Source organism: Paenibacillus liaoningensis, from assembly GCF_059609455.1.
In genome coordinates, this window is sequence record NZ_JCAALU010000001.1 from 1 (window position 1) to 115,343 (window position 115,343).

General features: G+C 50.0%; 93 protein-coding genes and 2 pseudogenes (1 of these 95 running past the window's edge). 62 read left to right on the forward strand and 33 right to left on the reverse strand.

Annotated elements, in window-relative coordinates:
- Window positions 1-178: 178 nt before the first annotated feature.
- A complete protein-coding gene (locus AC6B99_RS00005) occupies window positions 179-832 on the reverse strand; it encodes a YfbR-like 5'-deoxynucleotidase (protein WP_056031420.1) in 654 nt (217 codons plus the stop codon).
- A gap of 178 nt (window positions 833-1,010) precedes the next feature.
- On the opposite strand from AC6B99_RS00005, the gene AC6B99_RS00010 reads away from it, so the two are divergent.
- Genes AC6B99_RS00010 through AC6B99_RS00020 form a run of 3 tightly spaced genes read left to right on the forward strand, consistent with a single transcriptional unit; the run spans window position 1,011 to window position 4,074 of the window.
- Window positions 1,011-2,186 (forward strand): helix-turn-helix domain-containing protein, encoded by a 1,176-nt coding sequence (locus AC6B99_RS00010; RefSeq protein WP_494878924.1) that lies wholly within the window; start codon window positions 1,011-1,013, stop codon window positions 2,184-2,186.
- 41 nt (window positions 2,187-2,227) lie between these two features.
- Entirely contained in the window at window positions 2,228-3,268 is a 1,041-nt protein-coding gene (locus tag AC6B99_RS00015; RefSeq protein WP_494865386.1) for an ABC transporter substrate-binding protein, read from the forward strand.
- Window positions 3,268-4,074 carry an alpha/beta hydrolase gene (locus AC6B99_RS00020; RefSeq protein ID WP_056031411.1) on the forward strand — a complete coding sequence of 269 codons (807 nt, stop codon included), beginning with the start codon at window positions 3,268-3,270 and terminating at the stop codon, window positions 4,072-4,074. The genes AC6B99_RS00015 and AC6B99_RS00020 overlap by 1 nt, the downstream gene beginning before the upstream one ends.
- A 126-nt stretch (window positions 4,075-4,200) precedes the next feature.
- Here the strand turns inward: AC6B99_RS00020 and AC6B99_RS00025 are convergent, their stop codons facing one another.
- Window positions 4,201-4,359, reverse strand: coding sequence for a hypothetical protein (locus AC6B99_RS00025; protein WP_494865391.1), 159 nt, complete (start codon window positions 4,357-4,359; stop codon window positions 4,201-4,203).
- 163 nt (window positions 4,360-4,522) lie between these two features.
- On the opposite strand from AC6B99_RS00025, the gene AC6B99_RS00030 reads away from it, so the two are divergent.
- From AC6B99_RS00030 to AC6B99_RS00055, 6 genes are all read left to right on the forward strand, one after another.
- Entirely contained in the window at window positions 4,523-5,488 is a 966-nt protein-coding gene (locus AC6B99_RS00030) for an ABC transporter permease subunit (RefSeq protein WP_494865436.1), read from the forward strand.
- Window positions 5,489-5,568: 80 nt separating this feature from the next.
- The gene (locus AC6B99_RS00035; protein ID WP_496662681.1) at window positions 5,569-6,393 is read left to right on the forward strand and encodes a carbohydrate ABC transporter permease; all 825 of its coding nucleotides are present in this window, start codon (window positions 5,569-5,571) and stop codon (window positions 6,391-6,393) included.
- Window positions 6,394-6,423: 30 nt separating this feature from the next.
- Window positions 6,424-8,097, forward strand: a complete 1,674-nt coding sequence (locus tag AC6B99_RS00040; protein WP_496662458.1) for a type 2 periplasmic-binding domain-containing protein — start codon at window positions 6,424-6,426, stop codon at window positions 8,095-8,097.
- Window positions 8,057-10,120, forward strand: a complete 2,064-nt coding sequence (locus AC6B99_RS00045; protein ID WP_496662459.1) for a sensor histidine kinase — start codon at window positions 8,057-8,059, stop codon at window positions 10,118-10,120. Before AC6B99_RS00040 ends, AC6B99_RS00045 begins: the two co-directional genes overlap by 41 nt.
- The gene (locus tag AC6B99_RS00050) at window positions 10,110-11,702 is read left to right on the forward strand and encodes a response regulator (protein ID WP_494878920.1); all 1,593 of its coding nucleotides are present in this window, start codon (window positions 10,110-10,112) and stop codon (window positions 11,700-11,702) included. The genes AC6B99_RS00045 and AC6B99_RS00050 overlap by 11 nt, the downstream gene beginning before the upstream one ends.
- Window positions 11,703-11,792: 90 nt before the next feature.
- The gene (locus tag AC6B99_RS00055; RefSeq protein ID WP_442952504.1) at window positions 11,793-12,113 is read left to right on the forward strand and encodes a HesB/YadR/YfhF family protein; all 321 of its coding nucleotides are present in this window, start codon (window positions 11,793-11,795) and stop codon (window positions 12,111-12,113) included.
- A 24-nt stretch (window positions 12,114-12,137) separates the two neighbouring features.
- Here the strand turns inward: AC6B99_RS00055 and AC6B99_RS00060 are convergent, their stop codons facing one another.
- A complete protein-coding gene (locus AC6B99_RS00060) occupies window positions 12,138-12,536 on the reverse strand; it encodes a hypothetical protein (RefSeq protein ID WP_494878918.1) in 399 nt (132 codons plus the stop codon).
- Between the two features lie 309 nt (window positions 12,537-12,845).
- On the opposite strand from AC6B99_RS00060, the gene AC6B99_RS00065 reads away from it, so the two are divergent.
- Window positions 12,846-13,850, forward strand: coding sequence for an ABC transporter substrate-binding protein (locus AC6B99_RS00065; protein ID WP_056031396.1), 1,005 nt, complete (start codon window positions 12,846-12,848; stop codon window positions 13,848-13,850).
- Window positions 13,851-13,906: 56 nt separating this feature from the next.
- On the forward strand, window positions 13,907-14,797 hold the full coding sequence (locus AC6B99_RS00070; protein WP_056031393.1) for a YwqG family protein: 891 nt from the start codon (window positions 13,907-13,909) through the stop codon (window positions 14,795-14,797).
- A gap of 98 nt (window positions 14,798-14,895) precedes the next feature.
- Here the strand turns inward: AC6B99_RS00070 and AC6B99_RS00075 are convergent, their stop codons facing one another.
- The gene (locus AC6B99_RS00075; RefSeq protein WP_056031390.1) at window positions 14,896-16,878 is read right to left on the reverse strand and encodes an AraC family transcriptional regulator; all 1,983 of its coding nucleotides are present in this window, start codon (window positions 16,876-16,878) and stop codon (window positions 14,896-14,898) included.
- Between the two features lie 171 nt (window positions 16,879-17,049).
- Between AC6B99_RS00075 and AC6B99_RS00080 the strand changes: the two genes are divergently transcribed.
- Entirely contained in the window at window positions 17,050-17,406 is a 357-nt protein-coding gene (locus AC6B99_RS00080) for a nucleotide excision repair endonuclease (RefSeq protein ID WP_099517352.1), read from the forward strand.
- Between the two features lie 131 nt (window positions 17,407-17,537).
- On the opposite strand, the gene AC6B99_RS00085 is transcribed toward AC6B99_RS00080, so the two are convergent.
- Both AC6B99_RS00085 and AC6B99_RS00090 read right to left on the reverse strand, forming a co-directional pair.
- Window positions 17,538-18,824, reverse strand: a complete 1,287-nt coding sequence (locus AC6B99_RS00085; RefSeq protein ID WP_496662460.1) for an MFS transporter — start codon at window positions 18,822-18,824, stop codon at window positions 17,538-17,540.
- Window positions 18,825-18,929: 105 nt separating this feature from the next.
- Window positions 18,930-19,385 (reverse strand): MarR family winged helix-turn-helix transcriptional regulator, encoded by a 456-nt coding sequence (locus tag AC6B99_RS00090; RefSeq protein WP_056031377.1) that lies wholly within the window; start codon window positions 19,383-19,385, stop codon window positions 18,930-18,932.
- A gap of 705 nt (window positions 19,386-20,090) precedes the next feature.
- Here AC6B99_RS00090 and AC6B99_RS00095 point away from each other — a divergent pair.
- The 4 genes from AC6B99_RS00095 (at window position 20,091) to AC6B99_RS00110 (ending at window position 24,597) form a co-directional block, all read left to right on the forward strand.
- The gene (locus tag AC6B99_RS00095) at window positions 20,091-20,684 is read left to right on the forward strand and encodes a TetR/AcrR family transcriptional regulator (RefSeq protein ID WP_056032957.1); all 594 of its coding nucleotides are present in this window, start codon (window positions 20,091-20,093) and stop codon (window positions 20,682-20,684) included.
- A 3-nt stretch (window positions 20,685-20,687) separates the two neighbouring features.
- Complete coding sequence (locus AC6B99_RS00100; protein WP_056031371.1) at window positions 20,688-21,437, forward strand: (S)-benzoin forming benzil reductase; 750 nt, start codon at window positions 20,688-20,690, stop codon at window positions 21,435-21,437.
- A 130-nt stretch (window positions 21,438-21,567) separates the two neighbouring features.
- A complete protein-coding gene (locus tag AC6B99_RS00105; RefSeq protein WP_235533065.1) occupies window positions 21,568-23,538 on the forward strand; it encodes an AraC family transcriptional regulator in 1,971 nt (656 codons plus the stop codon).
- 15 nt (window positions 23,539-23,553) lie between these two features.
- Entirely contained in the window at window positions 23,554-24,597 is a 1,044-nt protein-coding gene (locus AC6B99_RS00110) for an FAD-dependent oxidoreductase (protein WP_494865418.1), read from the forward strand.
- A gap of 86 nt (window positions 24,598-24,683) precedes the next feature.
- On the opposite strand, the gene AC6B99_RS00115 is transcribed toward AC6B99_RS00110, so the two are convergent.
- Both AC6B99_RS00115 and AC6B99_RS00120 read right to left on the reverse strand, forming a co-directional pair.
- Complete coding sequence (locus AC6B99_RS00115) at window positions 24,684-26,165, reverse strand: methyl-accepting chemotaxis protein (protein ID WP_056031362.1); 1,482 nt, start codon at window positions 26,163-26,165, stop codon at window positions 24,684-24,686.
- A 47-nt stretch (window positions 26,166-26,212) separates the two neighbouring features.
- The gene (locus AC6B99_RS00120) at window positions 26,213-26,785 is read right to left on the reverse strand and encodes a GNAT family N-acetyltransferase (RefSeq protein ID WP_056031359.1); all 573 of its coding nucleotides are present in this window, start codon (window positions 26,783-26,785) and stop codon (window positions 26,213-26,215) included.
- A 349-nt stretch (window positions 26,786-27,134) separates the two neighbouring features.
- On the opposite strand from AC6B99_RS00120, the gene AC6B99_RS00125 reads away from it, so the two are divergent.
- From AC6B99_RS00125 to AC6B99_RS00140, 4 genes are all read left to right on the forward strand, one after another.
- Window positions 27,135-29,081 (forward strand): ABC transporter substrate-binding protein, encoded by a 1,947-nt coding sequence (locus tag AC6B99_RS00125; RefSeq protein ID WP_496662461.1) that lies wholly within the window; start codon window positions 27,135-27,137, stop codon window positions 29,079-29,081.
- A gap of 204 nt (window positions 29,082-29,285) precedes the next feature.
- Complete coding sequence (locus AC6B99_RS00130; RefSeq protein WP_496662462.1) at window positions 29,286-30,905, forward strand: helix-turn-helix domain-containing protein; 1,620 nt, start codon at window positions 29,286-29,288, stop codon at window positions 30,903-30,905.
- 85 nt (window positions 30,906-30,990) lie between these two features.
- Window positions 30,991-31,953: an ABC transporter substrate-binding protein gene (locus AC6B99_RS00135; RefSeq protein WP_496662463.1), complete on the forward strand. Its 963-nt coding sequence runs from the start codon at window positions 30,991-30,993 to the stop codon at window positions 31,951-31,953.
- A 145-nt stretch (window positions 31,954-32,098) separates the two neighbouring features.
- Window positions 32,099-33,244 carry a stalk domain-containing protein gene (locus AC6B99_RS00140; RefSeq protein ID WP_496662464.1) on the forward strand — a complete coding sequence of 382 codons (1,146 nt, stop codon included), beginning with the start codon at window positions 32,099-32,101 and terminating at the stop codon, window positions 33,242-33,244.
- A gap of 100 nt (window positions 33,245-33,344) precedes the next feature.
- Here AC6B99_RS00140 and AC6B99_RS00145 read toward each other — a convergent pair whose 3' ends face one another.
- From AC6B99_RS00145 to AC6B99_RS00160, 4 genes are all read right to left on the reverse strand, one after another.
- Window positions 33,345-35,300 carry an ABC transporter substrate-binding protein gene (locus AC6B99_RS00145; RefSeq protein ID WP_496662465.1) on the reverse strand — a complete coding sequence of 652 codons (1,956 nt, stop codon included), beginning with the start codon at window positions 35,298-35,300 and terminating at the stop codon, window positions 33,345-33,347.
- A gap of 172 nt (window positions 35,301-35,472) precedes the next feature.
- Window positions 35,473-39,756, reverse strand: a complete 4,284-nt coding sequence (locus tag AC6B99_RS00150; RefSeq protein WP_496662466.1) for an S-layer homology domain-containing protein — start codon at window positions 39,754-39,756, stop codon at window positions 35,473-35,475.
- 699 nt (window positions 39,757-40,455) lie between these two features.
- On the reverse strand, window positions 40,456-41,397 hold the full coding sequence (locus AC6B99_RS00155) for an aldo/keto reductase (RefSeq protein WP_494864615.1): 942 nt from the start codon (window positions 41,395-41,397) through the stop codon (window positions 40,456-40,458).
- Window positions 41,398-41,445: 48 nt separating this feature from the next.
- The gene (locus AC6B99_RS00160; RefSeq protein ID WP_496662467.1) at window positions 41,446-42,444 is read right to left on the reverse strand and encodes a Gfo/Idh/MocA family protein; all 999 of its coding nucleotides are present in this window, start codon (window positions 42,442-42,444) and stop codon (window positions 41,446-41,448) included.
- Between the two features lie 122 nt (window positions 42,445-42,566).
- Between AC6B99_RS00160 and AC6B99_RS00165 the strand changes: the two genes are divergently transcribed.
- The gene (locus AC6B99_RS00165; RefSeq protein ID WP_494864619.1) at window positions 42,567-43,418 is read left to right on the forward strand and encodes a helix-turn-helix domain-containing protein; all 852 of its coding nucleotides are present in this window, start codon (window positions 42,567-42,569) and stop codon (window positions 43,416-43,418) included.
- 103 nt (window positions 43,419-43,521) lie between these two features.
- Here the strand turns inward: AC6B99_RS00165 and AC6B99_RS00170 are convergent, their stop codons facing one another.
- The 3 genes from AC6B99_RS00170 to AC6B99_RS00180 form a co-directional block, all read right to left on the reverse strand.
- Window positions 43,522-43,806, reverse strand: coding sequence for a hypothetical protein (locus AC6B99_RS00170; RefSeq protein ID WP_056031318.1), 285 nt, complete (start codon window positions 43,804-43,806; stop codon window positions 43,522-43,524).
- Window positions 43,807-43,995: 189 nt separating this feature from the next.
- The gene (locus AC6B99_RS00175; protein ID WP_494878898.1) at window positions 43,996-44,217 is read right to left on the reverse strand and encodes a hypothetical protein; all 222 of its coding nucleotides are present in this window, start codon (window positions 44,215-44,217) and stop codon (window positions 43,996-43,998) included.
- 213 nt (window positions 44,218-44,430) lie between these two features.
- Window positions 44,431-45,282, reverse strand: coding sequence for an AraC family transcriptional regulator (locus AC6B99_RS00180; protein WP_496662682.1), 852 nt, complete (start codon window positions 45,280-45,282; stop codon window positions 44,431-44,433).
- Between the two features lie 167 nt (window positions 45,283-45,449).
- Here AC6B99_RS00180 and AC6B99_RS00185 point away from each other — a divergent pair, with 167 nt between their 5' ends.
- The 19 genes from AC6B99_RS00185 (at window position 45,450) to AC6B99_RS00275 (ending at window position 67,062) form a co-directional block, all read left to right on the forward strand.
- On the forward strand, window positions 45,450-46,613 hold the full coding sequence (locus AC6B99_RS00185; protein ID WP_496662468.1) for a Gfo/Idh/MocA family protein: 1,164 nt from the start codon (window positions 45,450-45,452) through the stop codon (window positions 46,611-46,613).
- 208 nt (window positions 46,614-46,821) lie between these two features.
- On the forward strand, window positions 46,822-47,241 hold the full coding sequence (locus AC6B99_RS00190; protein WP_056031310.1) for a GNAT family N-acetyltransferase: 420 nt from the start codon (window positions 46,822-46,824) through the stop codon (window positions 47,239-47,241).
- A gap of 27 nt (window positions 47,242-47,268) precedes the next feature.
- Window positions 47,269-48,126 carry an aminoglycoside 6-adenylyltransferase gene (locus AC6B99_RS00195; protein ID WP_496662469.1) on the forward strand — a complete coding sequence of 286 codons (858 nt, stop codon included), beginning with the start codon at window positions 47,269-47,271 and terminating at the stop codon, window positions 48,124-48,126.
- Between the two features lie 372 nt (window positions 48,127-48,498).
- Window positions 48,499-49,314 (forward strand): SDR family oxidoreductase, encoded by an 816-nt coding sequence (locus tag AC6B99_RS00200; RefSeq protein WP_496662470.1) that lies wholly within the window; start codon window positions 48,499-48,501, stop codon window positions 49,312-49,314.
- 93 nt (window positions 49,315-49,407) lie between these two features.
- Complete coding sequence (locus AC6B99_RS00205; RefSeq protein WP_496662471.1) at window positions 49,408-50,790, forward strand: AraC family transcriptional regulator; 1,383 nt, start codon at window positions 49,408-49,410, stop codon at window positions 50,788-50,790.
- A gap of 121 nt (window positions 50,791-50,911) precedes the next feature.
- Window positions 50,912-52,201 (forward strand): ABC transporter substrate-binding protein, encoded by a 1,290-nt coding sequence (locus AC6B99_RS00210; RefSeq protein ID WP_496662472.1) that lies wholly within the window; start codon window positions 50,912-50,914, stop codon window positions 52,199-52,201.
- Window positions 52,202-52,294: 93 nt separating this feature from the next.
- Window positions 52,295-53,251, forward strand: coding sequence for a carbohydrate ABC transporter permease (locus tag AC6B99_RS00215; protein WP_235533062.1), 957 nt, complete (start codon window positions 52,295-52,297; stop codon window positions 53,249-53,251).
- 9 nt (window positions 53,252-53,260) lie between these two features.
- The gene (locus tag AC6B99_RS00220; protein ID WP_494864644.1) at window positions 53,261-54,094 is read left to right on the forward strand and encodes an ABC transporter permease subunit; all 834 of its coding nucleotides are present in this window, start codon (window positions 53,261-53,263) and stop codon (window positions 54,092-54,094) included.
- An 825-nt stretch (window positions 54,095-54,919) separates the two neighbouring features.
- Window positions 54,920-55,732 carry an ABC transporter ATP-binding protein gene (locus AC6B99_RS00225; protein ID WP_496662473.1) on the forward strand — a complete coding sequence of 271 codons (813 nt, stop codon included), beginning with the start codon at window positions 54,920-54,922 and terminating at the stop codon, window positions 55,730-55,732.
- Entirely contained in the window at window positions 55,695-56,525 is an 831-nt protein-coding gene (locus tag AC6B99_RS00230) for an ABC transporter permease (RefSeq protein ID WP_496662474.1), read from the forward strand. The genes AC6B99_RS00225 and AC6B99_RS00230 overlap by 38 nt, the downstream gene beginning before the upstream one ends.
- Window positions 56,522-57,379 carry an ABC transporter permease gene (locus AC6B99_RS00235; RefSeq protein WP_496662475.1) on the forward strand — a complete coding sequence of 286 codons (858 nt, stop codon included), beginning with the start codon at window positions 56,522-56,524 and terminating at the stop codon, window positions 57,377-57,379. Before AC6B99_RS00230 ends, AC6B99_RS00235 begins: the two co-directional genes overlap by 4 nt.
- Window positions 57,380-57,541: 162 nt before the next feature.
- Complete coding sequence (locus AC6B99_RS00240; RefSeq protein ID WP_496662476.1) at window positions 57,542-58,630, forward strand: ABC transporter substrate-binding protein; 1,089 nt, start codon at window positions 57,542-57,544, stop codon at window positions 58,628-58,630.
- A gap of 205 nt (window positions 58,631-58,835) precedes the next feature.
- A complete protein-coding gene (locus AC6B99_RS00245) occupies window positions 58,836-60,227 on the forward strand; it encodes an aspartate aminotransferase family protein (protein WP_496662683.1) in 1,392 nt (463 codons plus the stop codon).
- Window positions 60,208-61,479: a hydantoinase/carbamoylase family amidase gene (locus AC6B99_RS00250; protein ID WP_494864653.1), complete on the forward strand. Its 1,272-nt coding sequence runs from the start codon at window positions 60,208-60,210 to the stop codon at window positions 61,477-61,479. Before AC6B99_RS00245 ends, AC6B99_RS00250 begins: the two co-directional genes overlap by 20 nt.
- Window positions 61,480-61,500: 21 nt before the next feature.
- A complete protein-coding gene (locus AC6B99_RS00255) occupies window positions 61,501-62,382 on the forward strand; it encodes a nitrilase-related carbon-nitrogen hydrolase (protein WP_496662684.1) in 882 nt (293 codons plus the stop codon).
- Between the two features lie 90 nt (window positions 62,383-62,472).
- The gene (locus AC6B99_RS00260) at window positions 62,473-63,831 is read left to right on the forward strand and encodes an NAD(P)-dependent oxidoreductase (protein ID WP_496662477.1); all 1,359 of its coding nucleotides are present in this window, start codon (window positions 62,473-62,475) and stop codon (window positions 63,829-63,831) included.
- 168 nt (window positions 63,832-63,999) lie between these two features.
- Window positions 64,000-65,304, forward strand: a complete 1,305-nt coding sequence (gene preA / locus AC6B99_RS00265; protein ID WP_056031272.1) for an NAD-dependent dihydropyrimidine dehydrogenase subunit PreA — start codon at window positions 64,000-64,002, stop codon at window positions 65,302-65,304.
- Window positions 65,305-65,316: 12 nt separating this feature from the next.
- Entirely contained in the window at window positions 65,317-66,768 is a 1,452-nt protein-coding gene (gene hydA / locus AC6B99_RS00270; RefSeq protein ID WP_496662685.1) for a dihydropyrimidinase, read from the forward strand.
- A 30-nt stretch (window positions 66,769-66,798) separates the two neighbouring features.
- Window positions 66,799-67,062 carry a hypothetical protein gene (locus tag AC6B99_RS00275; protein WP_496662478.1) on the forward strand — a complete coding sequence of 88 codons (264 nt, stop codon included), beginning with the start codon at window positions 66,799-66,801 and terminating at the stop codon, window positions 67,060-67,062.
- A gap of 21 nt (window positions 67,063-67,083) precedes the next feature.
- On the opposite strand, the gene AC6B99_RS00280 is transcribed toward AC6B99_RS00275, so the two are convergent.
- From AC6B99_RS00280 to AC6B99_RS00295, 4 genes are all read right to left on the reverse strand, one after another.
- Window positions 67,084-68,706, reverse strand: coding sequence for a PucR family transcriptional regulator ligand-binding domain-containing protein (locus tag AC6B99_RS00280; protein WP_494878867.1), 1,623 nt, complete (start codon window positions 68,704-68,706; stop codon window positions 67,084-67,086).
- Between the two features lie 64 nt (window positions 68,707-68,770).
- Complete coding sequence (locus AC6B99_RS00285; RefSeq protein ID WP_056031264.1) at window positions 68,771-69,871, reverse strand: GerAB/ArcD/ProY family transporter; 1,101 nt, start codon at window positions 69,869-69,871, stop codon at window positions 68,771-68,773.
- 68 nt (window positions 69,872-69,939) lie between these two features.
- A complete protein-coding gene (locus AC6B99_RS00290; RefSeq protein ID WP_496662479.1) occupies window positions 69,940-71,160 on the reverse strand; it encodes a Ger(x)C family spore germination protein in 1,221 nt (406 codons plus the stop codon).
- A gap of 73 nt (window positions 71,161-71,233) precedes the next feature.
- The gene (locus tag AC6B99_RS00295) at window positions 71,234-72,775 is read right to left on the reverse strand and encodes a spore germination protein (RefSeq protein ID WP_081418647.1); all 1,542 of its coding nucleotides are present in this window, start codon (window positions 72,773-72,775) and stop codon (window positions 71,234-71,236) included.
- A 259-nt stretch (window positions 72,776-73,034) separates the two neighbouring features.
- On the opposite strand from AC6B99_RS00295, the pseudogene AC6B99_RS00300 reads away from it, so the two are divergent.
- Window positions 73,035-73,241 (forward strand): annotated as a pseudogene (locus tag AC6B99_RS00300) (DoxX-related protein); the annotation flags it as partial.
- Window positions 73,242-73,375: 134 nt separating this feature from the next.
- Here the strand turns inward: AC6B99_RS00300 and AC6B99_RS00305 are convergent.
- On the reverse strand, window positions 73,376-76,255 hold the full coding sequence (locus AC6B99_RS00305) for an S-layer homology domain-containing protein (RefSeq protein WP_496662480.1): 2,880 nt from the start codon (window positions 76,253-76,255) through the stop codon (window positions 73,376-73,378).
- A 369-nt stretch (window positions 76,256-76,624) separates the two neighbouring features.
- Between AC6B99_RS00305 and AC6B99_RS00310 the strand changes: the two genes are divergently transcribed.
- Window positions 76,625-78,262 carry an alkaline phosphatase gene (locus tag AC6B99_RS00310; RefSeq protein WP_056031252.1) on the forward strand — a complete coding sequence of 546 codons (1,638 nt, stop codon included), beginning with the start codon at window positions 76,625-76,627 and terminating at the stop codon, window positions 78,260-78,262.
- 116 nt (window positions 78,263-78,378) lie between these two features.
- Here AC6B99_RS00310 and AC6B99_RS00315 read toward each other — a convergent pair whose 3' ends face one another.
- Window positions 78,379-78,918 (reverse strand): hypothetical protein, encoded by a 540-nt coding sequence (locus tag AC6B99_RS00315; RefSeq protein WP_056031249.1) that lies wholly within the window; start codon window positions 78,916-78,918, stop codon window positions 78,379-78,381.
- A 130-nt stretch (window positions 78,919-79,048) separates the two neighbouring features.
- Here AC6B99_RS00315 and AC6B99_RS00320 point away from each other — a divergent pair, with 130 nt between their 5' ends.
- Both AC6B99_RS00320 and AC6B99_RS00325 read left to right on the forward strand, forming a co-directional pair.
- The gene (locus AC6B99_RS00320; RefSeq protein ID WP_496662481.1) at window positions 79,049-79,696 is read left to right on the forward strand and encodes a DUF3885 domain-containing protein; all 648 of its coding nucleotides are present in this window, start codon (window positions 79,049-79,051) and stop codon (window positions 79,694-79,696) included.
- 56 nt (window positions 79,697-79,752) lie between these two features.
- Window positions 79,753-79,911: a deaminase gene (locus AC6B99_RS00325; protein WP_235533060.1), complete on the forward strand. Its 159-nt coding sequence runs from the start codon at window positions 79,753-79,755 to the stop codon at window positions 79,909-79,911.
- Window positions 79,912-79,969: 58 nt separating this feature from the next.
- Here AC6B99_RS00325 and AC6B99_RS00330 read toward each other — a convergent pair whose 3' ends face one another.
- Window positions 79,970-81,427 (reverse strand): alpha-L-fucosidase, encoded by a 1,458-nt coding sequence (locus tag AC6B99_RS00330; protein WP_494878862.1) that lies wholly within the window; start codon window positions 81,425-81,427, stop codon window positions 79,970-79,972.
- A 126-nt stretch (window positions 81,428-81,553) separates the two neighbouring features.
- Between AC6B99_RS00330 and AC6B99_RS00335 the strand changes: the two genes are divergently transcribed.
- Complete coding sequence (locus tag AC6B99_RS00335) at window positions 81,554-82,378, forward strand: helix-turn-helix domain-containing protein (RefSeq protein WP_494878861.1); 825 nt, start codon at window positions 81,554-81,556, stop codon at window positions 82,376-82,378.
- 128 nt (window positions 82,379-82,506) lie between these two features.
- Window positions 82,507-83,406, forward strand: a complete 900-nt coding sequence (locus AC6B99_RS00340; protein ID WP_056031235.1) for a manganese catalase family protein — start codon at window positions 82,507-82,509, stop codon at window positions 83,404-83,406.
- Window positions 83,407-83,548: 142 nt separating this feature from the next.
- On the opposite strand, the gene AC6B99_RS00345 is transcribed toward AC6B99_RS00340, so the two are convergent.
- Window positions 83,549-85,285, reverse strand: coding sequence for an ABC transporter ATP-binding protein (locus tag AC6B99_RS00345; protein WP_496662482.1), 1,737 nt, complete (start codon window positions 85,283-85,285; stop codon window positions 83,549-83,551).
- A gap of 187 nt (window positions 85,286-85,472) precedes the next feature.
- On the opposite strand from AC6B99_RS00345, the gene AC6B99_RS00350 reads away from it, so the two are divergent.
- The 4 genes from AC6B99_RS00350 to AC6B99_RS00365 all read left to right on the forward strand — a co-directional run bounded on the left by AC6B99_RS00350 (window position 85,473) and on the right by AC6B99_RS00365 (window position 90,974).
- Window positions 85,473-86,849 carry an ABC transporter permease subunit gene (locus AC6B99_RS00350; RefSeq protein WP_494864875.1) on the forward strand — a complete coding sequence of 459 codons (1,377 nt, stop codon included), beginning with the start codon at window positions 85,473-85,475 and terminating at the stop codon, window positions 86,847-86,849.
- Window positions 86,850-86,863: 14 nt separating this feature from the next.
- On the forward strand, window positions 86,864-88,375 hold the full coding sequence (locus AC6B99_RS00355) for an ABC transporter permease subunit (RefSeq protein ID WP_494864678.1): 1,512 nt from the start codon (window positions 86,864-86,866) through the stop codon (window positions 88,373-88,375).
- Between the two features lie 159 nt (window positions 88,376-88,534).
- The gene (locus tag AC6B99_RS00360) at window positions 88,535-90,376 is read left to right on the forward strand and encodes an ABC transporter substrate-binding protein (protein ID WP_494878859.1); all 1,842 of its coding nucleotides are present in this window, start codon (window positions 88,535-88,537) and stop codon (window positions 90,374-90,376) included.
- A gap of 94 nt (window positions 90,377-90,470) precedes the next feature.
- Window positions 90,471-90,974, forward strand: coding sequence for a hypothetical protein (locus tag AC6B99_RS00365; RefSeq protein ID WP_496662483.1), 504 nt, complete (start codon window positions 90,471-90,473; stop codon window positions 90,972-90,974).
- 21 nt (window positions 90,975-90,995) lie between these two features.
- Here AC6B99_RS00365 and AC6B99_RS00370 read toward each other — a convergent pair whose 3' ends face one another.
- From AC6B99_RS00370 to AC6B99_RS00380, 3 genes are read right to left on the reverse strand one after another with little or no spacing between them, the layout of a single operon-like run.
- Entirely contained in the window at window positions 90,996-91,772 is a 777-nt protein-coding gene (locus tag AC6B99_RS00370) for an ABC transporter permease (RefSeq protein WP_496662484.1), read from the reverse strand.
- Window positions 91,773-91,779: 7 nt separating this feature from the next.
- A complete protein-coding gene (locus tag AC6B99_RS00375) occupies window positions 91,780-92,589 on the reverse strand; it encodes an ABC transporter permease (protein ID WP_496662485.1) in 810 nt (269 codons plus the stop codon).
- Window positions 92,586-93,458 (reverse strand): ABC transporter ATP-binding protein, encoded by an 873-nt coding sequence (locus AC6B99_RS00380; RefSeq protein ID WP_496662486.1) that lies wholly within the window; start codon window positions 93,456-93,458, stop codon window positions 92,586-92,588. The genes AC6B99_RS00375 and AC6B99_RS00380 overlap by 4 nt, the downstream gene beginning before the upstream one ends.
- Window positions 93,459-93,640: 182 nt before the next feature.
- Between AC6B99_RS00380 and AC6B99_RS00385 the strand changes: the two genes are divergently transcribed.
- From AC6B99_RS00385 to AC6B99_RS00395, 3 genes are all read left to right on the forward strand, one after another.
- Entirely contained in the window at window positions 93,641-95,599 is a 1,959-nt protein-coding gene (locus tag AC6B99_RS00385; protein ID WP_496662487.1) for an AraC family transcriptional regulator, read from the forward strand.
- Between the two features lie 90 nt (window positions 95,600-95,689).
- Complete coding sequence (locus AC6B99_RS00390; RefSeq protein WP_496662488.1) at window positions 95,690-97,402, forward strand: ABC transporter ATP-binding protein; 1,713 nt, start codon at window positions 95,690-95,692, stop codon at window positions 97,400-97,402.
- A 232-nt stretch (window positions 97,403-97,634) separates the two neighbouring features.
- A complete protein-coding gene (locus AC6B99_RS00395) occupies window positions 97,635-98,045 on the forward strand; it encodes a GNAT family N-acetyltransferase (protein WP_496662489.1) in 411 nt (136 codons plus the stop codon).
- Between the two features lie 109 nt (window positions 98,046-98,154).
- Here AC6B99_RS00395 and AC6B99_RS00400 read toward each other — a convergent pair whose 3' ends face one another.
- A complete protein-coding gene (locus tag AC6B99_RS00400; protein ID WP_496662490.1) occupies window positions 98,155-99,207 on the reverse strand; it encodes a peptidoglycan DD-metalloendopeptidase family protein in 1,053 nt (350 codons plus the stop codon).
- Window positions 99,208-99,427: 220 nt separating this feature from the next.
- Between AC6B99_RS00400 and AC6B99_RS00405 the strand changes: the two genes are divergently transcribed.
- The 4 genes from AC6B99_RS00405 to AC6B99_RS00420 all read left to right on the forward strand — a co-directional run bounded on the left by AC6B99_RS00405 (window position 99,428) and on the right by AC6B99_RS00420 (window position 104,787).
- Window positions 99,428-100,183, forward strand: coding sequence for a response regulator (locus AC6B99_RS00405; RefSeq protein ID WP_494879065.1), 756 nt, complete (start codon window positions 99,428-99,430; stop codon window positions 100,181-100,183).
- On the forward strand, window positions 100,180-101,979 hold the full coding sequence (locus AC6B99_RS00410) for a sensor histidine kinase (RefSeq protein WP_496662491.1): 1,800 nt from the start codon (window positions 100,180-100,182) through the stop codon (window positions 101,977-101,979). The genes AC6B99_RS00405 and AC6B99_RS00410 overlap by 4 nt, the downstream gene beginning before the upstream one ends.
- A 506-nt stretch (window positions 101,980-102,485) precedes the next feature.
- A complete protein-coding gene (locus AC6B99_RS00415) occupies window positions 102,486-103,745 on the forward strand; it encodes a Glu/Leu/Phe/Val family dehydrogenase (RefSeq protein ID WP_496662492.1) in 1,260 nt (419 codons plus the stop codon).
- Window positions 103,746-103,809: 64 nt separating this feature from the next.
- Entirely contained in the window at window positions 103,810-104,787 is a 978-nt protein-coding gene (locus AC6B99_RS00420) for a diaminopimelate dehydrogenase (RefSeq protein WP_056031197.1), read from the forward strand.
- Window positions 104,788-104,936: 149 nt separating this feature from the next.
- Here the strand turns inward: AC6B99_RS00420 and AC6B99_RS00425 are convergent, their stop codons facing one another.
- The 5 genes from AC6B99_RS00425 to AC6B99_RS00445 all read right to left on the reverse strand — a co-directional run bounded on the left by AC6B99_RS00425 (window position 104,937) and on the right by AC6B99_RS00445 (window position 108,706).
- A complete protein-coding gene (locus AC6B99_RS00425; protein ID WP_494864695.1) occupies window positions 104,937-105,464 on the reverse strand; it encodes a hypothetical protein in 528 nt (175 codons plus the stop codon).
- A 47-nt stretch (window positions 105,465-105,511) separates the two neighbouring features.
- Window positions 105,512-106,309: an HAD family hydrolase gene (locus AC6B99_RS00430; RefSeq protein WP_327204899.1), complete on the reverse strand. Its 798-nt coding sequence runs from the start codon at window positions 106,307-106,309 to the stop codon at window positions 105,512-105,514.
- Between the two features lie 43 nt (window positions 106,310-106,352).
- On the reverse strand, window positions 106,353-107,111 hold the full coding sequence (locus AC6B99_RS00435) for a sulfotransferase family protein (RefSeq protein WP_496662493.1): 759 nt from the start codon (window positions 107,109-107,111) through the stop codon (window positions 106,353-106,355).
- A gap of 50 nt (window positions 107,112-107,161) precedes the next feature.
- Window positions 107,162-107,764, reverse strand: a complete 603-nt coding sequence (gene cysC / locus AC6B99_RS00440) for an adenylyl-sulfate kinase (protein ID WP_056031190.1) — start codon at window positions 107,762-107,764, stop codon at window positions 107,162-107,164.
- Window positions 107,765-107,971: 207 nt separating this feature from the next.
- The gene (locus AC6B99_RS00445; protein ID WP_496662494.1) at window positions 107,972-108,706 is read right to left on the reverse strand and encodes an SDR family oxidoreductase; all 735 of its coding nucleotides are present in this window, start codon (window positions 108,704-108,706) and stop codon (window positions 107,972-107,974) included.
- A gap of 201 nt (window positions 108,707-108,907) precedes the next feature.
- Between AC6B99_RS00445 and AC6B99_RS00450 the strand changes: the two are divergent.
- From AC6B99_RS00450 to AC6B99_RS00470, 5 genes and pseudogenes are all read left to right on the forward strand, one after another.
- Window positions 108,908-109,234: pseudogene (locus tag AC6B99_RS00450) on the forward strand (winged helix-turn-helix transcriptional regulator); the annotation flags it as partial.
- Window positions 109,235-109,325: 91 nt separating this feature from the next.
- Window positions 109,326-110,264, forward strand: a complete 939-nt coding sequence (locus tag AC6B99_RS00455; RefSeq protein ID WP_056031186.1) for an aldo/keto reductase family protein — start codon at window positions 109,326-109,328, stop codon at window positions 110,262-110,264.
- Window positions 110,265-110,883: 619 nt separating this feature from the next.
- On the forward strand, window positions 110,884-111,927 hold the full coding sequence (locus AC6B99_RS00460) for an NAD(P)/FAD-dependent oxidoreductase (protein ID WP_496662495.1): 1,044 nt from the start codon (window positions 110,884-110,886) through the stop codon (window positions 111,925-111,927).
- Window positions 111,928-111,964: 37 nt separating this feature from the next.
- Window positions 111,965-113,632, forward strand: coding sequence for a helix-turn-helix domain-containing protein (locus AC6B99_RS00465; protein WP_494864705.1), 1,668 nt, complete (start codon window positions 111,965-111,967; stop codon window positions 113,630-113,632).
- A gap of 99 nt (window positions 113,633-113,731) precedes the next feature.
- Window positions 113,732-114,766, forward strand: a complete 1,035-nt coding sequence (locus AC6B99_RS00470) for an ABC transporter substrate-binding protein (protein WP_494879064.1) — start codon at window positions 113,732-113,734, stop codon at window positions 114,764-114,766.
- Between the two features lie 91 nt (window positions 114,767-114,857).
- Here the strand turns inward: AC6B99_RS00470 and AC6B99_RS00475 are convergent, their stop codons facing one another.
- Window positions 114,858-115,343, reverse strand: partial view of an ABC transporter substrate-binding protein gene (locus AC6B99_RS00475; RefSeq protein WP_496662496.1) — the 3' portion only. Its footprint extends 528 nt past the window's final position; only the last 486 of its 1,014 coding nucleotides appear in the window; the start codon falls outside the window, past its right edge — the gene reads right to left on this strand; the stop codon is at window positions 114,858-114,860.

The window sequence follows — 115,343 nt, forward strand, 5'->3', positions numbered from 1 at the left end:
GCCGTTTCACCTTGAAATATAGGAAAGGATATCTAACGCAATCCTTTCTCTATATTTCTCGGAATGAAACGCGCCGCGCCGCTACAGGACGGCGACGGCCGTTTCACCTTGAAATATAGGAAAGGATATCTAACGCAATCCTTTCTCTATATTTCTCGGAATGAAACGCGCCGCGCCGCTACAGGACGGCGACGGCCGTTTCACCTTGCGCCAGCGCTTCTTCTGTTATTTTACGAATATCGATGGGGGAAAGAGTGCCTTCATGGATAATATCTGGCAGGATGTGCTCGAGGAAATACTTCACGCAGTGGAGGTCGATATTTTTGATTTTAATTAGCGCATAGCGATACATGACGATAAATTCCTTCTCGGTATTGCCGCGCTGGAGCTCAGCGAATGCCTCGTAGACCTGATCCATTTTATCAGCAACTTCCAAAATGAGCCCTTCTACCGAATGGTCTTTGCCCTCGCGCAGCTGTCTGCGGAAAATAGCCTGAAATTCCTCAGGAATATGGTCCTGAATAAAATGCTCGACCATGCCATCCTCAACCTGCTGCAGCATCGAACGCAGTTCAAGGGAATAATGCTTGACGGGCGTTTTAATGTCTCCAATAAAAATTTCCCCATAATCATGGCTGCTCGTAATTTCATAAAGCTTCTTCCAATCAATCGTGACGCCGTGCTGCTCCTCGATATCGGCAAGCGTCTTGGCGTACTGGACAACTTTCCAGGAGTGAGCCGACACGCTGTGCTCTTCGAATTTGAATTTGCCAGGGGTGCGGATAATGCGTTCCAAATCGTTTAGTGATCTAAAGTACGTATGAATGCCCATAAGTGCCATCATCCTTTATTTAGTTGAGTATGATTCGACTATACGCCAGTTATGTCAGCTCAGGATTAACGCCGTGTGACGCTCAGGTCAATTTTCAAATCCATTGATAGCGATTCTCAATGTTGCTATACTGAGAGGATAAGCTGGACAAGGCTCGAAAGCATGGAACGGAGGCATCATGTACGATAATCAACCCCCAAAGACGGATTTATTAAGCATTCGCCGCTTTATGGAGCAGCATTTCAATGAGCCGATATCTGTGGGACAGCTGGCAGAGATGGCCCATATAAGCCCTAAATATTTTGTGGATTTGTTCAGAAAAACATATGGGCAAAGCGCCATTGATTATTTGACCGACCTGCGCATCAACCGGGCAAAAAGATATTTAACGGAGACGGACTACCGTCTGCGGGAAATTGCCCACAAGGTAGGCTACAGTGATGAATTTTACTTCAGCCGCAAGTTTAAGAAAGAGGTTGGCGTATCCCCCTCCGCCTTTGTGACCCGTCCCAGACAACGCATTGCGGTATGTTCTCCTTCGCTTATAGGGCAGCTGCTTGCGCTGGGCATTATTCCGGTTGCTGCGCCGCTCGATTCAAAGTGGACGCCTTATTATTATAATGTGTACCAGATGAGCATTCAGGTGCATATGCGCTATGGGGATTTGCAGCGGCATGAGGAATGGGACAAGCTGACGAAGGTCCGTCCCGACGCAATCGTAGGCTTCGATCATTTGCGCGATGAAGAAAAGCAGAAGCTGGGCAGCATTGCCCCTGCCCTATTCGTTGATAAGGGGCAGAAGGATTGGCGAGAGCAGCTTCGTCAAATGGCCTCTTTTTTAAAAGGCGAGCAGCAGGCGGAGGAATGGATTGATGGATATGGGCAGAAGCTGGAATCGGCCCGGACGAACATCAAGCATGCCGTGCAGGAGGATACCTTTGTCGTATTGCGGATATATGGGAAAAAGGTGCATGCCTACTGCAACCAAGCTATTTTTGAGCTGCTGTATCAGGAGCTGCAATTGTCTCCGGCCTATGAGCAGGCTTCGTTGTACAATGTGGAGCTAACACTGGAGCAGCTCAGCCATCTTGACCCGGACCGCTTGCTGATAGTAGTATGCCCTGAGGCAGAGTCGCGCTCGTACTGGCTAGCGCTTCAACATAACAAGGAATGGCGGGCGCTCAAAGCGGTTCGCAATCATTTTGTCTATCTGGTGCCTTCGGACCCATGGTTCGAATACTCAGCCATAGCGATGAATCGGATGCTGGACGAGATGCTGCTGCTCCTAACCGGATATTGTCCAAAGGCAGGAACGGATAAAGTCCATGGAGACTGCATAGGGCATCCTTTATAATTCTCCTAAGTGAGAATTGTTATCATAGGAGGGTATTTCGAATGTTCCAGAAGTACAGTTTTTTGCGAAAAAGGTTAAAAGCAAGCGGGCTCTCGCTGCTCATTATAGGAATGGCGCTTAGCCTGCTGAGCGCTTGTGGCTCCACGAATGCCGAAAACCCAGCTGAGCCAAGCCAGACAGCTGCTGCTGCACAAGAAAGTCAGGCTCCTGAGGTTAGCGAAGCCCCTGAGGCTTCAGAGGAAGTGTCAGCGACGAAGACGGTAACGGATGAACAAGGGCATGAACTCGTTATACCAGCCAAGCCATTAAAGGTATTCGCCCCCTATATGGAGGATTCTCTGCTGAGCTTGGGCGTAACGCCTATTGCCCAATGGGGGAATAGCGGGAAAGGCCAAGCCTACTTGCAGGATCGGCTTAAGGGTGTGCCAACTGTCGAGTTTTCAGGAGGACGTCCGCCTTCCCCAGAGCAAATTATGGATTTTGAGCCTGATCTGATTATTTTGCATACGGCCCATTATGCCGACGACGGCATCTATGAGCAGTATTCCAAAATTGCGCCTACGTACGTTTTCGTCAATGCGGCTGGCGATTTAAACAGCTCGATAACGAAGCTGGGAGAGCTGCTTGGCAAACCTGACGAGGCGAAGCAGGCGCTGAGCGATTATGAACAGAAGAAGGAAGAAGCCAAAGCCAAGCTTGCTCCAGTTGCCGACGGGAAAAAGGCGGTTTTAATTAATTTTAATGCCAAAGGAATGTACCTGATTGGCGGCAACTATTTTGGAGGCTATGTACTTTCGCATGAGCTAGGCATAGGAAAGAGCAAGCTGGTTGAAGAGAAAAACAGCGTGGATGCCTCGCTCGAAATTCTCCCTGAGCTGGATGCCGATTTTATTTTTACAATCGACTACGCGGGCTCAGGCGCAGCCAACATTAAGGAGCTGACCGACAATGCGATTTGGAGAAGCATGCCTGCGGTCAAAGCGGGCCATGTTTACGCGGTTAGCGATGAGTATTGGACAGGCGGCGGTCTAATCGCATACAGCAAAATTATCGATGATATTGTTCGGTTTCTAGCGCCATAATGAAAAGCGAAGCTAAGGGACATTATACGGCTGAAAGCAGCGAGAGAGTGGTGCATGCAAGCCACAGGCAGCTGGAATACCGCATTAGGATAGCCGTGCCGAAGGAGCCGCCTCCGGAGAAGGGCTACCCGATCATTTATGCGACGGATGGGGATGCGGTGTTCGGCACATTCGCTGAGGCCGCCCTTTTGCAGACTCGCAAGCCGCATGGCTATGACCCCGTCATTATCGTAGGCATCGGCTATCCTTCCGGTGAACCGTTCGATATGACCCGGCGCTGCTATGATTTCACGACACCTGCAAAGCTCGAAAATTTGCCTGCCCGGCCGAATGGCCAGCCATGGCCGGAGCATGGCGGAGCTGATGGCTTTCTCGATTTTTTGGAGACGGAGCTGAAGCCGGTGCTGGAGAAGGAATTTCCCATAGACAAGGAGCGGCAGACGATTTTTGGACATTCGCTGGGGGGCCTGCTCGTCCTCCATGCCTTATTCAGCCGCCCTCAGTCCTTTCAGCGCTTTGCTGCGGGAAGCCCGTCCATATGGTGGAACAAGCATGCGGTGCTGGAGGAGCAAGCCGCATTCGAAGCAAGGCTCCCTCAGATCGATCACCCGCCGAAGCTGTTGATCACCATTGGCGCGGAGGAACTGCCGGATATGGTGAAGGACTCCGAGCAGCTGGCGGACAGTCTAAGGCCGCTCCAAGCCAGCGGATTCCATGCGGCAATCGCCAAATTTCCCGAGGAGAGCCACGTTAGCGTACTGCCGGGAGCGATAAGCCGGGTCATTAAATTTGCCTTATCCGGCTAGCGGATTGTTATTGACATCTCACAGCTCAGGTCGCTCACTCCTTTTTTGAAGGACTGAGGTTCCGCTATTCTGGCTTTTACTGCGATTTCAGGCCGTAAGCGGACAGGAAAGCCGCTATGGCTCTCATCATCCCGTCAAAATGGCCATTTGCAGCGCATTAGCTGCTCCTGAGTCCGCTGCCTGTGCCATAACACGTGATTCTGTTGAAATAGCGGCTGCTGTGTCCGCCAAATCTAGCTTCAAAATTGAAAATAGATCATTGTATTTAGGCAGGCCCATGCGCATAAGCATGGGCCTGTTTGTTTTGCAGACAATCCGAAAAAAGGACCCCCTAAAACGAAATTTGAAGCCTTACAGGAACGGAAGCTGCCGTCTACAATGGATAAAGAAGGCATTTCAGTCTGTAGAGCAAGATTCCAACGTAGTATGGGGGATTTATAAGGTGAAAATACGGCACGAAGCACAATCGGCGGCAGCGCTTGCTGCAAGCACGAGAGCGGCCAAGCACAGCAGATGGTTCAGGAAGCTGTACGGCCAGAGGCATGTGCAGGTGATGGCGCTGCTTGGCATTTTATGGATGATTATTTTTAATTATGTTCCGATGTACGGCATCATCATAGCGTTCAAAGAATTTAATATCGTCAAGCCGATCAGCGCGGCGCCTTGGGTAGGCTGGTCGCATTTTCAAGAATTTTTCCAAGATGAAAGCTTCGTCAATGTCATGCGCAATACGCTGGGCATTAGCTTGATCAAGCTGGCGATCGGCTTTCCACTGCCGATTATATTCGCCTTATTTTTAAACGAGGTGCGCTCGGTGCTGTTCAAAAGATCGGTACAGACGATATCCTATTTGCCGCATTTTCTATCGTGGGTTATTCTTGGCGGCATTCTGACGACTTGGCTGTCGGATGTCGGCATCGTCAATCATGTACTGATGGCGCTTAACGTCATTAAGGAACCGATCTCGTATCTTGCAGAGCCGGATTATTTCTGGGGCATTATTATTACCTCGGATATATGGAAGGAGCTTGGCTGGTCCGCCATTATTTATTTGGCCGCGATTTCGAGCGTATCGCCTGAAATGTACGAGGCGGCTACGATTGACGGTGCTGGCCGCTTTCAGAAAATGTGGTACGTCACGCTGCCAAGCATCAAAGCAACGATTTCGATTTTGTTCATTCTGGCGGTCAGCGGCGTGCTGAACTCCAACTTTGATCAGATTCTGGTGCTGAGAAATGCATTAAATGAAAGCGCAAGCAATGTGATTGATATGTTCGTCTATCAGACGGGCATGCAGCAGGGACGGTATTCCTATGCCACCGCAGTCGGCTTGTTCAAATCCGTTATCGCCCTTATCTTGCTGCTCATCGCCAATCGTGTAACGAAAAAAATCAATAACACATCGTTGTTTTAGGAAGGAGGCGACTGGCTTTGCTCAGCTTGAAACGAAAAACAAAGGGAGAAGCAGTATTCGACCTCTTCAACGGCTTCGGCATGCTGCTCGTGTGCTTTGCGACCTTGTATCCCATCTGGTACGTCCTCGTAAATGCATTCAATGAAGGGCAGGATGGCATGCGCGGCGGCATTTACTGGTGGCCGCGGGTGTTCAGCGCGGAAAGCTTCGAGGCGGTATTCCAGAGCGCGGGCATTATGACGGCAATGGGCATTACGGTAGCCAAAACGGTGCTTGGCGTGCTGCTGCATGTTTTTTTCACCGCGATGGTAGCCTATGCGTTTTCCCGCAGAGGACTTATTGGCGGCAAAATTTACATTTTACTTGGCACGGTCACCTTGTTTTTCGGCGGCGGCCTGATCCCTACCTATTTGCTAATTAGAGATTTGCATTTGCTGGACAATTTTCTCGTGTATATTATTCCGGCGATGTTCAGCTTCTTCGACCTCATTATATTCATGACCTTCTTCCGGGAAATTCCGGATGGACTGGAGGAAGCGGCGAAAATCGACGGAGCGAATGACTGGGGCATTTTCCTCAAGGTGGTGCTGCCGGTATCGCTGCCGGTTATTGCGACGATTGCGCTGTTCCATGGGGTATATCAGTGGAATGACTATTTTGCCGGCGTCATTTATATGAACAACATGGATTTGCAGCCGATCCAAACGTATTTATACCGGGTAGTGGCACAGTCCAGCTCGAATCAGATGGTTGCCGCCATTCCGGGAGGCGTTGGCAAAACCGTTACCTCACAGTCGATCAAGCTGGCGACGATGGTCGTTACGACGCTGCCGATTGTGCTGGTTTATCCTTTCCTGCAAAAGTATTTTGTCAAAGGCATGATGATTGGCTCTATTAAGGGCTAGTCTACTCAAATAGAAAAGGGGAAAATAAACATGGTTAAACAACCTGCAATAAAGCGTTTGCTGGTGCTGCCGCTTGCCGCTGCACTCGTATTTACGGCAGCCTGCTCATCAAACAGCAATACGAACGAGGGCACAACGAATGGAGGCGCGTCTCCAACTGCTGCTGCTGAGGTGAAGCTGACGCAGGAGGATAAAGGCTGGGAAGTGGATAAAAGTCCGATTACGTTCGATTGGTATATTAATTTCGCGTGGTTTCCTAATAAGTGGGGCGTAGATGACACATCCAAGTATATTACGGAAAAAACAGGCGTAGATATTAACTTCATCGTCCCTGCCGGCAATGAGGCGGAAAAGATGAATACGATGATCGCCTCCGGCAGCCTGCCTGATTTCATTACGCTCGGCTGGTACGAGGATGCCGTCAAGAAAATGATAGAAGGCGAGATGGTGCTCCCGCTTAATGAGCTGGCTGACCAATATGACCCTTACTTCTACAAGGTGACCGATCCGGCGAAGCTCGCCTGGTACAAGCAAGAGGATGGCCATATCTATGGGTATCCGAACGCCTCCTCCTCACCGAAGGATTACGAGAAGTTTGGCGACAGCATCACCTCTACGCAGACGTTCCTCGTGCGCAAGGACATGTATGAGGCTATCGGCAGCCCGGATATGCGGACAACAGAGGGTTTCCTTCAAGCCTTGACTGATGCAAAAGCGAAATTTCCCGACATTAACGGCCAGCCGTTAATTCCGCTGGGGATGTATGATTTTAATGAAAAGGGCAACAGCTCGCTGCAAGCTTATATCCAAAATTTCTTGGCTATTCCTTATGAAAAGGATGGACAGCTGTATGATCGCGACACGGACCCTGAATATGTAAAATGGCTCAAGACGATGCGTCAAGCGAATGAAAACGGCCTGCTCTCGAAAGACGTGTTCATCGACAAGCGTCCGCAAATGGAGGAGAAAATCGCTCAAGGCCGATACTTTGCGATGCTGTATGCGAGGTCTGATCTGGCTAACCAGCAAAATGCGCTATTTGCGAACGATCCTAATTCCATTTATATTGCGGTGGATGGGCCAGCTAATGCTGCGCAGGCTCAAGCAACGCTTGCAGGGCCATCCATCTCCGGCTGGACCGTTACCCTCATCTCCAAAAATGTGAAGGATAAAGCGCGCGCGATTCGCTTCCTGGACTATCTCATCTCGGAAGAGGGCCAGCGGGATATGTTTTTCGGTGAGCAGGGCGTAACCTGGGATACAATAGACGGGAAAGACCAGTTTTTACCTGAAGTATTGGAGCTGCTTAATTCGGATCGTGGTGCCTTCGATAAAAAATATGGCGCCTCCCATACGTTCTGGATGCTGATGGATACGAATCTGACGCCGGAATGGTCGCCGCCAGCGGTTGAGCCATTCAAGCAGATGGAAGACTGGACGCGCGGCAAAGCGCTCAGCCTGTCGCAATTTGACCAGCTTGACCCGACGGGGGCATCCGAGGAAGGCATTATGAAGACGAAGCTGGATCATGAATTTGGCAAGGCGCTTCCGAGGCTGCTGCTTGCGAAGTCGGATGCCGAATTCGACAGCTTGTGGCAGGAGTATTTGAGCAAGCGGGATGCTCTTGGCTTTGGCACCGTTCAGGCCTATAAGCAGAAAAAATATGAAGAGAACGTTGCGAAGCTGGCAGAATTCATTAACTAATACAGGCCAGACCCGGGCATACATCCCGGCATCAGGTGCGCCAAATCCATTATGGACTGGCGCGCTTTTTGCCGCCTGCAAGCAAGTCAGGGGGCTGGGCCGCAAAGATGGAAGTGAGCCTAACGTGGGAAGGCAAATCCGGAATTATTTTCAGGCGACGGCATATTGGCTGGGCAGAAGATCGATGCAAAGCCGTCTGGTCGCCGCGTATGTTTTTATATTGCTGTTTCCAAGCATTGTGGTGTCCAATTATTTGTTTGGGGAAATTAGAGACAGCCATATTAATGAGACGCTTCGGCAGGGGCAGTATTTAGTGGAGCTGGAGAAGGTAAATATTTTGAATCAAATTGAAGCGATGGAGCTGGCAGCCCAGCTTACGATATTAAGCGCGGATATTACCGAGTATATATCTACACACAAGGAATTTACGACGGAGGAGCTGCTTGATTTATATTGGGGGCCGCTGACCGATGTTATCCATATTCAAACGAACAATCCGAACATCGCCCATTTGCGCCTGTTTGCAGACAATGACTATATATCGGAAATGTGGCCGATTGTGTTTCATGAGCGGCGTATTCAGACGGAGCCTTGGTATTCAGAGCTTGCGGAGCTGGATGGCAAGGAGCTGTGGGTGTTTAAGGAGGAGGACGCCGATATTTTGCACCGGAATGTGACGGATGTGCATAATCAGATGCCCAAGGTTTCTCTTATGCGGGTCGTCCGGGCAGGGAGTGAACGGATTGGCGTCATTCAGGTGGAAATGCTGCTGAAGCATTTTGCGCCTAAAGCCTTTGCAAGCTTGCAGGATGAGGGCTCGCAGATGATGCTGGCCGACAGCAAGGGAAGCATCGTGCTCGATGAGCTCCAAGCCTTCGCGGGCAAGGGCAGCAATCCGAAGCTGCGCACAGCCATTAAGGAGCAGTTCGCCGCAATGAAGGAGCTTGGGCAGCAGGAAATACGTTTTACCGTTGATGATCATCCTTATTTGCTCATTCGTACGCCCGTAGAGCAAGCGGAAGCAGAGCTGCTTCATGTCATTTCCTTGGAGTCGGTGTATGAACGCGTATCGAAGGGGCAATTTCGAATTATGGCGGTTAATGTGGGGCTCATTGGCTTGCTGTCCATTATTACGTATATGATGAATGCTATTATTCTTAAAAATTTGCGGCGTTTAACCGACGCGATGAAGAAGGTCAGGCGAGGCGAGACGCCTGCGGGACTTCCTCTCAGCGGAGGCGGGGAAATTGGCGAGCTGGCATTCCATTTTAACAAAATGATGCAAACGATTAATGAACTGATTGCCCAAGGCGTAAGGAAGAAGGCGCTGACGAAGGAAGCCGAGCTGCGGACGCTGCACAGCCAGATTGATTCCCACTTCTTGTACAATACGCTGGAAAATATAAAAATGCTGGCCGAAATTGAAAACCAGCGCCTCATCTCTGACTCGCTTACGTCGCTGGGCGGCATGATGCGCTACAACTTTAAGTGGTCTGGCGAATATGTGCGCTTGCAGGATGAAATTCGCCATATTCAAAACTATATCGACGTCATGAATATTCGCTTCGACGAGCCCATCGTCCTTGAACGGAGCATGGAGCCGGGCTTGCTGGAAGTAGAGATGCTGAAAATGTCCTTGCAGCCGATTGTTGAAAATGCGCTTAAGCATGCCTGGCCAGAGCTGGGAGAGGAGCAGCGCCTCATCCAGATTGCCGCATTCGAGCAGGCGGAGGGCGGAATCGTCATTACGCTGCGCGATAATGGCGAAGGAATCGCTCCGGAGCCGCTTGCGTTGCTGAATGAACGCATCCAGCTGGAGCGGGCGGGGGAGCGCCTGATGGATGAATATGAACGAAGCGCAAAACCATTGTACGGCATAGGGCTGCGTAATGTGCATCAACGCATCCGCATTTATTACGGCAAGCCCTACGGGCTGCAGGTGCGCAGCGAGGAAGGCCAGTTCACTGAAGTTATGTTGACGCTGCCCAAGGTGGTGATTGCAGGAGGAGGGGATGACGATTAAGAAGCTGCTGATCGTGGATGACGAGAAAAATATAAGAATCGGCCTGAAAACGATGATTGAGCGTGAGTTTCCAGATTACTACCATATTCGGCTAGCCATTCATGGGGAGGATGCATTGGCGCAATATGAGAGCGAGCAGGCGGATATCGTCATTACGGACATTCGTATGCCGGTGATGGATGGCATTGAGCTGATCAAGCAAGTGATGCAGCAGCCGGAGGAGGAGCGCAAGCCTGTTTTTATTATTTTGAGCGGCTATGATGAGTTTACGTATGCGAAGGCGGCGATTGAGTACCAGGTCAGAGATTATATTTTGAAGCCGATTCGCCGGGATGAGCTGTTCGAGGCGCTGCGCAAGAGCGAAAGTATTTTGCAGGCACAGGCAGAGCTTGCGCGCAAAACAGCTGAGGGAGACAAATACCGCGAGCAGGTTCGAATGAGCCGCCTGAAAGAGTGGCTCATTCAAGGAGAGCTGCTGCATGGGCAGGAGGAGGAGCTGCGTCCTGATAATGATATGCCCTTCGAATCAATCACCTTGCCATGCCATGTTGCTGTTCTAAGCTATAAATCCGAGAATGGGGAAGCGGTGAACCGCAATGAGCGGGGGCAGCTCATCGAGAGTATGCTGGAGCAGCTTGGAGGGACGGTCGATGCTTCTTTTGTGGATGGCGGGGGAAGGCTTGTCCTAATTGGAGGGCAGGCCGCGCAGTTCCACGAGCTGCTGAGGCTAACTGGCGGCAAGGAGCTGGAAGGGCTGCGTTTGGGACTAAGCTCAGAGGCGGCTAGGCTTGAGGATTTGCGCAGCTGCTATAAGCAGGCAGAGGAAGCGCTGCACTATTCCTTTCTTTATCCCAGCAGCCGCCTGCTCCAGCATCAGGATATTTGCGCGTCGCAGCGCCGCATGCATCCGCTGCCGGATGAAGACATTCGCAAGCTTGGCAATATGCTGGGCACCGAGCGGGAGAAGGAGCTGCAAGCGCTGCTTAAAGCTATTTTTCGTATCGAGGAATTGGCTGATATAGATATCGGTTATTTGCGCCAGGTGGGCAAGCGAATGAATGAGCAGGTGCTCGATGAAGTGTTCCGCCTATACGGAGAAGCGTCTATTGACGTGCTGAAGCTGTATCGCAGAGTCGGCAGCATGGACAATTTTCGCAGCTTTCACGACTATTACCGCAGTCTGGAGCATCTGCTGTACAGCGTAAATGAATATGTGAAAGGCATCCGCTCTGCCTATAACGAGCATGCGGAAATTAACGCGGCTATCGCTTATATGGAGATGAACTACGCCCGGCCGCTCAATATGGCGGTTGTCAGCAATTATGTCGGCCTCAATTATTCTTATTTCAGCGAGGCGTTTAAGGCACATACAGGAGAAAGCTTCGTCTTGTTTTTGAAAAAGCTGCGTATCCGCAAAGGTAAGGAGCTGCTGGAGAGCACAAGCGATAAAATGCAGGACATCGGTAGCGCTTCAGGCTTCGAGAGCAGCAAGCAATTTACCCGCGTGTTCAAGGAGCTGGAGGGGATTTCTCCGCAGGAATATCGGCTTAAGGTTAAAGCTGCTGCCAGCTTGAGCGAATAAACGATAAAAGCAAATATTTGCAGCTGCATTGACACCAGCCCGCCAATTGGCGATGATGAAGGTATTCGTACATGAAGGAGCATCATTTAAGTGGCGAATATCGAATGGAAGGGGCTGACACATATGCAATTAATCGTTGAGCAGCCAGCGGCGAGCTGGTATAAGCAGCAGTTGGAACTGAAAAATGGAGAGTCGGTCAGAATATTTATAAAGCTTGGCGGCTGCAGCACTGTAGTGCCGGGCTTGTCTCTAGGCGTTAATAAGGAACTGCCAATAAATCCGGGGCTCAGTGCTACCGTTGAAGGAATTACCTTCTTCATGGAGGAAGCCAATTTGTGGTATCTCGACAATAAGGGGCTGCGCATTACGTTCGACGAGCAGCATGAGGAAATTGACATGATCGTGGAATGAAAAAAAAAGAGAGGCAGGGGCCCGTCAAGGCTCCTGTCTCTCTCGTTTCTCGGACTCTTCTCCATTGCCGCCAGCAAACAGCGAGGTCATAAACTTCACCTCTGGATAGGCTTCGCTTGGTCCCTCCAGCAGGCTGTCGCCTTTATTTTTCAAATAATGGTCGAAGAAGCTAAGGGTATAGGCGTTAATAATTGAAGCAACCCGGTCCGTACTCCGCTTCCCGGTCATGCCAATTTGCCGGAGTATGGAGGTAAGAAACTGCACATCGGCAAAATTATAATGCTCTGCGCCTGCTACATACACAACCTGTCCTCCGTGATCAGCGACGCTGCCCATATGCTTAAGCTGTGCCCCGACATCGCGATAAGCCCCGCTGTGAGTGCCAGCATAGCGACGATTCCAGCATAAACGGTGCCCCTCCAAAACCTCGTTAAATGAGGAAGAGCGGTCTGTTTGAATGAGGCATAATCAAACCGTCCCTTTTGTGAAATTTCCTCAAGTACTGACGAACAAATCACAGGTGAGGTTAATCCTATTTTATCCTGCCAAAAACGCCTGAACTATAGTTGTTCCCTTACAAAACGGGACATCCAAGCTTACAGTGTTGTCATGTAGTCTCGTCGTTGTTTCCTGTCATGTGAAATAGCAGAAGCCTGTTTTGTCCATTGTGCTGGATGGCAGCATCCAGTATATTGATAATGATTATCATCAAACAAAAAGAGGGGTTTTCACATGTCTGCGAAACAAGTCAGAATGTTCATTGCCGCTATACTGCTATTAACCTTCGGTTTATTAACAGCTTGCGGCTCTACGGGTGGTGTAGAAGCGACGGAGTCGGTACCAGCTTCAACCGAGTCAACCGAGTCTGAGACGGCTGAACAAGCTGCAACAGCTGCGACAGAGGCAGCAACACGCATCTACAAGGATTTTAGCGGGCATGAAGTTGCGATTCCAACACATCCGCAGAAAATCGTCATGCTCGGCGACATTCCAGGGGATTTGCTGGCACTGGGCATTACACCTGCCGGGAACGATTGGGTGAACGAGCCCTACATTTATAAAGATGATTTGGCGGGGGTTGTCGATATTGGCTACCCGCATAATATGGAGAAGGTGCTGGAGCTTGCTCCAGACCTGATTTTGCAGGCTGGATATGGCGGGCCGGATGACACCGAAATTTTTGAGAAAATGTCCAAAATCGCGCCCACGGTCATCTTCAATAGAGATGCGGCAACGTTTGATCGCTTGCGAGAGGTTGCTGACATCGTCAATAAGAAACAGGAGGCGGAGGCTTGGATTGCCAGCTATGAGATTAAGGCGAAGGCGATGTGGGATAAAATCGGCTTGAAGCCGGGAGAGTCGGCAACGGTCTACCTAAGCCTGGCTGGTGACTTCTATGTCATGGGCCATTTCAGCTTAACAATGTCGCTGTACCAGTCAGGCGGCTTTAGCCCAAGCACGAAGGTACAGGAGCTCATTGATAAGAAGGAAGTATTCTCTCTTATTTCAATGGAGGTGCTGCCTGATTATGCGGGGGACCATGTGTTTTTACTCAGTTCACCCGGTACAGATGATGAAGTGGAAGCGAAAAAGCTGATGGAAGGCCCGCTTTGGAAGTCGATCCCCGCTGTTAAAAATAATCAGGCTTATACGGCTGATATTAGCTGGAATGCGAGTGATCCCATTACAATGGAACGTTTTCTGGAAGAACTACCGAAAATTATGGGCATGAAGTAGGCAATCGTTTACAATAGACGAAGGGTCTACATATTTTCCATGAGGAGCTTGATTTTATGCCATTAACAAAACCAAATCAGGAAAAATTGGAACACTTGCTGCAAGAACAGGAGTATACCCATGCCTTGGACTACTTAATGAAGCATGCCCGTGAAGGCGTGCGTTTGGCGAAGCGAAATTTAGCGGATTATTCTAAAACCTGCGTATCGCGAATTGGCGGAGATCCCGATCTTCCTGATGAAATAGAATGGCCGCTTGATCAAGAGGGCACACCGATGACTTTTTTGGCGCAGCTGCGTCTGGAGGAATTGGCACCGCATGATGCGGCTTCGCGGTTATCGCATGGCGGCATGCTTTATTTTTTCTTAGGAGTGGATGAGCCCGCTTATCATATTGACCATTTCGTCCTGCATTTGAAAGACGAACAGCTTGCAGGTGCCAAGCGCCGCCTTGCTCCTGAGGAAACGTCACTGGAGGATGCGGACTATACAGGCTATGAGGTGGTGGGCCGAGCTTCTATTGAGCTTCCAGGCTATGGCTATGTTGATGAAGAGCAAGTAGAAGATGATGAGCATGATTATGAGGAATACGAGGATTTAACCGATGAATTGAGCGGCAGCGAAGATGGCGATCTTGCCGTCATGTTTGGCTATCCGGCAACGCAGCATGGCGACTGCGAGATTGAGGCGGCGCTGATGCTGATGACGGGCAAGCATTATGAATACAGCCCGGATAAGGCGATGAAGCAGCTCGCGGACCACTTCGGAGGCGATGAAGGACAGGCTGAGCAGGAGGTTGCGGATACGCTTGTGCTGCTAGCTCTTGATTCGGATAATGACGTAGGCTTCTGCTGGTGGGATGCCGGGGAACTGCAATTTTATATACGCAAAGAAGATTTGCTTGCAGGGAATTTCACGCGTACGTATTGTTCGCTGTATTCCAGCTAAGGGAAGCTAACGGCGTATAATTGTGAAGCGAAATGAGAAAAAGCATGTTCACCGGCATCAAGCTGCTGGCGAACATGCTTATTTAAGTTGGGCAGGCGTTAAGCCTTGTCACCTATAAAGCTCTCAATAATAAATTGCAATTGAGCTTCCAAGGAGATGGGATCATTGAAATAAGAGCCTTCAGCGTTAATGAAAAAAACTTGATTTTGCTTCACAGCAGGAAGCCCTTTCCATAGGCTGCTCCCGTAAACGACGTCCGGGTCCCCATCGTCCCAGCCCCAATTGCTGGTGAAAATATAGTCCCCGGCATACTCCGGCAATTGTTCAAGGGATAAGCTTGAGCCAAACTCGGCGCCATCAATAAGAGCTTTTTGAATAATAGCAGGAGCCTTCAGGCCAAGATCGCCATACAGGATTTCTCCGCCCCTGCCGCCTTTATTGCCCCAAGCATAAATGCCTTTCGCATAAGGCTGCAAAATCGAGACGGTTTTGTCTCCGACAACCTCCGTAATTTTAGGCTTAACCTCGGCGATTTTTGCATTCCATTCTTCAATCCATGCTTGTGCGACCTGTTCACGGCCGGTTATTTTTCCGAACTCGGTTAACAGCTCCGCAGGGGTGCCTGCTCCATATTTAAGCCGTACAACCGGAGCAATTTGCTCCAGCTTCTCATATTCGCTTTCCTCCAGAAAATCAAAGACGATAATTAAATCCGGATCGAGATGCAGGATAGCCTCCAAGTTAGTGCCATCCCCGAGATCCACAATTCCATCCAATTTGCCTTCATGATAAGGGTTAACGAGTGCTTCTCCCAAAGCAGCGACTGGCTTCAAATCCAGCTTAAGCAAGTTTCCGATGGCGCTGCCTGTCAAATCAACGATCCGTTCCGGGTTGGCAGGTATGGTTACCGTTCCTTTGCTATCTGTATAGGTTTTAGTTGCAGCAGAGCTGCTGGCTGGAGAGGCTTCCGCCGACGGCTGGCTTGAGCTTTGTGCTGCAGGACTGCTGCTTGTCCCAGGCTGATTAGCGCCTGCGTTTGTTGCGCCAGAGCAGGCGCTTAACAGTAAGGTCATACATAGCAGCAGAGCTGCCGCCATGGAATAGGGCTTGTTTATTTTTGACACAGAAAATCCTCCACTTCGCGTTGAATGATAATGATACTCGTAATCATTCACACTATAGCACTGTGTATAAGGAGGGACAATGGCAAATTTAGTACGAAATGCAGGCGATTTTGGTATAGGGCCGTTTTGCTGGTATTTGGCTCTAAACTCGGATAGCGGCAGCCCATAATATTTTTTGAAGCTGCGGCCCAGCGTATGGGCGTCGGGATAACCGACAAGCTCCGCCGTTTCTTGAAGGGAGGTCTCGGTTTGCGCCAGCAAGTCGGCAGCCTTCCTTACGCGGATTTGAGTCAGCAGGCGGATGGGGCTCTCATTCATTTGTTTTTTGAACAGCTTGGTTAAATAGCTTACACTGCAATCGAACAGCGCCGACATCGTTTCCAGCGTAATAGGGTCCCTGTAGCTTTCCTGCATATAACGCAGCATCTGAGCCAATAAATCCGGGCGAGCCGGTTCAATTCCTTGACGCTGCATTTGCCAAAGCAGCTCATGTACAAATTGATAAAATAAAGTCCGCGCGTGGAACAGATGAAGGGGATCAGGCGTCATCCACGCTGAATGCATCTTACCAAGCGTCTCTAACAAAGGTAAAGGATATAACGGCACAAAGCCGTAAACATATTGGAAAGGGCGGTTCAAATCATGGTGCTGCATCAGCTTATGTGAAGGGGCCAGCATCAGAACGGGCTTGTACAGAACAAGGTAATACGTGAAGGGCTCTTCTGCTTCGATGGTGAGATACGCACTGCGTCCGCCGTGCAGGACATGAAATCGTTTCATGTGATGCTGGGATTGATCCAGCTGTACATGTGCACTGCCGTCAAGGACATAGAGAAAGGCGTTGGACGGCAATCGGTAGGGGGACAGCCGTTCTCCAGCTTCCAGCTGGGCATGGCGAAAATCCATTACTTTCACAGAAGCATGATTCCAGAGCATTATATGGTCATCTAGTTTCATTGCAGTGTTTTATCCTCCTAAATAGGGCCTTATTCTTCTTTCTTCATTATATGGATACTTATTTTCAACGTAAATAAGCAGGGGCAGAAAGAAGGGGGAAATTTGAAATGGTGTTGCGGCGGGTTTTGTGGTAGTATTTACTCTTATATTGAATGAGGACGTGAGCAGCGCGTGATTAATATTACGATACCAACACCGGATGTAACGATTGAGAAGCAAATTTCTCCTGAGCTGAGCAATATTTATGGCTTTACTGATTTTCACCTGATTCCCCGCGACAAGGGCGGCATCTTCATGTTCTACAACAAGAGCAAGGAGCTGCTTTTTGTCGGCAAGGCAAGAAAGCTGAGACCAAGAATCAAGAAGCATTTTGAAGATTCGGTATCCCCAATGAAACCGCACCGCGACGAAGTGACGACGATTGAGGTTTGCATCATTGAAGAGCCAGTGGATAGAGAAATTTACGAGACGTATATCGTGAATAAGCTAAGAGCGAAATACAATGTGGACAAGGTGTTTTTCAAGTAAGCGTCAAGGAAAACGTTTAAGATTGAAAATAAGCCATGAGCATCGTCTGTCGAGACGTTGTTCATGGCTTATTTTTTCGTGTCTATTATGCCGTATGCTTGCGGAGCAGATGAAGATGAAGATGGCCTGCTTTATGCCGCTTGAACGCCAGCAGCCGGGTTTCTTCTAATGCGCAGCGCCATTAATGCCGCGAAGAAGCAGACAAATCCGGCGATGACGAACGCTTGCGAATAGGTGCCGAACCAATCGCGCATAACCCCTGCACCATAGGCCGCGGTAGAAGCGCCGAGCTGGTGGGCAACGACGATCCAGCCGAAAATCATGCCGGATTTCTCCTTGCCGAACGTTTCGCCAGCCAGCTTGGCGGTCGGGGGAACCGTTGCGATCCAGTCGAGACCATAGAAAACGGAGAACACGACAAGCATGGCTGGCGTCGCGGTAAGCGCATAGGGCAGAAACAGCAGCGACAGGCCGCGCAGCCCATAATACCAGAACAGCAGCTTGCGGCTGTCAAAATGGTCGGATAGCCAGCCAGAGATCGTCGTTCCGAACAAATCGAACAGACCCATCATGGCGAGCAGGCCGGCAGCAGCAACCTCCAGCATGCCATGGTCGCCGCAAGCGGCAATCAGATGGGTGCCGATTAAGCCGTTGGTAGAGAAGCCGCAAAAAAAGAAGGTGCCAGCGAGCAGCCAGAACGTCGAATTTTTCATAGCCAGCCAGAGATTACGCAGCGGAGTCAGAAGCAGGTTCCCCGTGAATTCGGCTGGTTTTACGATTTCGCTGGAGCCGTAGGGAGCGGCACCAACATCATAAGGGTGGTTGCGCATCCAGATGGCTACGGCAGCGAGAACAAGCAGAACGCCCGCTATAGCTGCAAAAATAGCATAGCGCCAGCCGAAATCAGCCGTCATTTTTGCAAAAAGGGGCAGAAACAGCAGTTGGCCGGTAGCAGCGCTTGCTGTCAGCAAACCAATGACTAGGCCTTTGCGCTTAACAAACCACATATTGCTGACCGTTACGCCAAGCACATTCGCCATCATGCCCGTAGCAAGGCCTGAGACCAGCCCCCACAGCAGGTTGAACTGCCATAAGGCGTGGATGAACGGTGTGGCTGCCAGGCTGACGGCAAGCAGCGCGAGCGAGCTTATGACGACTTTGCGCACCCCGAAGCGCAGCAGCATGGAGGCGGAAAATGGCCCGACTAAGCCGTATAGCAAAATGCCCATGGAGATGACGCTGGAGATGCTGCCGCGGCTCCAATGGAACTCATTTTGAAACGGGACAAGCAAGATGCTCGGCAGCGAGCGGATACCCGCCGACACGAGCAGTGTGGCGAAGGTCAGCAGTACAATGATCCAGCCATAATAAAACCGGGATTTCGGCTGCAGCTCAGCTTGCGAATGAAGAAGGCTCATATAAATCGATCTCCCTTTATATTTTTGTTGTACATACAAAATTAAAAACCATGCAAAATAGCCGGTGCCACGCTTGAAGTGGCTTATACAACCGGCATGCACATTCTAGCGCTCTAGCTGCTCGCTCGCTAATTCATGAGCATGGGTTAGCTGGTCAGCTAGCTCTTTGCCGAGAATCGCTTGATATTTTTCCTTCAGTGTGTGTGAAGCTTGGCGTAGTGACGGTACCAGCTCCTTGCCCTTGTCGGTTGGATAGACGAGCACGGTTTTGCCCTGCACTTGGCGCTCCACCAGCTGCTTTCCCTCAAGCTTATCTATAAAACGCGTCAGAGTGGAAGGGGTAATATACAGCTTCTCCGAGAGCTCCTTCTGCGTAATGCCTGGCTTACCGACGACGAGGCGAATCAAATAGCCATAGGCTGGCGCAAGTCCCGTCGTCGCAAAGGCTTCATCCGCCATTCGCGTTATTGCCCGGCTCAGGCGGTTCGTTGTGAAATACATGCAGCTATGCAAAAAAGCATCATCCTGCTGCACGGCATCGGTTTGAGGCTGCTCTGTCATAAATATTCCTCCTTCTTTTATTTTGTATGTACAACGAAAATAAATGATTTGGCTGCGTTTGTCAATCCACAAGCTGGTTGACCTACTGAATGTTTTTTTGAGGCACTAAGTTGAAAAATGGGATTAATTCCTTCTATTTTTGATGAGGTGATGTATAATTAATTGAAAATAGGCATGATTTATTATGCATTTATTTAGGAGGTTGTATGGGAACTGCAATTCTTTTTATAGCTTTTGGTTGGATGGTGCTTATAATTATACTATTGCTTAACAGACTAATGAAGAATGAGCTTTTTGCTCGAAGAAGAGAGAATATAGGCATGTGCATAAATGGCATTCTGCTAGCCGTATTGTTCACCTTTACAAGAGATGCTGCTTATGTTCCATTTATCACGATCCCATTTATGATTGTATTTATAGTCCTGCTCTGCATTGTTGTGTCTAGGACACGGAATAATAGCAATACATAGCAATAATACACTGGAGCTATACGCAAAAATAAAAGGTTGCCCTGCTTACGCCTATTATCAGGCATGAGCAGGGCAACCTTTTTAACTTGCTCTTAAATGAAATGGGACGCTTTCAGCAGACGCTGCCGTTACTTAATATATTTTTTAACTATCGGTAGTTAAATTATTGACAGACTGTTTTCCTGTCGCTTATAATCATTTCCAGCAGGATGGATGAAGAAAGGTGCGGAATGCCTTGAAGAAGAAGGAGCTTACAACGAATCAAATTATAGAGGCGGCATTTGAGCTTTTTGCCGAGCACGGCATTGAACGAACGAGCTTAAGCATGATTGCGGGCAAAGTCGGCATTACGAAGCCGTCGATTTATTATCATTTTTCGACAAAGGAAGAGCTGGTCAGCCGGATTTATTCGCATCTTTTTGAAAATCATTATTTCGAAAGCTATTTTCAGGCGGACTTTGCTGCGGCAGGGGATTTCAGGCAAGCCTTGTATGAAGGCGGCTTGAAAATGCTTCCCGATGGGAGTAAAGAGCATGCCGCCTCTTTAAGGGTGTTAAGTGAATTTATGCTGCTTGCGGAGCGCGATGAGCTGTACCGGTCACTTCTCGGAAATATGCAGCAAAATTTTCTGAACGGCTTCCATGATCTATTGATGAAGGGTGTGGAGCTGGGAGTGGTAGCACCGCAAAATGTCGTATACAAAGCCCATATGCTGGCCTTAGTTATTGATAATTTATCCCGATGCATGATGATGAAAGTTGCGATGGAGTACCATGAAGTATGGATGGAAACGGTCAATAGTGTATTGATAGACGCTAAGGGGGAATAACGAATGAAAGTTTTTTTCATTACGGGCACATCTAGAGGCATTGGCGAGGAACTTGCTAATCAGCTGTTGGCAGAGGATCATCATTTATTTTGCCTATCGCGGGCGGAAAATGAACAGCTAATTGAGCGGTCGATTCAGAAAAAGACGAGCATGACCTATTATCCTTTCGATTTGAATCATCTGCTGCATATTGAGCATATGTTTACGGTGCTATTCAGCATGATTCCGCAGGATACAGAAATCACAGGCCTCTATTTAATTAATAATGCGGGAATGCTAGCTCCGGTGGCGCCCATTGAACAAAATCCAGCTCAAAGCATCATTGAAAATGTGAACATTAATTTGCTGGCTCCGATGATTATAACGGCTAATTTCCTCAAGTTTGCCCAGCAGTACCAAGTGGATAAGCGGATTATGAATATTTCCTCTGGATCTGCCCGCTATTTGCTGCCTTCGCAAAGCTGTTACAGCACTTCGAAAGCGGGTCTGGATTCTTTTTCAAAAAGTGTGAGCTTGGAGCAGTCGGTTCAGCCATTTCCAGCCAAGGTCGTGTCCGTCTATCCGGGGATGATCGATACCCAAATGCAAGCGGAGATGCGTTCATTATCCAAAGCGGATTTTCCCTACGTTGATCAATTCATTCAAATCGCGGAAGAAGGCAAGCTGCAGACACCTGAATACACGGCGGCAAAATTAATTGAGCTGCTGTTTAGTGAAGATTTTGGCAGTACCGTCGTGGTTGAAAACTTATAATCTATGAGAGAGAATCATTATCATTTATAATAGAGGGAGTTGTTGCGACAGTTATCTCGTAGAGCGATCCAGCATACGGGAAACTGAGGAGAGGAATTGAAACGGTGCGATGAGTATAGAAGATCATATCTTGTTATGGAACCACGCGTTAGTTCGAATGATGGATGTTCGTCATATCAGGATGGAATTTAATGAGAAGCTGCCGGCTTATGACTTGCCCGCGAGTGCGTTCTTGTTGACGGCGCGAGGCAGTGCAAAGGTTTCATTGGATGGCCATATGAGCATGGTTCGGCGGTTTCATGTGCTGCATGGCGGCAAAGGAGCCCGGCTGGAGATCGAAGCCGAGGATGTATTTGAATATTATTTAATTTTGTATAAAGCGTCATTAGTGCCACCTTTCCGGCGCGAGCTGCAGCTTCTTATGGAGCGGGAAAATCCGTTCCAACAGCAATATGATTTTACACCGCAATATCCGGTTGAATTGCTGGACAAGGTAAAGCGGATGCATCGTGAATGGAGCAGGCTGAATACGCTGGAAAAGCTGCATGCCAAATCGCTGTTTTATCAATTTGTGTATGAATTGCTGTGGCAAATACAACGGCAGGGCTTGGAGACGGACAGTCCAGATTTATCGGAGCAAGCCATTCGTTATATGACGGACAATTATCAGCACAATATTACGATTGAGTCGCTGGCGCAGCTGCTAAATTATAGTCCGCAATATATATCCAGAAAGTTTAAGGAGCAGACGGGAAACAGTCCAATCAACTTTCTCATCATGCTAAGAATGGACAAAGCGCAGGAACTGCTGTTGACGTCGGATGCTACCTTGCAGGAGGTTGCCGCTTCTGTGGGCTATCCCGATATGTTTTATTTCAATCGGATGTTTAAAAAGCATGTGGGCGTAGCTCCCGGCCAGTACAAAAAACGCAAGCTTGCCGGCGGCAAGATACAATATTCTGCAAAAAAATCGTTAACATCCTCCATTGTGAAACGTGTCGCTCAACGATATATTGGTGATGAGTATGAAAATCATTATCAATATAAACCAGAGGGGGATTTTACGTTGTACAGAGGTACGAAAACATCTATGACAGCAACTTTATTGCTATGTCTCATGCTGCTGCTAAGCGCTTGCGGCACAGGAGGCACGAATACGACGACGGCAACAGCAAACGGGGGAAGCCAATCGGCGAACGTACAGCCAGCAGATGCTGCTCAAGGAGGAGCCGCTGATGGCCAGCAAGGCAGCACAAATCAAGCGAGCTCAGCACCAACGGAAACAACTAAAACGGTATCCACCGTGTTCGGGGATGTTACGATACCAGTAAATCCTAAACGAATCGTAGCGATAGACTATCTGGGATCTCTCGTCGCTTTAGGTGCGAATCCGATCGGTTCATCCGAGTGGCTTATGCAAAACCCGTATTTAAAGGATAAGATCGATGGTGTTGAAAATGTGGGGGATTCCATTGAAAAGGTTATGGAAATGGAGCCCGATCTGATTATCACATTGACAGGTGATCAAAAGAAATATGAATTGTTAAGTAAAATAGCTCCAACAGTTAGTGTTCCCTATAATAAATTCAACAATGTTCATGAGGAAATAAACTATTTCGGCGAGCTGCTTGGCGTTCAGGAAAAAGCAACCGCTTGGCTGGACGATTACGATACTCGTATAGCTGCCGCTAAAGCGAAGGTGAAACAGGCGCTTCCTGAGGATGCGACGGTTAGCGTGCTTGAAGATCAGGATAAATCGATTTACGTCTTCGGTAATATTTCTGGCCGGGGCGGACGTGCAATCTATGAGGCACTGGGGCTCAATCCGCCAGTAGGACTTACTAAAGAGATTATGAAGGAGAAATATTACCCGATTTCGCTGGAAAAGCTGGGCGATTTCGCTGGTGATTATGTTGTCTTGACCAGTCCGAAAGCATTGGATGAATACAAGTCTAATCCGTTATGGAGCCAATTGGATGCGATAAAAAATGATCGTGTGTTTCTATGGACAGAGGATCAATCATGGTTCCAAGATCCGATCGCGATGCTGTCTCAGGTTGAAGAGCTGGCAAATTGGCTGATCGAGAAATCGAAGTCCTAGATTGGAGGAAGCAGAGTGACACAATCCACAGAGTTATACGATGTAACGATAATCGGCGGGGGCCCGGCTGGCATGTACGCGGCCTTCTATAGCGGAATGCGCGATATGAAGACGAAGCTGATTGAAGCCAAGGAAGAGCTTGGTGGCACGATGCTGATATATCCGGAAAAAATGATTTGGGATGTTGGCGGCGTGACGCCGATCCTATGCAGGCAATTGATTGCGCAGCTGGCACAGCAAGCGCGGACTTTCGATCCGACCCTTGTATTTGGACAGCAGATTGTCGGTCTGGATCGATTGGAGGACGGAACCTTTCTCCTTACAGCGGAATCGGGAGAGACGCATTGGACGAAAACGGTCATTCTCACGATCGGCTACGGCATTCTGAAAATGTCGAAGCTTGAGATTGAAGGAGCAGATCGTTATGAGGTGAGCAATCTCCATTACACGGTGCAGGAGCTTGAACCGTTTCGCGGCAAGCATGTTCTGATATCCGGCGGCGGGGACTCGGCGGTAGACTGGGCAAATGAGCTGGAGCCGCTGGCGGCCAGCGTTACGATTATACACCGTCGCGAGCAATTTGGCGGACATGAGAAAAATGTTGTACGGATGAGACAGTCCACGGTTAATGTTAAAACGCCATATGCGGTTACTCAGCTGCATAGCAAGGATGGTAAAGCAATCCATCAGGTGACTATCAGTCAGGTGGAGAGCGGAGAGACAGAAACGCTGGACGTTGATGCCGTAATTGTAAATCATGGCTTGAAGAGTGATTGTGGAGCTATTCGTGAATGGGGATTGGATATTGGCGTTCGTAGAGTAAAGGTAAGCAGCAAGCTGGCTACGAATATACCGGGTGTTTTTGCTGCCGGAGATTTTGTAGATTACGAATCAAAGCTTTATTTAATTGCCGGAGCGTTTACCGATGCGGCCTTTGCCGTGAACAGCGCCAAGCTGTATATGGAGCCAAAAGCCGACGAGGTTGCTTATGTTTCCTCGCATAATAGCAAGTTCAGAGAAAAAAATCTGGCGCTTGGTGTTCGGGAAGAAGACGCGTAAGAAGGGAGAGTGCTCCGTTGGGTAAAGTGGGCAGAAGCCGAAGCATCGGCTTTGCCTACACTATTCCGGGTATTTCTTATTTCATGCTACTGCTTTGCTACCATCGCCTTGAGCTCTGACAACAACTGGTCCAACTGACCGTACTCCTGCACCATCGTATGGATCTTCACATCCTGCGTCTCCATACTAGCATGAACCTCTTCAACGGAAGCCATGTTCTGTTCAGTCGTAGCAGCAATATTGACCATCTCATCGACCATGCTTGCATAACGCTCATGCAGATCACCCGCAGAACTGCCTACTGTATCAGAGTGCTGCCTCACGAGCTCCATATTTTCGCTGATGCGATCAATAAGCTGCTGTACCTGACGTGAAACATCCCTGCTGGTTGTCACTGCTGCTTGTCCGCTTGTTACCTGCAGGTGAACAGCGCTGATTTGCGAACGAATACCGGATAAAATCGTCGTAATTTCATGTGTCGCAGCTCTTGAACTATCGGCAAGCTTTCGTACCTCGTCGGATACGACTGCAAAACCTTTGCCATGCTCGCCTGCCCGTGCTGCTTCAATGGCGGCATTAAGCGCCAGTAGATTCGTTTGCTCTGCAATATCGCTGATCGTTCCGACAATCGAGCTTACGCGATCATTTTGCTCATTAAGCTGGTTCATCATGTCGACTGTATGCAGGATGATCGCTCTAACACGCTCAATCTCTTCTGATAGTGCAGCCATTTGATCCCGATTTTCCACGGTCAACGCGGCATTGTCTGCAGAATATTGTCGCAGCAATTCCGTTCCATCAAGCAAGCGCTTGACGGCCGTGTCTATCATCTGCGTCGTATCGCTAATATTCATAATGGTTCCCGTCTGGGTCTCAATGGCAGCCGACATGGCCGAGAAGGTCGTCGTTACCTCTTTGGAGATTTCTCCGGTAGAACGAACCGTCGCTTGCTGGCTGCTGCTGAATTCGGTAAGCACAAGAATCGAGGATTCCAGCTTGGTAAGCAGCGCCTCCGCCATATCCTTGGAGGCTACTGCCTCGCGCTGCTTGTCTGTTACCTGCTTCTGCAGCCGCTGGGTGAAGCTGGCCGAGAATGCTAGCGCCCCTGTTGCAAACATTAAATACAAATACAAATAGGCGAGCGATTCTCCTGGGAATAGCTTAGGTTGAAGAACGGGGTTCATAAATAGATAAGTGCTCAGCGCTGCTCCCAGTATGCCTGTGAAAATAATAGGCCGATAATCGGCGTACAAGGTAATGATTGCGAGATTAACATAAACAATAAAATAAGTGCTTACGACTGGATTCGGATCGGAAATGATAAGGAAGGAGACAACTATCGTTAAAATGCACGGAACCATATACTTAATATAGTCTGTAAGGATACCTCTATAAGTCATAAAAGTGACTATAGCACTCGTTCCACCTCCAACGAGGGCAAGAAAAAGAATCATATTTTTATCCAGACCGATAACAATATCCGTGACCACTCCTAGAAAGAGCACGCCCCAAAGAATTTTGATTAACAATCGGTTCCGCTTATCAAGCTCCGTTAGTACTCTCTTCATACGTAAATCCACCTTTTTATAATTTGTAAAGCTAAGCCGATTCAGTTCTAGACTCCTGCGTTGCTAGCATGTGCAGTGAAAACGCCCTGCTGCGAATAGGAAAGCCAATTATATTTTTGTTTATTCGAATAAATTTGCTCCACATTTAATACCATTGGAACCACATAATCTCCTTTATAAAACACCTTCTCTCCAAGCTTCTCTAACGGCACCTTGAAAGTAACCCGCAATGCCCTAAAAAATACAGGCTCCAGCAACGAAACATAATATTTGATCTGCCGTTCCTCCGCAGTATAGACAAGGGAGGAGAGCAGCTCAGATATGTATTGTTGCCCACGATACGGCTTTAATAAGGCTATTTTGTCAATTTCCGCAATTTCTCCCTGTGCGCCTATCAGCTCCGGGTGCTCCTGAAAGAATCCGGCTTCGTTAATCGTGCTTGCAGCACTGTACGGCTTAATCTCAGCCGTGCCTACATAATGTCCCTCCATCGTGACAATCATAAGTCGCTCAAGTGCTTGAGCGGAAAACTCAAGATCAAATCCTTTCTCCCTCCAGACAGTTGTCCAAACACCATTAAACATCGCCAGCTCCAGCTCATTCTCCACTCGCTTAAACATACGTATGGTCTCCTTTGGTTTTTTTCTTTCTCCCAAGTGAATTATGTATATAGATTATTTATCGGGATAATCCACTTAATAATGTACATGCGTTAGATAATTACTTACTTTTCGTCTATTTACAAAAATCATCAGCTTTATATCTATCCTTTCTTTACAAATCGAGGGTTCCAATATGGATCAGTCTGCTAAATTATTGATTCAAATAGAGCTTCGAATCCATATTAAGTTATTGAAAATCCGAGCGGCAAAAAGAAAAGCAATAGGGCTGACGTACTTGCTGCTTGGATGTTATCCTTTATAATAAAGGATGCAGGTTCAGCATTTATTTTCGTTTCGAGGTGTTTTTATGGAATGGCAGGATACTATCCAATTATGGAACCGAAGGCCTGTTCAAGTGCTGGATATTCGCCATCTTACGATGAAGCCGGGAGAGAAGCGGTTAGCCTATCGGCTTCCTGCAAACGCTTTTGTATATGCCAATCAAGGCAATGCGAGGCTAGTAATGGAGGAGCTAGAAGCTCCTTGCGATAATGGTTATTTGCTGCATAGTGGAAAAGGCGCCAACCTGAGCATATGGAGTGGGGATGAGCCGTTTGACTATTATTTAATTTTGTATAAACCGCTGGTCATGATAGGCAATCAAGTAAGGCATGGTGATTTAGAGCAGCAGGATGTGTTCGGGAGGCGCTATGCCTTTGAGGTGATGCATGCTATGTCGCTGCTGTCGTTGCTGGAGCAGATGTCTCAGCTGTGGGCAAGTAGCGAGGAGCTTGATCGGCTGCAGGTAACGGGAATTTTCTATCAATTCGTGGTGGAACAGTTTCGCCAACTGCAAATGGTGAAAGCCGAAGCTACAGTACCAGATTTACCAGAGCAAATCGCTGAGTACATTCACGAGTATTTTCATAAAACGGTAACGATGGAAACGATGGCTGGGAAGTTCCATTACAGCACGCATTATTTAGCAAGGGTGTTTAAGCGCAAATTCGGCTGCAGCCCCATGGAATATTTGATGCAAACTCGGATCAATCGAGCCAAATATCTGCTCACGGAGACGGATACGCCGATTCGCAGCCTTGTTGAAAAGGTGGGCTATACCGATATTTATTATTTCAGCCGCCTGTTTAAGAAGCTGACAGGAGTAACTCCTACACAGTTTAAAAAGCTTAATTTGGGCTCAATAGGTTCAATTCGTCCAAAAATGATGCCCGAATCGCACATTGCCCCTCAAGCTGGACAAAGCTATATTGGTAACAGCGAGAATCATTATCAATATAGCGCTTGGAGAGTGAATGAAATGAAGTTAGGTTTTAAGCCATCTTTTGCCGTTACATTATTATTTAGCTTGTCGCTGCTGCTCGCTGCATGTGGCGGTACTGCTGCAGAGCCGCAGCAGAGCGCACAAGGAAGCAATGCTCAGTCAGGTGCAACTGCTACGGCTGATACAGCAGCAGAATCACCAGCAGCAACGACAAGAATGTATAAGGATGCACTTGGACGTGAGGTGGAAATTCCATCGAACCCTAGCAAAGTGGTTGTTATCACCTATGGCGGCTATTTGCTGCCGCTTGGCATACAGCCGGTCGGTGTTGATCAGGCGGTGCTTGATCATTATCCAGAAGAGCTGGCAGGCGTTGCTAGCATTGGTGAAGGGCTTGGCAATGTCGAGGCCGTTTCTGCGCTTGAGCCGGATTTGATTATTTTACCGGAATACCATGACGCATCGGCGTACACCCAGTTTGAAAAGATCGCGCCAACGGTAGCTGTCTCATGGGGCGGCGATCCAGATATCATCAATACGCTGCGGGACATGGGCGATATTATGAACCGCAAGCAAGAGGCGGAAGCGTGGATTACGAAATTTGAAGCGAAGCTGCAAAGCGTCCGCGATCAGCTTGAAGTAAAAGTGACGCCGGGCGAAACGGCTATCACCTTTATTCTTTACCAAGGAGAGCTGTTTCTTGGAGGCGAAGGCGGTACGCTTGGCAAATTGATTTATGAGGATTTCGGCTACCAAATGCCGGAGCAGTTCAAGCAATATTCGGATGGCGGAGCCGCCCTTTCCATGGAATCGCTAGCGGATCGCCCAGCCGACTATTTCTTCACGCAAATGACCGACGAGGAACTGGTCGACATGAATAAGCTGTTCCAGGAGCCGCTATACCAATCCATCCCTGCGATCAAAAATAATCGGATTATCAACGTAACCCGCGATAAATGGAACTTCGGCCCTTATTTGGCGGAGCAAGCGGTTGATGAGATGATTGAGAAGGTAGCCCAGCTGCAGAAATAAGCAGGTATCATCGATCCTGAGTTTGAAAATAATGCTGAAAGTCCGGGAGCTTGCCTCCTGGGCTTTTTTTGCTTCCTTCCGATTGAATGCTGCACAGCCTTAGCGACGTCAATGCCACGTCCGCACTTTGGCCTTTCTGCTAAAATAGAAGGTAACATGGTTGAAGGGCAACCTCCTATCAAATACGCATACAAGGTGAAGCATATGGAACAGGGCAGGGAAATGGCGTTGGCACTCATTGCGGCGAATGTACGAATCAAACATATTCATTACGAACGCTTGGAAGGTGACGAGCATATTCGGTTGAGTAATAGAAATGGCGGGAGCCTGTTGCTCGTTGCAAGCGGTGAAGGCTTGCTGGATTACGGCAGCGGAGAAGCCAAACGAACGATAAGACGGGGCAGCTTTTGCATCAGCATGCAGGGAGTGGATTTTGTTGTCACTGCTGCGGATGAAGAGGCGATTGGTTTTTATGAGCTAATTTTTGAACATGATACGCTGCCTGGCAATTCAAGTGCTTACTGCTATAATGCTGAGCTGTCCAAGCGTGCGGTCAGGCAGCTTATTGACCAGGTGAAGGTGCTGTATGTGAATCGCCTTACTCAAGGCAAGTTGGAGCGATTCCGCCTGCACATTGATTTTCAGGAGCTGCTGTATCGACTGTTGAAGGATGTGGAGGAGAAGCAGGGCATGAGCCAGCGTGATTCACTGCTGCTGACTGCAAGGTACATGGAGCGGAACTTTCATGAGCCGCTATCGCGGGATAAAATGGCGGAAATGGCTGGCATGAGCGCGCCGTATTATTCCCGTGCCTTCAAGAAGGCGCTGGGCAAAACGCCTCAGGAATATTGGACAGGCATCCGTCTCAATCATGCGAGAAAAGCGCTCATTAAAGGCGAGGACAAAATGAGTGAAATTGCCGAATATACCGGCTTTGGAGAGCCTTATTATTTTAGCCGCGTGTTCAAAAATGTGCTCGGCAGCTCGCCTACCGCTTATCAGAAGCAGCCGCGCCTGCGGGTCGCCTGCCTTTACCCGCCGTTTATCGACTGCATGCTGGCGCTGGGTGTAGTGCCCTCCGCAGTCATGATCGATGCGGCCCATCCGCTGAGAGGGCGCTTGGATAGTTCGCTCCACTTGGGCAGTGCGGAGATGGGATTCGGAGAACGTGAAGCGGAGCTGCTGGAGGAGCAGCAGCCGGAATTGATTTTGTGCAGCGATTATATTCATCCTGATCAGGAGCTGCGGCTTAGCCGTATTGCGCCAACTGTGCCTGTTACTTGGAGGAGAGATCGGGGGACCGATTTGCTGAAAATTGCGGGACTATTGGGAAGGCGGGAGGCTGCGGATAAGCTGCTTGAAAGCTTCGATCTACAGGTGAAATATGCTCGCGAGCAATTAAGCCAATGTGTAGGGCATGCAAGCGTCGCGATGCTGCGATTTCATACACAACAAATGCGCCTATATGGCGGTCCTAAGCAGGGCTTTGTCGGACCAATATTATATCGCGATTTGAATTTGCAACCGCCAAGGCTTGTACAGCAACTGACATGGGATAAATGGTGGGCTACACTTGCGCCTGCTCAGCTGCCCTTGCTGGATGCCGAGCATTTGCTGATCGTTATTGATCCGGGCATGGAACAAGAAGCGGAGCGAATTATGGCAGGAGAGTTGTGGGCCAAGCTTGCTTCTGTCCAAAATGGACAAGTCTATAAGGCCGACTATTTTACATGGATGAGCAGCGGCATGGAGATGGATAAGCTAAAAATAGCAGAAGCACTGCATTTGTTTGCTACTCACCCTCAGGACACAAAAATCCTATGAAAAAGTTCGATTTGTCCTTGGGAAACCTATGAAAAAATAATATAGTGATAACGATTATCATTATATTCGGGGAGTGGTTGGAAAGATGTTTAAGGCAGGCTTATTGCCCAGCATGTTGCTGGTGCTGATTATTTTGATTGCGGGATGCGGGGCAGCAGAAGCTGGCTCAGGCTCCGCAGAGGCTGGAACAGAGAATGCGCCCGTATCAACCGAAACGAGTACGGCAGCAGAGCGGGTTGTTACAGATGAGATGGGGCATGAAATTACGATTCCGGCTGAGCCGAGCAAAATCATCGGCATTTATTTAGAGGATGAATTAACGGCACTGGGCGTTACGCCAATCCGTAAATCGCGAATTGGCTCCTGGAGCGGACAAGACTATTTGGGGCTTACGGCAGAAGATATTGATGTTGAAGGGGATGTCGAGGCTTTTGTAAAGGCGGAGCCGGATCTCATTTTGACGAATGTGTATGAGGAGAAGCAGTATGGACATTTATCTAAAGTTGCTCCGATGTACGCTTTTACGGATGCGCGCGCAGACTGGCGCTCAACGATTCGGACGCTTGGCGATTTGCTTGGTAAGAAGGAGAAGGCGGAAGAGGTCATTGCCTCGTATGATAAAAAAGCGGAGGAAGCCGCGGCTGTCCTTAAAGCTTCTATTGGCGAGGAGACGGTCGCGATACTGCGTGTGCATGCCAAGTCGCTTAGACTTTACGGAGGGCCGGGTTATGCAGGACCTGTCTTGTACAACGAGCTAAAGCTGAAGCCAAGCAAGCTGGTTCAGGAGCTCGTATTGGATAAGGAGGAGAAGGTGGTCAACTTGGCGATGGAGATGATTCCGCAATTGGATGCTGATCATATTTTTCTCACAGTGGATACAGGCGCAGAAGAGCAAGCGAAGGAGCTGCTAGAAAGTGCGTTGTGGAAAATACTTCCTGCTGTTGCGAACGGAAACGTTCATGAGGTTAATTTTGAGACGTGGATGAAGAGCGGCCCGATTGCTGACGGCAGCAAAATTGATGATGTGCTCGCGGCATTGGTACCATAATCTCCTTATTTGAAAAAAAGAAGCTGCTAACGGCGTTTTGCTGAAGGCAGCTTTATTTAGTAGGCAGCTGTTGCTGCACTCTCTATTAAATCCTATTTCATGCCGATAATTACAATATTATAAGGATATACGGAGGGATAATTAGATGGCGAGAAGGCAGGCAGCCAAATGCAGCGTAATGCTGCTGTTGGTTCTAGCATTAATACTGATGTCTATAACATCGGTATCCGCAGCGGCGGTCACGGTTGAGAAGCCGATAAAATTTTATGTGCAGGGTAAAGAAATTAAACCCGTTAACGCCCCCATAATTCGTGGAGGACGGGTGTACGTCGAGTTTCGCAGCGCCGTGAAGGCTTTAGGCTTTACTTTTAACTATGATAAGTCGAAGAAGATCATTACGGCCAGATCAGAGGATGCCTTTTTTAAAATTGATTTGAATAGTGGGACGACTTACGTAAACGGAAGAATGTTCAGATATGACTGGGCAACGCCTGCCATTATTGAATCTGGGGCAAATACATTAGTACTGGGGCATTTATTTCATGCTACTGATTATTTATATGCAGATTATTATCCAGACAAAAATATCGCGGAGGTATACGAAAGTGCGTGGGGAAAGCCAAAGAAAGCCGATCTAAGAATGATTCGCTCCATCCTTGAAACGCATTATTATACAGTTAGTGAGGCTGCTGAGCTAAGAAGTTTTGAGTTGAAATCGTGGGGAAGTTTCGTGACCATACACGTAGATGCGTTTATACCTAAGAGCGGGGAGACGCTGCTGGATCGAATGGTGCATGCGGATATTGAAATGAAACGTGTAGATGACATGGGATGGGCGATACATAAAATCATGCCAAATATTGAGTATTTGGATTACGAGTCGCTTCCAGAAAGGGAAGTGGAGGTGCCGAATACCGATAAGTCAGCCATTTATGCCTTAGTAGAAGCTTATATAAAGGCATTGAATGACAAAGATGCCGCAGCTCTAATTGCACTGCTACCTCCTGACTACTGGCTGGAGAAGAAGAGTCCAAGCAAGGAGCAGTTGGAGCAGTATTATAGTCAGGATCTATTCAGATATAATTTCGAGTATAAGTTAAATCAAGCAGCGATCATATCTTATGAGGCTAATAAAGCTAAAGTATATATTTTCTCAACAATGCTAGATAAAGATAATCCGCTGGAGGTATATCCAAGCTATTACCTACAGGATGTGGTCCAAGCTTCTGACGGCAAATGGTATATGAACTTCCATAAATTTGTGACATTAAACTCAGAAATATGGGAATAACTCAAAACAAGCAGCGACGGGCGTAAGCGCCTATCACTGCTTGTTTTTTATGAAGCTAATCATTGACCTCATTAGTCCATTTCATTAGCTCCATTATTTATTATTTCGTACTTACAAGCCAATCAGCAAGCTCCTCCGTTTGGGTCAGAATAGCGATCGGGTCCCAGTACCAGGAACGCTCTTTGCCCCAAATAAATACCCGGTTATTTTTGACGGCGTCAAGAGATCCCCAGATCGGGTCTGCTTTGAGATCGTCGATGGACTGCCTGTCGGTCGTGAGCACGATATAATCCCCGGCATATTTAGGCAATACCTCATTAGATAGGGTTGCCCAGCCTGGATCGCCTATCTCAGCAGCTACTTCAGCAGGAGGCTTAAAGCCAAATACATTGTAAATGGGCTGTCCGCCTTTGCCATAGTTGGCGCCGACCGCCGAAACGTCTTTCCCGATCCATTCCAAGACGGAGAACGTGCTTTCTGCCGGAATGACCTCAAGCACTTTTTGTTTCGCTGTTGCGATACGGCTATCATAGTCGGCAAGCCATGCGGTTGCTTCCTGCTCCTTGCCCAGCAGTTCGCCAAAATAGGAAACTTCCTCATGTACCGATTTAAGCGAAGCATAAGGGATAATAACAGTTGGCGCGATTTTGCTTAGCTGATCATTCATTTCAGTATACATGTCATCCATAATGATCAGATCTGGCTCTATCGAAAGAATTTTCTCTATACTGCCGTTCCCGTCTCCCAGATCCTCTACGTCCTTTAAAGCATCGCTTAAATAAGGATTTGAAAGATGGTGAGTGGAGGTTCCAACCGGAATCACACCGAGTGCCAGCAGGCTGCCTAAATATTCTCCAGCCACTACGCGTTTCGGATGCAGCGGAACTTCAACATCACCCATAACGGTCGATACGATTTTGGTTCCTTCTTGCTCAGGCGCGGGGCTAGCCGTTGCTTGAGGCGTACTGCTCGGTTCTGTAGAGCTTGCTGCTCCAGTAGCAGCATTATTGCTAGACGCTTGTGTTCCGCAAGCGTTGAGAAGCAGCATAAAGCTGAGTAGTATTACCGCCGCCATGGACGGTTTTAATTCTCTAAACATAATAGACTCTCCCTCTTTGCTCCGTTGATAATCGTTATCAGCTACATTAGTATAGCGGAGCGTTTTTGGAGGGGCAATGGAGGATCTCATGATTGTAGAAGGACAATCTTCTACCGGTTTAATTGCAGAACGCTGCGCTCTGAATAGGGAGGGAGAGACACCTTTATATTTTTTAAACAGCCTGCCTAAATAATAGGGGTCGCGATAGCCGACGCCAGCCGCTATTTCGCTTAGCGTGGCATCGGTTTCAAGCAGCAGAGCTGCCGCCCTGTCGATACGGACTTTGATCAAATAATCAATGGGGCTAACACCCGTCCGGCTTTTAAAATAGGAGGATAAATGAGGGACGCTGTAATTCAGGCTTTCTGATAAAGACTCAAGAGTGATGGGCTCGGCATATTGCTTCTGAATAATCGCAATGATTTGCGCGGCTAAATCACGCTTTTCTGAATAAGTGCCCTGTACTTTCAATTGATTCAATAGTTCGTGGGCGAACTGGAAAAGCAGGTTTTTGGCATGCAGCTGTCCAAGCGCCTCCGCCTTGTTCCATTCCTTGTACATGTCGGTCAAGCAGCGGTATAAAACGACAGGATGGGCAGGCGCAAATTCATATAGCGTGTGAAAAGGGCGCAGCCGTTCAGCAAGCTGAACAATGTGCTGCGGCGCAGGCAGTGGAATCGTCGCTTTATAATAAACACTATAATATTCAAAGCCGTCCTCACCAGCCTGAAAATCAATGGCTGCTCCTTTACCGATATGCAAAATCTTAAAACGATTAAAAGGGTGCAATTCCCCGTTAACTTGTACCTGCGCGCTTCCACGAATACACATAATAAACAGGCTGGCAGGCGCTTTATAGGGGCGAGTGGATTCTCCCGCTTTCACAACAATGTGGCGAACATCCAGCAGTTTGCAATAGGTGTAATTCCATATCACGATATGATCATGTACGTTCATCCTCTGAAACCTGCTTTCTCAATAAATGCCGAGCTGCTTAGTGCTTATACATTCAATTATAATGGACAGATCTTCTGATCAACAACCAGCGGTGCCGCAAAATAGAAAAGGGCTGCCCTTAAGTCATCGTGGATGACTTGAATGGCAACCCCTTTGGTCAGTCTAATTTTAATTATTGAATCAGATACAATTTTTGCAGCAGTCTTTGCATAATGGCAGCGACCTCAGCTCTGGTAATAAAAGCTTTAGGAGCCAGCTCGGCGCTGGTTCTTCCGGATACGATGCCTGCTAGCACGCTGTCGGCTATGCCATTTTTCGCCCATTCAGCAGCATTCGCTGCATCTTTATAAGGGAGCAGAGTTTGTGCTGCCGCCTCATTCGCAAGCTGGGCTTTCAAATTCGTCAGCGTCATGGCTTTAGCGATAATGACCATCGCTTGTTCCCGTGTAATTTTATCGTTCGGACGGAACGTACCATCTTCAAATCCATCGATTAAATGATAGGCATAGGCGGTATGAATGGCGGAGCTATACCAATCCGAGGCGGATACATCTGAAAATGAAGCCGCACCGTTTTCAAGTCGCAAGCCTAGTCCACGGACGATTACGGCTGCAAACTCTGCGCGAGAAATGTCGCGATTGGGATTAAAGAGGCCATTTTCATTTCCTTCAATAATCATTCGCGAGCCCATATCGTTGACTGCCTTTTTCGCCCAATGCTGCGTGACATCGCTAAACTCAAAGGGATGCCAGACTATCGCATACGTACTGTTGGTTAGGCTATTTACTTGTGCAAAATAGGCACCATTTTCTTGGACGACCTTTGTCGGCACATGGCGCACCGTTCCATCTGGTTCAACGACAACTCCCGTTGTAATTTTGTTCGGGTCAATGCCGCTCGGAATAGCGATTGAGCGCTGTACATAAGTGTTGAACTTGGTAATCTCAAAGGTTTTATTGCCGTAGATGCCTTTGACAGTAAACTCAATGGCAGGAGCGACAAGCGTGAGTCCTTCTTTAGCCACAGCATTGTTTACTACATTTTTCATATCAGTTGTTGGCGTGGATATTGTAATTTGAATTTTTATGTCCTGCAAAGATAGAGCGTTGCCAAGCTGGGCGGAAACAAAGCTGCTATTGATTTGCAAAACGGGAATTTTGTAGGATGCACGATCTGTTCTGATTTCAAGAGTGGCTTGATAATCTTCCATCGTTTTAAGCATCTGACCATTGATTTCACCGATGATCACATCAGATTGGCTGCTTACCGGAATCGTGACGACGGCAAACTTGCCTTCCTCTGCAAGCTTTTTCTCCAGACTTTTTTGATCAACTATAATGGTTGTGGTGGAACGGTTGTTGATGATACTAGTGATGGAAGTGCCGATATTTTCAACCTTACCATTGATCCATACTTCAACACCGTTACGGGTAGTTGTCGAATCTGTTGGCTGTACAGCAGGTGAAGATCCACCGCTGCCACTATTGCTAGTTGTCGTAAATGGCGTGACGGCGTTAGAGGCAGTGGAAGCCATGCTTTCGCCTGCAGCGTTAAGCGCCTTGACTATAAAAGTGTAGCTCGTACCATTTGTTAAGCCAGTAATGGTGATTGGGCTAGCTGTTCCGGTAACCGTTGCGTTTCCTGGAGAAACGGTTATTTGATACGCTGTTATTAAGCTCCCGCCGTTGTCTGCTGGGGCGGTGAAGGAAACAGTTGCCTGCCCATTCCCTGCTGCTGCGGTGACGTTCGTTGGGGCTGTGGCAACGGTGGCTGGAGTCGTGCTTGCTTCATTGGAAGGAAGGCTCAAGCCGCCTGTACCGCCTGCTTTTACAACAAAGTAATAAGCTGTGCCATTGCTTAGATTTTGCACAATCGTGCTAGTGCCTGTCACTGTTGCGATAGGCGTATTGCTGTACTGCCCGGAAGCATTTGCTATAAAAATATCGTAATAGCTCGCGTCTGCTGAAGGGCTCCAATTCAAAGTGACTTGTTGATCGCCGCCTAGGGCAATAAGATTTTGCGGTTGATCAGGTGCGATTAGTACATTAACCGTTACACCAGCTGAATTGCTGGTAGCCGTAGCGGTTGGGTTGCCCGTAGCGCTGCTGTCTGTGTTTGTGATGACAACGTAGTAGTAAGTCGTACCTGCACTAGTAGTTGGTGCTGAGTACGAAGCGCTAGTTGCACCGCCGATAGGCGTACCGCCCACGTTGCTGTTAGTTAAATTGCTGTACCATTGGTAGCTTAGCGTCGCGTCGCCGCTAGCTGCAATACTTAGGTTCGCGTTGTCGCCCACGTTCACAGTCTTATCCGTTGGCTCAGTATCGATAGTAGGAGTGGAAGCGTTGGTTAACGCATTCACAGTTACGGTAGCAACATTACTGGTAGCCGTAGCGGTTGGGTTTCCCGTCGCGCTACTGTCTGTATTTGTGATGACAACGTAGTAGTAAGTCGTGCCCGCACTAGAAGTTGGTGCTGAATAAGAAGCGCTAGTCGCACCGCCGATAGGCGTCCCGCCAACTGTGCTGTTGCTTGAATTACTGTACCATTGGTAGCTCAGTGTTGCGTCGCCGCTAGCTGCAATACTTAGGTTCGCGCTGTCGCCCACGTTCACAGTCTTATCCGTTGGCTCTGTATCGATAGTAGGAGTGGAAGCGTTGGTTAACGCATTCACAGTTACGGTAGCAACATTACTGGTAGCCGTAGCGGTTGGGTTTCCCGTCGCGCTACTGTCTGTATTTGTGATGACAACGTAGTAGTAGGCAGTGCCTGCACTGGAAGTTGGTGCTGCATACGAAGCGCTAGTCGCACTGCCGATCAGCGTCCCGCCGACGTTGCTGTTCGTCGAATTGCTGTACCACTGATAGCTAAGCGCCGCGCCACCGCTAGCCGCAACACTGAGGTTCGCGCTGTCGCCGACGTTCACAGTTTTATCTGTTGGCTGCGTATTAATCGTTGGAGTTGCAGCATGAGTAAGAGCAATCACGGTAACCTTAGCTGCATTGCTGGTAGCCATAGCAGTCTGGTTTCCTGTAGCACTACTGTCCGTATTGGTCACGACAACATAGTAGTAAGTCGTACCTACACTAGAAGTTGGTGCTGAATACGAAGCGTTAGTCGCACCGCCAACGAGTGTCCCGCCGACGTTGCTGTTCGTCGAATTGCTGTACCACTGATAGCTAAGCGCCGCGCCACCGCTAGCCGCAACACTGAGGTTTGCGCTGTCGCCGACGTTCACAGTTTTATCAGTTGGCTGCGTGTTAATCGTTGGAGTTGCAGCATGTGTAAGAGCGTTCACGGTAACCTTAGCTGCATTGCTGGTAGCCGTAGCAGTCTGGTTTCCTGTAGCACTGCTGTCCGTATTGGTCACGACAACATAGTAGTAAGTCGTGCCTGCACTAGAAGTTGGCGCTGAATACGAAGCGTTAGTCGCACCGCCAACGAGAGTCCCGCCGACGTTGCTGTTCGTCGAATTGCTGTACCACTGATAGCTAAGCGTCGCGCTGCTGCTAGCCGCGACACTGAGGTTCGCGCTGTCGCCGACGTTCACAGTTTTATCTGTTGGCTGCGTGTTAATCGTTGGAGTTGCAGCATGTGTAAGAGCGTTCACGGTAACCTTAGCTGCATTGCTGGTAGCCGTAGCAGTCTGATTGCCTGATGCACTGCTGTCTGTATTCGTTACGACTGCGTAATAGTAGGTCGTGCCCGCACTGGAGGTTGGTGCCGAATACGAAGCGCTAGTCGCACCGCCGATAAGCGACCCGCCGACGTTGCTGTTCGTCGAATTGCTATACCATTGGTAGCTCAGCGTCGCGCTGCCGCTAGCCGCGACACTTAGGCTTGCACTGCCGCCCACGTTCACGGTCTTATCAGTCGGCTGAGTGCCAATAGTTGGCGGAGCCGCATTAGTGATGATTGGTTCGTCAATTTGAATATTATTAATACCATGCCAGGTTGGGCCTGTTGAATATAGAAGCACCTTATCAACATTGTAGAATGCTGATCCTAATATCACTGTTTTCGAATCGTAATTATTCACTAATTCATCTGTAGTAAATGAAGTATTTCCCACTTCCGTTCCATTACGATAGCCTACTACAGTAATAGAAGCAGATCCGCCCCAATTAGAGTAAAAGAATTCCTTTAACCGAAACTCGGCTCCGTCAGACGATTGCATGCCCATGCCTTTCCAACCACTAGCTATATTAGAAGCATAACTAGTCAAAGCATGGAAAGAGTCACTTTGTTGAGTATCCCCATGTATCAGCTTTTCTGGAATAATTGTGCCGCTCGTATCGCTGATATTGTAAAACTGCATATTAATACCTGCGATATTGGCAGATCCGCCCTCGCCGTCTTCGGCAATACCGTCGTTCCACGCCGTTGCTTCATTCGTGGTAAACGTGACAGTTGTGGGGGTGATGGCAGCGGCAGCCACGTCTATGAATCGATTCATAGAAAAACTGCTAGAAAGAACGACCGTTAAGCTTAATAAAATCATAAAAGCCTTCTTGAGATGTTTAACCGAGCGTATAATATGGATCACTCCCTCAGATGTAGGTGCTCTTAATTAAATGGTTTACAGCGGTGTACGGCCTAATTTTATTTCTCGATGTTTATGAATCCCATTCTTTCATACAATTTGCTGCTAACGCTCCCCCATTCCCACAGTTATCTGAAAATAGTAGTAGATAATATAACAGACATTATTCGACAAATAGCTGTCGATTTCCTTTGCTTTATAACAGCGCTATCCATAATATTTTTTCGTTAAAAGCACGCCAAAAAAACCGCCAAAAGGTTGGCGGCTCAAGGATATTTTGGATCTCGATATCTCGATCTAATAGATGAAGTACTGTAAGGCATCTTCATGCGAGTCGTTTCAGGAGTTTTCCCTGTACAAAGATAGATTTGGCGGACACAGCAGCTGCTATTTTAACCGAATCACGGGTTATGGCACACGTCGCGGACTCAGGAGCCGCTAATGCGCTGTCCAAAGCCATTTCGATGGGAGGAAGAGGGCAATAACGGATTTCCTGTCCGCATATCGCCTATAATCGGGTCAAAAGCCAGAATAGCGGAACCTCAGTCCGCCAAAAAAGGAATGAGGTTCCAAAACTGCGTGATCTCAGCAACAATCGTATGCTGCGGTTACCTAGCCTTGAGTTTCCGAGGTCAGATCCAGCCAATTCCGTTCTTCCGCTGTCAATGTAATAAGCGAGCCCTCATCGCAGGAGCGCAGCTCCTCCAGTGACTGTGCGCCAATTAAGGCGCAGGTCGGGAACGGCTGATTTAGCACGTAAGCGAGTGCGATTTGAATGGCGGTAACCCCTTTGCGGGCAGCAAGCTGCTTGGCACGCTCCAGCCGCTCCCAGTTGCCGTCGCTGTAGAAGACGCGGACCAGATCGGCATTCGACCGATCCTCGGGTGTAAAGCGTTCCGTGAAGAAGCCTCTGGCTTGGGACGACCACGAAAATAACGGCATTTGCGTTGCTTCATGCCAAGCGGATGTCTCTTCATCGGCGGAAACGCAGCCTGCCCAGAACGGTTCGTTTGCTTTTGCCAGGCTGAAGTTAGGGCTATTGAAGGAAAAGCCCACCAAACCTTTGGCTGCTGCGTAATCATTGGCTTCCTTAATACGCTGCCATGTCCAGTTGGACACGCCAATCGTCCGAACGGCGCCTGAAGCGACATGCTCGTTCAAAATTTCAATGACCTCGCCAGCGGGAACGGCTGGATCATCGCGGTGCAGCGCATACATATCAATGTAGCCGGATTGCAGCCGCTCAAGGCTGGTGTTCAAATCGCTGCGAATCGCTTCACTGCTTACACGGGGGCCATTTTGGTCATGATGTGCGCCTTTAGTCAAAATGACCCACTGCTCCCGATTGCCTCTTTCTTTCAAATAACGGCCGATAACTTCCTCGCTTTGACCGCCGCAGTAAATATGGGCCGAATCAATGGAATTGCCGCCGATGGCGAAAAACGCATCCAAGTTTGCCGCAGCTTTATCATAGCGGTCATGAAAAAAATAATCCGAGCCTTTCATAAGCCGGGATACCGGTTTGTCCAAGCCTTGCACCTTTAAATAATCCATTGTTGTCGTGGCCTCCTCAATAGGCTAATGTGCTTGAAGCGTTTAAGCTTATAAAATAACTCTTTGGCGCTCGCGTGCAGACTGCAGGCAGGCATCAATCACTTTCATATTGCGAATGCCATCCGCAGCACCGAAGGTTAGAGCTTTGCCTTCTGTAATGGCACGTGCCATATGGTCGGCTTGCTCGGTATAGGCATTTACATAAGGGACTTCAACTTCCTTGCGCTCGCCGCCAGATGTGACGAATATCGTGCCGCTTTCTGGAGTAGGCGTAACAAAAGCGGAAGGAACCTCGATTATTCCATCGCTGCCTAATATCTCAAGCGGATTGCGGAAGGCGGACCACATGCCGCAATCGAAGGTGAGCGATACATTGCCCTCGAATTCGATGAGCCCGGACGCCATCATATCCACATCATCATGCTCGGGTGAAAATTGGGCGTTTACCGTTACCGCTTCAGGCTCCTTGCCCAGCAATAGGCGCGCTGCATTAATCGGATAGCAGCCTACATCGTAGAGGGAGCCGCCGCCCCAAGCCTTGCGGTAACGGACGTTCGCTTTATCGCCTGCATTGTTGAATGTAAAAGCACTGCGAATGCCGCGTACCTCACCGATGGCACCGTTTGCAATTAAGTTTTTAATCGTTTCATAGCGGGGATGGTAGCGATACATAAAAGCCTCGGAAAGCAGGACGCCAGCTTGCTCAGCGGCTTCAGCCATTTCTGCTGCTTCGTGTGCCGTAAGGGCAAGCGGTTTTTCGCATAAAATATGTTTGCCTGCCGCAGCAGCCTTGATTGCCCATTCCTTATGCAAATGGTTAGGGAGCGGTATATAAATGACGTCGATGGAGCTGTCCGCCAAAAGGGCTTCATAGCTGTCGTATGCAGTCGGAATTTGGAGTTGTTCGGCGGTTTGCTTAGCCTTGTCTCCGTCGCGGCTGGCGATGGCAGCCACTTCATTTAATTCAGATAAATGCAGCCCTGGAATAACAGCGCGTTTCGCAATTCCAGCACAGCCAATAATGCCCCATTTCAACTTCTTGCTCATGATTCAACCTCGCTTTGTATGAAAGTTTATGATGATATTGCGATTATAGAGGATGTGAATTAAAATTAAAATGATAATATTTTGCACCCTATTAAAACAATATTGTCATTGAGGTGTTGGATTTGCATCGTCAAAGCCATTTGCTTACCCTACCGAATATGCCTTACTTTTGTTTTCCGGAATCGGTTGGCAATTACAATGAACAGCCCGAGCATAGCGTATACCGGGAAGCGGGCGCGCTGAATAATTTTAATATCCATTATGTCGCATCGGGCAGAGGATTTGTCGAATTGGACGGTGTCGTTCACGAGCTGCGCGCGGGGGAGGCGGTACTGTATTTTCCACTGCAAAAACAGCGTTATTACAGCAGCAAGGATGAGCCATGGGATATCCGCTGGCTCCACTTTTATGGCGGCAGCGGGCTACGCGATTATTTGATTGAGCAGGGCTTGCACAAAAGCCCTTTATGGAGACTTCGTCAGCCCGCGGTTTGGGAGAAGGCTCATGAGGAGCTGCTGGGCGAGGCGGAGACGTATCGCATGCTGCATCCGGCGCATCTCTCTATGCTTACTTATGCTTTGCTTACGATATTCGTCGAGCAGGCAGTGGCGCTGAAACAGGGCAAGGCGGAGACGTCCGCCGACCGAATTATGGAGCTGCTTCCGCTGATGCAGCAGGAGGCGGTAAAGCCGTTTATTTTGGATGAATGGGCGGATAGGCTCGGAGTGACGCCTTATTATTTCTGTAAGCTGTTTCGAGCGGCGACGAGGATGACGCCAATGGATTTTATTACGCGCTGTCGCCTGCAAGCAGCCAAGCAATGGCTGTTGGAGCGGAAGGATGACAACATTGGGCAAATTGCCGAGGAAGCTGGCTATCCGAGCGTCAGCTATTTCAATAAGCGTTTTATGCAGCATGAAGGCATGACGCCGACTGCCTATCGCCGCCTGTACGGGATGCATGGGAAGGAATAATGGGAAAATAAAAAAGGTTGGATTCCCTCGATTAAAGGAGAATCCAACCTTTTTCCAATTGCGGACTACATGCATTCGTTAGCCGATTGTAGGGTGTGAAAATCTAGGAGGAGTGTTTTTTTAACTCAGACTTTTTGTAAACCAACTGCCGGGAGAACTCGGCTTGTTTTTTCGCGCTTTCGGCGATTTCTTCATTTAATTTATTCATACGGGTCAGCTTGCTGCTTAAATCGCTGGGCAGGCTGCTTTTTTTGCTATCCTTTTGCAATTGCTTCAGCTTCGCTTGCGCTTTAGCGGATTTATTTTTCTCCAATACGCTTTGGGCTTCTAAAGCAGCAATTTCTCTTTTGAGCCGGCTTATAATCGATGTAGTGAAACTAATGGACATTCAGGCACCTCTTCATCTTATCTTAGAGCATTCTCTCATTTTACTATAAAGTGCTTAGTAGCGCGAATGGGTAGGAATTTTCCTTTTCCTTGTATTGCGGGAAGATGAAATTTAATAGCATAAAAGACACACACCATAATCTATCAACTTCCATACAATAATATCAACTCTATCAATAAGGAGGTGATATTATTGCCTAGAAAAGGAGTCAGTCGCAGCTATAGCAGCAAAAATTATAGTAACAAAAGCCACGGAAACAAAAGCCACGGAAACAAAAGCTACGGGAATAAAAGCTATGGGAATAAGAGCAAAGATGATCGAAGCTGCAACAACAAAAGCGGAGGCAGCAACAGCTGCATTCGGAACATTCTTAAGGGTATTGGTGTAGGTACTCCTAATATTCGCATTCATTTTGATGGCACCTCCCATGTAGGCGTGTTCATGGGAGTGGCCAATGGTTGTGCCATTCTTAATGTGAAGGGTGTGGTTACTTATATTAAAGTCCTTTCCATAACCGCTGTGGAAATTGGGGTTAAAGTGAGCCCCGTCCGAAACGGGAAATGGAAATGTAGAAAAGCTTAGCATTGACAGAGCAAGGCTGCCTTCTATGCGAATAGAGCGGCCTTATTTTCTGCGCTGGGTATGCAGCCGATATTGATGCGGCGTATGTCCCATCTGCTGACGAAACACCTTGCAGAAATAAGAGGGGTTGCCCATGCCGACACGGGTGGCGATTTCAGGTACGGTCAGCGTCGTTTCGATTAAATAGAGGCAGGCATGTCGGACGCGCGTCGCTTTGGTATAGTCCATAATGGTTGAGCCCGTAGCCTGCTTGAACAAATGCACGACATGATAGCGGGACAGATGCAGCGCATCGGCCATTTGCTCCAGCCGGAACGGCTCCTGATAGTGCTGTTCGATCCACTCCATCATTTCCTCTGCCCTGTGGCTCTGCCGTCTTATTTGCAAGGCAGCTTGGCTGCCGGGCTTCTGGCGAATGGCTTTTAATTGCCGCAGCAGCTCCAGCAGCAGAAAATGATCGTCCTCTTCTTCCGCGGATTCATCAGCAGCAAGCTGCTCCCGCGTTTCCTTAAATTGCTTCAAAAGCAGCGCAAGCGGTGATGACTCAGAAATGCCGTACCAGGGCTCGCCGCCGGGCCGAAGCAGCAATTCCTCGAAAAAAGCTTTCAGCAATGGGAAGGAGCTCCAGTATTTTTTGAGTGGCGACGGCTCAAACATGAGCACGGTGCGAACGAACGGCTGCTCTGCCGATACATCCATCTGTACCCGATGAAGCTGAAAGGGATGAAAAACCATTAAAGTATTTGGCTCGACCCGGTAGCGCTTGCCTTCTACAATGAGATCCCCATGTCCGGCATGGACATAGGAAAATTCCATTTGGGAATGGGCGTGAAAAACTTCCCAGAAGCTGCTGTCGGATGAGATGCGATAGTTGAATGAAAACTGTTCTTCCATTTTGTGCACGGCTGCCGAGCCTCCCTTATATTGCATGTAGCTGCAAACGCTTCAAAAACCGCAATATAGTTGTATTTTATCACAATTCCCAATCATAAATGGGGTTGATTTTCCTTTAAAATAAAGAGGGAAATATTAACTCATTTGCGGACGGGGGAGTTCGTTTTATGCTGAAAGTAGCGGTTATTGGAGCAGGAGCCATTAGCTCCGCTCATTTGGAAGCGTATAGAACATTTGGCGAGCGCTGCAAGGTTGTAGCGATTTGCGATTCCTACACGGATAAGGCACAGGCGAGATTGGAGCAGTTTCAATTGGAAGGCGTTAAAATTGTAGCTGATTATAAGGAACTGCTTGGGGAGGATATCGATCTGGTATCGGTATGTACGCCGCCTTATACCCATGCGCCTATTGCGGTTGATCTTCTGAACGATGGCAAGCATGTACTCGTGGAAAAGCCGATGGCCTCTTCCTTGCAGGAATGCGACCAAATGAACGAAGCGGCCCGCCGCAGCGGGAAAATCCTGTCCATTGTGGCGCAAAATCGCTTTAAAACGCCAATGATGAAGCTGAAATCGGTGGTAGATAGCGGTCTGATGGGGCCTATCGTTCATGCTCAGGTTGATTCCTTCTGGTGGCGTGGACATTCCTATTACGATTTGTGGTGGCGAGGCACATGGGAGAAGGAAGGTGGCGGCTGTACGCTGAACCATGCGGTGCACCATATTGATGCGCTGCTGTGGATGATGGGGCAGCCCAGCGAGGTACAAGCATTTATGACGAATATATCGCATGATAATGCAGAGGTCGAGGATCTGTCGATGGCAATGCTGCGCTTCCCGCAAGGGGCTCTCGGCATCGTGACTAGCTCCGTTGTGCACCATGGCGAGGAGCAGCAGCTGATTTTCCAAGGCAAGCAGGCCCGCGTGTCCGTTCCATGGAAAATGAAGGCTTCTATCTCGCGGCCGAATGGCTTCCCGATGGCTAATGAAGAGCTGGAGCAGCAGCTTCAGAAGCTGTATGAAGACCTTCCGGAGGTGGAGTATATCGGCCATCTCGGACAGATCGATAACGTGCTGACCGCGATCGAGACCGGCGCGCCCGTTCTTATTGACGGTATCAGCGGCCGCAGCACGCTTGAATTTATTACGGGTGTTTACAAGTCGGCAAGCACAGGAGAAAAGGTCGTGTTCCCGCTTGCAGAAAACGATCCCTTCTATACGCGTGAAGGCTTAATGGCGAATACGCCCCGTTTTTATGAGAAGACCGCTTCGGTGGAAAATTTTAAGGAGGCAGCCATTACGACAGGCAGCAGCCTGGAAAATAAAGCGTAACGCTCACTTTTCACACAGCCTAGCCCAAGCATACCGATGCTTGGGCTAGGCTGCTGTTCATTTGGCTCGCGATTTTTAAAGGGGGGAAACGTAAGCTTCCCCAGTAAGCTGCGCTCTATTTCTCTATTTGTGTATAGCTTTTTCCCCGTTTGCGGTAGATAATACAAGAATAGGATGGGAATTAGCTGGGAGAAAGCAGGGGTGTGCCATGGAACTTCAGATCATAAACGAATCAAATTCGGCCGATAAGAAAGCTGTGCTAAATAAGCTAATCGCCTTTAATAGGGAGCATTTTCCGAAAGAGCTAAGCGACAGATACCAAGAGATTAATCTGATTTTAAAAAAGGAGGATGGCGTCGTATATGGCGGGCTCTTGGGCGAAGTGTGCTGGAACTGGCTGGAGGTGCATATTTTGTATGTCGATGAGCCGCTGCGGAAATTAGGCTATGGGTCGAAGCTCTTGGAAGAAGCAGAGGAGCTTGCCAAAGCGAAAAAATGCGATTTCATTAAGCTGGACACGTTAAGCTTTCAGGCGCTGGATTTTTACAAGAAGCATGGTTATGAGGTGTATGGCACAATAGACAACGCCGGGGGCCATCAGCATTATTATTTGAAAAAGGATCTTTAGACGCCCACAAGTGATGGAGGAGCGAAAATGGCAGATTTATACGAAATGCTGCAGCAGCGAATCGTAAGCTGGGCTAGTGAAAACGATGAAATCCAGACGATATATTTGATGGGATCGCGTGCAAGAACGGATAAGCCGTTTGATGAATTTTCCGATCTGGACATCGTCATTTATTCGACCAATCCAGATTACTATTTTGAACATAATGATTGGCTGATCAATATTGGGGAAGTCTGGACGAGCTTCATGTACCGGACAGCAGGAGGAGATCCTGAGAAGTTAGTGCTTTTCAATGAGGGACTGCAGGTGGATTTCTTGTTTTGTCCTATTGCTGAACTGGAACGTTTGGCTGCTGTTGGACAAGTGCCGCAGGGCTTTAAGCGTGGGGTGAAGCTGCTGCTGGACAAGACGGGTAAAGGCGACAAATTGATTCCCGAAACAGCTGTTCCTGACCTGCCGCCACCGATTACGGAAGCTGTCTTCCAGCAGGTAGTTCAGCAATATGGGTTTGCCTGCCTGTATGTGGCGAAGCAGATTTTGCGAGGTGAATTATGGGTCGCGGGCGAAAGGGATCACGATTGCAAACAGCTGCTGCTGCAAATGATGGAGTGGCATTCCAAAGCGATTCATGGACAAAACTATGATACTTGGCATGCCGGGAAATTCATCAGAGACTGGGCAGATGCTGGCGTGATAGCAGACTTAAAACAATCGTTCGGAGGCTTTGATCAGCTTGCTAGCTGGAAAGCGTTGAAGGTTTCCTTTGAATTATTCAGCCGTCTGTCTTTAGAGACCGCTCAAATTTATCATTATGACTACCCGCACAGCTTGTATGCTAATATCAAAATGTGGCTGCAAGCGAGGCAAGTGGAGAGCGCTATTTAACGTGCCGCAGTTGCGGACAGCTGAGAGAGCAAATGGCGAGAAAAATCGCCGTGTTTTCTAAAATTGCCAAATATTTCTGCATATGTTATAGTCCCTAGTAGAGATGCATGAAAAAGGAGACTTGGACCCGCCATGTGGATGTTCCTGTAGAGGTTAGCAGCAGAATAGAATGCCGATTTAGTAAGGGTGTTAGCTTACTATTGTATTTGGCGTTCCTTTCGCAAACCTTACAGGATAAGCAGGGCTGGGGATTTCATATACCCCTGTCAGCGGCTGCCTATAGGCAGCCGTTGTTCGTTATGGGGCAGAGCAGCATCTCGGGTGAATGCCTGCCGTCTTCTTATCCTCCAATAATGAATGGGGGAATTGCATATGACTTTTATGAAAGCTTCGATGAAAGCTTCGATGAAAGCTTCGATGAAAAATAAAATTGCCATCGTGACGGGCGCAAGCCGCTCCACGGGCATTGGAACAGCGATCTGCCGCGTGCTCGCGGGCAGCGGGACCGATATCTTTTTTACGCATTGGCAAGCGTTTGATGAAGTGGAAGGCAATGGCCTGGAGCAAGCTTGGCCGGAGCAGTTGCGCGGCGAATTGGAACGTTTAGGCGTAAGGGCAAGCCATATGGAGGCTGATTTCTCCAATCCGGATATGCCATCACTAATTATGGATGAGGTGGAGCGGACGCTGGGCAGCCCCTCGATTTTAATTAATAATGCGGCCTATTATGTGCCGACAAATTTTCGGACGCTGAATCTAGAGCTGCTTGAGCGGCATTATGTGGTGAATAATCAGACAACGATGCTGCTCAGCACCGAGTTTGCGAAGCGCTTTGAGCAAAACCAGCCAGCAGGGACGAACGGAAGAATTATATTTATGGTTTCCAAAGGACCGGATGCGGACAACCTTGCCTATACGGCTACGAAAGGCGCTTTAATTGCTCTCATCGAGCCGCTTGCTGTGGGGCTTGCTCCGCTGCAAATAACGGTCAATGGCTTTGATCCGGGGCCGACCGATTCGGGCTGGATGGATGATGAGCTGAAAGCCCACCTGCTGCCGCTGTTCCCGATGGGACGTATCGGCCTGCCGGAGGATGCGGCGAAAGCGATCCGTTTTCTGGCCAGCGACGATGCGCAGTGGATTACGGGCCAGATTATTAAATCCGAAGGCGGATTTTTAGGGAAATAATAGGGAAGCGGCTGCTATAATGCGGCCGCTTTTATTTTTTTAAGGCGTATGCCACAATAAAATGACGATGGATATTTCTAGGAGGGACGGCGTATGGCGTTATTGTTTATTCCCGGCCGCGGGAAGGACAAATGTCTGGAGGAGTTTGCGCTGCCGGATTTTAGGTTCAGCTTCCAGCTTTATGGCACACACTGGCGCAGTGCAGAGCAGGGCTGGTCTTACCCGGAGCATGACCACCCGCTGCTGGAAATTAATCTGGTCGTTGAGGGTTTTCAGAAAATGATCATTAATGGCATTCCTTATGAGCAATTCCCTGGTGATCTGGTCATTATTCCTCCCGGCTATACGCATGAGAGCCAGACGAGTGACAAGGAGGGAGTCACCTACTTCTGCTTGCACCTGGATATAGAGGATCGCTCGCTGGCCTACTCGATTTTTCATGATCCGCAGCTGTTTTATGCGGCTGCTTCTAGGGTGGCGGAGCGGCTGCGACCGATTATTGACCAATTAATCGAAGCCTCCCGCCATTCGGCTGCAATGAGCCAACTGGAACGGATGAAGCTGCGGACTTATGTGCTGCAATTGCTTATTGTAATGATCGAGCACAGATTGGAGGGGAGCGATAGCCTTGAGCCTGATTCAGGACTAAGGGATGAGAGTCGAGGACCCTCGCTCGAAATTATTAAGCTGCGCGAGCAAAATGCGCTGGAATCGCGTGTGCAGGATTTATTTTATGAACAGCAGCCGGAGCTGCCGCTAGACCACTCGCTGTTTCCACCGCATCGCTGGATTGGATTGTTCACACTAACGAGTCCCGACCGTGAATTTTGGACGAAGCCGGACCGCTTCTGGGCGAAGAGCTTGCTGGAGGATGTTTTGGCCCATTACGGAATCGGCGTCATTATTGTGGAAGCCTCGCGTATGACCGCCGTTCTATTCTCGACAGATATCGCTGTGCCCGCATTGGAGCCGTACATAGAGGAGGCCAGATTATGCCTGGAGCAAAAGCTGGCTGTACAGTTAGCAGTCGGACTTGGTGGCGTAACTGCAGATTTGGCGTCAATTCGTGCGATGTATGAGCAGAGTATGAGAACCTTTCAGGGTGGCCTGCCCGATTCAACGAACAATCGAACGATGAATGAATTTGTGCATCGCATTATTCGAAATGCGATGTCGCACATTCAATATGAATATGCCAATCGAGAGCTTTCTCTCAGCATGCTGGCTAATCGGCTTGACGTGACGCCCAATTATTTAAGCGCCCTATTTACTTCCGAGACGGGCTTGTCCTTCACGCGGCATTTGACGCAAATTCGGATGGAGCGGGCGAAGACGCTATTGCGTGAAACGAATCTGAAAATCTATCAAATTTGCCATAACACCGGCTACTCCGATCAAGCTTATTTCAGCCGCTTATTTAAATCGCTAGAAGGCGTCAGCCCGTATGATTACCGGATCCGGTCGAGTACGACCTGAAAAAATGACCCGATTGTAGAATAGTTCAAAAAATCGTAAATCCCCCTTATTCTCGGGCCTAGCCTGCAAGTGGTATAACTGACTTGTAAGGGCTTACATTATGATGCAGGGGGATATAAAGATGAGAATGAAGCAACCTTTTACCATGCTGCTGGCCGCCGGATTATTGGCAGGCTCCTTGGCTGCTTGCAGCTCCTCGAATGACCCATCTTCTAGCGGCACCTCAGAAAGCGCTAACTCGCCAATCAAGCTTACTTACTGGAATACGAACGGTCCCGGACTTGATGGACTGATTAAACAGTATCAGGAAGAAAATAAAAACATTACGCTGGATGTGCAAATTGACGAAGCCAACCATAAGCAAAATCTGTTAACCGCGCTTTCCGCGGGCAGCGGAGCACCGGATATCGTTATTTTGACGGTGGATGATATTCCGCAGTTTAAGAAAGAGGATTATTTCTACAATCTGAAGGACTTTGGAGCGGATGAGCTGCAAAAGGATTATCTCGATTCCCGTTGGAAGCAGGGCACAAGCGCGGATGGCAGCTTTATTTTTGGCATACCGACCGATTCCGGCCCTATGGCGATGATGTATCGCATTGAGCTGTTCGAGCAAGCGGGGCTGCCGACGAACCGCGATGAGGTATCCAAGCTCGCCGCTACGTGGGATGACTACTTCAAGCTGGGCGAGACGATTAAGGAAAAAACGGGCAAGCCGCTGACGACCGACGCCTTCTTTGGCGCGTTTCTGCCTAAAATCCAGCAGGGCGGGGAGTTCACCTTTTTTGACAAGGACGGCAATTTGACGATGGATACGAGTCCGGCGGTGAAAGAGGCATGGGATTACTCGGCGAAGCTTGCACAGGCAGGATTGACCGCGCAGCAGCCGGATTTTTCGAATGACTGGAAGGTCGGACTGGATACGGGCGATTTTGCGACGATGTTTGCGCCTCCGTGGATGCTCGGCCTCGTGAAGCAAAATGCTCCGAATGCGAAAGGGAAATGGGATATTGCGATGATGCCCGGCGGCTCGGCGAACTGGGGCGGCTCCTTCCTGCTTATTCCTAAGCAAAGCAAGCACGCAAAGGAAGCTTATGCGTTTATTAAATGGATCTTGGCGCCAGAGCAGCAGCTTTCGGTCTATGAATCCAATGGCAATTTTCCTTCGACGCCGGGTGTATACAAGGATGAAGCGTTTACCGCGAAAAAGGATGATTTTTTCAATGGCGCACCAGTAGGCGAGATTTATCCGAAAGCAGCGGAGCAGGTGACGTTAATGGATTCGATTAATAATTGGTCGACGATTACGAATGAAATTGGGCAGCAGCTTCCGAATGTGGAGAAAGGGGCTGACCCGGAGAAAACGTGGACCGAGCTAGTGAGCAAGGTGAAATCGACGCTGGCCCGCTAGGAAAACGACGGTAGAGCGCGGCCTTCCGGCTGCACTCTACCTTTGCTGTTCGAGGCTGCATGAATGAAATGCTGCTAGAGAGGAGGCTGGAAAGTGGAGAGGAAAATGGAGAGGAAAATGAGGACTGGGCATGCCGCTCGCCGGTTTAATCAACGTATCAGCGACCATATTTCCGGTTATTTGTACACGCTGCCGTTTTTTGCAATCTTCATGGTATTTGGCTTTTATCCGATGCTGTATACCATTTATATTTCCTTGTTTAAATGGGATATGCTCGGGGACCGGACGTTTGTCGGACTGCGGAATTATCGGCTGCTGTTAACGGATGACCCCTTGTTTTGGAAATCGATTGGCAACACTTTTTTAATTTGGTTTGAATCCGTGCCCTTTCAAATTTTGTTTGCGATATTGCTGGCGGTGCTGCTCAATCAGGCGTTTATTAGAGGAAAAGGCGTGTTCCGCTTTTTTATCTTTTTGCCAAATATCACCTCGCTTGTGGCGGTGAGCTTGATTTTTGCCAATGTATTTGGGGTGAAATACGGCCTGTTCAATTATTTGCTGACGCTGCTGGGCTTGGATCGATTAGATTGGGCAGGGGATTCATGGGCTACGCAGCTTGCAGTCGCTGCGCTTGTGTTTTGGCGTTATCTCGGCTTCCACATGGTCATTCAGCTGGCAGGGCTGCAAAGCATCCCAGGGGATTTGTACCAAGCCGCGACGATTGATGGGGCCAGCAAGGGGCAGCAGTTTTTCCGCATTACGATCCCAATGCTGACGCCAACGATTATGTTCTCGACGCTGATTGCTACGACGGGTGGTCTCCAGCTGTTTACGGAGCCATTCACCTTCATGTCCGATTTGTCGGGAGCCGTCGCGGCCGTTAATGGCGGCACAAACAATCAGGTGCTAACCGTTGTCATGTATTTATACAAAACAGCTTTCACCGACCATGCTTTTGGCTATTCTTCAGCGATTGCCAATTTGCTGCTGATCATCATTGTTATATTTGCTCTATTTAATTCGCTGCTAGTCGGAAAGCTAAGGAGGTAGGAGGCGGCCATGCGAAATCGGACGGGGCGTTCCATCGTTTATGTATTGCTGCTGCTGTTTGTCGGCTTTTCGATCTTTCCCTTTTATTGGATGAGCGTTATTTCTACCCGTACGGCTGGCGAAATTTCGGCGATACCGCCGAAGGTATTTTATGGAAGCCGCCTGGCGGAAAACTTTGATAAGATTTTCAATAATGAAAATGTCGATTTTTTGCGTACGATGGGCAATACGGCCATTATTGCAGTCAGCATCACGATATCCATGCTGCTGCTCAGCTCGCTGGCAGGCTTCGCTTTTGCCCGGCTGAATTTTACGGGAAAAGGCTTTATGCTGCTGTTCGTACTCGGGACGCTGATGATTCCGGCGCAGCTCGGCATTATCCCGCAATATTTAATTATTACGAAGCTGCAATGGCTGAATGATTATCGCGCCGTTATTGTACCGGGCATGGTTAGTGCCTTCGGGGTGTTTTTTATGCGGCAATATATAGAAGCTTCCGTACCGAACGAGCTGGTGGAGGCGGGGCGAATCGATGGCTGCCGAAACCTGCAGCTGTATGCCTTAATAGCTGTTCCGGCAATTGCTCCCGCTTATGCGACGCTTGGCATTTTGACCTTTATGGGGGCATGGAATGACTATTTATGGCCGTCGATTGTGATGAAATCGAATGAGATGCTGACGGTGCAGGTAGCGCTGCTGCGCTTGGATACGTCGTCCTATTTTCAGGATAAGTCGCTTGTTATGGCGGCTTCAGTTATGGCTACGCTGCCGTTGTTTCTAATCTTCCTGTTTTTCAACCGCCAATTTATAGCCGGTGTGACCGATGGAGCCGTAAAGGGCTGATATTCACCGCCTGCCGGCCGCAACCTAGGTAACCGCTGAACGAGGCTGATTCTCCGTCCTTCGTTGGCAGGCGGGGGATAGTTAGGCGGATTGGGGAAATTAGTTCATAGCATAGCTTTCATTTCGAAAAAAAGCCGCGCTACCGGCATGGGCTCCTGCTCATGGTGGTGGCGCGGTTTTTGTTGTGTAGGCGTGTAGCTGCTGAGAACAGTATTGCTGAGACTGGGCAGCTTGGGACGCTCCCTCCTTTTTGGCGGACTGAGATTCCGCTATTCGGGCATTTAATCCGATTTCGGGTCGCAAGCGGACAGGAAAACCGTTATTGTCCTTCTAACCCCGTCAAAATGGCGATTAGCAGCGCAATAGCTGCTCCTGAGTCCGCCACTTGCGCCATAACCCGCGATTCTGTTGAAATAGCGGTTGCTGTGTCCGCCACTTGTGGCATAACTCGTGATTCTGTTGAAAGAACGGCTGCTGTGCCCTCCGCTCCGTAACTATCTTTGTATCCTTGTGCACAAAGCAATCCCCTGGATCGAAAAGCATGAGGTTGACTTTGGGGATGCAAATTTAGTGACGAGCAGGACAAAAGTAGAAGCTATATCTCATAAATAGCTGATAGCCTTAACTATTAACGGTATCAAATAGGTAAGGTAATAAAACATAAATCCCAACAGCAGCGCGCGGAAATCAGCTATTTATGCAAGAATTGGACATCATGTACAATGGATTATTATGATTATGTAACACTCTGTCTAATGTAATTAAAACTGAGTGTTATATAATATTACACAAAGATAGCGTTGATTGAAGAGAAGGAGGGATGGCATGGACGCTCCGAAGGAAAATCAACCAGTGGAAATTCGCATCGACGATATATCCATGTATTTTGGCAGCGGGGACCGCAAGGTGGCTGCGCTGCAAAATGTAAGCTTTGACGTCCGCCAGGGCGAATTCGTCTCGCTCCTCGGCCCATCCGGCTGCGGCAAATCGACGCTTCTGCGTCTAATGGCCGATTTGCTGGAGCCTACCTCGGGCCAAATTACGATTGGCAGCCAGCATCCCCGCGAGGCGCGCCTGCGCCGCAAATTCGGTATTGTTTTTCAAAATGCTACGCTGTTTGAATGGCGCACGGTCAAGGACAATATTGAGCTGCCGCTGGAAATAATGGGACTTAAAAAGTCTGAATATTCTGAAATAACAACGCATTTACTAGAGCTTGTCGGCCTTTCCAAATTTCAAAACCACTATCCGTGGCAGCTTAGCGGAGGCATGCAGCAGCGGGTCGCGATTGCTCGGGCCTTGTCGCTTGATCCGCCTTTGCTGCTGATGGATGAGCCCTTCTCTGCACTTGATGAATTTACGAAGGAGCGGCTGCAGCTTGATTTGCTTGATATTAAAAAACAAACGAATAAAACGATCGTTTTTGTTACCCACAGCATTCCTGAAGCGGTGTATTTATCCGATCGGATCGTCATTTTATCGGCCCATCCGGGTCGTGTTCATTCCATAATCAAGGTTGAGCGGGAGGAAGGTAGCTTCGCGCATACTCGCAGATCGGATAAGTTTCATGCGATGACCGATTTGGTGCGGAGCTGCTTCCATGAGGAGAGTGATTCGCTTGACGAGCAAATCGTATAGGCGATGGGGAATCAGTTGGCATGTAGTTCTGTGGACAGTATGCGTGCTGTTGCTATGGGAAGCATTTGCTTGGCTTATAGCCGATGTATGGCAGCTGCTGGCTCCAGCTTCAAAGCTGCCTTATTTGCACCTAGTACTGAATGCAGCTGTGCAGTATTGGCCTGTTTTAGCCGAGCAGGGTGCCATTACATTCGGCAATTCGCTTCTAGGTTTCACCATTGGCTCTGCGGTCGGCTTCCTTCTCGCGGTGTTGATGAGCTTATCCCGCACGCTTGAGCATACGCTGTCGCCGTATATGATCGCCTCGCAAATGGTGCCTATTATCGGGCTTGCGCCAATCATTTACGGCATCGTTCATGATCCAGCGTTGTCGCGAACGCTGATGTCGGGCTACGTTACCTTTTTCCCGGTTGCCCTGTATACGCTGCGCGGCTTGCAGAGCATTAAGCCGGAGCAAGAGGAACTCATGCGCTCTTACGCAGCCTCAACATGGACGCTTTACATGAAGCTGAAGCTCCAAGCCTCGCTGCCCGGCCTGTTTGCCGGACTTAAGCTGTCTGCGCCGCTTTCTATAACCGCATCAATCATTGTGGAGCTGATGGGAGCGCCGAACGGCATCGGCGTGCTGATGATTAGCTCGCTCTATTATGGGAACGCTCAAGTATACATGTTCTGGGCTACGGTGTTAATGAGCATGGCTATTGGCCTGCTGCTGCTCGCGGCTATTAGTATAGCGGAGCGTCTTATTACGCCATGGCAGCCAGAGTTCCGCTCGCAAGGGAGGGACGAATGATGAAGGAGATGGCTGCTGTGCCTGCCAATCAATCTGCGGTACTGTCGCGGGAAAACACTGTCAGACGAGTGAAGAAGGGGCGAAGGCAAAGAGGAAGCAAGGCATGGCTGCTGCCGCTGGTGTTCGGGCTGCTTTTTCTGATGGCTTGGCAAACGGGCCTATTCCATAAGCTGTTTCAACTGGAGTTATATCAGCTGCCACTGCCGTCGGCGATTGCCTCGTCCATTCAAGAAAATGCCGAAATGTTGTGGCGCTATTCGCTGTTTACCGGCATGGAAATCATCATGGGCTGCTTAGTAGGCTCGCTGCTGGGGCTAATCGCCGCTTCCGCTGCGTCTTTTGCTCCGAAAGCTCTAAATGGCGGCATCGCTATGCTTGCGGCACTGAATGCCGTCCCGATTATTGCCCTTGCTCCCGTAATGAACAACTGGTTTGGCAGCGGAGCAGCTTCCAAAATAGCTATCGTCTCCGTTATGACCATGAGCACGATGGCGGTCGGCGCCTACAAGGGCTTGCGTTCCATTGATCCCATGTATGTGGAGCTGATGCATGTGTATGCAGCAAGCCGCCGCTCCGTATTTATAAAGCTTCGTTTTAAAAATGGTCTGCCGCATTTTTTTACCGCACTGAAAATCAATATGTCGACGAGCATCATCGGCGCCATTGTCGGCGAGTTTTTTATATCGTCACGGGGGCTGGGCTTTCTGCTTTCCGATCAAATCAAGCTCGGCAATATGCCGCTTGCCTGGTCCTGCATAACGATTGCCGCTGCGCTCGGCATTGTGCTTTTTTACCTTGTGCAGCTTGCAGAGCAGCTTGCTATTCCGTGGCATGTTGCGCAGCGCAATCGGTAGCTCGCTTCATACGGAGCCTCTTAGATTCGCCTGCTTAATCACGGGCCTGCCGACCTTGCCCCGCCACAGCTACAGCCTCAGTCTAAGTCTCAGTCGCAGTTTCAGCAGCTAGGGAAGACCCATATAAATAGATGCGATTCGATAGGGAGAGGAATGGTCTTCATGATCAAGAGAAACCGAAGAACAAGCTTGGCAATGATGGCAATGGCATGGCTTTTGCTGCTGGCGGCTTGCGGCGGCGGAGGCAGTGAGCCAGCAAGCACCCAGATGCCTACTGGATCAGAAGCAGCGGCGGTGGAGGGGACGGCAGCGGCTGAGGCGCCGCTTACGAAGGTGAAAATTCAGCTGAAATGGGTGCCGCAGGCGCAATTCGCCGGTATTTTTGTCGCTAAGGAAAAAGGCTTCTATGAGCAGGAGGGGCTCGATGTCGAGATTATTCCCGGCGGCCCGGATGTCGTCATTGAGCAGCAGGTCGTTAATGGGGCGGCGGATATTGGGGTGACGAGCTTTGACAGTCTTTTGGTCAACCGGAATAATGGCTTGCCGCTCGTATCGGTCGCCCAGCTTATTCAGAAAAGCTCCTACCGCTTCGTCGCCGACAAAGCATCTGGCATCGACGAGCCGGCGAAGATGAAAGGCAAGAAGGTCGGCATGTGGACGGGCAGCCAGCAGTTTCAAGTGCTCGCCTTCATGGAGAAAAATGGCCTTGATCCGAAAAAGGACGTGGAGCTTGTGAAGCAGGGCTTCACGATGGATCAATTTTTCAATAAGCAGCTTGATGTGGCTGTTTCGACGATTTACAACGAATACCATGTTGTGCTTGAAAGCGGCGTGAAGGAAGACGATCTGTACGTCTACGATTTTGAGGATGCGGGCGTCGGCATGCTGGAGGATACGCTGGTCGTGAAGGAGGAGTGGCTGAAAAAGAACCGGGAAACCGCCGTTAAAGCGATTCGCGCGACGATGAAGGGCTGGAACTACGCCATTGCCAATCAGCCGGAATCGGTTGACATCATTATGAAAGCCGTAACTGAAGGCAGCACGACGAAGGAGCATCAGACGACGATGTTGATGGAAATGGCCAAGCTGGTCAAGCCGGAAGGCTTTACGGAGGCGCAGGTGGGCTCGTTCGTAGACGAGGCTGTGCAGCGGACGGTCGATATTTCGCTGAAATATGGGCTGATCAAGAAGGAGCCGGATTTGGCGGTGGCAGTCGACAAGACGATTTTGGCGGATGCGGCGAAGCCGTAAGCCCGAAGCGAAGCGGGATTTTGAGACTGCGAGAAGGCGAGCCTTATTGGAATTAAAGAATCTCTCGGGCTCGTGCATAAATGGCTGTTGCAGGGCATAGACAACATAAACGGCAGATCGAGCACATAGACGGCAATCGGCGGGAAGGATGAAGAAGCTGATGGATATCCACGAAGCAATGGATGATGAAGCTAAGCATGCAGCCATGCAAGCAAGTGAGCTAAAGGAAGCGCTGCTGGAAAAGGATCGGGCGTACCTATGGCATCATATTACACCTCATAATGATCATCCGATGATTGTCGCGTCAGGGGAAGGAAGCTGGATTACGGATGTGGACGGCAATCGCTATTTGGATGGCATGTCAGGGCTATGGTGCGTCAATGTGGGGCACGGGCGGAAGGAAATTGCCGAGGCGGCTGCCGCGCAAATGACGACACTGGCCTATTCGCCGCTCATTCAATCCCATGTCCCGGGCATCGAGCTGGCGGCGAAGCTGGGTGATTGGCTGGAGGGGGAATATCGGATATTCTTCTCTAACTCCGGCTCTGATGCGAACGAGGTTGCGTTCAAAATTGCCCGCCAAGCATTTCATCAACGCGGAAAAGCGACCAAGCACAAGTTCATTTCGCGCCATCGGGCTTATCACGGCAACTCGATGGGAGCGCTAGGCGCAACGGGGCAGGCGCAGCGCAAGCTAAAATACGAGCCGCTTGGCGTGGGCTTCTCCCACGTGCCGCCGCCCTATTGCTACCGCTGCCCATTCGGCCAGACGAGCGGTGCCTGCGAGCTGCAATGCGCCCAGGCCTATGAGGACGCGATCATCTGGGAAGGGCCAGACTCCGTCGCTGGCATTATCGTTGAGCCCGTCATTACCGGTGGCGGCATGCTCGTGCCGCCGGACAGCTATATGCCGAAGCTGCGAGCCATTTGCGACAAATATGACGTCCTGCTGATTGTTGATGAGGTCATCTGCGGCTTCGGACGTTCGGGGCGAAAATTCGGGCACCACAATTATGGCGTTAAGCCGGACATCGTCACGATGGCGAAGGGGCTGACGAGCGCCTACTCGCCTTTATCCGCAACGGCTGTATCCGCCGAGCTGTATGAAAGCTTCAAGGAAGCAGGGCCGGACAGCCACTTCCGCCATATCAATACGTTTGGCGGCAATCCGGTTTCCTGTGCCGTTGCACTGAAAAACCTTGAGATTATTGAGCGCGAAGGGTTAGTTGAGCGCTCTGCTCTCATTGGCAGGCGGATGCGCAGCCGCATGAAGCCGCTGCTCCGGCATCCGAATGTCGGAGAAATTCGGAGCTTCGGCTCCGCCGTCGGCATCGAGCTGGTCGAGGACAAGGAGACGAAGACGCCTGCCGCTGCTGCATTTGTTGCTGGTGTAATCGCGGCTTGCAAGGCACGAGGCTTGCTCATTGGCAAAAACGGGGATACCGTGCCGGGCTTTATGAATATTTTGACGCTCAGTCCGCCGCTTTCTTCGACGGATGAAGATATCGCTTTTATCATCGAAACGCTGCTGGCGGTGTTCGGGGCCGCTGGCGGAGCATCGGAGGAGGGGATGCGGCATGAAGCCGCTTCAGGCTAAGGAGAACAAGCATCACATTCAGGCGGAGCGGCTTCAGCAGCGGATTATGGCGCTGGCTGCGATCGGCAAGATTGGTGAAACAGGCGTATGCCGCCTAGCATTATCCCCGGAGGACCGCGCAGGAGTGGAGCTCGTAAAGGGCTGGATGGAGGAAGCAGGCATGACGGCGCGAATCGATCCCTTCGGCAATTTAATCGGCGTGTATAAGGGACGGGATGAGCAGGCGCCTGTGCTTATGCTGGGCTCGCATATTGATTCGCAGCCTTATGGGGGCCGATTCGACGGCGTTATTGGCGTCCTCGGCGCAATTGAAGCAGTGCAGACGATGGCGGAGCGCGGCATTAGGCCGGAGATGAATGTAGAGGTCGTCGCCTTTTGCGATGAAGAGGGCTGCCGCTTCAATAAAGGGCTGTTCGGCGCAAGGGGAATGACCGGGAAGCTGGAGGAGGGGGAACTGGCGCGAGCCGATAAAAACGGCATAACCCGCAGGGAAGCGCTGCTGCAATTCGGCTGTGATCCAGCACAATATGACAGCTATTCTTTTGAGGCGGGATCAATCCGAGCCTTTCTGGAGCTTCATATCGAGCAGGGCCCCATACTGGAAGCGAAAAATGAACCAATCGGCATCGTCAGCGGCATTTCCGGTCCCGTCTGGTGGACGGTCGAATTGACCGGCTTTGCCGGGCATGCCGGCTCTGTGCCGATGGCGATGCGCCGGGATGCGATGGTCGGCTGCGCCAAGGTTATTGTCGCGCTGGATGAGCTGGCGCGGCGCGAGCCAGGTGCGCCGACGGTCGGCACCGTCGGATCGGTTGCTGTTTTCCCTGATTCGCGCAACATTATACCGGAGAAGGTCAGCTTTACCGTTGATTTCCGAGACATTGAGCTGGAGCGGAGAAACGGGCTGGAGCGGGAGCTGCGAGCGGTGATCGAGCAGGTCAGCGTGGAGCATGGCCTCGCGTATGCGATACGCGAGGATACGAACAGCGAGCCGAGATATTGCGCGGACTGGCTGAAGACGATTTTGCACCGCGAGGCTGCGGGCATGGGACTTGCGCCGCCAGAGCTGATGAGCGGACCGTTTCATGATTCGCTCACGATGTCTTACGTGTGCGATTACAGCATGATTTTTGTCCGCTGCAAGGAGGGCATTAGCCATAATCCGCGGGAATATGCCGCGCCGGAGGATATTGCGCTTGGAGCTGAGCTGCTGTACCGCGCGGCTGTGAACATTGCTAAGGGGAAGGAGTGAGGTGGTTTGAGCGAAAACGGGATGAGCAAGGTGTCGATTGCTTTAATTCAAGCGGCGAACGAACTGCATGGCGGCGAGTCTGTCGAGGCGCATAAGGCGGCTGCAATAGAGAAGCATATCCGCATGATAAGGGAAGCTGCGGCTCAAGGTGCGCAAATCGTATCGCTTCAGGAAATTTTTTATGGCCCTTATTTTTGCGCGGAGCAGCAGACGAAATGGTATGCAGCTGCGGAAGAAATTCCGAATGGGCCAACGACGCGGCTTTTTCAGGAGCTGGCGAAGGAATGCGGCATCGTCATCATTTTGCCGATTTACGAGCGGGAGGGCATCGCCACTTATTACAACACTGCTGCCGTTATTGATGCGGATGGCGCTTATGTTGGCAAATACCGCAAGCATCATATTCCTCATGTCGCTGCGGGCGGCGGCGGGGGCGGCTTTTGGGAGAAGTTTTATTTTAAACCGGGCAATCTCGGTTATCCCGTCTTTGATACGGCGTACGCCAAGGTTGGCGTGTATATATGCTATGACCGCCATTTCCCGGAAGGGGCGCGGGCACTGGGGTTGAATGGAGCGGAAATCGTGTTTAATCCATCGGCGACGGTTGCGGGAACCTCGGAGTATTTGTGGAAGCTGGAGCAGCCCGCCCATGCGGTGGCGAATGGCTATTATGTTGCGGCGATCAACCGTGTGGGTGTAGAGGAGCCTTGGAATATGGGCGAGTTTTATGGGCAATCGTATTTGGTCAATCCGCGTGGGGCGATTACGGCAATCGGGAGCCGGGATAAGGAGGAAATCGTTATGGGCGTACTGGATAAAGAGCTGATTCGCGAAGTGCGCGAGGTATGGCAGTTTTACCGTGACCGCCGCCCGGAGACGTATGACAATCTCGTCAGCTTGTGATTGTAAACGGACAAACGGATAAGCGGATAAGCGGATAGTGGATCATTTTCATCATAAATAGGCGGTTTAAAAATAGGAGGGGAAGCAGCTATGGGCATCGCCTTTATATCGGAGCAATCGCTCCGGCGCAATTTCGCCGAGGTGAAGGCAGGCATGAAGCCGAAGGAAGCGATCGATGAATCGAATCGCTGTTTGTATTGCTATGATGCACCGTGCATTACGGCCTGCCCAACAGGCATCAATATCCCTTCTTTTATTAAAAAGATCGCTTCCGGCAATTTGAAGGGCTCCGCCAGAGCGATTATGGATGCCAATCCGGTCGGCGCGACCTGCTCGCGCGTATGCCCAACCGAGGAGCTGTGCGAGGGCGCATGCGTGCTGAACCATTCCTCCACCCCGATTCGCATTGGCGATTTGCAGCGCTACGCCACAGATTGGGCGATTCATAATGAGCAGCAGCTGTTCACGGCAGGCAAGAGAAACGGCAAGCGCGTCGCGATTATCGGCGGCGGCCCAGCCGGGCTGTCGGCGGCGCGGGAGCTGGCGCTGTTCGGCTTTGCCGTTACCGTATTTGAGGCGAAGGAGCAAGCGGGCGGTCTAGATACGTATGGCATCGTCTCCTTCCGGCTGCCGCAGGAGGTTTCGCTCTGGGAGGTTGAGCAAGTGCGGCAGCTAGGCGTAGACATTCGGACGAATACAAAGGTTGGCGTAGATGTGGGCTTGGAGCAGCTGCGCCGTGAATATGATGCCATCGTGCTGGCCATTGGCATGTCGAAGGTACCGTCGCTTGGCATTGAAGGCGAAACGCTGGACGGCGTATTTGACGCCATTGATTTTGTGGAGTCGACGAAAACGGCTGTGCGCACCGACATAGCGGGCAAACGTGTCGCCGTTATCGGCGCAGGCAACACGGCCATTGATGCGGCGACCTGCTCGGTACGACTTGGGGCCATGAATGTGAAAATCGTCTACCGCCGCAGCGCCGCCGAAATGACGGCCTATGCGTTCGAATATGACTTCGCCAAGCAGGATGGCGTTGAATTTCAATGGCTGACAGCACCGGCTCGCATTATCGGGAATGCCAAGGGGCAAGTGACGGCACTCGAATGCCTCATGATGGAGCTGGAGGAAACGGAAGAAGGGCGGGCGCGTCCCGTACCGATTCCCGGCTCGACGTTCAGGCTGGAAGTGGATGCTGTTGTTTTAGCAATTGGACAAACGCGCCATCTGCCATTGATCGAGCAGCTAGGCATCGCGCATACACGCGGCATTGTAACGGTAGACGAGAGCAGCTATCAAACGTCCGATCCGCAAATTTTTGCCGCTGGGGACGTTATTTTCGGTGAAGGCCAAGGAGAAGCGATGGTCGTCTCGGCCGCCCAGCAGGGCAAGAAGGCAGCTTATGCTATTTATAAGCAGTTAATCAAGCTGCAGGAGGAGCCGGCATAAGGAAAGCAGCGTCAAAATTGGCCGGGTCGGCTCCGCATGCGGTGAAATCCCGTACGTGACTGTTGCATGGGAACGACAAGGCAGCAGGCTCATCAATCAATGCCAAGCTGCTATAAACGCAGCTGTACAAATTCGCATCTTATCGAAGGCATAAGGAGGGAAACGACAATGGCTGATTTACGCATTAATCTAGCGGGTATTGCCTCTCCAAATCCTTTCTGGCTGGCATCTGCGCCGCCTACCAATACGGGCTACCAGGTGCAGCGCGCATTCGAGGCAGGCTGGGGCGGCGCAGTGTGGAAGACGCTGGGCGATCCCATTATCAATACGTCCTCGCGCTTTGCCGCCGTACATTTCAACGGGCAGCGGGTTGCGGGCTTCAACAATATTGAGCTGATTACGGATCGTCCGCTGGAGGTCAACTTAAAGGAAATCTATGAGACAAAAAAGAGATTCCCGAATCATGCTGTCATCGCTTCGCTGATGGTCGAGCCAAGCCGCGAGAAATGGCATGAAATCGTCAAAAAGGTCGAGGCGGTCGGCGTAGATGGCCTTGAGCTGAACTTTGGCTGTCCGCATGGCATGGCGGAGCGCGGCATGGGGGCTGCTTCCGGGCAGCAGCCGGATCTGGTCGAAGCGCAGACGATGTGGGCGAAGGAGGCGGCGCAGACACCGGTTATCGTCAAGCTGACGCCCAATATTACCGATATTACGGCGACGGCAAAGGCGGCGACGCGGGGCGGCGCGGATGCCATTTCCTTAATTAACACGATTAATTCGCTCGCTGGCGTCGATCTGGATTCTTGGCTGACGATTCCGCATGTGGGCGGGAAGGGGGCGCATGGCGGTTATTGCGGCCCGGCAGTGAAGCCAATTGCGCTGAACATGGTCGCGGAATGCGCTCGTAATCCGCAGGTGAACATTCCGATTTCGGGAATCGGCGGCATTTCCAATTGGCGCGATGCGGTCGAATTTATGCTTATGGGCGCAACGGGCGTTCAAGTGTGTACGGCAGCGATGCATCATGGCTTCAGCATTGTCGAGGACATGATCGACGGCTTGAACAATTACTTGGATGACAAGGGATTATCGTCGGCGATGGAGCTGATCGGCAAATCGGTGTCCCGCTATTCGGACTGGGGCGATCTCGATTTGAATTATCAAGTCGTTGCCCGCATTCATGAGGAAGAATGTATCGTATGCAACAAATGCCATATCGCCTGCGAGGATACCTCGCATCAATGCATCGAGCGGCATACGGACGAAGGCGGGCGTGCTTTCTTGAAGGTGAGGGAAGAGGATTGCGTCGGCTGCAATTTATGCTCCATCGTTTGCCCAGTGGAAGGAGCAATCTCAATGGTCGAGGTGCCGTCTTCCGAGCTGCCGATGTCATGGAATGAGCGCCAGCAAGCGATAGCGGGCATGGGCGGCAGCGAAGGGAATGCTAAATCAAGTGCTAGAGAGGCGGTGTAGCAGATGGAGAAGATGGCGAAGCTCATTCGAAATGGAACGATTGTAACGGCTGCGGACACGTATCAGGCGGATGTGCTGATTGAGGGGGGCATCATCCAGGCTATCGGGACGGGGCTGGAAGCTGCTGGTGCGGCTATCGGCGCGGAAATCATCGATGTGTCTGGAAAATATTTGTTTCCCGGAGGCATTGATCCGCATACGCATCTGGATATGCCTTTCGGCGGTACGGTGACGGCGGATAATTTTGAGACGGGGACGATTGCTGCTGCGTTTGGCGGAACGACGACGATTATTGATTTTTGCCTGACGGATAAAGGCAAGCCGCTGGCGGATTCAATTCAGAAGTGGCACGCGAAATCGGCTGGAAAGTCGGCCATCGACTACGGCTTCCATCTGATGATTGGCGAAATTAACGATGCGGTGCTGGCCGAGCTGCCGGATATTGTCCACACGGAGGGCATTACGTCGTTCAAGGTATTTATGGCTTACAAAAATGTTTTCCAAGCCGACGACGGCACGCTCTACCGAACGATGCTGACGGCAAGCGAGCTGGGAGCGATGGTTATGGTGCATGCCGAGAACGGCGATGTTATCGACTATCTCGTTGCCAAGGCATTGGCGGAAGGGCATACGGAGCCGATCTATCATGCGCTGACCCGACCATCCATGCTGGAGGGAGAGGCGACAGGAAGAGCGGCAAAGCTTGCAGGATTGACGGGAGCGAGGCTGTACGTCGTGCATGTCACCTGCGAGGAGGCGGTAAAAGCGATTGCTGAGGCGAGGGAGCAGGGCTTCGACGTCTGGGGCGAAACCTGTCCGCAATATTTGCTGCTCGACCAATCGTATTTGGAGCTGCCGGATTTTGAGGGAGCCAAGTACGTATGGTCGCCCCCGCTGCGCGAGGCCCGGCATCAGGACGTCTTGTGGAATGCGCTGCGCACAGGCGGGCTGCAAACGATCGGCTCGGACCAATGCTCCTTTAATTTCAGCGGGCAAAAAGAGCTTGGACGCGAAGATTTCAGCAAAATTCCGAATGGCGGGCCGGTCATCGAAGACCGCTTCTCCCTGCTTTATTCCGAAGGCGTAGCGAAAGGGCGATTGACGCTGAACCAGTTTGTCGATCTCGTCTCGACACGCAGCGCGAAGCTGTTCGGGCTGTTTCCACGCAAGGGCACGATTGCGGTAGGCAGCGATGCCGACATTGTGATTTTCGACCCGACGATCCAGAGGGTTATCTCGGAAGCAGCGCATCATATGAATGTGGACTATAACCCGTTTGAAGGGATAGCTGTAACGGGAGCCCCAGTCAGCGTGCTGTCTCGCGGCGAGTTTGTCATTCGCGATCTAGCCTTCGTCGGACGGGCAGGCGCCGGACAATATGTGAAGCGCGCGCCCTACAAACAGCCCGTGCAGGGGGAGCTGCCTGCTGCTTCTTATAAAGCGGTCGGCATAAGCAGCAAATAGACGGTTCAATGATAGCAAGGAGGGATCGAAGTGTCGGAATATCAGCAGGTTTTGGAGGAGAAGGCGAAGCTGGACAGCTATATGGTCAGGCAGTTTAAATTTATCCACATTGAGGAAAATTTGAGCGGAGCGACGGTAACGCTCCAGCATCCGGGCGGAGAAGCCGCAACGGTTCAGCTGCTTACTGCCGAAGCGCGCAAATATTTAACCAATTTGCTGATCAAGCAGCTGGCGCAGGCCCGGGCATCGGCTGCTGCATCCTCTTCCAGCTCAGGCGCTGCGCCATCAGCGTAATCCTCGCCATCCGCTGCCCCTTTAGCGGATGGCCCCGCGCGTATATTCATAGGCGTTCACTGCGAGCTCAATGGCGAGCCGCTTATCGGCGTTCATAAAATCTTCGCCCAGCAGCGCAATGATTTTATCAAGGCGATGATAAAGCGTCTGCCGGGCGATGAACAGCTCGCGGGCTGTATCCTGCTTGGAGCCGGAGCGGATTAAATAGGTTTTCAGCGTCAGCAGCAGCTGGCCGTGTTTTTCCTTGTCATAGGAGACAAGCGGCTCAATGTATTCGCGGATCAGTTCATCCAGCATCCCGCTTTTTTTCAGCGCGGAAATGATTTTGTACGTATGCAGCTCGTCGAAAAAGGGGGCTGGCAGCGGCCCGGCATCCCGTTGTATAGCAAGCGTCTCTTTGGCTGCTGCATAGCTTTCCGCTGCTTGGTCGACCTGTGCGGCCAGCTTGCCAATGCCCCAAAGCCCGGAGAAGAGCGCCGGCTCCTGCTTCATCTCCGTCTTGCGCAGCCGCTCAACTGCTTGCAGCAGGCGCTCCTTCCATTTTTGGCGCTCCAGCTGATCCAGCAAAATAAACACAATTTGCCCTTGCAGCAGCAGCGGGAGCAAATAAAAGCCCTCCCCCTCAAAAATCGCCCGCGCCACCCGGTAGCGCTGGAGCAGCAGCGATTCAAAATCCGCCGCTTCCATGTGCGAGGCTTCCAGCTGAAACACACATACCGCTACGCTGCCAAGCTTGGCAGACGGTTTAATACGGCGAATATAATCGTTGATTTCGGTTAGGCCATGTTTGCCGGAAAGCCAGTCGCCAAGCCAGAGATCGTCTTGGTAGCGGCGTTTCTCCTCGGTATATTGGGTGCGCATCATTTCCTGGGCTACCGCAGTCGCACAGCGATCCAGCGCAAGAATTTGAAATTCAGTCAGCTCCTGCCTCGCGTGAATGAGCAAATCAGCGAATAGATGGCCGAGCGCCACAATGGGCCGATGAGCAAGCTGCTGGCTCAGCAGCGGAGCGGGGAACATTTCATTGTAAATCCACCGCTCGTAAAATTTGTCGGCTTTCGCTTTCGTCATGAAGGGGACAAACTGGGCTTCGGCATTCAAGGGAAAAAAAGCGACCTGCGCACCCGTTGTTTGCTGAAGCAGCTCCAGAAGGGGCCTCAGGCCCTTGCCGGACAAGAGCAGCTGTCCGAGCTGCCTGGATAACGTCTCCAGTTCGGACACCATTTTATGATGCTGATTAATGAAGTGGGCATGAAGATCCTGAGTGATATCAATGTAGCGGACTTGCTCGTGGAAGAGGAGAATGGGGAAATGCTCGCGTTTTGCCAGCTCCAGCATCCGTGCCGGCGGTCTGGAAGTATAAGTGACCAGCTCAATGCACAGCCCAGATGCGCCGGAATCGAGCAATTGCTGTAGAAAAATCAGGCTTCGTTCTTCATCCTCCTGCCAGCCGATGCCTGTCGTCAAAATCAGCTCGCCGCCGCTTAAAAGCTGGCCAGCTTGAATGACCTCCATAATGTGGACCCATCTGACGGTGCGGTTTAAGGCATCTTCACTTGCGAGCACCTCGGCTTTCTGGAACAGCGGCCGTTGTAAAATATCGCGGATTGTCAGCTGCAGCAGCGTTTGTACGATAGTGTCCACCCCCCTCATGTGAAGATAGTTGACACTATTATACAGGATTTTCATTTGAAAGTAGATACCGACCCTATTGCGTGCGGCTGGCAGGTTTGGCTTTGCGAAAAAAGCCGAGCAGGAAGGCGATAAACAGAATGGCTATTTGCACAGGAGTTACGTACCTTACCGTATATTTCAGCCCAATCCACAGATGAACCGTATTGTTCGGTTCGGCAAAGGAGGCGCTGTAAATCAATACTGCGACGATAATCGCGCATTTGCGGTACGGAATTTTCAGCAGTGAGCTGAGCGCCAGAACGGCGGCCATAAAAAGCAGCGACAGCTTGACGAACAGCCCGATAATAAGCAGAATCGTTACGACTACATCGAGCCGTTCCAGAAAGTCAGCAATGCGAATGAGCTGGACGGCTTCAAGAAAAGGCATCATGCTGTAGCCTGAGAGCGCAGGGCCGAGCACGGACATAATGAGCATATTCATGAAAACCAGAAATAGGGAGACGATCGTATAAGCGCTGTAGGTGGTGCGAAGCCTTGAGGCAATCGGCTTTACATATTTCCAGAACATTAACATCGTTAGCATCTGTGCGAATGGAAACGCGACGATATCCGGCACGGCCGCTTTGAAAATCGGCGCTAGGCCATCACTCATAATTGGCAGCAGGCGGTGATAGTCCGGCAGTCCGGTCTGAATAAGCAGCGCGATAAGCAGAATATAGCTGAAAAATACGATCGGAAACAGCAGCTCCACCAGCCGAAAAAATACCTCGACTCCTTTCCAAATCGCATATAAGGACAATAAAATGATGAGCAGCATAATGCTCCATTGCGGCGTTTTGTTCAAAATGGTCATGACGGTCAGCTCGCCAAAATCGCGGACGTTTCGCATCGATTCATAGGCAAATATAAGTGCCTGCGGCACAGCAAGCGTAAAACCCAGCCATTTGCCAAACAGCTGCTTATAGAGCTCTGGCATGTCAGCGTCTGGGGACCGAGTTTGAATGCGCAGCAGCATCCAGAGAAAAATCCCGCCAATCACTGCCCCGAGCGCCATCGCAAGCCATGAATCCTGCTTCGCATCTACGCCCAGCTCGAAGAGGGGGGTGCTGCCGATCTGGAAAAGCAAAATCATGATGGCAAGCTGAAACTTGCCTATTTTGGGTGCCTTCGCCATCGCATTTTACCCCTCCTTCGAGCGTGTATTAGTATGCAGCGCAGGCTGCGCGTGCAAATCTGGCGTCGCTATTTTCTCGTTTTTGATTGCGCCTCTTTGAAGGTAAAGTTGCTGAACCCAATGCGGGCAAGCTTGAATTTGACATCCAAATTCAGCACCGTCTCGGGAAATTCCTCATTCCAATCCTTCTGTATTTGCTTCCACTGCTGCGGATATTTCATGCTTATGGCTTTGCCGAATCCGACGATATCCGTCTTCAGACGGCTTGCCGCCTTCCAGCTCGTTTCCATCCCTCGTTTAATTTCTTCGGCGATTCTTAGCTCCTCCTGCTTTAACAGCCCCGGCTGCTGAAGATCGTTCGGGCAAGTATATTCAAGGAGTGTCCCATTAGCTTTGACACTTACATTCATGACCCATCTTCCATCGGCCCGCTGCTCCGGCTTCACCGTGGTGGAGGCTCCCCCTATAATTACGGAGGAATCCTTTTTCCCTCCCTGTCCTCTGCAATCAAAGCTTATGGTAGTCCGCTGCACCTGATCGGACAGCCACATGACGCCGGCCGCTTCATCCGGTGTGAGCCAGCCTGCCAGCTTGTCGCCGGATATAACGCCAAGGTCGCCCAGCTTGATTTTTGCCCGGGTATAGGTGTTCTGCAGGGAGCTTACGGAGCTGAGAGGCTGCTTAGAACCGGAAATTTCCAGCTCAGGAATGCCGGTTGCCTGTGTAGGGCCAAGCAGCTCGAGTAAAATGCGATACATCGTCATATCGGGATAGACGGAGCTGCTGGCAGCTTCGTTTTCGACCAGACGCTGGACAGCGGTACCGGGAATTTTCTCCACAGGGAGCAGCTGCTCAATGAGCTTGCGCGCTTTGCCCTTAGCAATGAACATCGACACCGTTTCGCGGGCATCGGTGTTGCGCATATAGATTTCCATCAGCGGCGAGATTCCCTTCTTCGCGACCGTCTCGCTAATGACAATGATTTGATTATGGGCAAAATAAAGCTTGCGCGACATTTCGCGGCTGGCATCGCCGATGGCTTTGCGAATGCTATCTGCCTCGGTCGAAAATACGTTCACCGGGGCATCGCCCGTAGCAGCGCTATTGCCTTGAGAGGAAATGGCCTGCGGGATGACCATCTGGTAAGATACAATCCATTTCCCTTTTTCCCAATCTACTGCCGTGGCAGAAATAATGCCGATTTCATTCATTTCAACGCGATTCCAGCAGCCTCCCAGCAGCATGAATATGAGCAAAGAGCCTACGATGCGGGTAAGCAGGCGATACATATGCGGATTCCTCCTTTCAGCGTACGCCGCTTGTACAACCGCGGGCTCTCGACTAGATTTGGGCAGCTAAGCTTTATTCGGCCTTGCTAGTGCGATTAATTTTGTTCGTAGCTTCTCGTTTCAGCAGAGCTTTATGGGGTGCGCGAATGAACGTATCCTTCATGGCCGACCAATTGAAGGGAGCAAGCGGCGTCATATACGGAACGCCAAACGATTCAAGTCCAGCCAAATGGATGAGCATCGCCATAAATCCGGCGACAATGCCCATAAAGCCGAACACGCCAGCGAGCAGCATGAACGTGAAGCGAATGAGCCTAGCGGAAATCGCAATATTGAACTGCGGAATGACAAAGCTGGATATGGCGGTGAAGGACACGACCATGACCATGCCGGCGGATACGATTCCGGCATCTACGGCGGCTTGTCCTAAGACGAGTGCGCCTACGATGGAAATGGCTGGACCAATAGCTCGTGGCATCCGTACGCCTGCTTCACGCAATACTTCAAAGGTCATCTCCATAATCAGCGCCTCGACCAGCCCCGGAAACGGAATGCCCTCCCGCTGGGCAGCAAGCGTGATGAGCAGTGTAGTTGGCAGCATTTCCTGATGGAATGTTGTCACGGCAATATATAGGGCTGGCAGCAGCATGGAAATGAGAAAAGATACGAAACGAATCAGCCGCAGGAAGGTAGCGATATCAAAGCGGTGGTAATAGTCTTCCGGTGTCTGGAAAAATTGAAACAGCGTGACCGGCGCAAGCAGCACGAATGGCGTGCCATCTACAACAATCGCAATTTGTCCCTCCAATATGCCCCCGGCAACCGCATCTGGACGCTCGGTGTTCATCAGCGTTGGGAAGGGGGTATATCGTTTTTCCTGAATGAGCGCTTCGATATAGCCGCTTTCAAGAATGCCGCTGACTTCAATAGCCTCAAGGCGTTCACGAATGGTCTTTACAGCTTCTGCTGAAGCGACGCCGTTCAAATACAGCATCGCAATTTGCGTACGTGTTTGGCTGCCAACAACCATCGATTCGATATGCAAGTCCGGCGACTTAATGATTTGGCGCATCAGATTAATATTTGTACTCAAGATTTCATTGAAGCTTTGCTGTGGCCCGCGCAGCACGGTTTGGGTAGTCGGCTCACTGACTGTTCTGCCTTCTTTGCTGCTGACATTAATCATCAGCCCGCTGCTCGCTTCCTGGACAAGCAGGAGACAGTAACCATTCAGCAGCATATCGATCGCTTCTTCTATGGAATCGGTGCAATAAGTCGAGCCGACCTGTATAATCTGTTCCTTAATCAAATGAATTAAAGCGTTGCTGCGCTCCTCCGCTTGTTTATCTTCCTCCATTAAGGGGCGCAGGACGGATTCATTTAACGTCGCCTCATTGACCATTTCGCTCAAATAGACGAGCGACATCGTAATCTCTGGAGCCAAGTCGCTTGCAAAAGGCTTAATTTCGAGATCAGAGCTGTGACCAAGCAGCTTAGTAAACGTATCTATATTGGATTTGAGCGAAGGGCTGAACGGTTGTTCCTTATGCTTCTTCCGGGGAGAGCCGCCCTTCGGCTGATTCAAGCCACCTGATTTTGTATGGTTGAAAAACATGCCAGTGCCACCCTCCTTGAATAGGATCGGAGTGCGGCTAGGTAAGGGATCACGCCAGTCGCCAAAGCTCTCCAAGTCATAATTTGGCTAAAAGCTTACCCTTTTATGTATGAAAAGGAATAGGGGTAATAGATAATAAAAGCAATTGGAAGGAGTGTGACGGAATATTCGACAGCAGCGAACAACGGCAGCCAGATTCATTGGCTGTGTATTATTTGCTTTATTATTTGTGGTTGCGGGGTTTTAACATTTTCGGGAGGCGCAGGGCTTTGCCGAGATGCTGCCTGATTTTGTTCCATTGCGGCTTGAAATCATTTATGCGACAGGTATAGTGGAGTGGATATTTGCGCTGCTGCTGTTCGTACCTTCTGTGAGAAGGAAGACGGGGAATTGGATTGTTTGGTATTTAGTGCTGATTTGGTGGGTTTGGTGGGCGACGCGTTTGCCAAAGAGTCGTAACGGGTAAGCGAGTGGAGCGCAAGCCTATAGTGAAAAGAAAAAAACAGCATGACCGATTCAGCGGTCATGCTGTTTTTGTTGATTGCTCAGCGGCTGCCTGAAGTTTAAGGCGTTACCGCTGCGTTATTTTTTTGCAGCCTATTAAGGTGCTGTTTGTGGATCAGGCTGTTGCTCTGGCTGCTGTTCAGGTTGTTGCTCCTGCTCCGGTTGTTGTTCTGGCTCTTCTTCTTGCTCTGGTTCTTCAGAAGGTCTTTGATTGTTATCTACGATGTTCAGACCCCTTACAGGATTCGTATTCGAGAATGCATTAACATCCGTGAATGTAACTTGACCATCTGTGATGGTCATCGTGAATACAGTCCAATAAATCTCATTGCCTCTATCGGTTGGCACTTCGTACACTTTAATTGGTGTAGGGGAAGAACCACGGTACACTTCAATTTTGGCACCGGAAGCCGAAATTGTGCTTGCTCCGGAGAAGTGATGCACATAGAAAGTGTACGTGCCGTTTGTATCTTTACGGATCGTTGTTGTTTCAGGTCCATACGAAGTTACATCATCCAAGTCTAGATCAACCATTTTGGTATTGTTATAATAATAAGCTTTACCACCATACCAAGTGTGGAAGATACCGCCTTGTGCAGCTGGTCCAATTAGATGCGAATCCAGATCGGCAGGGTCCTTGCCCCATGTCAATACGATACGCGTTTCATTTTCGGACGGAATGCCGATTGCAGTTTGATTTTCATTCTGGTTATTTACATTTACTGCCGATACAGCAGTCATGTAGGTTGTTACGTATGGCGTGCCTACGCCGCCCAGCTCACCTGTGTAAATGCCAGGAGCCAAATAAATGTAATATCTTCCGTTAGCATCGGTTACAGCTGTTCCAACAACAGGGCCACTTGTAGCGCCGAGGCCTTTGCGGAACTCAATCGTCAGGTTAGCTACAGGATTACGGGCAACATCAATGATGGTACCGCCGAAGCCTGTCAGTTTAACCGAACCGCTTTGGCTGCCTGCGAACTTGGTTTTGGCTTCATTCGCTTCCACATGAACGTACAGCGTGGAGCCATAGCTTTGAACCGGATTAAAGGTGATTTTGCCGTCCGCATATTGCAAGCCGCTCAGCTCATAAGCTGCACCGTTCAGCGTTGCGGAAATTGCGAAATCAGACAGGCTCACATCCTCCACTTGCTGATCAAAAGAAACATCGACTGCGCCGTTCGTTACTTGTACAGTGGAAATCGTCGGGTACCCTTGCTCATAAACGGCTACTGTTACAGGAACCTGTACATTGTACAAGCCATAGGTTGCTGTAATGAAGGTTGTACCTTCGCCGACAGCTTTAACCTTGCCGTATACGACTTCAGCTACAGAAGCATCTGAACTGGTCCAGTTGGAATGAGTCGTAATATCTTTAGCGTTAGCTGTGTATTTCACGCCTGTCGCAACGATTTGACGTGTTGCTCCAATCGCTGAAAGCTCAAAGCCTAGAGCAGGTTCAGCAATGATGCTGGAAACCGCAGGATCGGCTTGCAGGTTTGGCTGGCTTGGCAGCGAGCTGAAGTCTACGCCGTCTGCATTGACCACTGCATCAGTAATCGAGCCTTGTCCAAGGAAGGAAACGATCGCATCAAGTACGGCATTTGCAACGTTAGAGCCATGTTCCAGGTGGAAAACGGTATTCAGTGCGCTTGCGAATACATTCAGCTGACCGATAGAGCCGTTCTCGCCTAGCGTGATGGCTGCTTGTTCAGCATAGACGGAAACCGAATTAAATACGCCGTTTAACGAAACTTGTGCGTTATGTGGAACGTTGCTTGAGATGTTGATGTTTCCAACTTGTCCAACCCCTGGCTGTGTTTCGATAATAGCGCCAGAGCGAATCGTAACCTGCTGAACATCGGTTCCATTTTCCAATACGAGACGAATGCTTCCATCTTGCTTGTCTACAATGACGGTTGCCAGAGTGGAGTTTTGTACGTGAATACTGTTAGGGCCGCCACCATTAATGGTCGTCGATCCGCTAACGGTAACGTTCTGGAGCGTTACATCGCCATTGCCGATGCTAGTTTCCAAGTACAGATTACCCGAAATCGTTGTGTTTTTAAGGGTAACATTGGCAGCGTAGATGCGGACATCGCCAGTCACCGCACCCAGCGTGTGCTCACCTGCGGAATTAATGGAAGTGCTCGTCGATCCGCCATTATTTCCACCGTTATTTCCACCATTGTTTCCACCACCGCTGCTGCTGTCTGATGACTTCGGCGGGTTTGTTGGAGTCGGGGTAGCAGACGGTGCTGGTGTAGCAGTTGCACCGAGCGAAGCGGCTGCCAGCTCATAGGACGATTTGTTGAAGACGAATTCGTAGGCTAGACGAGCTAGCGCTTGACGATCTGCTACGCCCGAAGGATTGAAGCGAGTTGTACCGTCTGCATTGGCTACGCCTTTAATGAAGCCGATTTGGTAGGCGAAGGAAACGGAGCTTTTCGCCCATGCCGATACAGTGGAGAGATCCGAGAGCTTCTCATCCAGCGGCACCGCTTTAGCAGCTTGCTCCAAGCCGAAGGCGCGAACAAAGAATACGGCGAGCTCTTCGCGTGTAACGGTTTTGTTCGGAGCAAATTGGTCGGCGGAAATGCCTTGCGTAATGCCGGATTTCACAAGTGCGCCAACATAGCCGTTATACCAGCTGTTGCTGGCCACATCTTTGAAAGATGCGGCGCTTGCAGCATCCTGCTCTTTGCCTAGAGCAAGCACAAGCACTTTAGCTAGTTCCGCGCGAGTAATAGAGTTCGAAGGCTTAAAGCTGCCGTCGCCATAACCGCCGAGAATGCCTTTTTCTACTAGAGCGGTTACTTCATCTTTAGCATAAGATTTCTCGATGTCTGTGAACGACACGGAGGAGGCGGCTGCCTCTGCGCCAAAGGCGATATAGTTCGTGGAAAAAATCGATAAGACCATTGCAAAAACAAGTGCGACAGAAATACGTTTGCTTGCCATGTTGCCAATCATCATAACTCTCTCCCTTATCTATTCTCTGTTTGCCAAACAATTGCATATTGTGCATAGGACCTAAAACAATAAGACTATGTACTCACTCTGCATAGAAGATAAAATAGGTCTTTTTGCTCAATAGTATAATACTACCATGGAAAATAATGAATAGGGAAGATGTTTTATTGAATTTATCAAAATATTTTGTTGAATAAAGCTGAATAAAGTAGAAAAAACGCATGTATACCTAAGGATTCAAGCGATAAACTAAATATGGGTAATTGTTGCAAATTTACAAATAATCAAAGTGACCTTTACATTCCCCTATCAATTCTCTTATAAACTAGTTGTGTTGAAGCATTATCCAATCTAGTTAATAGGAGGATGTACATGTTAAAGAGGTTCCATGCTCGTGCAGCCAAGGTAGCACTGGCAGTCGCGACTATTGTGGCAGTAACAACTGTAGGGGGAAACAGCGGAGTGAGCGCAGAGGATGAGCAATCGCCAATTAAAAATGTGATCATTCTCATTCCTGACGGCATGGCAAATGATGCAACGGCGCTCGCCAGATGGTATAAAGGCTCTTCGTTAACGCTTGATCAAATGGCAAGCGGCATGGTCCGCACCCACTCGGCAGACGCGCCGATCGCGGATTCTGCCCCTGCGGGTACCGCTTTTGCTACTGGACATAAATCGCACACAGGATTTGTTGGCGTTTTGCCAGACAAGGCTACGATGCCAGGCCAGAAGGCTATCGCCCCGGGTGATGAGAGAAAACCTGTCGCTTCTGTGCTGGAAGCGTCCAAGCTTGCGGGAAAAGCGACGGGCATCATTGCAACCTCGGAAATTATGCATGCGACTCCGGCTGATTTTACCGCTCACTATCCAGACCGCAAAAACTACGATGCCCTGAGCAAGCAGCAGGTATATAATCAGGTCGATGTTGTATTAGGCGGCGGCAGCGATTATTTGGTTCCGTCCGGCCGCAGCGATGGCGAAAATTTGGTTTCCTCCATTAAAGCGCTCGGTTACGACTATGTGACGACGCCAGCGGCGATGAAGGCCTCCAAATCGGGCAAGCTATGGGGCATGTTTGCTCCGGCAGGCCTGTCCTATGATATGGACCGTGATCCCGCTAAGCAGCCAAGTCTCGCCGACATGACGCAAAAAGCGATCGACATTCTTTCCAAGGATAAAGACGGCTTTTTCCTCATGGTAGAGGGCAGCAAGGTGGATTGGGCAGCTCATGCCAACGATCCAATCGGTATTATCAGCGATGTGCTGGCCTTTGATAATGCGGTTAAAGTAGCGTTGGATTTTGCGAAAAAGGACAAGCAGACAGCCGTTGTTGCTGTAACGGACCATGGCAATGGCGGTTTGACGATCGGCAGCGCCGCAACGACAGGCACCTACGATAAGGAGCCATTGTCCACCTTCATTGGCCCGCTGAAGAAAGCGAAGCTGACGGGTGAGGGCTTGGAGGCGAAGCTGGATGCGAAGAGAACGAACATTAAATCTGTGCTTCAGCAATATTATGGCATTTCGGATTTGACGACGGAGGAAATGGCGGCGATTAAAGCTGCGGAGCCGGGCAGAATGAATTATGCAGTAGGCCCTATGATCAGCAAGCGTGCAGGTATTGGCTGGACAACTGGCGGACACACCGGCGGAGATGTGGTGCTGTACACATATGCTCCGAATAATGACCGGCCATTTGGCGTCATCGACAATACCGATATTGCGAAGTATATGGCTCGCGTGCTGGATCTTGATTTGGATGCGGTCAGCAAGCAGCTCTTCGTGCCGGCTAAGCAGGCTTTTACGGCTAAAGGCGCGAAATACGAGCTTAACCTGAAGGATGCGAAAAACCCAACCATCCTCGTGACGAAGGGCAGCCAGAAGCTGGAGCTGCAAATTTACAAAAACATCGCCGTCCTGAACGGAAAGAAAACGACCCTTAAAGGCGTCATCGTTTACAACGGAACCGATGCGTTTGTGCCGCAGGATGCTGTAGATCTGATTAAATAAGCGATTGCTTGTGAAAATAGTGCAAGGAGCAAGAGCCCGCATTGGCTGTGGGCTCTTTTTTGCGGCTATGGGGTGTATAGGCTATGGAATGATTAGCCTGTTATGCGGTGGGCCGCTTATTTTCCCTCTATGCTTGCAGCGGAAACCTCGCCCAGCGCTCGCAAAGTCAACAGAACATGCTCCAGCAAGCTCGGAATATCCTCCATTTGCTCCTCGTTGATTTTGCGCTTGAACGATAGCTTAATCTCGTTCTGATGCTCCGCCTGCCCCTCTGAGTAGACAAAGCTGAGCGACTGCACAGGGACAGGGTTTTCCGGCCAAATCCGCTGGAATACCGCTTCAATCTGCGGACATTGCTGCTCGAAATCCTTCACCCTCATATGAAAAAGCAAGCTCAGCTCGCAGCCGGGCGCCTCTCCCGGCAGCTCCAATAGCTCGGCGGCCAGCTCCTTCAAGGAGGCTTCGAGCCGCAGCTCGGCGGTTACGGCTTCCTGCCCGGTTAAGTGGAAGGCAAGGCTGAAGGCTCGTCCCATAACGGACATTTCCATCGTATCTTTGCGGCCTGTTATCTGAATCGTTTCGTCCAGCGTATCCAGATCGTACAGCTGATTTTCAAAAGCAACCTTCAAATTATCGAATACGGTTGGATCAAACATCTTTTTTCCCTCGCAGTGGTCATATTTTTAATGTCGAAGCAAATATTGAAGCGTTTCAATAGAGCTGTGTTCATTATACAATGGTTTTCTGGCGAAGGTGAGAACGATCAGATTTGAAAGAGGTGATGGGATGGCGTTTGATTCACATTTAGATCATTTCTTACTGCATTATTTTAAGAGCCTGCCTTTAAAAAACCCGATATTTTATAATGCGCCAGTAGGCATTAGATTCGAAATGGGCGGAGACATATGTGAAGCTGCGGCTAGAGCTGAGAAAGTCAAAAGCAGAGCGCTGGCTTTATTTAATGCGATTAATCGATGCGAGGATTTTATTTATTTTGTACTGTTCATGGATAGCTGGGACGAGCACCCGGTTACTCTTTTTGAAAAAGATGTGTATAAGACTTTCAATGATTATATTAGCGGCATTCCTATAAGTGAAGTATCAAAGCAAGAGCAGGAATATCGATACAAGAGCCCGGATGATGCGGATGATATTGTGACGGTAAGGTACTATGCCCGCGTGAAGCTTCAAAATTTGAACGTTAATTCTCTTTTAGAGGCGATTGCAAATCGTTCGCTTGGTCTTGAGCCAATTATTGATGGGGACATATATATCATTAATGAAACGAACAAAACGATTTTTCATCTCTATGATGACAGAGGACTGGACATTATCGCTGAAAAAGTGGAGACGTTACGGGGGATATATGAGCAGTATAATGATTGGATTTTAGATTATGATCGGAAGAAAGTGGACGAATGGTTTACGCTGTGAAGCTTTTTGCTGTGAATTTTTGGAGGGATAATTGGAATGGACGAGCGGGGAACCACATGCTCCAGCTTGAAAATAAAAGGTTTATCGCGGACAATGGACTGACGCTGTATACGACCTGTGAGCCATGTCCTATGTGTACAGGGACGATTGTATTGTCGATGATCAAAAAAGTCCTTAACATTTGCAAAAGAGTCAACTGCAAAACCCACCGCTAGCCTTTATCCGGCTGTTGGTGGGTTTGCTTTTTTTAGACGAATGGATACATTGATCTGATTAATCCACTGTAATCTTCAACACAACCGGATAAGAGCTGCGAACATCATTCGTCTTCACGACGAGTGCTTCTGCTGTGCGTTCCCATACAGGCTGCTCCTCGAAGCCGAGTACTTCGATCTGCTGAATAATGCCTTGAAAATCGTGGGATTTCTCCTTCAGCGACGTAATTTTAACCTCGCCGTCCTCTGGATAGACGAGTACGGTGGCATACAGGCTGCTTCCCTTCACGGTAAAGCGGATATCCTGCGGTGTGAAAATTTTGCTTTTACCGTCCGTAAATTGTCCCTCTACAACCTTCGTCGGTCCTTCCCCATAAGTGCGCCAGTAGCTCGTGTCATAAATGGCCTCTCCGTTCGTCTCAAGCCATCCTCCGATCGCGAGCAAAATGTCCTGATCCTCCTGCGGGATCGTGCCATCGGCTTTCGGGCCAACATTGAGCAGCAGATTGCCGTTTTTGCTGACGATATCGACCAAATCTTGAATGAGCTCCAGCGGCGACTTATAATCATTGTTAGGCGTGTAGCTCCATGAGTTTCGGGCAACAGCCGTATCGGTCTGCCAGTAATACGGTTTCAGCTCAGCGAATTGTCCGCGTTCCACATCGGGAACGGCGCTGCCGAGCATGTAGGCGTCATGCTTATAGTTAATGATGCCCTCGAAGCCAAGCTCAGCGGATTTATTGTAATAATAGGCTGCGAGCTTTTTCAAATACGGCTTGAACGAGGCATGCTGAATCCACCAGTCAAAATATAAAACTTTCGGCTCATAATTATCGATCAGCTCGCAGCAGCGAATGAGCCAGTCTTCCATATATTCATCCGTCGGTGGCGATTCATACAAGTTATGATGATCCGGCTCCGGCATAGAAGGCCAATACAAGTCGCCGCACGCAAGCGGTTCATGGATATCGGATTCAAACTCCTTGCCATGCGACAGGAAGAACCAATGCTCTGCACGGTGTGACGAGACGCAGAAGGTCAAATCCTTTTGCTCGAAAGCGGTTTTCATCTCATTCAGCAAATCCCGTCTAGGTCCCATTTCATAAGCGTTAAAGCGGGAAATGGCGCTTTTGTACATTTGAAAGCCGTCATGATGCTCCGCAACGGGCATCACATATTTCGCTCCCGAGCGCTGGAACAGGTCGGCCCACTCTTCGGCGTTGAATTTTTCAGCCTGGAACATCGGGATAAAATCTTTATAACCAAAGTTTTTATGCTCGCCATAGGTGGCAATATGGTGCTCATATTCCTTGCTGCCCTGGATATACATATTCCGCGGATACCATTCGCTGCCGAAGGCCGGAACGGCGTACACGCCCCAGTGAATGAAGATGCCGAATTTAGCTTGCTTATACCAAGCCGGAACCTCAAATGCGCCGAGAGATTGCCAATCGTCACGATAAGGGCCCTGCGCAATCGTTGCGGCTATTTGGTTCAAATACTCTTGTTTATTCATGGTTTCTGTTACCGTCCTTTCCGATTTGAAATCTACATGGCTATTCTAGCAAGCGTTAACAGGATTAAGAATGTGGGACACTAACTTTTATTTGTATAAAATTAACCATGGAAGCGGGTTTGCCCCATGAATGCTCATTCCTTGCTCGCCTATTATTTGTCCCATATGCAGGTGGAGCTATTTATCGCCCATCATAATACGGTCAGCACCGAATGGCGGGATCTCGATTTTACGCCGGATTACAGCAAGTTTTATTACATCGAGCATGGCAGCGGCTGGCTCAAAATCGGGGACGAGGAGTATTCGCCTGCTCCAGGCGAGCTTATTCTGGTGCCGGAGGGCGTGCCCCAATCGTATTCGGTCATAGAGGGGAGTGCCACATACCGCAAATATTGGTGCCATTTCAGCGCCAAGGTTGGGGAAATCAACCTGTTCAAGCTGCTGGATGTGCCTTATCTGTGCACGGCTGCTGATCAGGAACGGGTACGGACGATTTTTGCCGAGCTGGTGTTTTATGCGAACGACCAGACAATCTATGCCAGGCTGCTTGCAAAAGCGAAGCTGCTGGAGCTGTTTTCATTGTTCATTATGCAGCAGGGCGAGGAGAGCATCAGCTTGAAAAATGCGGCTGCCACCCAGCGGCTGACAGAAATTTTGAGCTATATCCATATGAATAGCGGCAGCGATATCACCATTCAAGACCTGGCAAAGCGTGCGTGCCTGCATCCGAACTATTTTATAAGAATGTTCAAGGAGCAAATGGGCGTGCCGCCGATTCAATACATCGCTCGTTTGAAAATCGAAAAAGCGAAGGAGCTGCTGGCCGATTCAACGCTCAGCGTTAGCGAGGTCGCCGAGCAGGCGGGCTTTAATGACCTGTTTTATTTTTCAAAGCAATTCAAGAAAATAGCGGGCCTGTCTCCGACAGAGTTTAGAAAACAAGGGCCATAAAAAACCAGCTTCATTCTCCCATTGTTCTCCATTACGGATATCGTTCCCTGATCCAGCAAATAATAAAGCGTCGCAACTTATTGGCGCTGTCAGAGAAGTCTGATACTGACAATGATGGAGGGTAAAGCATGTTCAAACGCTTGGATGAAGTGTTGATCGAAATTCCGAATGTCGGGCGGCCTGAGCCGAACGCGGCGGCTGCGGTGCAAGAGCTGCTGGGCGGAAAATTTGGCGAAATGTCTACGCTGAGCAACTATTTGTACCAGTCGTTTAATTTTCGCTCGAAAACAAAGCTGCGCCCGTTTTATGATTTGGTTACGAGCATTACGGCGGAGGAGCTAGGCCATGTCGAGCTCGTCTCCCACGCGATTAACCATTGCTTGCATGGCTCCACGACACCGGGCAAGCCGGATGAATCGCCGCTGAAATCCGTTAAGGACTGGCGGATGTCGCTTCCTTTCCTGTCTGGCGGACAAGGCGCATTGCCCGTTGATTCAATGGGGCGGCCGTGGACGGGCGAGCATGTATTCAACAGCGGAAATTTGGTCGAAGATTTGCTGCATAATTTCTTCCTGGAGGTTGGCGCCAGAACCCATAAAATGAAGGTGTATGAAATGACCTCCCATCCGGCTGCGCGTGAAGTAGTCGGCTATTTGCTCGTACGGGGCGGTGTCCATGTCGTGGCGTATGCGAAAGCGCTGCAAGTGGCGACCGGCGTCGATGTGACGAAGCTGATTCCAATTCCTTCTCTTAATAACAAAGCATTCAATGAAGCGCGCAAGTATGAGGAGAAAGGCGTTCATACGAAGCTTTATACGTACAGCGATAATGATTTTAAAACGATTGACCAAATTTGGAAGGGCACGCATCCAGAGGATGGGCAGCCGCTTGAGGTTATTCATGGGTTGCCGAAGGGCGTGCCTGTACCGGAATATCCAGAGGTGGAGGAGGAATTCGCGCCGGGCATTTCCGCTGAGGATTTTGCTGCCATTGCGGAGAGGCTGAAAGCCGCGGGGAATATCCATTAACCTTGCCTGCACACAGGATGCCAAATGGAGACACAGCCCCGTTTCCATGAAAAAGAACGCTAAACAGCCAGCACCTGCCGTCTATTTTCGGCTAGTGCTGGCTGTTTATTTAATAAACCTATGCTAAGGCTGATCCGGAAGCTTAAGCTCCTGCAACGGCGACAAAATGTCCCGGCTTCACTTCAATAAAGGAAGAATGCTCCAGTCCGTACGGATCGGCTTTGGCTGCCTCCGTATGCGGCAGCAGCCGCTTCTTCGACTCAATCGCAGGATCAGGAACCGGGATAGCTGCGAGCAGCGACTTCGTATAGGCATGGAGCGGATTCGAATACAGCTCCTCGCTTTCAGCGAGCTCAACGATTTTGCCCTTATACATAACCGCGACCCGGTCGCTAATATGCTTAACCATGGATAGATCATGGGCGATAAACAGGTAAGTCAGGCCAAGCCGCTGTTGAAGCTCCTCCAAGAGCTTCACAATTTGCGCCTGAATCGAGACGTCGAGGGCAGACAGCGGCTCGTCGCAGACGATAAATTCCGGCTCGACCGCCAGCGTGCGGGCGATGCCAATGCGCTGCCGCTGCCCGCCGGAAAACTCATGCGGATAGCGCAGGGCATGGGAGGCGTTCAGCCCGACCAATTCCAGCAGTTCCTCTACGCGTTTGAGACGGTTTGCCTTGCCCTTCGTTAGGCCATGAGCGTCCAGCGCCTCGCCGATAATATCGACAATGCGCAGGCGCGGGTTAAGCGAAGCATAGGGATCTTGAAATATAATGCCCATATGCCGCCGCATTTGCTTCATCTCGGCCCGGTTTAAATGCTGGAGCGGAATGCCGCGGTATAGCACATCTCCGCCAGTCGCTTCGTTTAACCGCAATATCGTGCGGCCTGTCGTCGACTTGCCGCTGCCTGATTCGCCAACGACGCCAAACGTCTCGCCAGCTTGAATATCAAAGCTTACATTGTTAACCGCCTTAACGATTTGGCCTTTGCCGAGGTCGAAGTGCTGCCTGAGCGAGCGCACCTGCAGCAGCGGAACATTGTCCTCCGGACGGGCTAGCAACGGCTTCGGCTTTGGCTTCTTCTTCTCATCGAGACGCGGCAGGGCGTGAAGCAGCTTCACCGTATAAGGATGCTGCGGATTTGCGAAAATTTGCTCCGTCGTGCCGCTCTCCACGATTTCTCCATCCTTCATGACGACTACGCGGTCGCACATCCCCGCTACAACGCCCAAATCATGCGTGATCAATATAATGGACGTTCCGAGCTGCTGCTGCAATTCCTTCATTTGCTGCAAAATTTGCGCCTGAATCGTTACATCTAGTGAAGTCGTAGGCTCGTCTGCGATGAGCAGCGAAGGCCTACAGGCAAGGGCAATCGCAATCATCACCCGCTGCCGCATGCCGCCGGAAAATTCATGGGGATATTGATAGTAGCGGGACTCGCTATCAGCTATTCCAACCATATCCAGCATTTCAATTGCCGCTTTGCGGGCCTCCTGCTTGCCAAGCTTGCGATGCTTGATTAAGCTTTCTTCAATTTGCCGACCGATACGCATCGTCGGATTGAGCGAAGACATCGGGTCCTGAAAAATCATGCCGATATCCTTGCCGCGTATTTTCTCCATTTCGTGCTCTGATTTATGAGCGAGATTATCGCCTTGAAACAACACCTCGCCGCCTTTGACGATGGAGGGGGGAGAAGGGAGCAAGCGCATGATCGTGCGGGCGGTTACGCTTTTGCCGCTGCCCGATTCGCCTACGATGCCGAGCGTTTCCCCTGGATGCACTTCGAAGCTTACCCCGCGTACCGCCTCAACCTCTGAATCACGAGAAAAGAAGGAAACGGACAAATGATTGACTTGTAATAATGGTTTCATATCGTCACCTGTGCAAATCATATTTAGTAGAATGTTGACATTTTGTATTCCTTAAAATAAAATCTACTATATCTATCGGAATAATGCAATTAAAATGCTGAATTAAAAGGAGCGGACAGGCTTGACGGTGCAAGACTTGAAAATTGGAAATGGCATCACAGACCTAACGGCTGCTGTCTATCGTAAAATGCTTCAGCATCCAGCCTACAGGCTGCTGCTGCTCATTGCAGGCGCACCTGTATCCGCATTCGTATTCGCGGTTTATGTATATCGCAAAGCCCGGTTTGGCTATCGCCGGCTTGAGGAAGAGACGAGACAAGAGCTGCTGCAAGCAGGCAGCATGGACAAGCTGCTGGCGGAGGCGCTGGATCAGTTGCAGCGCAAGCAGCAATTTTTCGGTCAGACGCCCGGCGCACACAAAACGGAGCAGGAAGCGAGGCGAATCGCTGCCGCTAAATTTAAAGAGCAGCTTGCCGCCCGCGTATTGGAACGGCTATCGGAGGAGCCGCAAGGGAAGCTGACGTTCAGCGATACGTTTGACTCCCTGCTCAAGCGGCCCGCATTTTTCGTATTATCGTTTATTCCTGGCCTGCTGATGTACGCCATTATGGCGCTTTATGCGAACCCGTATGTGAAATATATTGCCGAGCGTCTGATTATGGCGATATTTGTTATTTTCGGTGTAGCCTTTTTAGTTTTTACGATTTTATATATTTCGCCAATGAATCCAGCAGCCAACATATTGGGAGAAACGGCTACCGCGGAGCAAATTGCGGCGTTTAACCAGCTGTATGGGCTGGATCAACCTTATCTTGTTCAGCTATGGAATACGATTAAGGGCATATTGACCTTTGATCTGGGCCGTTCCTTCGCAGGCAATGAAAGTGTAACGACAGCTATTGCCGGCAAATTTCCGGTTACGCTGACGCTCACCTTCGTATCGACGTTGATCGCCGTATTGATTGCTTTGCCAATCGGCATTATTTCGGCAACGAGGCCAGGCTCCTTTTTCGACTACACCTTTATGTTCATTGCTTTGCTAGGGCTGTCGATTCCGAATTTCTGGCAAGGATTGATTTTTATTTTGAATTTTTCAATTAAGCTATCCTGGCTGCCAGCAACTTATAATCCGCAAAATGCGCTGTCGGCGATTATGCCGATCATTGTTCTAGGTACAGGTCTGACGGCGGCTGTTGCGCGCATGACTCGATCTTCGACGCTGGAGGTTATTCATGAGGATTATATTACGACCGCCAAAGCGAAAGGGCTGGCCCGCCGGCAGGTCATTTGGAAGCATGCTGTAGGCAATGCGCTCATTCCAATTATTACGGTGATTGGGCTGCAATTTGGCGCGATGCTTGGCGGGGCGGCAGTGACGGAGAAGGTGTTCAATATTAGCGGGATTGGGAGCTATATTGTGGACAAGCAGTTTATTCCGGATATTCCGGCCATTATGGGCGGGGTTGTCTACACGGCAATTACGATATCGGTTATTAACGTCATTGTGGATCTGCTTTACGCCTTCTTTGACCCGAGAATTCGCTCCAAAATGAAACAATACTAAAGCAGGTGCTATCCGTGTCCAATGTTTTCATAAACAAGCAGCAAATTCGATTTAAATTAAAATCCAGCCTGGAGTACAGCCAGTCCAGCTTCGCTGGCATTGTCTCCCTGGCTTTGGCGCTTGTACTGCTGCTCAGTAGCTATACGCCTGCCGACGCTTCGTTCAAGCCGGGGGGACTGGCCCTAAGCGCTGCCTATTTCGGTTTTGCGCTGCTGCAGCTTGCGGTATGGGCGTTCATTCGGCGCGATTTGCTTAAAGGGGGCGGCGAGCTTCGCCGCTCGACTAGAGCGCTCGGCTATGTGCTGCTGCTCAGCCTGGCGACGGCGAATGTGTTCATTGCCACCGCAGCATTCCAGCTCATTAAACGGAAGAAGAGCGCAGCTTATACGCTTGCGGTTTATACCTTGCTAACTACGTTGCTAGTGCTCGCCGTATCTGCTCTAAATTTGTTCAAGCCTTATGTGGCGAATACATTTTTGCTTGGCATGCTGCTGCTTCTCATCTCGGCGTTGGCCCAGCTTGCGAGTCTGCTGCTCGTTGCCAAATACGCTGACAAGGCGGAATTGCCGCGCTGGATGTGGTTGGTCGCCTTGATTCTAATCGCAACGGCAGTGAGCGGCAATCTGTTCGCGCTGTTCCTCGGCTTGCTGCTTATCGCCAAGCTGCGGGATCGAAGCTTTACATCCGGCTCACGGCTTAGCGATGTGGTGGAGCGGCTGTCCAGAAGCTCAACGTCGATGCTGGGACTGCTCTTTATTTTGTTCCTGCTGACCTTGTCGGTCACCAGCTATTTGATCTTTGATTATGGAATGGCTATCGATAATAATTATGGAGCGATTTTGCAGCATCCAAATCTCGCTTATCCGCTGGGGACGGACAATTTCGGCCGGGATTTGCTTTCACGCATCGTATTCGGTGCTAGAATATCGCTGATTGTCGGCTTTTTATCGACGCTCATTCCCGTCCTAATCGGCGGTGTGCTGGGTGCGGTGTCCGGCTATTACGGCCGCCATGCAGATAACATCATCATGCGTGCACTCGATGTGCTGTACGCCATTCCAGGCATTTTGCTGGCTATTGCGATCATTGCCGCTTTTGGCGCCAGCACGACTAATTTGATATTAGCGCTCAGTATCGGCGCTATTCCGACCTATGCCCGAACGATGCGGGCGAATGTGCTGCTCGTTTCGACGCTCGAATATGTACAGGCTGCGCGGGCTTTCGGCTCAGGAGACTTCGTTATTTTGTTCAAGCATATTGTGCCGAACGCTATTGCTCCGATGATTGTGAAATCGACGCTTACGATAGGCACAGCCGTTATTTCAACGAGCAGCTTAAGTTACCTCGGTTTGGGCGTCGAGCCGCATATACCGGAATGGGGCAATATTTTGCGGCTGGGCAGTGCTTATCTGGAAACCCACGCCTATACGGCGATTTATCCGGGGCTGGCGATTATTGCGCTCGTGCTGTCGTTTAATTTTCTCGGCGACGGCCTGCGGGATACATTAGATCCGAAGCTGGATTAGGGCAGTGCTAAAGCTGCAATTGCAGCTGTATTTGCTTTTATATTTGCTGTAACCTCATTCATATTCTATCCAAAGCTACGTTACGAAACGATGTATGGGCGATGTGCGAATGTGAGTTAACTTATAGACTATAGAATAATGACAAGAGGAGAGAGAAACATGAAACACACAAGCAAGCTATTTTCACTCATTCTGCTCAGTTTGGCTATTATGCTGAGCGGCTGCACATTGACGACGAAGGATGAGGCTGCCAGCACGCCGCAAGCGACGGAAGGCGCAGAGGCGGTTGTCGACAGCAAGCCGGTTGATATTGAATTGCTCGGAATGAGCAGCAATGAGGCTGATCTGAACATTGTACGTGACCAGCTGGCGAAAAACGGCTTTAACGTAAAGCTGAACATTCAAGCCGATTACGGTACGTTTAAAGCACAGCAGGATGCTGGCAACTATGATATAGCGTTGTCGAGCTGGACGACAGTAACGGGAAACCCGGACTATGCGGTTCGCTCGCTGTTTAAAACCGGCGGTGACTATAGCATTATGAGCGACAAGGACATTGATGCCCTCATTGATACGGCTTCCACACAAACACCGGATCAATACACAGAAACGTATAAACAATTGGAGCAAAAGCTCGTTTTTGACAACGCCTATATTGCTCCGCTTTACAGCTCGCTTAAATCGCAAGCGTTTAATCAGGAAGTGCTGAACAAGGACAGCGTTCGCCTATCGAAGTCTAGATCGCTCCCGTGGGAAGAGCTGGATTTTAAAGATGCATCCAAGCGCAATACGGAAGCGTTGGTGCTGCAATCGGCCATGGCGACCTTGACTTCGCTTGACCCGATTAAAGGCAATGACGGCTCCATTAACATTATCAACACGAACCAATACGTGCGCCTGCTGAACCTGACCGATGACGACAAGCTGACGGCGGAAGGCTCATTGTCGTATAATTTTGCGATTGCCGAAGGCAATTCCGATTATTATTTCATTTTGCGTGATGATATTCATTTCGCGGAAATTAAAGACAAGCTTGTTGCCGATTCTGGCGAGCGTGTAGGCGCCGACGACGTTATTTTCTCGCTGGATCGCGCCAAAAATAAAGATTCCGTTCCTGACCACCGGACGTATACCCTGCACGAGCATATTAAAAATGTCGAGCTGATCACTGACCCGGCAGCGCTTGAGTCTGTAAAGCTGTCGAGCGGCAGCGGTAATGTGAAAAATGAACTGGAAAAAGGGCTCGATGCCAAAATTTCCGAGCTCGTGTCGGATAAAGCACAAGCAAATAGCAAGGAAGGCAAGTACCAGGTTGTGAAGCTGACAACAACGGTGCCATTCCCGCAAGTGCTGAATTATTTGGCCCACCAATCTGCGGGTATCGTATCCAAGAAGCAGGTAGAAAAAATTAATACGTACGATGTAGCCAAATTCGATGTGAACAAGGATATTCCTTACGGCGACCAAAACACGGTAACCGAGGGCAGCCAGTACAACAATACGCTGTACACAAGCGGACCTTACATCTTGGCTCACAAAAACGACTATGAAGCTGTCTTCTATAAAAACCCTGGCTATATGAAAGGCACGAAGCATGAGCCGAAAATTACGTCGATTAAAGTTCGCTTTATTAAAGATGCCGATAGTGCATTGTCCGCACTTCGCAGCGGCGAAATTCATCTTTATTACAGCGTGCCTGAAACGAAGTTTGACATTGTGAAGGGCGACAGCAAGCTGGCGCTCCAGACGCTTCCGAGCAACGCGGCTTCGTACCTGCTGTTTAATACGAAAAACCGTCCGGTTGCAGAAAGCGCAGATTTGAGAAAAGCGGTGCTTTATTCGATCAATCAGGATGAGTTTTTAGCCTATTACGGCGGCAATAAATTTAAAGCTATTTCTACGCTTAGCCCGCTTGTGAAAACAGGCCTTGAGCTGAAGGCTGATCCGGCAAAAGTAAAAGAGTTTTTGAACGCCTACCAAGCAGGCGCAGCAGCTAAATAATAGAAAGAGATTGCCCCCCTCCTTCGTGATGGTCGGGGCAATCTCTTTACTCATATAAGGACAAGCGTTAGCACAGATAAAGGAGACGAATAACATGGATGCAAAGACAGGAACGGTTATTAAACTATCGCAATGGGATGCGCTATTGCTGGAATCGCTTAAGTCCTATGGCTGGACGAATGAACAATTGATTCGCAAGGTGCATGAGGGCGATTTACCCGTAGATACGAGCCCCTTTCAATTTGACTACAGCCTATTGAATGCTTTAGCCAGCAGCGATGCGGAGCTGTTTGCACAGGCTGTGACCGAGGGCTATCAAATAAAATACAATACGATTCGCGGCATTCACAGCTGGATTAAAGTTGCTTTTCAGCAAGAAGCGGAGCTTCTGTTGGAGCCAGGTGGCGAATCGGTCCATGCTTGGCTGACGAACGCTGAAGCTGACCAGCTTGCCTCGGTGCTTTCTTACGGTTGGACATTGTCCAAGCTGGATGGTGCAGCTCCCCAATTAACCGAAGCAGCTGGTATAGTCAATGTACCGGACGCACCGGGCGCGGCTGGCCGTGATGCCTATCGCATTTATCCGGCGGCTCAGTAACCAGCTGCTTATTCCGCAGCACTAGGACCCGGTCGAGCGGTAGCGCCGAACGCCAATTTGCCAGATGAGCAGACAGGGTGCAAGAAACAGCAGCCCTGCCAGCGGCAGAAAAGCATACATCGGGCTTGCCTCGCGGCCGAGTATGTATTGCAGCGGCAAATAGTTGGCACAACCGAACGGGATAATGAAGGTGAAAAATTGCTGAATGCGCCGATGGTAGATGCTCAGCGGATATTGCGTCATTTCCCGCCCGCCATCGGTTAAAATATTAGCGATCTCCAGTCCCTGCACGGTCCAGAAGCTGAACGAAGCGCACAAAATAAAGATGCTGGCAAAAATAATGACGCCGCTTGCTTCCATCAGCACGAGCGCCGTTATTTTAAGCGGCGTCCATGGAATGTCCAGATTCATGATCGTCCAGACGAGAACCACAATTCCGAGCAGCAGCCGTCCGACGCGAGAAAATTCAAATTTGGAGCCCAGCACCTGAATAATGGTGCCGCGCGGCCGAACGAGCAGCCGGTCGAAATCTCCGCTGACGACTAGCGAGGAGAACATATCAAATCCGCGTGCAAAGCATTCGGTAATAGAGAAAGCCATATGCGTCACAGCAAAGCACAGCAGCACCTCGTAAAAGCTCCAGCCTTTCATTTCCCCGAAACGCTCGAACATGAAATATAGCCCGGCAAATACGGTAAATGGCGTTAAGCATTGTCCAAGCACGAGAAGCAGAAAAGAAGCGCGGTACTGCATTTGCGCTTTGAACAGCAGCAGCATGTATTTAAAATAAAGCGTCATCGCCGCATCAGCCTCCTTGTACAACGACGCGTCGCAGCGCCTTGTTCATCGCGATTTTGCCAAGGAAAATAAGGGCAGCGAGCCACAGCAGCTGAAACAGCAGTCCCGTTCCGGCATCTAGCGTGGAAATGTTGCCAGTGTAGACGCGAAAGGGGAAGTCAACGGTCCAGTGGAAGGGCAGAGCGTAGACGATCCGCTGCATCCAATCCGGCATAAGCGGCACCGGAATAATCATGCCGGCGAAAAACTCGCCAAACACGCTGAACATCAGCAGGGAGCCGGCCGGAGACATCGTAATAAATACGGAAATATAAATGAGCATGGAGATGGCCACGATCAGGAACAGCCCTATGATAAGCGAGCAGACGAATAGGAAAAAGGCGGAAAAGTCAGGCGGCAGCTCAAGCCTGTAGGGCTGAGGCAGAAAGACGCTGACCAGCAATATCGGCAGGCAGCGAAGCAAAGCGCTGGACAGCCGCTGGGCGAGCAGCTTGGCATACCAGAGGCCGTAAATGCCGCTGGGCCTGCACAGCTCATAGGCAATATTGCCGCTTGTAATGAGCTGAAACAGTTCATTGTCTCGCAGCCATAAAACGATGAAGGCAAGGAACGCTTGCTTGAGCCAGCAATAGGCGACAACCTCGGAGAGGCTCATCTGTGGTGCGGCGGCACTGGTCTGGGCATAAAAGGCTTCAAACACCATAATGAAAATAAAGCCGAAAAAAAACTGCGTCCCGATGCCGGCGTATGCGGCGGCACGGTATTGCAGCCCGTTGCTGAGCCGCAACCTGAGTACGGCGTAGTAAGGTTTAATCATAGTGCGTACTCCTTGTACATTTGCACGACAATGTCTTCAATGGACAGGCTGTCGTTAGAATGGCCCCGTTCAGACGTTGAAGCGGATGCCTGTTGCAGCTGTGAAGCTTGCGGCGCCTCAACTTTTCCGCCATAGCGGCTGCGCAGCCCCTGCACGGTGCCGTCATAAAGCAGCTTGCCTTTGCCGATGAGCAGCAGGCGGCTCGCGAGTGCCTCAATATCAAACATATCATGGGTCGTCAAAATGACGGTAACGCCTTTTTCTTCATTGATCGTTTTAATGAACTGCCTGACGGCGATTTTGGATACGGCATCGAGCCCGATCGTCGGTTCATCGAGAAACAGTAGGCTGGGACTGTGCAGCAGCGAAGCAGCAATTTCACAGCGCATGCGCTGTCCAAGACTGAGCTGGCGAACGGGAGTATGCAGCAGCGCTTGTAAATCCAGCGTTTCTACGAGCAATGCCAGAGTAGCCCGATATTCCAGTGGGGGAGTGCGATAGATGTCGCGCAGCAGCTCGAAGGAGTCCAGTACCGGAACGTCCCACCATAGCTGCGAGCGCTGTCCAAACACGACGCCGATATTTTTCACATATGAAACGCGATCCTTCCAAGGGGTGTACCCCATAATCGAACACGTCCCGCTATCCGGTACGAGAATGCCGCTCATCGTCTTAATTGTCGTCGATTTCCCTGCTCCGTTCGGGCCGATATACCCGACAATTTCACCGGAGCCAATCGTGAATGAAATATTCTGCAGCGCCTCCACGACCGTATATTCCCTCCGAAAAAGCGATTTTACCGCATGCGCCAGGCCCGGCGGCCGCTTCGACACCAGGAACGACTTGCTTATTCCGTTAACCTCAATCAAGTGCTTTCCTCCTCACGTTGTTAAAATGACAGGGAGAAGATAGTAGCATTTTATGGGAAGCGCTGTCAATCGATTTTTTTTAGATAAGTCATTATCAAGATAGGGTTGTGAATGATAATGCTTATCAATTATGATGAATAATAATGAACGTTTAAGGCTTTTGCGTAAGTGAGAGACAGGGAGTGAACAAGGTGTTAAAGCTGAATGAACATACGGCATTATGGAATCGTGCTTCGATAAGACTGCTGGATATAAGGCGCGTCATGTTAGGCATAGATGAGGAGCTGCGGGCTTACCGCGTTCCATCGAGCTTTTTTTTATATGCGCTGCGCGGCAGTGCTGAGGTGGAACTGGACAGCGCCGCCGGTGGCATGAAGCGATTTCACGTTTTGCACGGCGGCAAAGGGGCATGTCTGGACATTAGGCCGTCAGCAGAGCCCTTTGAATATGTCATCGTATTTTATAAGGCGGTTATTCCGCTCCCCAGCAGGCAGGAGATTTTGGATTTGCTGCAACAGCATCGTCCCTTTCAGCTGCAATACCGCTTAGTGCCGCATTCATCCTTGGCTTTATTTTCAAAAATCGAAGAGCTGGAGCGAAGCTGGAAAAATGGCGGGGAATTAGAGCAATTCCATGCTAAAGCTCTATTGTATCAGTGCATATACGAGCAGCTTTGGCAGCTTCATAGAGACGGCGTACAGCTGGCGCGGGCCGATCTTGTCTCGCAGGCAATCCGTTATATGGAGGAGCAATATGCCAGTGCGATTGCCCTGGACGTCCTAGCGGATTTGCTGGATTGCAGCGTAGGTCATCTCGTCAAATTATTCAAGAGGGAGACAGGTGTTAGCCCGATTCAATATTTAACCCAAATCAGGCTGAAGCATGCCAAGGAGCTGCTGCTGAACTCGGAATCGACCTTGGAAGAAATAGCGATATACGTAGGATGTCCAGATAAATATTATTTTGGGCGAATGTTCAAAAAACATATCGGCCAGTCTCCTATACGATTTCGCACCCAGAGGGGGCAGATCGAAAAAGGAGCAAAAAATCCAGCGATCGGGCGCATATTCTCCATTGGCAACTATAGCTCCAAGCTTTATAGTGAGGATGATAATTATTATCAACACAGTAGAGAAGGGGAGCTACCTATGTTTAGCCATAAAAGATTGCTAGCTACGATGCTGATCAGTTTGACCCTGTTTTTGAGCGCTTGCTCGGGTGCGGCGCCGCCGCAGGGAGCTGCTTCCGGCAATGCTGGAAACGTACAAGCATCTGCAGAGCAGAAGTCGCCTGAGGCATCGCCGCAAGCTGAAGCGGCAGGCGGAACGCGGATGATTAAAACCATTAAAGGAGATATAGAAATACCGAATCAGGCACAGCGCGTCGTAGTCGATCTGTATTTAGGCAGCTTTATTGCGCTTGATGTGAAGCCCGTTGGCACGCCGCAAAAAAACCTCGAAAATCCCTACTATAAGGCCGAGCTTGCCGGCGTAGAAAATATTGGCGAATACGAAAGTATTTCACTGGAGAAAATTTTGGAGCTGCAGCCGGATTTGATCGTTACCGGCAATGAAATGGCTTATGAATCGTTCAGCAAAATTGCGCCAACCGTGCTCGTGCCTTTCGGCAATTTGAAAACGGTACACGAAGAAATTGAATTTTTCGGGCAAGTGCTAGGCAAGGAACAAGAGGCAGAGGCATGGCTTGCCAATTTTGATAAGCAAATTGCACAGGCGCGCGAGCAGGTTGCTCAGCATGTGCCAGCCGAAGCGACTTTCTCCCTCATGGAAGATTGGGGCAAAACAGTGGGCGTATTCGGGGATAATTTTGGACGTGGCGGACAGGCCGTTTATCATGCGCTTGACCGCAAACTGCCGCCAAAACATGCAGCTGAGGTCATGAAGGAGCAGTCGCTCGAAATATCGATGGAAATATTGGAAGAGTATGCAGGCGACTATATCATTTTCACTTCCGAGACGCACACACTTGAAGATTTAAAGGCAGATTCGATCTGGGGAACACTCGATGCCGTTAAAAATGATCGGGTTTACATCTGGCACGGCGATAAATCCTGGTACTTTGATCCCATCGCCACTTCAGCACAATTAGAAGAGCTTACAGCTTGGCTAGTAAAACAATAACGCACCAACCTACAATAATCCATTGTCTCCCAACGCTGTTTTCTATATATTTTTAAAGAGACAGATGATAAGGGGGATTGAAGCAAGCTCATGATACGTCGTTTTTTTTCTTATTACCAGCCTTATAGAGGGCTGTTCATGCTGGATTTTGGCTGTGCGGTGCTGGCCGGGCTGCTAGAGCTCGCTTTTCCGCTAGTAGTCAACCGGTTTGTAGATGATCTGCTGCCAAAGGGAGAATGGATGATCATCTTGTGGGCGTCGCTGGCGCTTCTGGCCTTGTACATTGTTAATACGCTGCTGTTATTTGTCGTAAATTATTGGGGGCATATGCTCGGTATTAACATCGAGACAGATATGCGCAAAAAGCTGTTTGAGCACATTCAGAAGCTGTCCTTCAAGTTTTTCGACAATACGAAGACGGGGCATTTAATGACGCGTCTGACCAACGATATGATGCAGATCGGCGAGATGGCGCATCATGGACCAGAGGATTTATTTATCGCTGTTATGACGCTGGCAGGCTCTTTCGTGCTGATGATGCTCATTAATTGGAAGCTTGCGGTGATGACTTTTATCGTCGTGCCGATCATTATTTGGTTCGTTATTTATTTCAACCGCAAAATGACGAGCGCCATTCATCAGCTGTTTACCGATATTGGCGATTTCAATGCCCGGGTAGAGGATAATGTTGGCGGTATTCGCGTCGTTCAGGCGTTTGCTAATGAGTCGTATGAGAAAGAGCAGTTTAACACGAACAACAGCCGTTTCCGTCTGACGAAGCTGCTTAGCTATAAGCTCATATCGCAAAACGGAACGATCAGCTACATGATGATGCGCTTAGTTACCGTATTCGTCATGGTATGCGGCACTTGGTTTGTTATTCAGAACGAGCTGACGTACGGCGAATTTATCGGCTTTTTGCTGCTGACGAACGTCTTCTTCAAGCCAATTGAGAAAATTAATGCGATTATTGAAAGCTATCCGCAAGGCTTTGCCGGCTTCAAGCGTTATGTGGAGCTGCTCGATATTGAGCCGGATATTGCTGATGCGCCGAATGCGGTGGCGATGGGCGAGCTTAAGCGCGACATTCGCTTCCAAAATGTTTCCTTCGGCTATGAAGGCGAGGAGAAGGTGCTCAATAACATAAGCCTGACTGTCGGCAAAGGGGAAACGGTCGCTTTTGTCGGGCCTTCGGGTGCGGGGAAAACAACGCTGTGCAGCCTGCTGCCGCGTTTTTACGAGCTGAATGAAGGCTCCATTACGGTGGACGGCGTCGATATTCGCCAGATCAAGCTGCAATCGCTGCGCAGCCAAATCGGCATTGTGCAGCAGGATGTATTTTTGTTCTCGGGCTCGATTCGTGAAAATATTCTCTACGGCAAGCTCGGTGCCACCGAGGAAGAAATATGGGAAGCGGCTCGAAGAGCGCGCCTGGATGATTTTATTCGTACGCAGCCGGAAGGGCTGGATACGGTCATTGGCGAGCGTGGGGTCAAGCTGTCCGGTGGGCAGAAGCAGCGGATGTCGATTGCAAGAATGTTCCTGAAAAATCCGCCGATTCTGATTTTGGATGAAGCTACGTCGGCGCTTGATACAGAGACGGAGCTGATTATTCAGCAGTCGCTGGCTGAGCTGTCGGAGGGCCGGACGACGCTCGTTATTGCGCACCGATTGGCAACGATCAAAAACGCCGACCGCATCGTCGTCGTTACTCCACAAGGCATTGAGGAGCAGGGCCGTCATGAGGAGCTTGTTCACCAAGGCGGCATTTACAGCAGGCTCCATCAGGCACAGTTTGGTTAATAGCCAAAGCAGATTACTTAGATTAAGCGGACCAACTCAACAACCAGATCGAGCAGATCAAGAGAATCCAGAGCGAAAGAAAGCAGATCAAGAGAAAAGCAGTTCTCTTGCTCTGCTTTTTTATTTGCCTGATGGAAGAGGAGAAGTGTTCAGAATCAGTTCAGTTTTATTTTATATAATAAATAATAAATGGTTTAAAGAAGATTGTACGCTCAAAGAGGTGATAGAGCAGATGATAATAAAAATAGCGCTTGTATCCGATGCCGAAGCCCTTATCACGCTGAAGCAAACAGCGAGCAGAGGCCTTGCCGGCCGATTCGGAGCATACAGGCTGGAGCCTTCCATTACGTCCTTGGCGGCTATAAGAAAGCAGTTTCAAGACCATATTTTTCTCAAAGCGGTTGTGGAGGGCGACGCGATCGTCGGTTCGATTCATTTGCATATGCGAGGGGATGTTCCCTATATTGGCGGGCTCATCGTACATCCGGAATATGTGGGTCAAGGGATAGGAGAGCAGCTGATGCTGGAGGCGGAAGCGCTGTTCAAGATGGGCCAGCAGCTTGATGCTCCTATATCGCATTATGAGGAGCAGGGCTATCGCAAGACAACATTCGTCTATAAACGTTTAATCCGGTTTCATTGAAAAATACCGTAAAAAATATGCGTCCGTCTGGCGCATAAGATCGTGAGAAAAAACAGCTGCAAGCAGGGTCTGAGAAGACCGATGCTTGCAGCTGTTTGCTTATGTTGTCTTATTCTGCGGAGCCAATTGTTTCCCCCTGCACAGGCTTAATGCCGCCTTCCCATTTCACTGCAATCGCTGATGAGGTGAACAAATCCTTACCGTCAGACAGCTGAAAATGCAGATGGGCCTCGCTGGAGTTGCCGGAATTGCCCGTCTGTCCAAGGACATCGCCTTTGCTGACTTTGTCGCCTGGCTTTACAACTGCTGAACCTTTTTTCATATGGGCGAGATAGCTGTATTCTCCTCCATGATCGATGACAACCACATTGCCGGCAGGCGCCTTTTCATTCATAACGCCAACGGGCTCGTTATCGGCGATATCGTTAACAACCGATACGACTGTGCCGTCCGCAGGGGCAATAATATCTTGGCCAAAGGCGAAGTAGCTTTCATTTTTCAAAGGATCGCCTTCATAGGAAAAACCGTCCTTCGCCTGCACAAAATCATAGGCGTAACGCTGGCTCTCATATTCATAGTGATAATTGATTAACGCATTGTTTCCGCCCCAAATGACAAGCCATTCCCCGCGAAATGGCAAGCTGTAGCTATTTTTGGTCAGGATGCTGTCTGTTTCCGTTGCAGGGGAGAGCTCCTTCACTTGAAGCCCAATAATCGTGCCTTCCGCATCAAAAATGCCGACAATTCCCTTAGTTCCGGAATCGCTCACCCATGTGCGCTGTTCAACGCCGCTTTTGTTCAAAATGGAGGACTTTTCGAGCGACTTCACGCCGCTCATAAACGACTCCGCCATTTTTAGAAAATCAGCCTCGCTAACCTGCTCCTTAAACGGAGCGCTAAAGCGCTCATAAATCCCTTTATAATTGCCTGCAAGCAGCGCCTCTGGCAATTGCTCCGGCGTTATCAGCGCTTCACTTGGGTTCGTTGTCGACTCTGCCGCAGTTGGCGAGCTTGAAGCTTCACTGGTTGCTCCGCTATTGTTCGTCGCTGCGGTATCTCCACCCCCACAGGCGGTTAAAATTACGGCTAGCGTTCCGACAGCAGCAGCTATTTTAACCGAGGTGCTGGCTTGTTTGATCATTGTAAATGATGGTTTCTTCATTCCGATCTCTCCTCTATATTCCTATAGTCTATAACCCTATACTAGCAAGCCACACTTAGCTGTACTGAAACAGCAGCTTAACGTTGTCTTAACTTTCAGCAGCAGACTGGTTTAACGAATTAAGCTTCCGTTAAGACGGCATAGCGTATTTAATCAAAGCTATCATGCTATGATGGAGAAATAGTGCAATACAGCATTGAATTTGAAAGGAGGCGGCGTAGTGGAAAATGCAGCGATTTTGCTTGTGGACGATGAACAGGCGCTGCTGGAGCTGTTGCAGACGGTGCTGCACAAGGAAGGTTATACGAATATTGACAGCGTCGGCACAGGAGAAGCGGCGATTGCTGCCTGTACGGCGAAAAAATATGATTTAATCGTCTTGGATGTGATGCTGCCGGGGCGCAGCGGAATCGAGGTATGTCCGTTTATCCGGCAAACGACAGATGCTCCGATTTTATTTTTGAGCGCGCGCACTTCCGATTTCGACAAGCTGACCGGCTTTGCCATCGGAGGTGACGATTATATTGCGAAGCCCTTTAATCCGCTTGAGGTAGTTGCGCGTATCAGGGCGCAGCTGCGGCGGTATTTTGGCGCGTCTACTCCAGTCAATGGCGGCAGTGCGGCGGAGATGGAGCGGGGACCTGCCAGCCCTATTTTTGATTATGGACGATTTAAGGTGGATGAAGCAGCGGGCGAGCTGACGGTGGAAGGGCAAGCGGTAGCCTGTCCGGCACTCGTGTTTCAGCTGCTATTGTTTCTATGTAAAAACCCGAACCGGATTTTCAGCAAAAGCGAGCTGTACGAGAAGGTTTGGGGCGACGACGCCTTCAGCGACGATAATACCGTGATGGTTCATATTCACCGGATTCGGGAACGAATTGAGGCTGATCCTTCTAATCCGAAGTTTATCGTCAATGTGAGAGGGCTTGGCTACAAGCTCGTTCAAGGGCCGCTGTGGGAGAATGGCACGCGATGAATATGCGGCGGCAATTGACGTTGAGATTTGTCCTTCAGCTGGGGATAGCGGGCACAATCGTATTGCTTATGTCTGCTGTAACGGTAGTCTGGATGCTGCAAAAGTTTAACGAAATTAGCATTACGCGTGATTTTGCCAGCGTTGGGCTGGAGAGACTAGTTGAATCGTCGGAGCTTGGACCAGAGGGGATTCGCTTTGATCCCAGCCTGCTGAAGCAGGTGAAGGAAAATGGCGGCTGGCTGCAAAGTCTGGATGAGCTCGGACAGGTGGAAAGCTCCTATAATACGCCTGCGGATGTTCCCAAGCAATATGGACCGGGCGAGCTGGTCGCTTATTGGACAGGGAAGCAGCCGTTTGCTTACCATTTGGCCGTATGGATTCAACAGAAGAACGGTAGGCTGTACACGCTCGTTTATGGCGCGCCTAATTATATGAAGCCGATACTAACGCAGGTGAACGAAGGCGGATTTACCGCTCAAGGCGGTCAGCTTTTAATTCCTGATGCGATGGGAACCGAGCTGAAGAAAGGCCAAGTGTTCGTGCAACTGCTGGATCAGACAGGTACGGAGCTTGCTTCCTATAATAAGCCGGACGCCATTCCGGTGCAATATACCGTTCAGGAGCTGGTGCTTCGGACGCTCTACTCCGACAGATACGGCTATCTCATTCAATCTTCCTACAATGAACAGACGAAGCAGACCTGGATTGTTGGGCAAAAAAATACGGGAACAGGGGCCGCGGGCAAGAAACCGCTCATTCCGGCCGAAGCGCAAATTGTCATCATTGGCGTCGTTGCGATGTTCGCCGCGATGCTGATCCTGTTCTTGCTGCTGTCGCTATGGCAAGCGCGGCGGTTTGGCGCTCCTTTGCTGCATATGCTGGTATGGCTGGATGCCATCGGCAATGCCGTTTACCAAGAGCCGCTGGATCGCAAGGGTTTGCCGCGCAGCCGGATGCCTTCTGGCAAATGGCGGCGGCGATACCGTGTTTTCGCCGATGTCATATTATCCATTGATAAGCTGTCTGCTGCTTTGCAGCGCGAGCAGGAAATGCGGAAGCAGACGGAAAGCTTGCGGGAGGAATGGATTGCGGGCGTGACCCATGATTTGAAGACGCCATTGTCCTCCATTACGGGCTATGCTCATCTGCTCGTGGAGCCCAAATATGATTGGTCACAGGCGGATGTGCGCAAATTTTCAGCAACGATGCTGGAAAAATCGGCTCATATGGACATGCTGATCAGCGACCTGGCGATGACCTATCGGTTAAAGACGGGGATTTTGCCGCCCGAGATCGAGGAAGTGGAATTGAATGGCTGGCTGCGGGACACGCTGCAGTTGGCAGCAGATGATCCCCTGTTTGGCAAAGGTCGAATCCGGTTCCAAGCATCTGCTCAGAAAGCTGTATGGGTTCAGCTCTATACCCCGTGGCTGGAGCGTGTCGTTAACAATATTGCTGCAAATGCGCTTCTTCATAATGCGCCGGATACGGTTTTGACCGTCTCGTTAATCGTTTCGGAGGAGAAAAAGCATGATAGTGTGACGATCGAATTTGCCGACAATGGTGGCGGAATGGACGAGAGCACGCTGAATCGGCTGTTTGAACGGTATTATCGCGGCACAGATACCGCCTCCACGCCGAATGGCTCGGGCCTTGGGATGGCGATTGCCAAAGGGCTGACAGAAGCGATGGGCGGCAAAATCACGGTCGTGACTACTCTGGGGCAAGGCACGATCATTCGGCTCATTTGGAGAAATACGATAGTAAGGACAGATGCGGCTGGAGCCTCCGAGTAGAGGAGCTTTAGAGGAGAAAATGCCCTTTTTGCTTCCTTCCGGTTTGGGGGAAGGTTGGAATGGTGCAAGGCTGGATGCATAAAGCTTCCAGCCTTTCTTTTTTAGTCGAGTGATGCTTTTGTTATATTTTATAGTTTTTTTGCGTAATGAAGAATGCCATGAAATCAACGAAATAAGCTTTTGATTTGCCGAGGAAGAAAAAAAGAATGGCACAAAACCTGACTTGTTTTTTATTTTCGCGCTTAAAACGGAGTTTTGACACAAAATCTCGGATTTATATATCAACTGATGTCACATGTCACTTCTTATAACTTTTAAAGAAAACTAATGTGACAATGGACGAATTGAATATTTTTTTGCATTTTTATCAAGAAAATTCTTTTAATATGCAGATGAAAAAGGTAAAATGAAAAAAACTCATTGTCGGTGCAGTTCGATAGTGCGCGGTCGCGGTAAAGCGGCAGTTTTCAAGCAGACCAATTTAGAGTGAAGGAATGATTTCGAAAATGACAGTCGTTGTTGCAGAAGAAACATTAAACCCTTATAAAATTGCCCAGCAGCAAATCGATACGGCGGTTGCCCATCTGAAGCTGCCTGAGCATGTGACTCAAATTTTGAAGCATCCGATGCGCGTGTTGTCCGTTAACTTCCCGGTTCGTATGGATGATGGTACTGTACAGGTTTTTGAAGGCTACCGCTCCCAGCACAATGATGCGATTGGGCCGACTAAAGGCGGCATTCGTTTCCACCCGGACGTTACGCTTGATGAAGTTAAAGCATTGTCGATGTGGATGAGCTTCAAATGTGGCGTTGTTGGCTTGCCTTACGGCGGCGGCAAAGGCGGCGTTATCTGTGATCCTCGCAAAATGAGCAAAGGCGAGCTGGAACGCGTAAGCCGCGCATTTATGGAAGCTATTGCCGACTTTGTTGGACCGGATAAAGATATTCCTGCACCAGACGTGTATACGACGCCGCAAATTATGGGCTGGATGATGGACACGTACAGCAAGATGAAAGGCAGATATTCCCCAGGTGTCATTACGGGCAAACCGCTTATTATCGGTGGCTCGAAAGGTCGTAATGAAGCGACAGCTCAAGGCTGTGTTTATACGATTTTGGCGGCGCTCCAAGATAAGCATCTTCCGGTACAAAATGCGACTGCAGCTATTCAAGGCTTCGGCAACGCAGGAAGAATCGCAGCTCGTCTGCTTAGCGAAGCAGGCTGCAAAATCGTGGCGATCAGCGATTCGCGCGGTGGCATTTACGATCCAAACGGATTGGACATCGATCAAATTTCCGCTCTTAAGGACAATGCATCCATTTTGGACTACGGCGAATCCTTCGTCATTTCCAACGAAGCTTTGCTTGAGCTGGATGTTGACATCTTGGTACCAGCTGCGCTGGAAAATGTAATTACAGCTGCAAATGCAGACCGCATTCAAGCGAAAATCATCGCTGAAGCAGCCAATGGCCCAACGACGCCAGAAGCAGACCGCGTTCTGTTCCAGAAGGGCATCGTCGTTATTCCTGACGTCCTTGCAAATGCAGGCGGCGTTACGGTATCCTATTTTGAATGGGTACAAAACCTGATGAACTACTACTGGAGCGAGGCTGAAGTGCTTGAGAAGCTGGAAACAAACATGATCCAGTCTTACGTGGCTGTTCGTGATTTGGCGAAAGAGCACAGCACTGATCTTCGTACAGCGGCTTATATGATTTCCATCAAGCGTATTGCTGCAGCGATGGAAGCAAGAGGCTGGGTGTAGAACGACCTTTAATTACGGATCGGCTTGCAATCATTTTTACAATCAATAAAAGGTGGCGATACACATGGCTGAACAAATTCGCATTGGCATTGTAGGTTACGGCAACTTGGGCCGCGGCGTGGAGCTTGCCATCAAACAAAGTCCGGATCTGCGTCTGGATGCTATCTTTACCCGCAGAAATCCAGATTCCATTCCGTCTGAGACGAAAGCATATTCCATTGAAGACGCAGAAAAATTCACTGGCGACATTGACGTTATGATTTTGTGCGGCGGCTCGGCAACAGACCTGCCGGAGCAGGGTCCTGCTTTTGCCCGTCTGTTCCACACCGTCGACAGCTTTGATACGCATGCCCGCATTCCTGAATATTTTGAGCAGGTAGATGCAGCTGCGAAAGCAAGCGGCAAAATCAGCGTCATTTCCACAGGCTGGGATCCAGGCTTGTTCTCCCTTAGCCGTCTGCTGGCGGAAGCGATTTTGCCGGAGGGCAAGGAGTACACGTTCTGGGGCAAAGGGGTAAGCCAAGGCCACTCCGATGCGATTCGCCGTGTCAATGGCGTCAAGAATGGCGTGCAATATACGATTCCTGTTGAAGAAGCGGTCAATCGTGTGCGGAGCGGGGAAAATCCTGTGCTCACAACGCGTGAGAAGCATCTTAGAGAATGTTATATCGTAGCAGAAGAAGGCGCAAATCAAGAAGCGATTGCCGATGAAATCCGCAATATGCCGAACTATTTTGCCGACTATGATACGGTTGTGCATTTTGTAGACGAAGCGACGCTGAAAGCAGAGCATTCCGCAATGCCGCATGGCGGCACGGTACTGCGCAGCGGCAAAACCGGAACGAACAGCACGCAAATTATTGAATTTGGTCTTACGCTGGACAGCAACCCTGAGTTCACAGCAAGCGTGCTTGTCGCTTATGCGAGAGCAGCCTACAAGCTTGCTCAAGAAGGTGGAGCTGGCGCGAAAACCGTCTTTGATATTCCGTTCGGCCTTCTGTCGCCGAAATCCGCAGCACAGCTGCGTAAGGAATTGCTGTAATTCGTTCCACATCAAGCTAGCTTGCATTTTTTTGCTAGTTGCTATTAAAGAAAAAAAGCCGTCCTTCAGCAGTTCATTCTGCTAAGGGACGGCTTCTTTTTTTGCTGTATTGGCATGGAACAGCTAAATCGGCACTATTTGAGCAGGCATTACTTCGAATTGCATATAACGCATCCGTGACAAGTAAGATAGATGCCATGCTTCCCGCATTGCGGATACCCTGGTGGAATCGTCGGCCAATCGTCTCCTTCTTCAACGAGAGACCAATCCTCATAATGAGTGGCATCGACATCCTCGGGTCGAAAGGCGGAAACCATCCGGCCAAACCGCTCTAGCGTGCTTTTGATATAGTCCAGGTTCGGCTCGTAGCTCAGTTTGCTCCAGCCTAAACGCGCCAGCGCTCCGTCTACAACCCGAAGCAGAAACTGCTGATTGGATGAAAAATCATCCGGGTCCCACGGCAGCTCATCGAGGCTAAAGCCGACGGTTCCAATGCCGACTATGTTTTGATCGCGCTGAGCCAACCAAATGACAAACTCTTTCTCGCGGTTCGTTTGTGCAAGCGCCGATCCACTAAGCGCAATAACATCCACAAATACAGAGGTGAAAATATTGGACATGTGAATTTCTTCATCGTGCTCGCTTGATGAGGTTTTGAACGATATATTATTTCCCAATCGTGTCTGCTCCTTTATCCGTTATCCTTACAGTTGGTAAAGAGTAACTATTCAGGCAAAACGCCCATTTTCACCAGCTGCTCCTGCAAATCCGTATAGCCAGACATTATGTAGGCGGGAGCGTGCTCGGTTAACGGCTGCACTTGGCGGTGGTTGAACCAAATGGAGATCCAGCCTGCTTGCAGGGCGCCTACTACATCATTATTCCAAGAGTCGCCGATGTAGATGCTATTCTCGGGCAGTGTGCCTGTACGCTCATTCACCAGCTTGAAAATCCGCGGGTCGGGCTTGTCCCAGCCGACTTCGCCGGAAATGAACTGACGGTCACGCGGAATCAAATCGTCGATATCCATCGCTTCGATTTTGCGGCGCTGATGGGCGCCAGCTCCATTGGTAATGAGGCCAACGATATACCCGGCTTTTACAAGCCGCTCAAGCATGGCTTTTGCCCCCGGAAACATTATGATGTCGTATTGGCAGCCAATGTAGGCAGCCTGCATCGCTGCGGCCTGCTCGTCCGTGAGCACTACATCGAACTCGCCTAGCGCCAGCTGGAAGCGGCGCGTCCGCATCAGCTCCGTCGCAGCCCCAGCCTCCAGTGCGCCAGCGCCGCCCATTTGCTCAGACAGCACATCGCTGTAATGCCGCATGCGGCGATAGGCTGCTTCATAGGGGAAGGCTTCGCCAAGCTGAAGCACTTCTTGTACCGCTTTAGTGAATGGGGGCAAATGGTCATATAGCGTATCATCCACATCGAAAAAAATGCCTTTTACAACGGGAGCTGCGGAATGTTTTTCTGGTGCAGCGTCATATGCGAATCTATTTGTTAAGCGGTTATCCTTCACGGCGAGTTCTCTCCCATTTTCGTCTATTTCATCGTTAGTTGCTCTAATAGTAACCCAATTCGTCCTCGCCTTGCCAGCAGCAATTGCGTTTATACAGGCGCAGCTCCTCTCGGGTGGCGTGCAAAAGCGCATAAATTTTTTTCAGCAGAAGCTGGCGGGCTAAATAATACAGCTCAACATCACTGGCATTTTTGCGAAGAATGAGGTCGATCATATCGCTTGTCAGTTCTGTTTTCGGCGGGCGGTTTTCATTGGCGTTTTTTTTTGAATAGACTTTCGGCTCCCAGCCCATTGTTTTCATAAACAAAAATTGCGATTCCGCATAAAGCTCAGTAATGCCAGCAAAAGAAATGTGCTGCTCCAAATTCCTGATGGCCAAGTTCAAATTGGGGGTCGTGCTGCCCAGCTCTCCGCTCAGAAAACGGGTTTGTACATTGACATATTCGGGATCGAAATACGGATTATTCAAAAACTCCTCGAACGTAAGATAAGGATTGTAGTTATCGGGATAACGCTTATTTTTGTATTTAAAATAAAAGAAGGAGGCGATCTGCTCCACCGGATCACGCAGCATCGTTACATATTGGCAGGGGCGGGCGGTGGTATAGTGGAGGCCGAAGGGGAGGTGGCCGCATAGCGCATCGGCCTGTTTGAGGGTTTGACGCAGCAAACCGGGTTTATCCGCTACCTGAAAATAGTAAACCGCAATCGGGCAATGCTCGACAATCGCCTGTGTGAACGAGGTTCCCCCGGTTTTCGGAATGTGTGCATACAGCAGCAATGGCTCCTTGGATGTTTTCATGATGCTGCACCTCGCCTCATTTGTAAAAAAGTAGTTGGTGCCAAAGCCGCTTACAAGCAGCCGTTGTCTCTTAAATAATCTAAAATGAAGCGGACAGATTCCTTAGGCGTATGCTTGTCGCTTGCGATCATTATTTCAGGATGCCCTGGCGCTTCGTAAACGGAGGAAATGCCTGTGAAATCATGGATTTTACCGGCACGTGCTTTTTTGTACAGGCCCTTCGGGTCCCGGCGCTCACATTCTGCAAGCGGGCATTTGACATAAATCTCAATAAACTCGTCCTCGGAAAAAAAGGATCTGACCCGCTCGCGATCGGCCCGGTAGGGGGAGATGGCAGCGACCAGCACGATCAATCCGGCATCGGCGAACAGCCGGGCGGCTTCGCCAATGCGGCGGACATTTTCCCTGCGGTCCTGCTGGCTGAAGCCGAGCCCTTGATTTAAGCCAAGCCGAAGATTGTCCCCATCCAAAACATAGCTGTGCATATGGCGCTTAAACAGCTCATGCTCTACTTCGAAAGCCAAAGTCGATTTGCCAGAGCTGGGCAATCCGGTAAACCATAGCACGCAGCTTTTATGCCCGTTCAGCTGATGCCGCTCGTCCTTGCTTACTTTGGGCAAGTGCCGCTCATTAGGGGGCGTTTCATGTTTCATATTTCCACTTCGCTTCCGGAGGGCGCTACGGTCCTTTTTGTACTAAAATATGTTGCGCTGTGACAAGCGTTCGTACAAAAACACAAAATCAGGCACAGTGGCCTGTGCCTGATTTTGTGGAGACGGTACTGCCCGTTTATGCCGGCCATATTGCTTTGCTGGACAGGTGACGCTGAGTTCTCCTTCATCTCGATTGAACCTGCAGCGCTAGCGCAGCAAATAGCCGCCGTCGGGATGCAAGGTTGTTCCTGTCGTGTAGCTGTTCGTCATTAAATAGACAACCGTATGGGCGGCTTCTGCCGCTTCCCCAACTCGGCCCAGCACATTCATATTCGTGTAAGCATCATAGGAGGCATCGCGGGTTGCCTGCTTGGCGCCCTCCCAATTAAATGCCGTATAAATCGTACCCGGCGAGATGACATTGGCTCTTATTTTCTTCGGTGCGAGCTCGACAGCTAGCGCCTTCCCCAAGCTTTCAATCGCGCCGTTGCAGGCGGCATAAGACGCGCCATCCGCGAGCGGCCGCTGGCTGAATGCGCCTGACATGAGCACGACAGAGCCGTCTGGCTGAATATAAGGGAGAGCGTATTTCACCGCATAATATTGCGGCCAGAACTTCGCCTTGAAGCAGCTTTCCGCTGTCGCTTCATCTGAAGTGATCGGCCCCCGCACATACGAGGCTCCCGGAGTGAACAAGTGGTCGAAGCTGCCGATTTTCTTGAAAAAGAGTTCCAGCTGGTTGTTGTCGCGATTATCCAGCGCATGCGTCTCCACCTTGTCAGAGCTGAGCGTCTGACGGGCTGCTGCCAGCTTCGCTTCGGATCGTCCGGCAATGACGACGGACGCCCCTTGATCAAGTGCCTGCTGGGCCGTCGCCAGGCCAATTCCCGAGCTGCCGCCAATAATGACGACGCGTTTATTTTTCAAAGATAGATTAGTCATAGGTAAGCCTCCTGATTTTCATCGATGGGCGAATTTCGCCATTACCGCTATTATTGAAGAGATCATAAGCGCTGCCAAGTACGCAGTTTTTTCGTACATAGTCCGAAATTTCGTACCATCAGCAAGCGCGCGGAGGTTAGGCGGCAGGTGTGCAGAATTGGCATTTAGCTGGTATGATGGTAGAGAGAGGAGTAGACTAGGATGAATTTACAAGAGCCGAGATTGGCAGGAGTTATTGCAACGCTGGAAGTAATCGGAGGCAAATGGAAGCCGCTCATCCTGTTTATTTTACTCGTAGAAGGTACGAAACGGTTTGGCGAGCTGCGGCGGTTAATTCCCGATGTGTCGCAAGGAACACTTGCGAAGCAGCTTCGTGAGCTGGAGGAAGACGGGCTTGTGCAGCGCGAAATATTTCAGGAGATCCCGCCCCGTGTGGAGTACAGTCTGACCGAGCATGGGCTTAGCGTATCGGCAGTGCTGGACAGCATGTGCGGCTGGGGCAGGAAGCATGCCCGGTTTGTGCAAGAGCTGGAAACCAATAAGGCCACGGATTCCCAGCCAGCGGCATCAGCCGAGGTGAAAGGGAGTACGGACCGGACGTATGAGGAGATGAGTTCAAATGCAATTTCGTAATTTAGGAAAAAGCGGTTTGAAAGTCAGCGAGATCAGTCTGGGAAGCTGGTTGACATATGGGGGTTACGTGGAGCGGGAAAACGCCGTTAAAGCGATTGAGACCGCCTATGGCTTAGGCATTAATTTTTTTGATACCGCCAATGTGTATGAGCGGGGCGAGGCCGAGAAGGTGATGGGCGAAACGCTGCGTGCGTATCCCCGCGAATCCTACGTGCTCGCAACGAAAGTGTTTGGCAAAATGGGCGATGGTCCGAATGACCAAGGGCTGTCCCGCAAGCATATTACGGAGCAGTGCCATGCCAGCCTGAAGCGTCTGGGCGCCGACTATATTGATCTATATTACTGCCACCGCCATGATCCGAATACGCCGATGGAGGAGACGCTGCGCGCATTGGACGATTTGGTTCGCCAAGGAAAAGTGCTGTACGTCGGCATCAGCGAATGGACAGCGGCGCAGATGGCGGAAGCGCATGCGATTGCCGATCGTTATTTGCTGGACCGCATTATAGCCAATCAGCCGATCTATAATATGTTTAACCGATACATTGAGAAGGAAGTCATCCCTTTCGGGGAGCGTGGCGGTATTGGCCAAGTGGTATTCTCGCCGCTGGCGCAAGGCTTGTTGACGGGCAAATACAGCTCGGCAAGTGAGCTTCCGGCGGACAGCCGGGCAGCAAAGCTTGAGAACATGCGTAAAAATGTGACCGACGAGAAAATCGCCAAGGTGCAGCAGCTGGGCAAAATCGCTGCGGAGCTAGAGCTGTCGGTTGGACAGCTGGCGCTGGCCTGGATTTTGCGCCAGCCGAATGTGTCCAGTGCGCTTGTGGGAGCCAGCCGTCCGGAGCAGGTCGAAGAAAATGCCAAAGCGGCGGGTGTAGAGCTTAGTGCTGACGTTTTGGAGCGAATCGAGGAAATATTGGCTTAATAAGTGATTGAAATTAGTGAGCGTAAATAGAGCTGGCCGCTTGGGGGTTATTCCTCAAGCGGCTGTTTCATTTGGAAAGAATCCATATTTTCATTTTTTATAAAATAACGCGGTTAGAGGGGGAGAAATAATTGTTCCAAAAAAAATGAAATATAAAGCAACAATAAGGAAGAATCGACTTCCTCCGAAGTGAATCTTATATGCACTGTTTTCATCGAATGCTGCACGGCTGGAGAATTGCATCTGGATGTGATGGTTGCTGAGATCACCCTGTTTAGGATGCTCTTACCATTTTGTGAGGACTGGCGTTCCGCTATTCTGGCTTTTATCCCGAGTTTAGGCCGTAAGCGGACAGGAAATCCGTTATCGTCTGCATGAACCCGTCAAAATGGCCATTTACAGCGCAATAGCGGCTCCTGTGTCCGCAGCCTGTGCCATAACCCGTGATTTTGTTGAAATAGCTGCTGCTGTGTCCGCCAACAGACAACATGGACAGCCTTTTATTAGATTTGTATAAACGATTGTTCTATTTTGTCCATTGCTCTTTACTGGAATAGAAGGCTACAATGAATAATATAGTGAGAATGAATATCAAATTCAAGAATTGGGAGGAACAAGCGTGTCAGAACAGCTAGAATTATACGATGTAACGATTATTGGCGGCGGTCCAGCAGGACTATATGCTGCTTTCTATAGCGGGATGAGGGACATGAAGACGAAGGTGATTGATGCTCAAGAAGAGCTGGGCGGACGGATGCTGATTTACCCGGAAAAAATGATTTGGGATGTAGGGGGCGTCACCCCGATTTTATGTGAGAAGCTTATTGGACAGCTCAAGCAGCAGTCGCAAACCTTTGACCCGACCATTGAGCTTGGGCAGCAAATTCGCAATTTGACGAGGCTTGAGGACGGAACGTATATGCTTGAAGCCTCTACGGGGGAGAAGCATTGGACGCGCACCGTTATTTTGGCGATTGGCCGGGGCATCTTGAAGATGGCAAAGCTGGAGCTGGAGGGCGCCGAGCGCTTCGAAGTATCCAATTTGCATTATACGGTGCAGGAGCTGGAGCCGTTTCGAGGCAAGCGGGTGCTTATTTCCGGCGGCGGCAACTCGGCTGTCGACTGGGCGAATGAGCTGGAGCCGATTGCGGCGCAGGTGACGGTCATTCATCGCCGGGAGTATTTTGGCGGCCATGAGAAAAACGTCATCAAGATGAAAACCTCCTCCTGCGATGTCCGCACGCCATGGGAGGTCACGCAGCTTTACAGCGGCGACGGATCGACGATCAGCAAGGTAACGGTGAGACATTTGGAGACGGAGGAAACAGAGCAGCTGGAGGTAGATGCTGTCATCGTCAACCACGGGCTGAAGTCCGATTTCAGCGGCATTAGAGATTGGGGCATCGGCATGGATGAGTGGTGCGTATACGTCACTCCTAAGCTGGAGACGAATTTGCCAGGCATTTTCGCCGCAGGCGACTTTGCTTCTTATGACAGCAAGCTGAACCTGATTGCCGGAGCGTTTACGGATGCCGCGCTAGCGGTCAACAGTGCCAAGCTTTTCATAGATCCGAAGGCGGATGGGGTTGCTTACGTATCCTCGCATAATTCCCGCTTTAAGGAGAAAAATCTAGCCCTTGGCGTTAAAGAAGAAGATGCTTAATGAAGGAAAGAAGATTAGCTTAGATAGGATGTGAAAAATGATGCTGCTCTCTTCGGCAAATGCTGGCCTGCCTAAGGCCCAGCATAGCTTCTATATGCCTGTGCGGCTGCGGGAGCTTCAGCAGGGTCTGGATGAAAAACATCAGGAAGAAGCGGCTCCTCTCTACCGTATGCTCATCGTGTGGGGCGGAGAGGGCGCGCTTTACATTCATAACTATTATCATGAGCTGTCCCGTGGCAGCGTATGGCTTAGCGGCCCTTCGCTGCCTAAGCTTCAGATAGAGGCGCATACGGAATTGCGAGGCATTTTGCTGGAATACAGCTGTATGCCAGCTGCTGGTGAAACAGGAGCGGGGCTGAAGCATCCGGCTCCGCTGCAGCGCTGCCCAGCGATCATCCTGCGGCTTGCGAGCGAGCTGGCGAATGTGTGGAATCAATGTGATTCCCATTCGCCTTTTTGCGTTCAGCAGCTTTTTACGCAGCTGCTTGCCGAGCTGCACCGGGAGCTGGCAAGCCGGCAAAAGCCCGCCAGCTCATGGCTGGAGCAAGCAGAAGCTTATATCGAGCAGCATTTCAGCGAGGATATAACGCGGGAGCAGATGGCGAGCCGCGCGGGGGTCAGCCCAGAGCATTTTTCGCGAATGTTCCGCAAGCATACGGGCCGGACATTCAATGCCCATTTGACGCTGCTGCGCATTCGCAGCGCACAGCAGCGCTTGCTGGCCGGAACGGCCCATGATCTCGGCACGCTGGCGCAGGAGGTTGGCTACAAGGAGGGCGTTTATCTCAGCCGCAAATTTAAGGAAGGCATCGGCTTGTCGCCGACGGCTTATTTGCGCAAAAACAAACGGCTCGTTTCGCTGAATTTGAACCATACCGCGAGCCTAATGGCGCTCGGCATTATTCCGGAGCTCGGCGTATATACGCCCTGGCTGGAAGGGATGCGAGGAGGCTTGCAGTCGGGGAGGCACCAAAGCCAAAGCCAAAGCCAGAGCCAGAGCCAGAGCGGGAGTGGGAGCTTCAATCCGTATGGGCATACGCCGCAGACGTTTTACGAGGCGATTGCAGCAGCTAAGCCGGATATCATCATCAACTATAGCGGGGCTGAGGAAAACAGGAGGCTGCTGCCGCTTGCTCCCGTTATCGAGCTGCCTTTTCAGACGATGAGCTGGCGCGAGCAATTTTTGCTGATTGCTGGCATTGTAGATCGCAGACAGCAGGCGGAGAACTGGCTGGCGCAATACGATGAGCAGATCTACATCATTAACCGCCAGCTTGACCGAGAGCTGGGCAGCAGAGGTACGGCAATCGTCTGGGAAATTGGCCGCAATACAGCCTATTGCTTCAGCAGCAGCTTTGGAAGAGGCAGTCAGGTGCTTTATGATGACATGGGCTTTCGCCTTCCGGCAAAGCTGGTGGAGCAAAATATTTCCGCCAAGGGCTTTATTGAAACAGGCATTGAGCTGCTGGCTGCTTATCCGGCGGATCATATTTTTATAACAGGACCGCCAACTAACCCTGACGACAAGCAGCGGCTGCGGCGTTTATTCCAATCGTCAGGCTGGAGAAAGCTGGACGCTGTACAGGGAAACCGCGTACATGTGCTGAAGGAGAAGGGGCAGTTTTACGGGTATGACCCGTTGTCCTCGCAGGCGCAGCTGCAGGAGCTGATAGGCTTGCTGGCACCGCATCACAAATTTGCATAGTGCCGGATCATTTTAAGGCATAGTCATTTGCTCGCTTACACGTTAAAGTGTAAATGAGAATGATTATCGACATAAAATGAGGGGGATTTACACGTGTTTTTGAAAAATCAAAGCCAAAATCATAAGCGCCGCATGGCTGCTATGCTGGTTATGCTGCTGCTATGCGTAAGCATCTTTACCGCATGCGGTACAGCAGATTCGAACGAGACTGGCAAGGCGAATGCTGGGAGTGAAGCGACAGCGCAGGCATCCAGCGAAGCAAGCGATGGCGGAGCGGCAGAAGCAACACCAGAGGCTAGCGCTGATCCTAATGCAGTCAGAACGATATCTACCGTAAATGGCGATATTGAAATTCCGGCTCAGCCGAAGCGCATCGTGGCTGAAGAGTACCTCGGCAGCTTGATTGCCCTTGACGTTGTGCCAATCGGGGCGCCGGGATTAACGCTGAAAAACTATTATTTTAAAGAGGCGCTTACCGGCGTTGAAGATACGGGGGAATATGGCAAGCCGTCTGCAGAGAAAATTGCAGCTCTTGCTCCCGATTTGATTATTACGGGCAATGGAGAAAGCTACGAGCTGCTCAGCAAAATTGCGCCTACCCTCTTTATTCCGTATGGCGATCTCAAAAATGCTCATGAAGAGCTGACGTATTTCGGGAAGGTGCTGGGCAAAGAGCAAGAGGCGAAGACATGGCTGGAGGAATTTGACCGTCGCATTGCTGAAGCGAAGGCGAAGGTTGATGCGGCCATTCCAGCAGACGCGACCTTTTCCATTTTTGAGCATATGGAGAAGTCGACCTATGCCTACGGAGATAATTTTGGACGTGGGGGCCAGCCGGTGTATCAGGCGCTTGGACGCAAGCCGCCAACCGAAATAGCAGACGTCATTATGGAGAAGCAGTGGGCCGAGCTGTCAGCAGAGATTGTTCCGCAATATGCTGGGGATTATATTATCATGACCTCGAACGACTGGACACAGGCTGATTTTGAGGCTGATCCGATTTGGAGCAACCTTCCGGCAGTGAAAAATGGCAAGCTGTATGTATGGCCGGAGGAGCGTTCATGGTACTACGATCCGCTCGCGGTTCTGGCTCAGACTGAGGAGCTTGCGGAATGGCTTACTAAAGGCAATTAAACATTAACTGCATTAAGCATCCAAAATGAAAAGCCGCCGAAGCGATCTCGGCGGCTTTATTTAATTCTCGAACACTTGCTGGCATACAGGCTTACTCTTGCTTGGCTTGCTCCGTCAGCATTTTTACAATTTCCTGAATTTGCAGCTTCAAGGACACGGGATCATTTCCCCAGAACAATTCTGGATCGAGATTGAACACATGGTTATTTTTAACCGCATCCAGCGATTTCCATAGTCCTTGGTTGCTTCCCCACACCTCGGAAATCATGTCTCCCTGGTCGAGAAAAATATAATCGCCTGCGTAGTCTTCAATGACCTCGTAGGAAATTTGGCGATAGGCTTCCTTGCCGATCATTTCCTGCTTTTGCTTGTCAGGGGGAGTCAGCTTCAAGTGTGTATAAATCGCCTCGCCGCCGCGATAGCCGCCATCTCCATAAATGTAGAAGCCGCTGTCTACGACGAAAACGCCCATGAGCGAGAAGGTATCTTCAGGTTTAATCATATTAGCAAGCTTCGCCCGTTCTTGTCCAACAAGCTGGTCAAATTCAGCGAGCCACTGCTCGGCATCCGCCTCTTT

What these genes read in the sequence shown, in the direction of transcription:
- AC6B99_RS00005 (WP_056031420.1), bottom strand. Translation starts at nt 832, where the DNA reads ATGGGCATTCATACGTACTTTAGATCACTAAACGATTTGGAACGCATT.
- AC6B99_RS00010 (WP_494878924.1), top strand. Translation starts at nt 1,011, where the DNA reads ATGTACGATAATCAACCCCCAAAGACGGATTTATTAAGCATTCGCCGC.
- AC6B99_RS00015 (WP_494865386.1), top strand. Translation starts at nt 2,228, where the DNA reads ATGTTCCAGAAGTACAGTTTTTTGCGAAAAAGGTTAAAAGCAAGCGGG.
- AC6B99_RS00020 (WP_056031411.1), top strand. Translation starts at nt 3,268, where the DNA reads ATGAAAAGCGAAGCTAAGGGACATTATACGGCTGAAAGCAGCGAGAGA.
- AC6B99_RS00025 (WP_494865391.1), bottom strand. Translation starts at nt 4,359, where the DNA reads ATGCGCATGGGCCTGCCTAAATACAATGATCTATTTTCAATTTTGAAG.
- AC6B99_RS00035 (WP_496662681.1), top strand. Translation starts at nt 5,569, where the DNA reads ATGCTGCTCGTGTGCTTTGCGACCTTGTATCCCATCTGGTACGTCCTC.
- AC6B99_RS00040 (WP_496662458.1), top strand. Translation starts at nt 6,424, where the DNA reads ATGGTTAAACAACCTGCAATAAAGCGTTTGCTGGTGCTGCCGCTTGCC.
- AC6B99_RS00045 (WP_496662459.1), top strand. Translation starts at nt 8,057, where the DNA reads ATGAAGAGAACGTTGCGAAGCTGGCAGAATTCATTAACTAATACAGGC.
- AC6B99_RS00050 (WP_494878920.1), top strand. Translation starts at nt 10,110, where the DNA reads ATGACGATTAAGAAGCTGCTGATCGTGGATGACGAGAAAAATATAAGA.
- AC6B99_RS00065 (WP_056031396.1), top strand. Translation starts at nt 12,846, where the DNA reads ATGTCTGCGAAACAAGTCAGAATGTTCATTGCCGCTATACTGCTATTA.
- AC6B99_RS00070 (WP_056031393.1), top strand. Translation starts at nt 13,907, where the DNA reads ATGCCATTAACAAAACCAAATCAGGAAAAATTGGAACACTTGCTGCAA.
- AC6B99_RS00075 (WP_056031390.1), bottom strand. Translation starts at nt 16,878, where the DNA reads ATGAAACTAGATGACCATATAATGCTCTGGAATCATGCTTCTGTGAAA.
- AC6B99_RS00085 (WP_496662460.1), bottom strand. Translation starts at nt 18,824, where the DNA reads ATGAGCCTTCTTCATTCGCAAGCTGAGCTGCAGCCGAAATCCCGGTTT.
- AC6B99_RS00090 (WP_056031377.1), bottom strand. Translation starts at nt 19,385, where the DNA reads ATGACAGAGCAGCCTCAAACCGATGCCGTGCAGCAGGATGATGCTTTT.
- AC6B99_RS00100 (WP_056031371.1), top strand. Translation starts at nt 20,688, where the DNA reads ATGAAAGTTTTTTTCATTACGGGCACATCTAGAGGCATTGGCGAGGAA.
- AC6B99_RS00115 (WP_056031362.1), bottom strand. Translation starts at nt 26,165, where the DNA reads ATGAAGAGAGTACTAACGGAGCTTGATAAGCGGAACCGATTGTTAATC.
- AC6B99_RS00120 (WP_056031359.1), bottom strand. Translation starts at nt 26,785, where the DNA reads ATGTTTAAGCGAGTGGAGAATGAGCTGGAGCTGGCGATGTTTAATGGT.
- AC6B99_RS00125 (WP_496662461.1), top strand. Translation starts at nt 27,135, where the DNA reads ATGGAATGGCAGGATACTATCCAATTATGGAACCGAAGGCCTGTTCAA.
- AC6B99_RS00130 (WP_496662462.1), top strand. Translation starts at nt 29,286, where the DNA reads ATGGAACAGGGCAGGGAAATGGCGTTGGCACTCATTGCGGCGAATGTA.
- AC6B99_RS00135 (WP_496662463.1), top strand. Translation starts at nt 30,991, where the DNA reads ATGTTTAAGGCAGGCTTATTGCCCAGCATGTTGCTGGTGCTGATTATT.
- AC6B99_RS00140 (WP_496662464.1), top strand. Translation starts at nt 32,099, where the DNA reads ATGGCGAGAAGGCAGGCAGCCAAATGCAGCGTAATGCTGCTGTTGGTT.
- AC6B99_RS00145 (WP_496662465.1), bottom strand. Translation starts at nt 35,300, where the DNA reads ATGAACGTACATGATCATATCGTGATATGGAATTACACCTATTGCAAA.
- AC6B99_RS00150 (WP_496662466.1), bottom strand. Translation starts at nt 39,756, where the DNA reads ATGAATCGATTCATAGACGTGGCTGCCGCTGCCATCACCCCCACAACT.
- AC6B99_RS00155 (WP_494864615.1), bottom strand. Translation starts at nt 41,397, where the DNA reads ATGGATTATTTAAAGGTGCAAGGCTTGGACAAACCGGTATCCCGGCTT.
- AC6B99_RS00160 (WP_496662467.1), bottom strand. Translation starts at nt 42,444, where the DNA reads ATGAGCAAGAAGTTGAAATGGGGCATTATTGGCTGTGCTGGAATTGCG.
- AC6B99_RS00170 (WP_056031318.1), bottom strand. Translation starts at nt 43,806, where the DNA reads ATGTCCATTAGTTTCACTACATCGATTATAAGCCGGCTCAAAAGAGAA.
- AC6B99_RS00175 (WP_494878898.1), bottom strand. Translation starts at nt 44,217, where the DNA reads ATGAATGCGAATATTAGGAGTACCTACACCAATACCCTTAAGAATGTT.
- AC6B99_RS00180 (WP_496662682.1), bottom strand. Translation starts at nt 45,282, where the DNA reads ATGGAAGAACAGTTTTCATTCAACTATCGCATCTCATCCGACAGCAGC.
- AC6B99_RS00185 (WP_496662468.1), top strand. Translation starts at nt 45,450, where the DNA reads ATGCTGAAAGTAGCGGTTATTGGAGCAGGAGCCATTAGCTCCGCTCAT.
- AC6B99_RS00190 (WP_056031310.1), top strand. Translation starts at nt 46,822, where the DNA reads ATGGAACTTCAGATCATAAACGAATCAAATTCGGCCGATAAGAAAGCT.
- AC6B99_RS00195 (WP_496662469.1), top strand. Translation starts at nt 47,269, where the DNA reads ATGGCAGATTTATACGAAATGCTGCAGCAGCGAATCGTAAGCTGGGCT.
- AC6B99_RS00200 (WP_496662470.1), top strand. Translation starts at nt 48,499, where the DNA reads ATGACTTTTATGAAAGCTTCGATGAAAGCTTCGATGAAAGCTTCGATG.
- AC6B99_RS00205 (WP_496662471.1), top strand. Translation starts at nt 49,408, where the DNA reads ATGGCGTTATTGTTTATTCCCGGCCGCGGGAAGGACAAATGTCTGGAG.
- AC6B99_RS00210 (WP_496662472.1), top strand. Translation starts at nt 50,912, where the DNA reads ATGAGAATGAAGCAACCTTTTACCATGCTGCTGGCCGCCGGATTATTG.
- AC6B99_RS00220 (WP_494864644.1), top strand. Translation starts at nt 53,261, where the DNA reads ATGCGAAATCGGACGGGGCGTTCCATCGTTTATGTATTGCTGCTGCTG.
- AC6B99_RS00225 (WP_496662473.1), top strand. Translation starts at nt 54,920, where the DNA reads ATGGACGCTCCGAAGGAAAATCAACCAGTGGAAATTCGCATCGACGAT.
- AC6B99_RS00230 (WP_496662474.1), top strand. Translation starts at nt 55,695, where the DNA reads ATGAGGAGAGTGATTCGCTTGACGAGCAAATCGTATAGGCGATGGGGA.
- AC6B99_RS00235 (WP_496662475.1), top strand. Translation starts at nt 56,522, where the DNA reads ATGATGAAGGAGATGGCTGCTGTGCCTGCCAATCAATCTGCGGTACTG.
- AC6B99_RS00240 (WP_496662476.1), top strand. Translation starts at nt 57,542, where the DNA reads ATGATCAAGAGAAACCGAAGAACAAGCTTGGCAATGATGGCAATGGCA.
- AC6B99_RS00245 (WP_496662683.1), top strand. Translation starts at nt 58,836, where the DNA reads ATGCAAGCAAGTGAGCTAAAGGAAGCGCTGCTGGAAAAGGATCGGGCG.
- AC6B99_RS00250 (WP_494864653.1), top strand. Translation starts at nt 60,208, where the DNA reads ATGAAGCCGCTTCAGGCTAAGGAGAACAAGCATCACATTCAGGCGGAG.
- AC6B99_RS00255 (WP_496662684.1), top strand. Translation starts at nt 61,501, where the DNA reads ATGAGCAAGGTGTCGATTGCTTTAATTCAAGCGGCGAACGAACTGCAT.
- AC6B99_RS00260 (WP_496662477.1), top strand. Translation starts at nt 62,473, where the DNA reads ATGGGCATCGCCTTTATATCGGAGCAATCGCTCCGGCGCAATTTCGCC.
- preA (WP_056031272.1), top strand. Translation starts at nt 64,000, where the DNA reads ATGGCTGATTTACGCATTAATCTAGCGGGTATTGCCTCTCCAAATCCT.
- hydA (WP_496662685.1), top strand. Translation starts at nt 65,317, where the DNA reads ATGGCGAAGCTCATTCGAAATGGAACGATTGTAACGGCTGCGGACACG.
- AC6B99_RS00285 (WP_056031264.1), bottom strand. Translation starts at nt 69,871, where the DNA reads ATGGCGAAGGCACCCAAAATAGGCAAGTTTCAGCTTGCCATCATGATT.
- AC6B99_RS00290 (WP_496662479.1), bottom strand. Translation starts at nt 71,160, where the DNA reads ATGTATCGCCTGCTTACCCGCATCGTAGGCTCTTTGCTCATATTCATG.
- AC6B99_RS00295 (WP_081418647.1), bottom strand. Translation starts at nt 72,775, where the DNA reads ATGTTTTTCAACCATACAAAATCAGGTGGCTTGAATCAGCCGAAGGGC.
- AC6B99_RS00305 (WP_496662480.1), bottom strand. Translation starts at nt 76,255, where the DNA reads ATGATGATTGGCAACATGGCAAGCAAACGTATTTCTGTCGCACTTGTT.
- AC6B99_RS00310 (WP_056031252.1), top strand. Translation starts at nt 76,625, where the DNA reads ATGTTAAAGAGGTTCCATGCTCGTGCAGCCAAGGTAGCACTGGCAGTC.
- AC6B99_RS00315 (WP_056031249.1), bottom strand. Translation starts at nt 78,918, where the DNA reads ATGTTTGATCCAACCGTATTCGATAATTTGAAGGTTGCTTTTGAAAAT.
- AC6B99_RS00320 (WP_496662481.1), top strand. Translation starts at nt 79,049, where the DNA reads ATGGCGTTTGATTCACATTTAGATCATTTCTTACTGCATTATTTTAAG.
- AC6B99_RS00325 (WP_235533060.1), top strand. Translation starts at nt 79,753, where the DNA reads ATGCTCCAGCTTGAAAATAAAAGGTTTATCGCGGACAATGGACTGACG.
- AC6B99_RS00330 (WP_494878862.1), bottom strand. Translation starts at nt 81,427, where the DNA reads ATGAATAAACAAGAGTATTTGAACCAAATAGCCGCAACGATTGCGCAG.
- AC6B99_RS00335 (WP_494878861.1), top strand. Translation starts at nt 81,554, where the DNA reads ATGAATGCTCATTCCTTGCTCGCCTATTATTTGTCCCATATGCAGGTG.
- AC6B99_RS00340 (WP_056031235.1), top strand. Translation starts at nt 82,507, where the DNA reads ATGTTCAAACGCTTGGATGAAGTGTTGATCGAAATTCCGAATGTCGGG.
- AC6B99_RS00345 (WP_496662482.1), bottom strand. Translation starts at nt 85,285, where the DNA reads ATGAAACCATTATTACAAGTCAATCATTTGTCCGTTTCCTTCTTTTCT.
- AC6B99_RS00350 (WP_494864875.1), top strand. Translation starts at nt 85,473, where the DNA reads ATGCTTCAGCATCCAGCCTACAGGCTGCTGCTGCTCATTGCAGGCGCA.
- AC6B99_RS00360 (WP_494878859.1), top strand. Translation starts at nt 88,535, where the DNA reads ATGAAACACACAAGCAAGCTATTTTCACTCATTCTGCTCAGTTTGGCT.
- AC6B99_RS00365 (WP_496662483.1), top strand. Translation starts at nt 90,471, where the DNA reads ATGGATGCAAAGACAGGAACGGTTATTAAACTATCGCAATGGGATGCG.
- AC6B99_RS00370 (WP_496662484.1), bottom strand. Translation starts at nt 91,772, where the DNA reads ATGACGCTTTATTTTAAATACATGCTGCTGCTGTTCAAAGCGCAAATG.
- AC6B99_RS00375 (WP_496662485.1), bottom strand. Translation starts at nt 92,589, where the DNA reads ATGATTAAACCTTACTACGCCGTACTCAGGTTGCGGCTCAGCAACGGG.
- AC6B99_RS00390 (WP_496662488.1), top strand. Translation starts at nt 95,690, where the DNA reads ATGATACGTCGTTTTTTTTCTTATTACCAGCCTTATAGAGGGCTGTTC.
- AC6B99_RS00395 (WP_496662489.1), top strand. Translation starts at nt 97,635, where the DNA reads ATGATAATAAAAATAGCGCTTGTATCCGATGCCGAAGCCCTTATCACG.
- AC6B99_RS00400 (WP_496662490.1), bottom strand. Translation starts at nt 99,207, where the DNA reads ATGAAGAAACCATCATTTACAATGATCAAACAAGCCAGCACCTCGGTT.
- AC6B99_RS00410 (WP_496662491.1), top strand. Translation starts at nt 100,180, where the DNA reads ATGAATATGCGGCGGCAATTGACGTTGAGATTTGTCCTTCAGCTGGGG.
- AC6B99_RS00415 (WP_496662492.1), top strand. Translation starts at nt 102,486, where the DNA reads ATGACAGTCGTTGTTGCAGAAGAAACATTAAACCCTTATAAAATTGCC.
- AC6B99_RS00420 (WP_056031197.1), top strand. Translation starts at nt 103,810, where the DNA reads ATGGCTGAACAAATTCGCATTGGCATTGTAGGTTACGGCAACTTGGGC.
- AC6B99_RS00435 (WP_496662493.1), bottom strand. Translation starts at nt 107,111, where the DNA reads ATGAAAACATCCAAGGAGCCATTGCTGCTGTATGCACACATTCCGAAA.
- cysC (WP_056031190.1), bottom strand. Translation starts at nt 107,764, where the DNA reads ATGAAACATGAAACGCCCCCTAATGAGCGGCACTTGCCCAAAGTAAGC.
- AC6B99_RS00445 (WP_496662494.1), bottom strand. Translation starts at nt 108,706, where the DNA reads ATGACTAATCTATCTTTGAAAAATAAACGCGTCGTCATTATTGGCGGC.
- AC6B99_RS00455 (WP_056031186.1), top strand. Translation starts at nt 109,326, where the DNA reads ATGCAATTTCGTAATTTAGGAAAAAGCGGTTTGAAAGTCAGCGAGATC.
- AC6B99_RS00465 (WP_494864705.1), top strand. Translation starts at nt 111,965, where the DNA reads ATGATGCTGCTCTCTTCGGCAAATGCTGGCCTGCCTAAGGCCCAGCAT.